106 protein-coding genes and 4 pseudogenes (1 of these 110 only partly in view) are annotated in these 110748 nt (G+C 71.9%); 48 read left to right on the plus strand and 62 right to left on the minus strand.

What is annotated here, in order from left to right; genetic code table 11:
* Nucleotides 1–255, plus strand: a 255-nt coding sequence (locus QMZ92_RS17130; RefSeq protein ID WP_283298255.1) for a hypothetical protein, incomplete at its 5' end; no start/stop codon positions are given.
* A gap of 451 nt (nucleotides 256–706) precedes the next feature.
* Nucleotides 707–1705 (plus strand): tryptophan--tRNA ligase, encoded by a 999-nt coding sequence (trpS, locus tag QMZ92_RS17135; RefSeq protein ID WP_283298256.1) that lies wholly within the window; start codon nucleotides 707–709, stop codon nucleotides 1703–1705.
* Here trpS and QMZ92_RS17140 read toward each other — a convergent pair.
* Complete coding sequence (locus tag QMZ92_RS17140) at nucleotides 1672–2673, minus strand: GlxA family transcriptional regulator (protein WP_283298257.1); 1002 nt, start codon at nucleotides 2671–2673, stop codon at nucleotides 1672–1674. The two genes, trpS and QMZ92_RS17140, sit on opposite strands and share 34 nt — an antisense overlap.
* 76 nt (nucleotides 2674–2749) lie before the next feature.
* Here QMZ92_RS17140 and QMZ92_RS17145 point away from each other — a divergent pair, with 76 nt between their 5' ends.
* A complete protein-coding gene (locus tag QMZ92_RS17145; protein WP_283298258.1) occupies nucleotides 2750–3337 on the plus strand; it encodes a cysteine hydrolase family protein in 588 nt (195 codons plus the stop codon).
* Between the two features lie 175 nt (nucleotides 3338–3512).
* Here QMZ92_RS17145 and proC read toward each other — a convergent pair whose 3' ends face one another.
* The 6 genes from proC to QMZ92_RS17175 all read right to left on the minus strand — a co-directional run bounded on the left by proC (nucleotide 3513) and on the right by QMZ92_RS17175 (nucleotide 8770).
* Nucleotides 3513–4322 carry a pyrroline-5-carboxylate reductase gene (proC, locus tag QMZ92_RS17150; protein ID WP_283298259.1) on the minus strand — a complete coding sequence of 270 codons (810 nt, stop codon included), beginning with the start codon at nucleotides 4320–4322 and terminating at the stop codon, nucleotides 3513–3515.
* Between the two features lie 137 nt (nucleotides 4323–4459).
* Nucleotides 4460–5251 (minus strand): ABC transporter permease, encoded by a 792-nt coding sequence (locus QMZ92_RS17155; RefSeq protein ID WP_283298260.1) that lies wholly within the window; start codon nucleotides 5249–5251, stop codon nucleotides 4460–4462.
* The gene (locus QMZ92_RS17160) at nucleotides 5248–6030 is read right to left on the minus strand and encodes an ABC transporter ATP-binding protein (protein WP_283298261.1); all 783 of its coding nucleotides are present in this window, start codon (nucleotides 6028–6030) and stop codon (nucleotides 5248–5250) included. Before QMZ92_RS17160 ends, QMZ92_RS17155 begins: the two co-directional genes overlap by 4 nt.
* Nucleotides 6031–6964: 934 nt before the next feature.
* Complete coding sequence (locus QMZ92_RS36035) at nucleotides 6965–7315, minus strand: class I SAM-dependent methyltransferase (protein WP_349307732.1); 351 nt, start codon at nucleotides 7313–7315, stop codon at nucleotides 6965–6967.
* 24 nt (nucleotides 7316–7339) lie between these two features.
* Nucleotides 7340–7906 (minus strand): hypothetical protein, encoded by a 567-nt coding sequence (locus tag QMZ92_RS17170; RefSeq protein ID WP_502962077.1) that lies wholly within the window; start codon nucleotides 7904–7906, stop codon nucleotides 7340–7342.
* A gap of 549 nt (nucleotides 7907–8455) precedes the next feature.
* Nucleotides 8456–8770, minus strand: a complete 315-nt coding sequence (locus tag QMZ92_RS17175) for a peptidase (protein ID WP_283298262.1) — start codon at nucleotides 8768–8770, stop codon at nucleotides 8456–8458.
* Nucleotides 8771–8896: 126 nt separating this feature from the next.
* Between QMZ92_RS17175 and QMZ92_RS17180 the strand changes: the two genes are divergently transcribed.
* Nucleotides 8897–11053 carry a protein kinase domain-containing protein gene (locus QMZ92_RS17180; RefSeq protein WP_283298263.1) on the plus strand — a complete coding sequence of 719 codons (2157 nt, stop codon included), beginning with the start codon at nucleotides 8897–8899 and terminating at the stop codon, nucleotides 11051–11053.
* A gap of 66 nt (nucleotides 11054–11119) precedes the next feature.
* Here QMZ92_RS17180 and ilvD read toward each other — a convergent pair whose 3' ends face one another.
* The 4 genes from ilvD to QMZ92_RS17200 form a co-directional block, all read right to left on the minus strand.
* Nucleotides 11120–12970 carry a dihydroxy-acid dehydratase gene (gene ilvD / locus QMZ92_RS17185; RefSeq protein ID WP_283298264.1) on the minus strand — a complete coding sequence of 617 codons (1851 nt, stop codon included), beginning with the start codon at nucleotides 12968–12970 and terminating at the stop codon, nucleotides 11120–11122.
* A 366-nt stretch (nucleotides 12971–13336) separates the two neighbouring features.
* Entirely contained in the window at nucleotides 13337–13948 is a 612-nt protein-coding gene (locus QMZ92_RS17190) for a TetR/AcrR family transcriptional regulator (RefSeq protein ID WP_283298265.1), read from the minus strand.
* The gene (locus QMZ92_RS17195; RefSeq protein ID WP_283298266.1) at nucleotides 13945–14802 is read right to left on the minus strand and encodes a sugar phosphate isomerase/epimerase family protein; all 858 of its coding nucleotides are present in this window, start codon (nucleotides 14800–14802) and stop codon (nucleotides 13945–13947) included. The genes QMZ92_RS17190 and QMZ92_RS17195 overlap by 4 nt, the downstream gene beginning before the upstream one ends.
* 23 nt (nucleotides 14803–14825) lie before the next feature.
* Nucleotides 14826–15758: a Ppx/GppA family phosphatase gene (locus QMZ92_RS17200; RefSeq protein WP_283298267.1), complete on the minus strand. Its 933-nt coding sequence runs from the start codon at nucleotides 15756–15758 to the stop codon at nucleotides 14826–14828.
* A gap of 40 nt (nucleotides 15759–15798) precedes the next feature.
* Between QMZ92_RS17200 and QMZ92_RS17205 the strand changes: the two genes are divergently transcribed.
* A complete protein-coding gene (locus QMZ92_RS17205; protein WP_283298268.1) occupies nucleotides 15799–16629 on the plus strand; it encodes a DUF3109 family protein in 831 nt (276 codons plus the stop codon).
* 219 nt (nucleotides 16630–16848) lie between these two features.
* Here QMZ92_RS17205 and QMZ92_RS17210 read toward each other — a convergent pair whose 3' ends face one another.
* Nucleotides 16849–18543: a BACON domain-containing protein gene (locus QMZ92_RS17210; protein ID WP_283298349.1), complete on the minus strand. Its 1695-nt coding sequence runs from the start codon at nucleotides 18541–18543 to the stop codon at nucleotides 16849–16851.
* 258 nt (nucleotides 18544–18801) lie between these two features.
* Between QMZ92_RS17210 and radA the strand changes: the two genes are divergently transcribed.
* Nucleotides 18802–20211 carry a DNA repair protein RadA gene (gene radA / locus QMZ92_RS17215; protein WP_283298269.1) on the plus strand — a complete coding sequence of 470 codons (1410 nt, stop codon included), beginning with the start codon at nucleotides 18802–18804 and terminating at the stop codon, nucleotides 20209–20211.
* Nucleotides 20212–20255: 44 nt separating this feature from the next.
* Entirely contained in the window at nucleotides 20256–21389 is a 1134-nt protein-coding gene (gene disA / locus QMZ92_RS17220; RefSeq protein WP_017949697.1) for a DNA integrity scanning diadenylate cyclase DisA, read from the plus strand.
* A gap of 251 nt (nucleotides 21390–21640) precedes the next feature.
* Here the strand turns inward: disA and QMZ92_RS17225 are convergent, their stop codons facing one another.
* Nucleotides 21641–22450: a hypothetical protein gene (locus QMZ92_RS17225; protein WP_283298270.1), complete on the minus strand. Its 810-nt coding sequence runs from the start codon at nucleotides 22448–22450 to the stop codon at nucleotides 21641–21643.
* A gap of 723 nt (nucleotides 22451–23173) precedes the next feature.
* On the opposite strand from QMZ92_RS17225, the gene QMZ92_RS17230 reads away from it, so the two are divergent.
* The 5 genes from QMZ92_RS17230 (at nucleotide 23174) to cseC (ending at nucleotide 27733) form a co-directional block, all read left to right on the plus strand.
* Nucleotides 23174–24124, plus strand: coding sequence for an iron-sulfur binding domain-containing protein (locus QMZ92_RS17230; RefSeq protein ID WP_283298271.1), 951 nt, complete (start codon nucleotides 23174–23176; stop codon nucleotides 24122–24124).
* A 171-nt stretch (nucleotides 24125–24295) separates the two neighbouring features.
* On the plus strand, nucleotides 24296–24874 hold the full coding sequence (locus QMZ92_RS17235) for a SigE family RNA polymerase sigma factor (RefSeq protein ID WP_283298272.1): 579 nt from the start codon (nucleotides 24296–24298) through the stop codon (nucleotides 24872–24874).
* Nucleotides 24875–24966: 92 nt separating this feature from the next.
* Nucleotides 24967–25575 (plus strand): hypothetical protein, encoded by a 609-nt coding sequence (locus QMZ92_RS17240; RefSeq protein ID WP_283298273.1) that lies wholly within the window; start codon nucleotides 24967–24969, stop codon nucleotides 25573–25575.
* A 137-nt stretch (nucleotides 25576–25712) separates the two neighbouring features.
* Complete coding sequence (cseB, locus tag QMZ92_RS17245) at nucleotides 25713–26417, plus strand: two-component system response regulator CseB (protein ID WP_283298274.1); 705 nt, start codon at nucleotides 25713–25715, stop codon at nucleotides 26415–26417.
* Nucleotides 26414–27733 carry a two-component system sensor histidine kinase CseC gene (cseC, locus tag QMZ92_RS17250; RefSeq protein ID WP_283298275.1) on the plus strand — a complete coding sequence of 440 codons (1320 nt, stop codon included), beginning with the start codon at nucleotides 26414–26416 and terminating at the stop codon, nucleotides 27731–27733. The genes cseB and cseC overlap by 4 nt, the downstream gene beginning before the upstream one ends.
* Before the next feature lie 243 nt (nucleotides 27734–27976).
* Here cseC and QMZ92_RS17255 read toward each other — a convergent pair whose 3' ends face one another.
* Nucleotides 27977–29608: an MDR family MFS transporter gene (locus QMZ92_RS17255; protein ID WP_502962078.1), complete on the minus strand. Its 1632-nt coding sequence runs from the start codon at nucleotides 29606–29608 to the stop codon at nucleotides 27977–27979.
* 112 nt (nucleotides 29609–29720) lie between these two features.
* Between QMZ92_RS17255 and QMZ92_RS17260 the strand changes: the two genes are divergently transcribed.
* The gene (locus tag QMZ92_RS17260) at nucleotides 29721–30284 is read left to right on the plus strand and encodes a TetR/AcrR family transcriptional regulator (RefSeq protein WP_283298276.1); all 564 of its coding nucleotides are present in this window, start codon (nucleotides 29721–29723) and stop codon (nucleotides 30282–30284) included.
* A gap of 25 nt (nucleotides 30285–30309) precedes the next feature.
* Here the strand turns inward: QMZ92_RS17260 and QMZ92_RS17265 are convergent, their stop codons facing one another.
* Nucleotides 30310–30912 (minus strand): M23 family metallopeptidase, encoded by a 603-nt coding sequence (locus QMZ92_RS17265; RefSeq protein ID WP_283298277.1) that lies wholly within the window; start codon nucleotides 30910–30912, stop codon nucleotides 30310–30312.
* Between the two features lie 502 nt (nucleotides 30913–31414).
* On the opposite strand from QMZ92_RS17265, the gene QMZ92_RS17270 reads away from it, so the two are divergent.
* The gene (locus QMZ92_RS17270) at nucleotides 31415–34366 is read left to right on the plus strand and encodes an NACHT domain-containing protein (RefSeq protein WP_283298278.1); all 2952 of its coding nucleotides are present in this window, start codon (nucleotides 31415–31417) and stop codon (nucleotides 34364–34366) included.
* A 75-nt stretch (nucleotides 34367–34441) separates the two neighbouring features.
* Nucleotides 34442–36070, plus strand: a complete 1629-nt coding sequence (gene dacB, locus QMZ92_RS17275; RefSeq protein WP_502962081.1) for a D-alanyl-D-alanine carboxypeptidase/D-alanyl-D-alanine endopeptidase — start codon at nucleotides 34442–34444, stop codon at nucleotides 36068–36070.
* 177 nt (nucleotides 36071–36247) lie between these two features.
* Here the strand turns inward: dacB (QMZ92_RS17275) and QMZ92_RS17280 are convergent, their stop codons facing one another.
* On the minus strand, nucleotides 36248–38773 hold the full coding sequence (locus tag QMZ92_RS17280) for an ATP-dependent Clp protease ATP-binding subunit (protein ID WP_018892500.1): 2526 nt from the start codon (nucleotides 38771–38773) through the stop codon (nucleotides 36248–36250).
* 429 nt (nucleotides 38774–39202) lie between these two features.
* Between QMZ92_RS17280 and QMZ92_RS17285 the strand changes: the two genes are divergently transcribed.
* A complete protein-coding gene (locus tag QMZ92_RS17285; protein WP_283298280.1) occupies nucleotides 39203–39805 on the plus strand; it encodes an SCO3374 family protein in 603 nt (200 codons plus the stop codon).
* Here the strand turns inward: QMZ92_RS17285 and QMZ92_RS17290 are convergent.
* The 10 genes from QMZ92_RS17290 to QMZ92_RS17335 form a co-directional block, all read right to left on the minus strand.
* Nucleotides 39784–40122, minus strand: a complete 339-nt coding sequence (locus tag QMZ92_RS17290; RefSeq protein ID WP_283298281.1) for a histone-like nucleoid-structuring protein Lsr2 — start codon at nucleotides 40120–40122, stop codon at nucleotides 39784–39786. The genes QMZ92_RS17285 and QMZ92_RS17290 overlap by 22 nt on opposite strands.
* A 172-nt stretch (nucleotides 40123–40294) precedes the next feature.
* Nucleotides 40295–40834 (minus strand): amino-acid N-acetyltransferase, encoded by a 540-nt coding sequence (locus tag QMZ92_RS17295; protein ID WP_283298282.1) that lies wholly within the window; start codon nucleotides 40832–40834, stop codon nucleotides 40295–40297.
* 9 nt (nucleotides 40835–40843) lie between these two features.
* Nucleotides 40844–41281, minus strand: a complete 438-nt coding sequence (locus tag QMZ92_RS17300; protein ID WP_502962079.1) for a BlaI/MecI/CopY family transcriptional regulator — start codon at nucleotides 41279–41281, stop codon at nucleotides 40844–40846.
* A 152-nt stretch (nucleotides 41282–41433) separates the two neighbouring features.
* Nucleotides 41434–41622, minus strand: coding sequence for a hypothetical protein (locus QMZ92_RS17305; RefSeq protein ID WP_269729049.1), 189 nt, complete (start codon nucleotides 41620–41622; stop codon nucleotides 41434–41436).
* 14 nt (nucleotides 41623–41636) lie between these two features.
* On the minus strand, nucleotides 41637–42284 hold the full coding sequence (locus tag QMZ92_RS17310; RefSeq protein WP_283298284.1) for a hypothetical protein: 648 nt from the start codon (nucleotides 42282–42284) through the stop codon (nucleotides 41637–41639).
* Between the two features lie 156 nt (nucleotides 42285–42440).
* Nucleotides 42441–43238: a type III pantothenate kinase gene (locus QMZ92_RS17315; protein ID WP_017949716.1), complete on the minus strand. Its 798-nt coding sequence runs from the start codon at nucleotides 43236–43238 to the stop codon at nucleotides 42441–42443.
* Nucleotides 43239–43242: 4 nt separating this feature from the next.
* Nucleotides 43243–44268: a carboxylating nicotinate-nucleotide diphosphorylase gene (gene nadC, locus QMZ92_RS17320; protein ID WP_283298285.1), complete on the minus strand. Its 1026-nt coding sequence runs from the start codon at nucleotides 44266–44268 to the stop codon at nucleotides 43243–43245.
* Nucleotides 44269–44270: 2 nt separating this feature from the next.
* A complete protein-coding gene (locus QMZ92_RS17325; RefSeq protein ID WP_283298286.1) occupies nucleotides 44271–46064 on the minus strand; it encodes an L-aspartate oxidase in 1794 nt (597 codons plus the stop codon).
* The gene (gene panC, locus QMZ92_RS17330; protein WP_283298287.1) at nucleotides 46061–47059 is read right to left on the minus strand and encodes a pantoate--beta-alanine ligase; all 999 of its coding nucleotides are present in this window, start codon (nucleotides 47057–47059) and stop codon (nucleotides 46061–46063) included. Before panC ends, QMZ92_RS17325 begins: the two co-directional genes overlap by 4 nt.
* A complete protein-coding gene (locus QMZ92_RS17335) occupies nucleotides 47056–47982 on the minus strand; it encodes a Rossmann-like and DUF2520 domain-containing protein (protein ID WP_283298351.1) in 927 nt (308 codons plus the stop codon). The genes panC and QMZ92_RS17335 overlap by 4 nt, the downstream gene beginning before the upstream one ends.
* A 249-nt stretch (nucleotides 47983–48231) precedes the next feature.
* Here QMZ92_RS17335 and QMZ92_RS17340 point away from each other — a divergent pair, with 249 nt between their 5' ends.
* Both QMZ92_RS17340 and QMZ92_RS17345 read left to right on the plus strand, forming a co-directional pair.
* Nucleotides 48232–49509 (plus strand): threonine aldolase family protein, encoded by a 1278-nt coding sequence (locus QMZ92_RS17340; protein WP_283298288.1) that lies wholly within the window; start codon nucleotides 48232–48234, stop codon nucleotides 49507–49509.
* Nucleotides 49510–49932: 423 nt separating this feature from the next.
* Nucleotides 49933–50131 (plus strand): annotated as a pseudogene (locus tag QMZ92_RS17345) (DUF5937 family protein); the annotation flags it as partial.
* A 125-nt stretch (nucleotides 50132–50256) separates the two neighbouring features.
* Here QMZ92_RS17345 and QMZ92_RS17350 read toward each other — a convergent pair.
* Together QMZ92_RS17350 and QMZ92_RS17355 are read right to left on the minus strand one after the other, a co-directional pair.
* Nucleotides 50257–50934 carry a response regulator transcription factor gene (locus tag QMZ92_RS17350; protein WP_283298289.1) on the minus strand — a complete coding sequence of 226 codons (678 nt, stop codon included), beginning with the start codon at nucleotides 50932–50934 and terminating at the stop codon, nucleotides 50257–50259.
* 90 nt (nucleotides 50935–51024) lie between these two features.
* On the minus strand, nucleotides 51025–52224 hold the full coding sequence (locus QMZ92_RS17355; protein ID WP_283298290.1) for a sensor histidine kinase: 1200 nt from the start codon (nucleotides 52222–52224) through the stop codon (nucleotides 51025–51027).
* 122 nt (nucleotides 52225–52346) lie between these two features.
* Here QMZ92_RS17355 and QMZ92_RS17360 point away from each other — a divergent pair, with 122 nt between their 5' ends.
* Entirely contained in the window at nucleotides 52347–53342 is a 996-nt protein-coding gene (locus QMZ92_RS17360) for an SAM-dependent methyltransferase (protein ID WP_283298291.1), read from the plus strand.
* A 574-nt stretch (nucleotides 53343–53916) separates the two neighbouring features.
* Nucleotides 53917–55059 (plus strand): NADH-quinone oxidoreductase subunit D, encoded by a 1143-nt coding sequence (locus tag QMZ92_RS17365; RefSeq protein WP_283298292.1) that lies wholly within the window; start codon nucleotides 53917–53919, stop codon nucleotides 55057–55059.
* 310 nt (nucleotides 55060–55369) lie between these two features.
* Here QMZ92_RS17365 and QMZ92_RS17370 read toward each other — a convergent pair whose 3' ends face one another.
* The 4 genes from QMZ92_RS17370 to QMZ92_RS17385 form a co-directional block, all read right to left on the minus strand.
* Nucleotides 55370–56446 carry a hypothetical protein gene (locus QMZ92_RS17370; protein ID WP_283298293.1) on the minus strand — a complete coding sequence of 359 codons (1077 nt, stop codon included), beginning with the start codon at nucleotides 56444–56446 and terminating at the stop codon, nucleotides 55370–55372.
* A 148-nt stretch (nucleotides 56447–56594) separates the two neighbouring features.
* Nucleotides 56595–57569 (minus strand): ABC transporter substrate-binding protein, encoded by a 975-nt coding sequence (locus tag QMZ92_RS17375; protein WP_283298294.1) that lies wholly within the window; start codon nucleotides 57567–57569, stop codon nucleotides 56595–56597.
* Between the two features lie 28 nt (nucleotides 57570–57597).
* Nucleotides 57598–58266, minus strand: a complete 669-nt coding sequence (locus tag QMZ92_RS17380; RefSeq protein WP_283298295.1) for an ABC transporter permease — start codon at nucleotides 58264–58266, stop codon at nucleotides 57598–57600.
* Nucleotides 58266–58958 carry an ABC transporter permease gene (locus tag QMZ92_RS17385; RefSeq protein ID WP_283298296.1) on the minus strand — a complete coding sequence of 231 codons (693 nt, stop codon included), beginning with the start codon at nucleotides 58956–58958 and terminating at the stop codon, nucleotides 58266–58268. The genes QMZ92_RS17380 and QMZ92_RS17385 overlap by 1 nt, the downstream gene beginning before the upstream one ends.
* Before the next feature lie 154 nt (nucleotides 58959–59112).
* Here QMZ92_RS17385 and QMZ92_RS17390 point away from each other — a divergent pair, with 154 nt between their 5' ends.
* Nucleotides 59113–60258 (plus strand): ABC transporter ATP-binding protein, encoded by a 1146-nt coding sequence (locus tag QMZ92_RS17390; RefSeq protein ID WP_283298297.1) that lies wholly within the window; start codon nucleotides 59113–59115, stop codon nucleotides 60256–60258.
* Between the two features lie 20 nt (nucleotides 60259–60278).
* Here QMZ92_RS17390 and QMZ92_RS17395 read toward each other — a convergent pair whose 3' ends face one another.
* Nucleotides 60279–61391: an alpha/beta hydrolase gene (locus QMZ92_RS17395; protein ID WP_283298298.1), complete on the minus strand. Its 1113-nt coding sequence runs from the start codon at nucleotides 61389–61391 to the stop codon at nucleotides 60279–60281.
* 147 nt (nucleotides 61392–61538) lie between these two features.
* Between QMZ92_RS17395 and QMZ92_RS17400 the strand changes: the two genes are divergently transcribed.
* The 6 genes from QMZ92_RS17400 to QMZ92_RS17425 all read left to right on the plus strand — a co-directional run bounded on the left by QMZ92_RS17400 (nucleotide 61539) and on the right by QMZ92_RS17425 (nucleotide 66625).
* The gene (locus tag QMZ92_RS17400; RefSeq protein WP_283298299.1) at nucleotides 61539–63377 is read left to right on the plus strand and encodes a phosphatidylglycerol lysyltransferase domain-containing protein; all 1839 of its coding nucleotides are present in this window, start codon (nucleotides 61539–61541) and stop codon (nucleotides 63375–63377) included.
* A gap of 255 nt (nucleotides 63378–63632) precedes the next feature.
* Complete coding sequence (folP, locus tag QMZ92_RS17405; protein WP_283298300.1) at nucleotides 63633–64493, plus strand: dihydropteroate synthase; 861 nt, start codon at nucleotides 63633–63635, stop codon at nucleotides 64491–64493.
* The gene (locus QMZ92_RS17410) at nucleotides 64490–64951 is read left to right on the plus strand and encodes a nuclear transport factor 2 family protein (RefSeq protein WP_283298301.1); all 462 of its coding nucleotides are present in this window, start codon (nucleotides 64490–64492) and stop codon (nucleotides 64949–64951) included. Before folP ends, QMZ92_RS17410 begins: the two co-directional genes overlap by 4 nt.
* Before the next feature lie 189 nt (nucleotides 64952–65140).
* A complete protein-coding gene (gene folB / locus QMZ92_RS17415; protein ID WP_283298302.1) occupies nucleotides 65141–65500 on the plus strand; it encodes a dihydroneopterin aldolase in 360 nt (119 codons plus the stop codon).
* A complete protein-coding gene (gene folK, locus QMZ92_RS17420) occupies nucleotides 65497–66084 on the plus strand; it encodes a 2-amino-4-hydroxy-6-hydroxymethyldihydropteridine diphosphokinase (protein WP_283298303.1) in 588 nt (195 codons plus the stop codon). The genes folB and folK overlap by 4 nt, the downstream gene beginning before the upstream one ends.
* 55 nt (nucleotides 66085–66139) lie before the next feature.
* Complete coding sequence (locus tag QMZ92_RS17425; RefSeq protein WP_283298304.1) at nucleotides 66140–66625, plus strand: DUF3180 domain-containing protein; 486 nt, start codon at nucleotides 66140–66142, stop codon at nucleotides 66623–66625.
* Between the two features lie 129 nt (nucleotides 66626–66754).
* Here QMZ92_RS17425 and folE read toward each other — a convergent pair whose 3' ends face one another.
* From folE to dacB (QMZ92_RS17455), 6 genes are all read right to left on the minus strand, one after another.
* Nucleotides 66755–67360: a GTP cyclohydrolase I FolE gene (folE, locus tag QMZ92_RS17430; protein WP_283298305.1), complete on the minus strand. Its 606-nt coding sequence runs from the start codon at nucleotides 67358–67360 to the stop codon at nucleotides 66755–66757.
* Between the two features lie 117 nt (nucleotides 67361–67477).
* Nucleotides 67478–69502: an ATP-dependent zinc metalloprotease FtsH gene (gene ftsH / locus QMZ92_RS17435; protein WP_283298306.1), complete on the minus strand. Its 2025-nt coding sequence runs from the start codon at nucleotides 69500–69502 to the stop codon at nucleotides 67478–67480.
* 181 nt (nucleotides 69503–69683) lie between these two features.
* Complete coding sequence (gene hpt / locus QMZ92_RS17440) at nucleotides 69684–70223, minus strand: hypoxanthine phosphoribosyltransferase (RefSeq protein ID WP_283298352.1); 540 nt, start codon at nucleotides 70221–70223, stop codon at nucleotides 69684–69686.
* A 63-nt stretch (nucleotides 70224–70286) separates the two neighbouring features.
* On the minus strand, nucleotides 70287–71339 hold the full coding sequence (gene tilS / locus QMZ92_RS17445; RefSeq protein ID WP_283298307.1) for a tRNA lysidine(34) synthetase TilS: 1053 nt from the start codon (nucleotides 71337–71339) through the stop codon (nucleotides 70287–70289).
* A gap of 191 nt (nucleotides 71340–71530) precedes the next feature.
* A complete protein-coding gene (locus QMZ92_RS17450; protein WP_283298308.1) occupies nucleotides 71531–72658 on the minus strand; it encodes an Rv3626c family coenzyme F420 biosynthesis-associated protein in 1128 nt (375 codons plus the stop codon).
* 122 nt (nucleotides 72659–72780) lie between these two features.
* The gene (gene dacB, locus QMZ92_RS17455; RefSeq protein WP_283298309.1) at nucleotides 72781–74190 is read right to left on the minus strand and encodes a D-alanyl-D-alanine carboxypeptidase/D-alanyl-D-alanine endopeptidase; all 1410 of its coding nucleotides are present in this window, start codon (nucleotides 74188–74190) and stop codon (nucleotides 72781–72783) included.
* A gap of 102 nt (nucleotides 74191–74292) precedes the next feature.
* Here dacB (QMZ92_RS17455) and QMZ92_RS17460 point away from each other — a divergent pair, with 102 nt between their 5' ends.
* Both QMZ92_RS17460 and QMZ92_RS17465 read left to right on the plus strand, forming a co-directional pair.
* Nucleotides 74293–74787, plus strand: coding sequence for an inorganic diphosphatase (locus tag QMZ92_RS17460; RefSeq protein WP_017949744.1), 495 nt, complete (start codon nucleotides 74293–74295; stop codon nucleotides 74785–74787).
* A 107-nt stretch (nucleotides 74788–74894) separates the two neighbouring features.
* Complete coding sequence (locus tag QMZ92_RS17465; RefSeq protein ID WP_283298310.1) at nucleotides 74895–76544, plus strand: threonine/serine exporter family protein; 1650 nt, start codon at nucleotides 74895–74897, stop codon at nucleotides 76542–76544.
* Nucleotides 76545–76650: 106 nt separating this feature from the next.
* On the opposite strand, the gene QMZ92_RS17470 is transcribed toward QMZ92_RS17465, so the two are convergent.
* Nucleotides 76651–77340: a DedA family protein gene (locus QMZ92_RS17470; protein ID WP_283298311.1), complete on the minus strand. Its 690-nt coding sequence runs from the start codon at nucleotides 77338–77340 to the stop codon at nucleotides 76651–76653.
* Between the two features lie 127 nt (nucleotides 77341–77467).
* Between QMZ92_RS17470 and QMZ92_RS17475 the strand changes: the two genes are divergently transcribed.
* The 3 genes from QMZ92_RS17475 to gad all read left to right on the plus strand — a co-directional run bounded on the left by QMZ92_RS17475 (nucleotide 77468) and on the right by gad (nucleotide 80611).
* Nucleotides 77468–77833: a YbjQ family protein gene (locus QMZ92_RS17475; protein ID WP_283298312.1), complete on the plus strand. Its 366-nt coding sequence runs from the start codon at nucleotides 77468–77470 to the stop codon at nucleotides 77831–77833.
* Between the two features lie 68 nt (nucleotides 77834–77901).
* Complete coding sequence (locus tag QMZ92_RS17480) at nucleotides 77902–79173, plus strand: ion channel protein (protein ID WP_283298313.1); 1272 nt, start codon at nucleotides 77902–77904, stop codon at nucleotides 79171–79173.
* A gap of 13 nt (nucleotides 79174–79186) precedes the next feature.
* Nucleotides 79187–80611, plus strand: coding sequence for a glutamate decarboxylase (gene gad / locus QMZ92_RS17485; RefSeq protein WP_283298314.1), 1425 nt, complete (start codon nucleotides 79187–79189; stop codon nucleotides 80609–80611).
* Nucleotides 80612–80653: 42 nt separating this feature from the next.
* On the opposite strand, the gene QMZ92_RS17490 is transcribed toward gad, so the two are convergent.
* The 5 genes from QMZ92_RS17490 to QMZ92_RS17510 form a co-directional block, all read right to left on the minus strand.
* Nucleotides 80654–81295, minus strand: a complete 642-nt coding sequence (locus QMZ92_RS17490) for a PadR family transcriptional regulator (RefSeq protein ID WP_283298315.1) — start codon at nucleotides 81293–81295, stop codon at nucleotides 80654–80656.
* A gap of 126 nt (nucleotides 81296–81421) precedes the next feature.
* The gene (locus QMZ92_RS17495; protein WP_171052973.1) at nucleotides 81422–81643 is read right to left on the minus strand and encodes a hypothetical protein; all 222 of its coding nucleotides are present in this window, start codon (nucleotides 81641–81643) and stop codon (nucleotides 81422–81424) included.
* A gap of 73 nt (nucleotides 81644–81716) precedes the next feature.
* On the minus strand, nucleotides 81717–82268 hold the full coding sequence (locus tag QMZ92_RS17500) for a DinB family protein (RefSeq protein WP_283298316.1): 552 nt from the start codon (nucleotides 82266–82268) through the stop codon (nucleotides 81717–81719).
* A 213-nt stretch (nucleotides 82269–82481) separates the two neighbouring features.
* Entirely contained in the window at nucleotides 82482–83942 is a 1461-nt protein-coding gene (locus QMZ92_RS17505) for an aldehyde dehydrogenase family protein (RefSeq protein ID WP_283298317.1), read from the minus strand.
* A gap of 78 nt (nucleotides 83943–84020) precedes the next feature.
* On the minus strand, nucleotides 84021–84854 hold the full coding sequence (locus QMZ92_RS17510; protein WP_171053299.1) for a Sco1979 family transcriptional regulator: 834 nt from the start codon (nucleotides 84852–84854) through the stop codon (nucleotides 84021–84023).
* Between the two features lie 373 nt (nucleotides 84855–85227).
* Here QMZ92_RS17510 and QMZ92_RS17515 point away from each other — a divergent pair, with 373 nt between their 5' ends.
* The gene (locus QMZ92_RS17515) at nucleotides 85228–85713 is read left to right on the plus strand and encodes an ATP-binding protein (RefSeq protein WP_283298318.1); all 486 of its coding nucleotides are present in this window, start codon (nucleotides 85228–85230) and stop codon (nucleotides 85711–85713) included.
* Nucleotides 85714–85897: 184 nt separating this feature from the next.
* Here QMZ92_RS17515 and QMZ92_RS17520 read toward each other — a convergent pair whose 3' ends face one another.
* The gene (locus tag QMZ92_RS17520) at nucleotides 85898–86137 is read right to left on the minus strand and encodes a DUF397 domain-containing protein (protein WP_138053866.1); all 240 of its coding nucleotides are present in this window, start codon (nucleotides 86135–86137) and stop codon (nucleotides 85898–85900) included.
* Nucleotides 86138–86497: 360 nt separating this feature from the next.
* Nucleotides 86498–87640, minus strand: coding sequence for a DUF2786 domain-containing protein (locus QMZ92_RS17525; protein WP_283298353.1), 1143 nt, complete (start codon nucleotides 87638–87640; stop codon nucleotides 86498–86500).
* Between the two features lie 227 nt (nucleotides 87641–87867).
* Here QMZ92_RS17525 and QMZ92_RS17530 point away from each other — a divergent pair, with 227 nt between their 5' ends.
* Nucleotides 87868–88425 carry a sugar O-acetyltransferase gene (locus tag QMZ92_RS17530; protein ID WP_283298319.1) on the plus strand — a complete coding sequence of 186 codons (558 nt, stop codon included), beginning with the start codon at nucleotides 87868–87870 and terminating at the stop codon, nucleotides 88423–88425.
* A gap of 233 nt (nucleotides 88426–88658) precedes the next feature.
* The gene (locus QMZ92_RS17535; protein ID WP_283298320.1) at nucleotides 88659–90341 is read left to right on the plus strand and encodes a bifunctional 3'-5' exonuclease/DNA polymerase; all 1683 of its coding nucleotides are present in this window, start codon (nucleotides 88659–88661) and stop codon (nucleotides 90339–90341) included.
* A gap of 174 nt (nucleotides 90342–90515) precedes the next feature.
* Here the strand turns inward: QMZ92_RS17535 and QMZ92_RS17540 are convergent, their stop codons facing one another.
* From QMZ92_RS17540 to QMZ92_RS17550, 3 genes are all read right to left on the minus strand, one after another.
* Entirely contained in the window at nucleotides 90516–93668 is a 3153-nt protein-coding gene (locus QMZ92_RS17540) for an AfsR/SARP family transcriptional regulator (RefSeq protein WP_283298321.1), read from the minus strand.
* Between the two features lie 186 nt (nucleotides 93669–93854).
* Nucleotides 93855–94160, minus strand: a complete 306-nt coding sequence (locus QMZ92_RS17545; RefSeq protein WP_283298322.1) for a sensor histidine kinase — start codon at nucleotides 94158–94160, stop codon at nucleotides 93855–93857.
* Complete coding sequence (locus QMZ92_RS17550; RefSeq protein ID WP_283298323.1) at nucleotides 94160–94360, minus strand: hypothetical protein; 201 nt, start codon at nucleotides 94358–94360, stop codon at nucleotides 94160–94162. The genes QMZ92_RS17545 and QMZ92_RS17550 overlap by 1 nt, the downstream gene beginning before the upstream one ends.
* A gap of 246 nt (nucleotides 94361–94606) precedes the next feature.
* Between QMZ92_RS17550 and QMZ92_RS17555 the strand changes: the two genes are divergently transcribed.
* The gene (locus QMZ92_RS17555; RefSeq protein ID WP_283298324.1) at nucleotides 94607–94912 is read left to right on the plus strand and encodes a Rossmann-fold NAD(P)-binding domain-containing protein; all 306 of its coding nucleotides are present in this window, start codon (nucleotides 94607–94609) and stop codon (nucleotides 94910–94912) included.
* 87 nt (nucleotides 94913–94999) lie between these two features.
* Here the strand turns inward: QMZ92_RS17555 and QMZ92_RS17560 are convergent, their stop codons facing one another.
* On the minus strand, nucleotides 95000–95995 hold the full coding sequence (locus QMZ92_RS17560) for a LuxR C-terminal-related transcriptional regulator (RefSeq protein WP_283298325.1): 996 nt from the start codon (nucleotides 95993–95995) through the stop codon (nucleotides 95000–95002).
* Between the two features lie 206 nt (nucleotides 95996–96201).
* Here QMZ92_RS17560 and QMZ92_RS17565 point away from each other — a divergent pair, with 206 nt between their 5' ends.
* The 9 genes and pseudogenes from QMZ92_RS17565 (at nucleotide 96202) to QMZ92_RS17605 (ending at nucleotide 99756) form a co-directional block, all read left to right on the plus strand.
* Complete coding sequence (locus tag QMZ92_RS17565; RefSeq protein ID WP_283298326.1) at nucleotides 96202–96519, plus strand: hypothetical protein; 318 nt, start codon at nucleotides 96202–96204, stop codon at nucleotides 96517–96519.
* Between the two features lie 294 nt (nucleotides 96520–96813).
* Nucleotides 96814–97023, plus strand: a complete 210-nt coding sequence (locus tag QMZ92_RS17570; protein WP_283298327.1) for a hypothetical protein — start codon at nucleotides 96814–96816, stop codon at nucleotides 97021–97023.
* Nucleotides 97024–97700: 677 nt separating this feature from the next.
* The gene (locus QMZ92_RS17575) at nucleotides 97701–97916 is read left to right on the plus strand and encodes a hypothetical protein (protein ID WP_283298328.1); all 216 of its coding nucleotides are present in this window, start codon (nucleotides 97701–97703) and stop codon (nucleotides 97914–97916) included.
* A gap of 90 nt (nucleotides 97917–98006) precedes the next feature.
* A complete protein-coding gene (locus QMZ92_RS17580) occupies nucleotides 98007–98237 on the plus strand; it encodes a hypothetical protein (RefSeq protein ID WP_283298329.1) in 231 nt (76 codons plus the stop codon).
* A gap of 42 nt (nucleotides 98238–98279) precedes the next feature.
* A pseudogene (locus QMZ92_RS17585) lies at nucleotides 98280–98663 on the plus strand (UDP-glucose 6-dehydrogenase); the annotation flags it as partial.
* An 83-nt stretch (nucleotides 98664–98746) separates the two neighbouring features.
* Nucleotides 98747–98797, plus strand: a pseudogene (locus tag QMZ92_RS36395) (hypothetical protein); the annotation flags it as partial.
* A 103-nt stretch (nucleotides 98798–98900) separates the two neighbouring features.
* Nucleotides 98901–99131, plus strand: coding sequence for a hypothetical protein (locus tag QMZ92_RS17595; RefSeq protein ID WP_283298330.1), 231 nt, complete (start codon nucleotides 98901–98903; stop codon nucleotides 99129–99131).
* Nucleotides 99128–99442 carry a hypothetical protein gene (locus QMZ92_RS17600; RefSeq protein WP_283298331.1) on the plus strand — a complete coding sequence of 105 codons (315 nt, stop codon included), beginning with the start codon at nucleotides 99128–99130 and terminating at the stop codon, nucleotides 99440–99442. Before QMZ92_RS17595 ends, QMZ92_RS17600 begins: the two co-directional genes overlap by 4 nt.
* Nucleotides 99367–99756 carry a UDP binding domain-containing protein gene (locus QMZ92_RS17605; protein ID WP_283298332.1) on the plus strand — a complete coding sequence of 130 codons (390 nt, stop codon included), beginning with the start codon at nucleotides 99367–99369 and terminating at the stop codon, nucleotides 99754–99756. Before QMZ92_RS17600 ends, QMZ92_RS17605 begins: the two co-directional genes overlap by 76 nt.
* Here the strand turns inward: QMZ92_RS17605 and QMZ92_RS17610 are convergent.
* The 3 genes from QMZ92_RS17610 to QMZ92_RS17620 form a co-directional block, all read right to left on the minus strand.
* Nucleotides 99658–99867, minus strand: coding sequence for a hypothetical protein (locus QMZ92_RS17610; RefSeq protein WP_283298333.1), 210 nt, complete (start codon nucleotides 99865–99867; stop codon nucleotides 99658–99660). The genes QMZ92_RS17605 and QMZ92_RS17610 overlap by 99 nt on opposite strands.
* 78 nt (nucleotides 99868–99945) lie before the next feature.
* On the minus strand, nucleotides 99946–100311 hold the full coding sequence (locus QMZ92_RS17615) for a DUF6233 domain-containing protein (RefSeq protein ID WP_283298334.1): 366 nt from the start codon (nucleotides 100309–100311) through the stop codon (nucleotides 99946–99948).
* 15 nt (nucleotides 100312–100326) lie between these two features.
* On the minus strand, nucleotides 100327–100794 hold the full coding sequence (locus QMZ92_RS17620; RefSeq protein WP_283298335.1) for a DUF8825 domain-containing protein: 468 nt from the start codon (nucleotides 100792–100794) through the stop codon (nucleotides 100327–100329).
* 384 nt (nucleotides 100795–101178) lie between these two features.
* On the opposite strand from QMZ92_RS17620, the gene QMZ92_RS17625 reads away from it, so the two are divergent.
* Nucleotides 101179–101532, plus strand: a complete 354-nt coding sequence (locus QMZ92_RS17625; protein ID WP_283298336.1) for a hypothetical protein — start codon at nucleotides 101179–101181, stop codon at nucleotides 101530–101532.
* Nucleotides 101533–101659: 127 nt separating this feature from the next.
* On the opposite strand, the gene QMZ92_RS17630 is transcribed toward QMZ92_RS17625, so the two are convergent.
* The 7 genes and pseudogenes from QMZ92_RS17630 to QMZ92_RS17660 form a co-directional block, all read right to left on the minus strand.
* Nucleotides 101660–103942: an ATP-binding cassette domain-containing protein gene (locus QMZ92_RS17630; RefSeq protein ID WP_283298337.1), complete on the minus strand. Its 2283-nt coding sequence runs from the start codon at nucleotides 103940–103942 to the stop codon at nucleotides 101660–101662.
* Between the two features lie 190 nt (nucleotides 103943–104132).
* A complete protein-coding gene (locus QMZ92_RS17635; protein ID WP_283298354.1) occupies nucleotides 104133–104270 on the minus strand; it encodes a hypothetical protein in 138 nt (45 codons plus the stop codon).
* A 23-nt stretch (nucleotides 104271–104293) separates the two neighbouring features.
* A pseudogene (locus tag QMZ92_RS36040) lies at nucleotides 104294–104611 on the minus strand (hypothetical protein); the annotation flags it as partial.
* Between the two features lie 19 nt (nucleotides 104612–104630).
* Complete coding sequence (locus QMZ92_RS17645; protein ID WP_283298338.1) at nucleotides 104631–105458, minus strand: ABC transporter permease; 828 nt, start codon at nucleotides 105456–105458, stop codon at nucleotides 104631–104633.
* A complete protein-coding gene (locus QMZ92_RS17650; RefSeq protein WP_502962080.1) occupies nucleotides 105455–106378 on the minus strand; it encodes an ATP-binding cassette domain-containing protein in 924 nt (307 codons plus the stop codon). Before QMZ92_RS17650 ends, QMZ92_RS17645 begins: the two co-directional genes overlap by 4 nt.
* 809 nt (nucleotides 106379–107187) lie before the next feature.
* A complete protein-coding gene (locus tag QMZ92_RS17655) occupies nucleotides 107188–107751 on the minus strand; it encodes a PadR family transcriptional regulator (protein ID WP_283298340.1) in 564 nt (187 codons plus the stop codon).
* A 328-nt stretch (nucleotides 107752–108079) separates the two neighbouring features.
* Complete coding sequence (locus QMZ92_RS17660; RefSeq protein WP_349307734.1) at nucleotides 108080–108289, minus strand: hypothetical protein; 210 nt, start codon at nucleotides 108287–108289, stop codon at nucleotides 108080–108082.
* A gap of 74 nt (nucleotides 108290–108363) precedes the next feature.
* Between QMZ92_RS17660 and QMZ92_RS17665 the strand changes: the two genes are divergently transcribed.
* Nucleotides 108364–108564, plus strand: coding sequence for a hypothetical protein (locus QMZ92_RS17665; protein ID WP_283298355.1), 201 nt, complete (start codon nucleotides 108364–108366; stop codon nucleotides 108562–108564).
* A 310-nt stretch (nucleotides 108565–108874) separates the two neighbouring features.
* Here the strand turns inward: QMZ92_RS17665 and QMZ92_RS17670 are convergent, their stop codons facing one another.
* Nucleotides 108875–109324, minus strand: coding sequence for a nitroreductase family deazaflavin-dependent oxidoreductase (locus tag QMZ92_RS17670; RefSeq protein WP_283298341.1), 450 nt, complete (start codon nucleotides 109322–109324; stop codon nucleotides 108875–108877).
* Between the two features lie 795 nt (nucleotides 109325–110119).
* Here QMZ92_RS17670 and QMZ92_RS17675 point away from each other — a divergent pair.
* On the plus strand, nucleotides 110120–110748 hold the 5' portion of the coding sequence (locus tag QMZ92_RS17675; protein WP_283298342.1) for an ISAs1 family transposase. 304 nt of this gene lie beyond the right edge of the window; 629 of the gene's 933 nt are visible here — the first part of the coding sequence; its start codon is at nucleotides 110120–110122; its stop codon lies off the right edge, out of view.

Below are 110748 nucleotides of genomic sequence, written 5' to 3' on the forward strand. Positions count from 1 at the left end.
ATGGACGGGGTATCAACATATCTGGCGTTGACTTTTGGCACGCTGTTGAGTTCTCAAGGAACGGACGCTTCCTTCGTACTCACCCGCAGAACATTCTCTGGGGCTTTCCTCCGGGCGCTTCCCTTCGGTGTTTCCAGCCTAGCAGATCCGATTTCCGTCTCCGCCACCCGCTGGAGCGGGTTGCCGGGCCGTTCTTCCGCTTTCGCGTTTTCCCTTTCCGGCGGTTCCGACTCTATCAGATCCTTTCGGACCTGATTCCCAGTCGGAGTGGGTTGTCTTTCCGGCCACCGGGCCGTTCCGACGAGTGAGACTTTAGCGGAACCACCTTCTCCGACGCTAATCGGGGCGCGTCCATTCGAACGCGGATTCCTCATTTCGCAAAAGCGCACGGAAAGCGAGGCGACAGCATGTCGCTCGCTTGGAGTGGTTCTTGCGGAGTGGCTGTCCGGGGCCGACCAAGGTCGGTGCTCACGTCGGACAACTCGAAGAACCATACGGATCGGCGATTTGCGTGTCAACCTCGCGCCTGCGACGTACTCTCTGGGCATGACTACGCACGCGTGCACCCTTCAGTGGTGGGCCGCCTGACGGCGGCCGACGGACACGCGCGCATCCACGGCCGCCGCCTCGGCGGCCGTTCTTGTTCCTCTCTCCGAGGAGCCGGCCACCGGTCGCGGCGGCTCCGACACGAGAGGGAGACGGACACATGACGCGGACCTTCAGCGGGGTCAAGCCGACGGGACACCTGACGCTGGGCAACTACCTCGGAGCCGTACGCCGGTGGGCAGAGACGGACCAGCACCGGTCAGACGCGCTGTTCGGCATCGTGGACCTGCATGCCCTCACCGTCGAGCACGATCCGGCGCGGGTTCGCAGACTCAGTCGGCAGGCGGCGACTCTGCTTCTGGCGGCGGGACTGGACCCGGAGCTCTGCACGGTGTTCGTGCAGAGTCATGTGGACGAGCACGCCCGGCTCTCCTACCTGCTCGAGTGCACCGCCACCGACGGCGAGATGCGGCGGATGATCCAGTACAAGGAGAAGGGCGCCCGCGCGCGGGCCGTGGGGGAGGGCGTACGGCTCTCCCTGCTCACGTATCCGGTGCTGATGGCGGCGGACATCCTGGCTTACGCGACGGACGAGGTGCCGGTCGGTGACGACCAGGCGCAGCACGTGGAGCTGACGCGCGATCTGGCGATGCGGTTCAACCAGCGGTACGGGCACGTCTTCACGGTTCCGAAGGCCACCCATCCGCAGGTGGCCGCTCGCGTGATGGACCTGCAGGACCCGACGTCGAAGATGGGGAAGTCCACGGACGGCGGAGCGGGCATCGTCTATCTGCTCGACGGTCCGGACGTGGTCCGCCGCAAGATCATGCGCGCCGTGACCGACAGCGGTCAGGACGTCGTCCACGACCGTGGGAGCCGGCCCGGGGCATCGAATCTGCTGGAGATCCTCGCGGCCTGTGAGGACGGGAACCCGGAGCGTCTGGCCACTGCGTACGAGTCGTACGGCGCGCTCAAGAAGGACACGGCCGAGGCGGTGGTGGAACTGCTGAGGCCGCTCCGGGAGCGGCACGCGGAGCTGGCGGCCGATCCGGCGTATGTGGACGAGGTGCTGAGGGCGGGGGCCGCGAGGGCCCGGGGGCTGGCCCGTCCTCTGGTGGATCGCGCCTATCGGGCGATCGGGCTGCTTCCGGCCTGCTGACGGAAGGCTGTCCGGTAGTCGCGCGGGCTGGTGGCGAGGTGGCCGGCGAAGTGCTGGCGCATGGTCACCTCGCTGCCGAATCCCGTGCGGCGGGCGACTTCGGGGATGGGGTGATCGGTGAGCTCGAGGAGCTTCTGAGCGGCTGCCACCCGCTGGGTGATCAGCCAGTGGAGAGGGGTGGTTCCGGTAGTGGCCTGGAAGTGACGGGCGAAGGAGCGGGGCGACATGCCTGCGCGGGCGGCGAGTGACGCGACGGTGTGCGGCTCGGCGAGGTGGGCGAGGGCGTAGTCGCGGACGGCGGCGAGAGCGTCGGCGTCTCGATCGGCCCGCGGTGTGGGGTGCTCGATGAACTGGGCCTGGGTTCCCGTGCGGAAGGGCGCGGTGACCATCGAGCGGGCGATGGCGGCGGCGGCTTCGGCGCCGTGGGTGATGCGGACGAGATGGAGGCACAGATCGATACCGGCCGCGGTGCCGGCGGAGGTCCAGATGTTGCCGTCGTGGAGGAAGAGCGCGTCGGGGACGACGGTGACCCGGGGATGGTGCTCGCGGAGGAGGTGCGTGAGGTTCCAGTGGGTGATCGCGCGACGGCCGTCGAGGAGGCCCGCCTGGGCGAGGGTGAAGGCGCCTCCGCAGAGTGCGGCGATCGGAGTGCCCCGGTCGTGGGCGTGGCGGAGGGCGTCGAGGACCGGCGAGGGGGCGGGGGTGAGGTGGTCGTCGAGGCCGGGCACGACGACGAGGTCGGCGCGGCGGAGCCAGGCGAGGGTGCGATCGGGGGTCAGGCTCAGACCGCCGCGCATGGGTACGGGTGCGTGGTCGGCTGCGGTGCGGCGGAGTTCGAAGGGGGGTACGCCGCGGTCGGTGCGGTCGACGCCCCAGACCTCGTTGATGACGGAGACGTCGAAGGCCCTTACCCCCGGGAAGGCGAGGAGGGCGATGCGCTGGGGGGTTGCTGTCGTCGAAGCCACCATGGGCTGGCAGTAAACCATCGATCGCCGACTTTTGTGCATCTGTGGCGCGGTACGGCGCCGGGGCAGCATGGCGGGCATGGAGATCGCGGAGAACGCAGCGCTGGTGGTCGTCGATGTGCAGAAGGGATTCGAGGAGGAGGACTTCTGGGGGCGGCGGAACAACCCGGGGGCGGACGAGAACATCGCCGCACTGATCGATGCGTGGCAGGCGAGCGGCCGTCCGGTCGTGTTCGTACGGCATGACTCGTCGAAGCCGGGGTCGCCGCTGCGGCGGGGCCACGCCGGCAACGAGTTCAAGGACTACGTGGAGCAGAGGAGGGGGAAGGGCGGGGGACCGGAGTTGCTGGTGACGAAGACCGTGAACTCGGCGTTCTACGGGACCCCCGACCTGGGGGCGTGGTTCGGTTCCGAGGGGGTGCGTCAGTTCGTGGTGGCCGGGATCCAGACCAACATGTGCGCGGAGACCACGGCGCGGATGGGCGGGAACCTGGGGTACGAGGTGCTGTTCGCGCTCGATGCGACGTACACCTTCGACCTCGTGGGCCCGTTCGGCTGGAGCATGGGGGCCGATGAGCTGGCGCGGGCCACCGCCGTGTCGCTGCACGGGGGCGGGTTCGCGACGGTGGTCGCGACGGAGGAGCTGGTGGCAGCCGCCGGCAAGTGAGCACCGGCTCGGGTTCGGGCGCATCATGCGCCCGCCGGTGGAGTCCGGGCCGCGGGGACGGCGATCCGGCCGTCGGCCCGGACCTCGCACGCCCGACGGCCGGAAGGCGGGTACCGCGACCGCCGTCGCGGTCCCGGAAGCCTGTCGGTCGGGAGGCAGGCGGGGCGCCCCGGTCTCAGCCGTTGCCGGAAGCGAGCTCGCGGCTGCGGTCGCGGGCCGCTTCCAGCGCGGCGATGAGGGCGGCGCGCACGCCGTGGTTCTCGAGCTCGCGGATGGCGTTGATGGTGGTGCCCGCGGGAGAGGTGACGGCCTCGCGGAGCTTGACCGGGTGCTCGCCGGAGTCGCGCAGCATCACCGCGGCGCCGATCGCGGCCTGGACGATCAGGTCGTGGGCCTGGGCCCGGGGCAGGCCGAGGAGGATGCCGGCGTCGGTCATGGCCTCGACGAGGAAGTAGAAGTAGGCGGGGCCGGAGCCGGAGAGGGCGGTGGCGGCGTCCTGCTGGGACTCGGGAACCCGAAGGGTCTTGCCGACTCCGCCGAAGATCTCCTCGGTGTGGGCCAGGTGCTCGGCGGTGGCGTGGCTGCCGCCCGAGATAACGGACATGCCCTGGTCGACGAGGACGGGAGTGTTGGGCATGACACGGACGACGGGGGTGTTGGGGGCGAGCCGGTTCTCGATGGTGGCGGTGGTGATGCCGGCGGCGGCGCTGATCACGAGGCGGTCGGCCGAGACATGGGGGGCGAGCTCGTCGAGAAGCCTGTTCATGTCCTGCGGCTTGACGGCCAGGATGAGGGTGTCGGCCCGTTCGGCGGCGTCCGCGTTGGTGACGGCTTCGACGCCGTAGCGGGTGCGGAGTTCCTCGGCGCGTTCGGCCCGGCGGGTGGTGACCAGCAGGGCCGAGGCGGGCCAGCCGGCCCGGATCATGCCGCTGAGCAGGGCCTCGCCGATCTTGCCGGTACCGAGGACTGCGACTGTCTGGGTCATGCGGGTCACCTCGCCGGGGTGGTGCGTGTTCACGTGGTGGTCGTCCGTGTCCGTGGCCGGTCGCTTCCGGCTTCTTCCACGGACATGGACATCCTTGCACCGGGCTCCCCGTGGTGTCGGCGGTGTCCGAGGGGCGGTCACGCGGTGCGGCGGCGGAGGGTGGCCGCGCCCAGGGAGAGGACGAGGAGGGCGCAGACGGAGACGACCAGGACGTCGCGGAGGAAGTCGGCGGTGACGTCGGTGTGGCGGAGCACCTCGTTCATGCCGTCGACGGCGTACGACATGGGCAGCACGTTCGAGATGCCCTCGAGGACGGGCTGCATGTTGCCGCGGGCGGTGAAGAGGCCGCAGAGGAGGAGCTGGGGGAAGATCACGGCCGGCATGAACTGGACCGCCTGGAACTCGGATGCGGCGAAGGCGGAGACGAACAGGCCGAGGGCCGTGCCGAGCAGGGCGTCCAGCAGCGCGACCAGGAGCAGCAGCCAGGTGGAGCCGACGACGTCCAGCCCGAGGAACCAGACCGAGAGCCCGGTCGCGAGGGCGGACTGGACGACGGCCAGGAGGCCGAACGCCAGGGCGTAGCCGGCGATGAGGTCGGCCTTCCCGAGGGGCATGGCGAGCAGGCGTTCGAGGGTGCCGGAGGTGCGCTCGCGCAGCGTCGCGATGGACGTGATCAGGAACATCGTGATCAGCGGGAATATGCCGAGCAGCGAGGCGCCGATGGCGTCGAAGGTCTGCGGGCTTCCGTCGAAGACGTAGCGCAGCAGGAAGAGCATCAGGCACGGCACCAGCAGCATCAGGACGATCGAGCGAGGATCGTGCCGCAGCTGCCGCAGGACCCGGGCGGCGGTTGCGAGGGTGCGGGACGGGGAGAGCACGGGGCGCGGCGCGGACTCGGCGGCGGTCGCGGGCGAGGGGTGGGCGTTCATCGAGCGGTCTCCTGGAGGGCGTCGGCCGTGTCGACGAGGTGGAGGAAGGCGTCTTCGACGGTGGCGGTGTCGTTTCGGCGGCGGAGGGCGGCGGGGGTGTCGTCGGCGAGGAGTTCGCCCTCGCGCAGCAGGAGGAGCCGGTGGCAGCGCTCGGCCTCGTCCATGACGTGCGAGGAGACGAGGATCGTGGTGCCGCGTTCGTCCGCGACGCGGTGGAAGAGGTCCCAGAGGTCGCGGCGCAGGACCGGATCGAGGCCGACGGTGGGTTCGTCGAGGACGAGCAGTTCGGGAGCGCCGAGGAGGGCGACGGCGAGGGAGACCCGGCTGCGCTGACCGCCGGAGAGCCTGCCCGCGAGTGAGCCGGCGTGCGCGGCGAGGTCGACGTCCGTGAGGGCCTGGGAGACATGGCGCCGGCGCCGTTCGGCCGCGGCGCGGCCGGGGTCGAGGACCGCGGCGAAGTAGTCCAGGTTCTGACGGATGGTCAGGTCGTCGTAGACGGAGGGGGCCTGGGTGACGTAGCCGATGCGGGAGCGCAGCGCGGCGTGGCCGGCGGGCCGGCCGAGGACGTCGAGGGTGCCGGTGACCCTGGCCTGGCTGCCGACGACGGCCCGCATGAGAGTGGACTTGCCGCAGCCGGAGGGACCGAGGAGTCCGGTGATCTGCCCTCGTGGCACCTCGAAGTCGAGGTCGCGCAGGACGGTTCGGGAGCCGCGGACGACGTTCAGGGCGCGCGCGCGGACGGCCGGTGCCGGAGTGCCCTCCGGGAAACTATTCATCATGCGGTGAATAATCCATCCGGAGCGGGTGGGCGTCAAGATGCGAGGCGGGGAGCCATGACAGGCCCGGCGCCGGCGGTATGACCCCGGGACGACGCGCCGCGGACCGCAGGAGAGCGACGGTGGCGCGGACGACCTGCTCCTCGACCCGGGCGGCCGGACGCCCCGTCAGAAAGCGGTCGCGCGGACTGCCGTCCGGCCGGACGAACTGGATGCCCCCTCCCGGCGGCCGAGGCTCACGCACTGGATCAGGAAGCGGAAGTCCGGCGGCCGAGGCTCCCGTCCGCGGAGCCGGGGGATGACGGCTGCGGCGGTGTGCGAGCCCGTCGGGAGCCCGGGCGCACCGGCTCTGCGCAGTGCACCCGCCCCCTTGCACGTGCCGCGCCGTGTGCGCTGCTGCGCGGTCGGGGCCGGCTGTGCCACGGTCCGTCGCCTCCCGTGGTGGCCGACGGTCGCTCCGGCGCCTTCCCCCGGCGTCCTCCGCCCGGCACACCCCCTGGGTGGAGTCGGTCAGAAGGAGGCGTCGTGACGGTCAGGTCCACGGCGAACGCCTCCTCCACCACACCGTCGGGGAAGAGCTCCAGCAGCAGGGCGCGCTCGTCGGCCAGGACGGGCGGGGCCGCCCCGGGCCCGAGTGCAGCGAAGGACGAGCCGCTGCCGAGATGCGCGAGGTGGGTGTCGAGCGGGATGCGGCGTGCCCGGTGCAGCCGGCGGAACACGGGCGCGAGTCCGGAACACGGTCCGCGGATGATGCCGGCGGCCTCGGTGCGTGGTGGCCGGGGAGGCGGCGGGCCGGCCGGGCCCCCTTCTCCCGGGTCCAAGGTCGCCTCCGGGTCCGGGACGTTCCACCAGAGCGCCCGGGCGCCGTGCGGGCGGGTGAGGACACGCAGGGCCTCGGACACCGCACGGGCGGGATCGGTCCAGTGCCGGGACCGGGCTATGTGACGAGGTCCGCGCTGCCACCGGCGAGCGGGAGGGCGTCCCCCACCGCCCGCACCAGCGGGACGCCGGGGAGCATGCGACCGCACACCGCGGCCATGGCGGGGCCGGGTTCGACGGCGACGACGCGGGCGCCGCGGTCGCGCAACTGACGGGTGGCGATGCCGGTACCCGCGCCGACGTCGACGATGCGGGGGTGCGGAAGAGGTCTGCCGGTCGGTTCCTCGATCACGTCGAGGAGGGCGGGCGGACAGCCGGGGCGAGCCGCCTCGTACCGGTCGGCGACGGACTCGAACGGAAAGCGGTGGCCGAGGGCGTCAGGACCCGGCCCGCCGGCCGCGTGCGTCATGCGCCTCATCGTGGCGCGGCCCGGTCACTTGCGCTTGGGCTTCTTCCGGGCCGCCGGGTTACCGGTGCGCGTGCCGCGGCGCTTCTCGTACTGCGCGAGGGCCGTCTCGTACTCACCGCGCCGCAGTTCCTCCCCCGGCGCTTCGGCGAGCGAGCGGAAGAAGTAGGCGAGCAGCGCTCCGATGAAGCCGATCATCCGCAGGCTGCGCAGGGACTCGTCGCGCGCGGGGTCGGCCGGACGGCGCGAGAAGCCCTCCCAGGTCTTGCGGAAGGCGATGGCGCTGCACACCGCGAACGTCACGATCACGAGCAGGTTGACGAAGCCGCCGACCCGGGCGGTCTCCAGGCCCTGGTAGGCGAACCGCAGGACGAGGCACCCGGCGACCGCCGCGGCGAGCGAGCCGGCCGCGACGGCGACGCGGCGCAGAACGTAGCCGCCGTCGTGGTGGACCCAGGTGGTGCCGAAGAACCTGATCTCCTCGGGCTGCGGCCCGGCACGGCCGCCGCTCCCGGCGCCGGACTCACCGCCGGGGCCGGCCGCGGAGCCGGGGGTACGGCTGCGGTGGGGACTGTCTCCACGGTTCTCGCTCACGCACCCGATTATCCCCGGCCGCCCACGGCCCCCGGCGCGCGGCCGGGACCCGGGCGCCGGCCGGGGGGAACGGGTCCCCGAGCGGCCCGACCACCGCCCGCGGCAGTTTCGGCGACGGCCGGCACCCCGCCCGGACGGAGCCGCCCCGCGTCCTCGCGCTGGGCGGAGGAGGCACGGCGGCCGCAGAGCCGGCCCGGACCGCCGCGGAGTCCTCGGCCGCGGGGACGAGGGTGCCGACTGCCATGGTGGGCGCGAACGACGTCACCTGGACGGCCGAGACCCCCGGCTCGCGCATCGGCAGTCCCACTGCCGGTGTCGAGCCGGACGTCCGGGCCTCGGGCGGCGGGCCGGGCAGCGCTCCGCGAGCGGGGCGAACGCGGTCTCCGGGCCGGCGGCGGACGCGGCCGGCCGAGCCGTGGCGGACCCGGTCACCGGCAGGGGCGCGGCCGCCGGGACCACCGGGTACCCGGACCCGGGCTCCGTCCGTGACGAGCCGAGTCGCCGGAGTGTCCACGCCGGGCCGGGTGTCCGGCCGGACGCAGCCGCCGGTCAGGCACAGCGCACGGCCACGTACCCGTCGCTGCCCGTGTTCACGTAGGCGTCGGAGACGAACTGGCCGTTGGCGATGTTGTCCCACAGGTTCGACGTGCCGTAAGGCCCGGTGACGGTCTCGCCCGGCTTCTGGCAGTTGATCGGCACGCGCGCGCCGTACTGCAGCACCCTGACGATCTGGTAGTGGGTTCCCGGTCCGCTGCGGACGTTCAGGCGGTAGCCGGGGGCCACCGCGTAGCGTCTCGTGGCGCGCGGCGCGGCGAGGGCCCGGGACTCCGCCTCTTCCACGCTTTCGCTTCCTTCGACGGCCATGAAGGCCTCCCCCGCGTTTCGAAAGACATGCTTGCGCCCCGCAGGCTAGCAAGCCGCCGCCGACTCGTACGTGCCATCGACTAGGCTCCGTGAGTCGCGCTTGCGGACAGAACACGGGGGTGGGCGATGCCGCCGCTGCGCAGCACCGGGCCCGTCCCGGAAGCGGAACATCCTGAGTACGCCGGGCAGTACCGCCTCGAACGGCGTCTGGGCTCGGGCGGCATGGGTGTGGTGCATCTGGCCACCTCGGCGTCCGGGCTGCGCCTCGCCATCAAGGTCGTCCATGCGGAACACGCCACGGATCCGGAGTTCAGGGCTCGTTTCCGCCAGGAAGTGGCCGCGGCCCGCCGGGTGAGCGGTGCGTTCACCGCACCCGTCGTGGACGCCGACCCGGAGGCCGGGCGCCCCTGGATGGCGACACTGTTCATCGAGGGGCAGACCCTCGCCGAACGCGTCAAGTGGAACGGGCCGTTGAGCCTCGACGAACTACGCAGGGTGGGCGCCGGGCTCGCGGAGGCGCTGCGCGACATCCATCGCGCGGGTGTCGTTCACCGCGATCTCAAACCCAGCAACGTGCTCCTCGCCTCCGACGGCCCGAAAGTCATCGACTTCGGGATCTCCCGCCCCTCGGACAGTGATCTGCGCACGGAGACGGGGAAACTGATCGGCACTCCCCCGTTCATGGCACCGGAGCAGTTCCAGCGGCCACGGGACGTCGGGCCCGCCGCCGACCTGTTCGCGCTGGGCGCCGTCCTCGTCCACGCGGCGACGGGACGGGGGCCGTTCGACTCCGGCAGCCCGTACATCGTCGCCTATCAGGTGGTGCACAACGAGCCGGACCTGACCGGGGTGCCGGACGAACTCGCACCGCTCCTGGCCCGCTGTCTGGCCAAGGACCCCGCCGAACGGCCCGCGCCCGACGAGGTGATGGCCGAACTCCGCACCCCGGTGGGGGAAGTGGCGACGGCCTTCATACCGCTGCAGCGGACGTCCGCGGACGGACGGCCCGTCGGCGGATCCCCCTCCGCCGCGGAGGAGGAAGGGGCTGGACCGGCCATTCGGCCGCGCCGACGCCTCGTCCGGTACGCCGCCGTCGGCGGCCTCGTCGCCGGACTGCTCGCGGGCGCGTACGCGGGAATCCGCCTGGCCGCTGACGACGGCGCCCGCCCGGCCGGCGCCCCGGTCGCCCACCGCGGCGAGCCTGCCTTCACCGCCTGGCGGACCTCCCTGTCGAAAGGCTCCGACGCCCTGCGGACCCCCGCGTGTTCCGCCCACGGCGGATACCTGTACTGCGCGGCGCCGGGCGTCATGGCGACCCGTCTCGCCACGGCCGACGGCAAGCCCCTGTGGACGCGGAAGGCCGTCGTCTCCGCGGCCGGAGCGGGGCCGCAAGGGGATTCGGGCTACCAGGCCGGGGCCCCCGTGCTCTCCGGCGGACTGCTGCATGTCACCACGGCCGGCGGAAGGCGTCTCGAAGCGCTCGACCCGGAGTCGGGCGCCACGCGCTGGACGAGGTCCATCGGTTCCGCCACGGTCGGCCACGCCGAGGGATGCGTCCTCCTCGCGGGAGCGGACGGGATCCTGCGGGCACTCGACGGCGCGACCGGCGAGGAGCTGTGGCGGAGCGGCCGGGGCGCGCCGGGCACCCAGTGGGCGCCGGGCCCGCCCGGTTCGGGAACCGTCTTCGCCGTCACCCCGGGGGCCGACGGCGCCGCCACCGTCGTCCGGGCCGTCGGCGCCCGTGACGGCGGTGTGCGCTGGGAGGAGCGCCTGAGCGGCTCGCTGTCGCCGGTGCCGTCGGTCTCGGAGGACGCGCTCTTCCTCCTGGCGGCCGATGCCGACGACTTCACCACGGCGGTCGTACGCCTCGACACCGCCACCCGCGAGGTCCGCCGCGTCCCACTGCCGGTCGACGTCGACCAGGCCCAGGCCGCGGTGGCCGGCGACACGGTCTACCTGGCGGGTACGGGAGGCTCGCTGCTCGCCGTGGACACCGCGGACGAAGGCCGCCAGCGATGGCGGCTGGAGACGTACGTGGCCCGGTCCTCGCGGCCGGTCGCCGACGGGCGCCGGGTCTATCTGAGCGGTGCCGACGGGCGGCTGCTGGCGGTCGACGCCGAACGCGGTGTGCAGCTCGGTCAGACGGATCCACGGATGGGCACGGGACGTTTCACCCACGTGTCCGCCCTGCCGGCTCCCGTCACCGCCCCCGGCAAGGTCTTCGCGACCGCTCCCGACGGGAGCGTGTTCGCCGTGGACGCCGAGGATCCGGCGCGCTGGTAGGCGGCCGGGTACGGCGGAGCCCCGCCGACCGGTGCGCCGACGGGGCCCGCGCTGTGGAGCGGTGCGTCAGCCGAGCCTGTCGACGTCCCGCACCGCGCCCTTGTCCGCGCTCGTCGCCATCGCCGCGTACGCCCGCAGCGCCGCGGAGACCTTGCGCTCGCGGTTCCTCGGCGCGTAGACGCCGCCGAGGGCCTCGCGGCGGGCGGCGAGCGTGGCGTCGTCGACGAGGAGCTCGACGGAGCGGTTCGGGATGTCGATGCGGATGCGGTCGCCGTCCTCGACGAGGGCGATCGCGCCGCCGGACGCGGCTTCCGGGGAGGCGTGGCCGATGGACAGCCCAGAGGTGCCACCGGAGAAGCGGCCGTCGGTGATCAGCGCGCAGGCCTTGCCCAGGCCGCGGCCCTTCAGGAAGGAGGTCGGGTAGAGCATCTCCTGCATGCCGGGGCCGCCGCGCGGGCCCTCGTAGCGGATGACGACGACGTCGCCCTCCTTGACCACCTTGGAGAGGATCTTGTCGACGGCCTCCTCCTGCGACTCGCAGACGACGGCCGGGCCCTCGAAGGTCCAGATCGACTCGTCGACGCCCGCCGTCTTCACGACGCAGCCGTCCTCGGCGATGTTGCCCTTGAGGACTGCGAGGCCGCCGTCCTTGGAGTAGGCGTTCTCGACGGAGCGGACGCAGCCACCCTCGGCGTCGACGTCCAGCGACTCCCAGCGCTCGGACTGCGAGAAGGCGGTGGCGGAGCGGACGCAGCCGGGGGCCGCGTGCCACAGTTCGACGGCCTCGGCGGACGGGGAGCCGCCGCGGACGTCCCAGGTCTTGAGCCATTCGGCCAGGGACGCCGAGTGGACGGTGTGGACGTCCTCGTTCAGCAGCCCGCCCCGGTACAGCTCGCCGAGGATGGCGGGGATGCCACCGGCCCGGTGGACGTCCTCCATGTAGTACGTGCCGCCCGGCGCGACGTTCGGTGCGACCTTGGCCAGGCACGGCACCCGGCGCGAGACCGCGTCGATGTCCGTGAGGTCGTAGTCGAGCTCGGCCTCCTGGGCGGCGGCGAGCAGGTGGAGGATCGTGTTGGTCGAGCCGCCCATGGCGATGTCGAGGGCCATGGCGTTCTCGAAGGCCTCACGGGTGGCGATGTTGCGCGGGAGGACCGATTCGTCGCCCTCCTCGTAGTAGCGCTTGGTGATCTCGACGACCGTGCGGCCCGCGTTCTCGTACAGCGCGCGGCGGGCGGTGTGGGTGGCGAGGACCGAGCCGTTGCCCGGCAGGGAGAGGCCGATGGCCTCGGTCAGGCAGTTCATCGAGTTGGCGGTGAACATGCCCGAACAGGAGCCGCAGGTAGGGCAGGCGTTCTCCTCGATGCGCAGCACGTCCTCGTCCGAGACGTTCTCGTTGACCGAGTCGACGATGGCGTTGATCAGGTCGAGCTTGCGGACCGTGCCGTCGACGAGGGTGGCCTGGCCGGCCTCCATCGGGCCGCCGGAGACGAAGACCGCCGGGATGTTGAGGCGCATGGCGGCCATCAGCATGCCCGGGGTGATCTTGTCGCAGTTGGAGATGCAGATCAGGGCGTCGGCGCAGTGGGCCTCGACCATGTACTCCACGGAATCCGCGATCAGGTCGCGCGACGGCAGCGAGTAGAGCATGCCGCCGTGGCCCATCGCGATGCCGTCGTCGACGGCGATGGTGTTGAACTCGCGCGGCACCGCGCCCGCCGCCAGGACGGCGTCCGAGACGATCCGGCCGACCGGGGCGAGGTGGGTGTGCCCGGGGACGAACTCCGTGAAGGAGTTGGCGACCGCGATGACCGGCTTGCCGATGTCCGCGCTCGCTACGCCCGAGGCCCGCATAAGGGCGCGGGCGCCTGCCATGTTGCGGCCGTGGGTGACTGTGCGGGACCTCAGCTCGGGCATCGTCGCTCGCTCCTTCAGGCAGTTCTGGCTTTCTTGAGCCTACGCCGATGCTCCAAGATCTGGACATCCCGTCCGGAATGCGGGACACGGGTCCGCCTTTCGGTCAGCGCGGTCAGCGTCCCGGGCGCCGGTACGAACGGTATGCGCCCCCGTGCACCGCGCGCCTCCGCCCGGTCCGGCGGCGCACCGGGCACGGGCGGGAGAGCTGCCCGGTCCGGCGGCGCGGCCCCCGGGCCACCGGGAGGGCTGCCCGGTCCGCCCTCCCGGAACCGGCCTCGGGCCGCGGGGCGCCGTCCCCGGAGCCGGCGCGCAATCCGAACCGGGCCGGACCGGACCCGGCACGGACCGTCGTCCCCGGCCCCGGACTCACGCCTCGGTGAGGTACCTCTGCAACGTCGGCGCGACCATCGCGATGATCTCCTCCGGGTCCACCGTGGCCAGCGGCTCCACCTGGACCACATAGCGAAGGATGGCGATGCCGATCATGTGCGAGGCGGCCAGCTCGGCCCGGAACTTCGGGTCCGGCACGTCCAGGTCGGCCGCGATCCGCTCCAGCAGCCGCCGAAGGACGAAGCCGCGCAGCACCTTCGCGGCGGCCTCGTGCGTCAGCGCGGAGCGGAGGATCGCGAGCAGCGGCGCCCGGCTCACCGGGTTCTCCCACACCCCGACGAAGTAGCGGGCCAGCCGCTCGCCGACGCCGTCCTTGCCCTCGCCGAGGATCGCCGGCACGACCAGCGCCGGCTCGAAGGACACCTCGATGGCGGCCGCGAAGACCTCGTCCTTGGTGCCGAAGTAGTGGTGGACGAGAGCGGGGTCCACCCCCGCTGCCTTCGCGATCCCCCGTACGGAGGTCTTGTCGTAACCGCGCTCGGCGAACTCCTCGCGGGCCGCTTCGAGGATCCGTTCCCGGGCGCCGGGGCCGGTCTCCGCCTCGGTGCGCGCGGGCCGGCCGCGCCGTCTGGGCACCCCGCCGGTCATGATCGGCCCGAGTCCGCCGTGCCGGGGCGGCCGCCCTGCTGCGCCGCGCTCGCCGAGGCCAGGTGCAGCCGGGTGAAGGCCAGCGCCTCCGCGAGGTCGGCCTCGCGTTCGGCGGCCGACATCGCCCGCCGGGTGTTCACCTCGATCACGACGTGGCCGTCGAAGCCGCTGCCGGCCAGGTGCTCCAGCAGTTCCGCGCACGGCTGGTCACCACGGCCCGGCACCAGGTGCTCGTCCTTCGCCGAGCCCTTCCCGTCCGCGAGGTGGACGTGGCCGAGCCGGTCTCCCATGCGGTCGACCATGGCGAGGGTGTCCGTGCGGGACGTCGCCGTGTGGGAAAGGTCGATCGTGAAGTGCCTGTAGTCCTCTTTGGTGACGTCCCAGTCGGGCGCGTACGCGAGCATCTCGCGGTCCCGGTAACGCCAGGGGTACATGTTCTCGACGGCGAAGCGCACGTCCGTCTCGTTCGCCATCCGCCAGATTCCGGAGACGAAGTCCCGGGCGTACTGCCGCTGCCAGCGGAACGGCGGGTGCACGACGACGGTCGACGCGCCCAGCTTCTCGGCGGCCGCCTGGGCGCGCTGGAGCTTCACCCAGGGATCGGTGGACCAGACGCGCTGGGTGATGAGCAGACACGGCGCGTGGACGGCCAGTATCGGCATCTCGTGGTAGTCGGAGAGCCGGCGCAGCGCCTCGATGTCCTGGCTCACGGGGTCGGTCCAGACCATGACCTCGACGCCGTCGTAGCCGAGGCGCGCGGCGATCTCGAAGGCCGTCGCCGTCGACTCCGGATAGACGGAGGCCGTCGACAGGGCGACCTTCGCATCCGGGATGCGCACCACTGGTTCTGCCACGAGGGACAGATTACGGGCCCGCATCAGAGGGTGGGGAGGTGATCCAGCCTCCGCAGGATCACCCCCTCGCGGAGCGCCCAGGGGCAGATCTCCAGTTCGTCGACGCCGAAGAGGTCCATCGCACCCTCCGCGACCAGCGCTCCTGCCAGCAGCTGGCCGGCCCGGCCCTCGGAGACGCCCGGCAGGGTGGCGCGCTGCGCGGCCGTCATCACGGCGAGCTTCGGAACCCACTCCTCCAGTGACTTTCGACTCAGTTCACGCTGGGTGTACAGGCCCTCGGTGGAGCGGGCGGCGCCCGCGATCCGGGCGAGCTGCTTGAAGGTCTTGGACGTGGCGACCACGTGGTCCGGTCGGCCGAAACGGCTGAACTCACCGACCGTACGGGCGATCTGCGCCCGCACATGGCGGCGCAGTCCGCGGACGTCCTCCGGGTCCGGCGGATCGCCGGGCAGCATCCCGGCGGTCAGCCGTCCGGCGCCGAGCGGCAGGCTGACGGCGATGTCGGGGTCCTCGTCGATGCCGCAGGCGATTTCCAGCGAGCCACCGCCGATGTCGAGGACCAGCAGCTTCCCGGACGACCAGCCGAACCAGCGCCGGGCGGCCAGGAACGTCAGCCGGGCCTCCTCGTCGCCGGTGAGGACCTGGAGGTCGATGCCGGTCACCGCCTTCACCCGGGACAGGACGTCGTCGGCGTTGGCGGCCTCCCGTACGGCGGACGTCGCGAACGGCAACACGTCCTCGCAGCCCTTGTCCTCGGCTGCCTGCAGGGCGTCGTTGAGCGTGCCGATCAGCCGGTCGACGCCTTCCGGGCCGATGGCTCCGTCTCCATCGAGCAGCTCCGCCAGGCGCAGTTCCGCCTTGTGGGAGTGGGCGGGCAGCGGCCGGGCGCCGGGGTGGGCGTCCACCACCAGAAGGTGCACTGTGTTCGAACCGACGTCGAGGACTCCGAGTCTCATGTACGGAACGCTACTGCGGCGACGCGCATACGCTGGACTCGTGCCAAAGACGAAAAAGGCGAAGCAGGACAAAGCCCAGCCGAAGAAGCCCACTGTCACCTCTCACGGCCCTTCGCAGGCCGAACCGGACGAGAAGGGCCTGGACTTTCCGCGGGCCTGGGTCGAGTTCCCGGACCCGGCGGACGACGAACAGCTCTTCCGCTGCGACCTGACGTGGCTGACCTCGCGCTGGAACTGCATTTTCGGCAGTGGCTGCCAAGGCATCCAGGCGGGCCGCGCGGACGACGGCTGCTGCACGCTCGGTGCGCACTTCTCCGACGAGGACGACGAGAAGCGGGTCGCCGAGCATGTGGCACGTCTCACCCCCGAGGTCTGGGAGTTCCACGACACCGGCCGCGCGTCGGGCTGGGCCGAGGTCAACGAGGACGGTGACCGGCAGACACGGCGCTGGAAGGGCTCCTGCATCTTCCAGAACCGGCCGGGCTTCGCTGGCGGCGTGGGCTGCTCGCTGCACATCCTGGCGATCAAGGAGGGCCGGGAGCCGCTGGAGACCAAGCCCGACGTGTGCTGGCAGCTGCCGATCCGCCGCACGTACGAATGGATCGACCGGCCGGACGACACGCGGGTCCTCCAGGTCTCGATCGGCGAGTACGACCGCAGGGGCTGGGGCCCCGGGGGCCACGACCTGCACTGGTGGTGCACGTCGGCGACCTCGGCGCACGGCGCGGGGGATCCGGTCTATGTGACCTACCGGCCCGAACTGACGGAGCTGATGGGCAAGGCGGCCTACGACGTGCTCGTGGAGCTGTGCGAGGCGCGGCTGGCCTCGCAGCTGCCGCTGATGGCTCCGCACCCGGCGGATCCCGCGTAGAGGGATCCCGGCAAGAGCACGCCCGACCGGCGGCCCGCCCGCTGACGCCGCGAGATCGCAGACCCGGCGGGCGTGCGGGCCGCAGCCTTCGACAGTGCCGGGCGGACGACGCGCGACCGCGCGGCTCCCTGCTGAGGCGGGACTGCCCGGCGCCGAGCAGTCCCGCCTGGCCCACGGCTTCTCGCACCAGGGCACTCGGGCACTGGGCAAAACGCTTCGTCAGCCTGGCGTGGCCGGGGCCTCGCTCAGCGGCGGCGGGGAGGGATCGGTCGCCGACGGAGGCTCGGACGACGACGGAGGTTCCGACGACGACGGAGGCTCGGACGACGACGGAGGTTCCGACGACGACGGAGGCTCGGACGACGACGGGGTCTGCGGCGCCCCCTCCCCTCGGATCTGCAGGACCGTTCCAGCGGGGTCGACACCGACACGGGCGCTCCACGGACCCGCCGGTTCGGCAGCGTGGTCGACATGGACGCGGACGACGACCGACCGCCCTGGAGCCAGTGTGCCGGAGGTGCGGTCGGCGTAGAGCCACGGCGCGTCCGTCCACAGGGACCAGGAAACCGGGGCACCGCCGGAGGCGGTGAGGGTGAGCATCGTGGACCCGCCGTGCGGTCGCGCCTCGACGGAGAGCCGGCCGGAGCCCCGTCCGGCCGACCCGGCGGAGCCGGGAGGGAGGCTGGGGCTGATCACCTCGACGGTGACTCCACCGGCCCCGGGGCTCGTCAGCCCGCCGCCGACCAGGGAGTCCGCGGCGTCCCGACGCGCGTTGCCGGCGTTCTCGTACCGGTCGTACGGGACGCCGCCGACAGGCTGCGCCGCGTCGGCCTCGCTCACGGAGACCGAGGAGTCCTCGCGTGCCTCGCCGGTCAGCGGGGCGCCCCGGTAGGCGGCCCAGAGGGCGAGCACGGGCGCGGCGACGACGGTCGCGACCACGGTGGTGGTGACGGCGCGGGCCCGCAGCCGGCTGCGTCGGGCGGCATGGTCCTTGGGGTCCAGGGGGAAGCCGTCGCGGCCGAAACGGGGCGCTGCGGCGCGGGCGCGCGGGAGGTGCGGCAACGCCGCGTGCGCCTCGGCACGGGGCGCGGCGACCAGGGGGAGTGCGGCAGGCGTGACCGTCGACCCCGGCCACGGTCCCGCGGCACCCGCCCGCTCGGCCACGCGGCGACAGCGCGGACAGTCGTCGACGTGACGGACGAGCTCACGCCGCAGCGCGGTGGAGAGCAGCACCCTGCGGTCCTCGGTGAGCCGGGCGACGGAGGGGCAGTTGCCGGTCTCGACGACGGCGAGCGCGGCACGGGTGCGCTCCACCTCGCAGGCGGCGGACGAGAGCAGTTCGCGTGCGCTGGCCGGCTCCATCCCGAGCACGGCGGCGACGTCACGGGAACCGAGCCGGTGCCGCACGGCGAGTTCCAGTGCCTCCCGTTGCTCGGGAGTGGTGCCCGCGGCCTCGGGCCAGGCCAGCCGGGCGAGCTCCGCCCGGTGCCGTTCCTCGGTCTCGGGGGGCACCAGGGGCTCGTCCTGGTCCTCCGGGGCGGCGGCCCCTCGGGCGGGCGCGCCGGTCCGCGCCGCGTGCGCGCCCTGTCGAGCGGCGTGCGCCCCCGGGCGCTGGTGCCTCCGGCGGCGCTGCTCGCCCAGTGCACGCAGGCAGGCCCAGCGGGCCAGCGCGTACAGCCAGGCCTTCCGCCGCTCCTCGTCGGCTGGGCCGCGCCCGTGGTGCCGTTCGGCGACGGCCAGGACCTCCCCGAGCACCGCCGTCGCGGCGCCGTGGTCGCAGAGCACGGACAGGCAGTAGGTGAACAGCCCGTCCAGATGGGGCTCGTAGCGCGCGGACGGGGTCTGCCCGAGCGTCGGCCGCGCACGGCGGCGTGCGCGGTGTGCGCCGGTGGTTTGCGCGGGGGGCTCCAGCATGCTGCTCGTCACCTGGCGACCGTAGGCAGCCATTGGCACACCCTTCGCGCGACTTGAGCACATTTAATCCATACGGGTGAAGCGATCCCTCGAAAGAGAACAGCGGCATTTGCCACGGTGCGGGTGATTGTGGTTATCAACCTGGCCTATGCGCACCGCATGTGCGACCGCCCCTCCCGCGCCGGCCGTCCCGGGCGGAGGCTCCCCGTCCGGGCACCCGTGGGCGCGCTGTCGGTGCGCGCCGCTACGGTTTCCCGCATGGCTGCCCGTACGAAGACCTCCAAGGACCGGCCGTCCTACCGCTGCACCGAATGCGGATGGACGACCGCCAAGTGGCTCGGCCGCTGCCCCGAATGCCAGGCGTGGGGCACGGTGGAGGAGCAAGGCGCTCCCGCGGTCCGCACGACCGCCGCCGGCCGGGTCACCAACGCCGCCCTGCCCATCGGCCAGGTGGACGGTCGCCAGGCGGCGGCCCGCAGGACCGGCGTCGACGAGTTGGACCGGGTGCTCGGCGGGGGGCTGGTGCCGGGCGCCGTCGTGCTCCTCGCGGGTGAGCCGGGCGTAGGGAAGTCCACGCTTCTGCTCGACGTCGCGGCGAAGGCGGCCGGCGGCGACCACCGCACTCTCTACGTCACGGGCGAGGAGTCCGCGAGCCAGGTCCGGCTGCGCGCCGACCGGATCGGCGCGCTGCACGACCACCTGTACCTCGCGGCCGAGACCGACCTGTCCGCCGTCCTCGGGCATCTCGACGCGGTCAAGCCCTCCCTGCTGGTCCTGGACTCCGTCCAGACGGTGGCCTCCCCCGAGATCGACGGCGCGCCAGGCGGGATGGCACAGGTCCGGGAGGTCGCGGGAGCGCTGATCCGCGCCTCCAAGGAGCGCGGCATGTCCACGCTGCTGGTGGGCCACGTCACCAAGGACGGCGCGATCGCCGGTCCCCGGCTGCTGGAGCATCTCGTCGACGTCGTGCTCCACTTCGAGGGCGACCGGCACGCGCGACTGCGCCTCGTACGGGGCATCAAGAACCGCTACGGAGCCACGGACGAGGTCGGCTGCTTCGAGCTGCACGACGAGGGCATCACCGGACTCGCCGACCCCAGCGGGCTGTTCCTCACCCGGCGCGACGAGCCCGTACCGGGCACGTGCCTCACGGTGACGCTGGAAGGCCGCCGCCCGCTGGTCGCCGAGGTGCAGGCGCTGACCGTCGACTCGCAGATCCCCTCGCCCCGGCGCACCACCTCCGGGCTGGAGACCTCCCGGGTGTCGATGATGCTGGCCGTGCTCGAGCAGCGGGGCAGGATCAGCGCCCTGGGCAAAAGGGATATCTACAGCGCGACGGTCGGCGGTGTGAAGCTCTCCGAGCCCGCGGCGGACCTCGCGGTCGCCCTGGCGCTGGCCTCCGCCGCGAGTGACACCCCGCTGCCGAAGAACCTGGTGGCGATCGGCGAGGTGGGGCTCGCGGGCGAGGTGAGACGCGTCACGGGCGTCCAGCGCCGACTGGCCGAGGCGCACCGTCTGGGCTTCACGCACGCGCTGGTCCCGTCCGATCCGGGCAGGGTCCCGCCTGGTATGAAGGTCACGGAAGTCGCCGACATGGGGGACGCGCTGAGAGTGCTCCCGCGCGGGCGTAGGGCAGAGGCCCCACGGACGGACGACGCACGCCGGTAGACTTTGCCCTGGTCTCGCCCGCCCGTACGAGCCGGAGGAGTGCAGTGGCAGCCAACGACCGGGGCTCAGCACCCGGAAAGTCCGGCGGAGGCCCCGGGGGATCCGGCACGGACGCGCTGATGCGCGCCTCGCTCAGCGCGGTCGCCCCGGGCACCGCCCTGCGTGACGGTCTCGAGCGCATTCTTCGGGGCAGCACGGGCGGCCTCATCGTCCTGGGTATGGACAAATCGGTCGAATCCATGTGCACGGGCGGGTTCGTGCTGGACGTGGAGTTCACGGCCACACGACTGCGCGAACTGTGCAAGCTCGACGGCGCGCTGATCCTCGACAAGGACATCACCAAGATCCACCGGGCCGGTGTGCAGCTCGTCCCCGACGCGTCGATCCCGACCGAGGAGACCGGCACCCGGCACCGGACGGCGGACCGCGTCTCCAAGCAGTGCGGCTTCCCCGTCGTCTCCGTGTCCCAGTCGATGCGCCTCATCGCGCTCTACGTGGACGGCGAGCGGCGGGTCCTGGAGGAGTCGGCGGCGATCCTGTCCCGGGCGAACCAGGCACTGGCCACGCTCGAGCGCTACAAGCTCCGGCTGGACGAGGTCGCCGGCACGCTCTCGGCCCTGGAGATCGAGGACCTGGTGACGGTGCGGGACGTCACGGCGGTCGCGCAGCGGTTGGAGATGGTGCGGCGTATCGCCACCGAGATCGAGCAGTACGTGGTGGAGCTCGGCACCGACGGCCGGCTCCTCGCGCTCCAGCTCGACGAGTTGATCGCCGGCGTGGAGCCGGAACGCGGGCTCGTCATCCGCGACTACGTCCCGGAGCCGACCGCCAAACGCTCCCGCACGGTCGACGAGGCGCTCGCCGAGCTCAACGACCTGACGCACGCCGAGCTGCTGGAACTGCCCATCGTGGCCCGCGCCCTGGGGTACAGCGGCTCGCCCGAGACGCTCGACTCCGCGGTCTCCCCGCGCGGTTACCGACTGCTGGCCAAGGTGCCGAGGCTGCCCGGCGCGATCATCGAGCGACTCGTCGAACACTTCGGCGGCCTGCAGAAGCTCCTGGCCGCAAGTGTCGACGACCTCCAGACGGTCGACGGCGTCGGAGAGGCCCGCGCCCGCAGCGTCCGCGAGGGGCTGTCGCGCCTCGCCGAGTCGTCCATCCTGGAGCGCTACGTCTGACGGCCGCGGGCAGGCGTGCGGCCACAACCCGGCAGGCGGCGCGCTACGGACAGCGGCCGCAAGCGGCGCCGTCCCGATCGCCTGACCGGCCCTCGCCCCGCCGGAGACGGCACCCGCCCTTGCCCGGCCGGGATCGCGCCGACCCCTCTCCGACCGGAGCCGGACCCAGCCCTGCCGGGGCGTGTTTCGAAAGTCCCGTCTGGGCGGGGCCTCCGCCCGGCGGGCGGACGACGCTACTGTCGAGACACTCCCTAGTCCTTCTCCAGCCGGAACGACGCCGGAGCCACCGACGCGCCCGGGAACGCGGCTTCCAGCAGGTACGAGCCGGGGGCCGCGGGAGTGGACGGCGGAGTCGCGCACTGCGGGGCGCTTCTGCGCCGGTCCCAGTCCACGGTGTGGGTCACGGTCCGGCCCGCAGGGACCTTCAGGAGGAGGGAACCGCCCGCAGTCGGGCAGTCCTTCGAGGACCACACCTTGTCGTTCTCGCCGTCGTTGATGGCGGACACGGTCAACACCGCCTTCTTGGGCCCGAGATCGGCCTTGCAGGTCACGGACGAGCCGTTGTGCACGGAGAGTTCGAACCGGGGGCGCTCTCCCGGTGCGTAGGCGGGCTTGACGCTGCGCACCGTCAATCCGACCGCGCCCGGGGCGCAGTCGGGGAGGGAGGAGCCCGCCGGGACCTGCTCGGCCAGGCCGGTTCCGCCGTCTTTCGCCGCGCCGCCGGCCGCCGGGTCGCCGTTCTTGCCGTCACCGCCGGTGTCCGTACCCGTGCCCGCGTCGCCGCCGGTGCCGCTGCCTTCGCCGGTGCCCCCCGACTCGTCGCGGCCGCCCGGCTGTTCGCTGATCGCGGGGCCCGAGCCGCTGGGGCCCGGCGTGATGGAGGGCGCGGGCTCGGCGCCGCCCGGCTTGCCGTCGCCGCCCGTTCGACCGCCGGGGTCACCGGAGCTGACGGCCCAGGCGATCAGCAGCGCGAACAGCGCGAACAGCAGCAGCGCGACCGCCCTCCGCCGCCAGTAGATGGAGGAGGGAAGGGGCCCGACCGGATTGCGCAGAGATCCCACGTACCGAACTGTACGAGAGATCGGCGGGCAACTCCGGCCCCACCCGCCGCTCATGGTTCCCGAATGTGCCGATCATCATCATGCGCCCCTGATTCCGGCCGCCTTGAAGTGCCCGGCAGGGCGCCGAGGGGAACCGCGGGCCCGAGCGCCGGCCCCTGCTCGCCACCGCGACGGGCCGTGTGTGCGGTGAGTCCCCCGACTCGCCGGTGGACGAGGAGCGTCCGTACCGCGCCGTCGCGAGGGCGGTGCGCGCCACCGGCCGTGCCGGCCGACGGACGTCTGGCCGTTCCGAGCGGCGCCCTCGACGACCGCCGTGCCGCGCTCGTGCCCGGTACGGCCGTGGACCGGCCGGCTCACCGTTCCCACCGCCTGTTCATGGCCTGCTCCCGCATCCTCGTCGGGGCTACCCGCACGACGTGACCGCAGCCGGCTGCCGGGCGCGGCTGCGCTGGTCGTGGACCCCCGTGCGACCGGACCGGGCGCCTCCCCCAGCACGGTGGACCGCCCCGGCCGGTCCCACGGCGGGCAGGCTCGCGGGCAGCGGCCCCACCGAGGCGACCGCCCGACGCCCCGCGCGCACAGGCACACAGGCACACAGGCACGGAGAGGCCCGGAAATACACCGATCCGGACGCGGCCGTGTACTCCGACCCGGACCCCGTCACGGTCCGCCCGGAGCGCATACGCCGCGTCCGGCGCTGAACATGCCAGGATCGGAGGTGCCATGACTGCGACCGAGATGCCCTCCTCCGTGACCGACGTCCCCTCCGACCAGGACGGTGTGCCCGGCGCCGCCGAGGCCGCCGCCGACCTCCACACCCCCGTCCTCGCGTGGTTCGACCAGCACGCCCGTGACCTGCCCTGGCGCCACCCCGAGGCCGGTGCGTGGGGGGTGATGGTCAGCGAGTTCATGCTGCAGCAGACCCCCGTCAACCGGGTCCTCCCGGTGTACGAGCAGTGGCTGGCCCGCTGGCCGCGCCCCGCGGACCTGGCCGCCGAGGCACCCGGCGAGGCCGTGCGCGCCTGGGGCCGCCTGGGCTACCCCCGCCGGGCGCTGCGGCTGCACGGAGCCGCGGTCGCGATAACGGAGCGGCACGGCGGTGACGTACCCAGCGAGCACGCCCAGCTGCTCGCACTGCCCGGGATCGGCGAGTACACGGCCGCCGCCGTCGCGTCGTTCGCATACGGGCAGCGCCACCCGGTCCTGGACACCAACGTCCGCCGGGTGTTCGCCCGCGCGGTCACCGGAGTCCAGTACCCGCCGAACGCGACGACCGCGGCCGAACGCCGGCTGGCCCGCGCACTGTTGCCGGACGACGAGCCGAGGGCGGCCCGCTGGGCCGCAGCCTCCATGGAACTGGGCGCACTCGTCTGCACCGCGCGCAACGAGGACTGCGGGCGGTGCCCCGTGGCCGGGGTGTGCGCCTGGCGCCTCGCCGGCAAGCCGGCCCACGACGGACCGCCCCGGCGCGGCCAGACCTACGCCGGTACGGACCGCCAGGTGCGCGGCAAGCTCCTCGCGGTGCTCCGAGAGGCCGTGCGACCGGTGCCGCGCGCCGTGCTCGACCGGGTCTGGGACGAGCCCGTCCAGCGGGCCCGCGCCCTGGACGGCCTGGTCTCGGACGGATTGGTCGAACCTCTGGAAAATGATCGGTTCCGGTTGCCGCTGACCTGAGAATCGGTGGCCCGACCCTCCTGTTACACAACCGATGGATGGCCGTGCGCCCTCCGACGGCTTCTCCGCACAGCCTCGTGACAACTGCTCCGTAGCTTCTTGTGGCGTAAGCGAGACCACGGAAACACACGGCGTGTCACGAGGCTGGAACGGGGAACGGAGGCGGTTGGAATGGCGCACGCAGAGGTGCTCGAGTTCGAGGAGTACGTCCGCACGCGGCAGGAGGCTCTGCTGCGCAGCGCACGACGGCTCGTCCCCGACCCGGTCGACGCCCAGGACCTGCTGCAGACCGCGCTGGTGCGGACCTACGGCCGGTGGGACGGCATAGCCGACAAGTCCCTCGCCGACGCCTATCTGCGCCGCGTCATGATCAACACGCGTACGGAATGGTGGCGGGCCCGCAAGCTGGAGGAGGTCCCCACCGAGCAGCTGCCGGACGCCAGCGTCGAGGACGTCACCGAGCAGCACGCGGACCGGGCCCTGCTCATGGACGTTCTGAAGGTGCTCGCACCCAAGCAGCGCAGCGTGGTCGTGCTGCGGCACTGGGAGCAGATGAGCACCGAGGAGACGGCCGCCGCGCTCGGCATGTCGACGGGTACCGTGAAGAGCACGCTGCACCGGGCGCTCGCCAGGCTCCGCCAGGAGCTGGAGAGCCGTGAGCTGAACGCCCGGACCACGGAGCGTTCGGATCACGGGAACCACTCGCACGCACGGCGTGAGGAACGGGGGCAGGAGCGTTGCGCGGCCTGATCAGAGGGGCCGGCCCCGGGGACGGGACCGGCCCGCGGGGCGGTCCCCCCTCCGGACGGCTCCCGGGCCCGTTGGCGGCGAGTGGCACGGCGATGGCCGGCCTCGCCGCCTTCGGCCTGCTCGCGGCGGGATGCTCCACCGGCGGCATGGGGACCCGCGACGAGGGTCCGGCCCGTACGGACCCGGTGGCCCAGTCGCCGTCGACGACGTCGCCGACCGCCACGACCTCTCCGATGAAGAAGGTCGACGCGGTCGCGCTGCTCAAGAGCGACCCCAAGGTCAGCAAGGGCGTCAAGGCCGATCTCCGGCCGTGCGCGGCCGACGCCTACGCGATCGACACCTCGTACGGGAGCCTCACGGACAACGCGACGACACCGGACGTGGTGGTGAATCTGATGACGTGCGGGGATGCCGTGGGGATCGGTACGTACGTGTACCGGGCGACGGACGGGACGTACGAGAATGTCTTCGCGAAGGAGGAGCCCGCCGTCTACGCGACGATCGACCGCGGGGACCTCGTCGTCACCCAGCAGGTCTACGCGAAGAACGACCCGGTCACGTATCCCTCCGGCGAGATCGTGACCACCTACCGCTGGTCGGGGAACAAGTTCACCGAGCACGACCGGGTGCAGAACGAGTACAGCCGGGTCGTCGGCGGCGAGGAAGAGCCGCCGCCGACGCTGGTGCCGAGCGAGAACTGACCCGCGCCCCGAGCCGGCCGTGCCGCCGGACGGCCCGCGCGGCGCCGCCGACGCCCGCCGGAACCGGCCGGGAAGTGCCGGGAAGTGCGGACAGCCGCAGACGACGATCGAGAGACGAGAGCCGAGAGAGCTGAGGGATGGCCGAGACACATGTGCTGTTCGTCGAGGACGACGACGTCATCCGTGAGGCCACCCAGCTGGCGCTGGAGCGCGACGGCTTCACGGTGACCGCCATGCCGGACGGGCTGGCCGGTCTTGAGGCGTTCCGCGCGAACAGGCCCGACATCGCGCTGCTCGACGTGATGCTGCCCGGTCTCGACGGGGTCAGCCTGTGCCGCAGGATCCGGGACGAGTCGACCGTGCCCGTGATCATGCTTTCGGCACGGGCGGACTCGATCGACGTGGTCCTCGGCCTGGAGGCCGGGGCCGACGACTACGTCACGAAGCCGTTCGACGGTGCCGTGCTGGTCGCCCGGATACGTGCCGTGCTGCGCCGCTTCGGCCACGCGGGCGGGATCGCGGGCGACTCCGGCGAGCCGGGCCGTCCGGGCGAGCGCGGAGTGCTGGTCTTCGGCGACCTGGAAGTCGACACGGAGGGCATGGAGGTACGCCGGGACGGCCGTCCGGTGGGTCTCACGCCCACGGAGATGCGGTTGCTGCTGGAGTTCTCCTCCGCGCCCGGCACGGTGCTCTCGCGCGACAAGCTGCTGGAGCGCGTCTGGGACTCCGGCTGGGGCGGGGACACCCGCGTCGTCGACGTCCATGTGCAGCGGCTCCGCACGAAGATCGGGCAGGACCGGATCGAAACGGTCCGCGGCTTCGGGTACAAGCTCAAGGCATGAGGAGACCGGCCCTGCGCACCGGCGTCCGCTGGAAGATCAGCATCGCGATCGCCGCGGTGGGTGCGCTGATCGCGATCGCGCTGAGCCTGGTCGTCCACAACGCCGCCCGGGTGTCGATGCTCGAGACCTCGCGTGACCTGCAGATGAGCCGGCTGCTCTTCGCCCAGCGCATCTACGAGACCACGAAACCGAGGACCGAACCGAAGCTCGGCTCCAAGCTCAACGACCCTGAACTGCCGCGGCCGCTGCGCAGCCTGCTCGCCGACGGACGGATGGCCACCTACGTGCAGGGGGAGGGCCCGGCGCCCGACATATGGGCGGCCGTGCCGCTGAGCAACGGCGATGTGCTCTCCCTGCACAGCCGGATACCCGACCGCAGCGCCGACATCATGAAGGACCTCGACCGCGCCCTCGTGATCGGTTCGGTGTCGGTCGTCTTCGGCGGCTGCGCGCTGGGCGTGCTCATCGGCGGACAGCTCTCACGCCGCCTGCGCAAGGCCGCCGCGGCGGCGGGCAAGGTGGCCCAGGGCAACACGGACGTACGGGTCCGGGAGGCCGTCGGCGGCGTCGTACGCGACGAGACCGACGAGTTGGCGCGGGCGGTCGACGCGCTGACCGACGCGCTCAACGAACGCATCGAGGCCGAACGCCGGGTCACCGCCGACATCGCACACGAGCTGCGCACTCCGGTGACCGGACTGCTGACGGCGGCGGAGCTGCTCCCGCCGGGCCGCCCCACCGAGCTGGTGCGGGACCGGGCGCGGGCCATGCGCACCCTGGTCGAGGACGTGCTGGAGGTGGCACGGCTGGACGGCGCGTCGGAGCGGGCCGAGCTCCAGGAGATCGTCCTGGGCGAGTTCGTCAGCCGCCGGGTCGCCGTGCTCGACCCCGAGGTCGGGATCAGCGTCGTGCACGAGTCGTGGGTCAGTACGGACCCGAGGCGGCTGGAGCGGATCCTGCTGAATCTGCTGACCAACGCGGCCAAGTACGGCAGGCCGCCGATCGAGGTCACGGTCGAGGGCCGGGTGGTCCGGGTCCGCGACCACGGTCCCGGCTTCCCCGAAGCGCTGCTGCGCGAGGGGCCGAGCCGCTTCCGCACCGGCGCGAGCGACCGTGCGGGAACGGGCCACGGGCTGGGCCTCACCATCGCCGCGGGCCAGGCCCGGGTCCTCGGCGCCCGGCTGACCTTCCGCAACGCGGCCCCGGAGGGTGTCGTGTCGCCGGGCACCGCCGGAGGTGCGATCGCCGTGCTCTGGCTGCCGGAGCACGCGCCGACGAACACGGGAAGCTTCCGCAGACCGACGTTCCCGGACTGATCGCTCCCCGGCGCGACGCCTCGCCCGGATCGCTCCCGGCGCAGCGACCGGCGGGCCGTCCGTCCTCGGTGGGCCGCGGCCGTGGCGGACGAGCGAGCGGGCATGCCGGGCCCGCGTTCACCTCGTTCCGTGCTTCCCGGTGCCCGTCCATGCGCCCGACGCCGTACGCGCCCTCGACGGCGGCCCGCACGGAAGCCGCCCCCGGTGCCGTGCACGGGGGGCGTCGCGCATCCGCGCCCGAGGTCAGACCGCCTCCGCGACCTTCGCGCCGCCCTCGGGAGCGCCGGCCGAGGCGCCCTCCGTCCGGGTTGGGCCGGCGCCCTTCAGCGGCACTTCCTTGACCAGGAACGCAGCCAGGAAGCCGATCACCGCGATCGCGGAACCGAGCAGGAACGCGGAGTGCGTACCGGAGGCCACCGCGAACTGGTAGGCCTCCCGCACCTGCTCCGGCAGTCTCGCCAGACTCGCGGCGTCGAGCTGTGCCGACTGTTGTGTCGCCACCGACCCACCTCGTGCGGTCATCTCGTCCTGGACCCGGGAGGTGAAGAGGGCACCCATGATCGCCACACCGAAGGAGGAGCCGAGGGTGCGGAAGAGGGTGGTCGCCGAGGAGGCGACGCCCATGTCCTTCATCTCGACGCTGTTCTGCGCGACCAGCATCGTGATCTGCATCAGGAAGCCCATGCCGGCGCCGAGGACGGCCATGTAGAGGCCCGAGGTGAGCCGCGAGGTGCCCGTGTCCATCTGCGCGAGCAGGAAGAGCCCGGCCACCATCAGGGCACCGCCGGCGATCGGGAAGATCTTGTACTTGCCGCTGCTGGTCGTGACCCGTCCGGCGATGAGCGAGACGACCATCATCGACAGCAGCATCGGCAGGAGCAGCAGCCCGGAATTGGTCGCGGAGGCGCCCTGCACGGACTGCTGGAACAGCGGCAGGAAGAGCACGGCACCGAACATCACGAAGCCGGTCAGGAAGCCGATCACCGACATCAGGGTGAAGTTGCGGCTCCGGAAGATGTGCAGTGGCATGATCGGTTCCGCGACCTTGGTCTCCGCGAAGACGAAGCCGACGAGGGCGGCGACGCCGATCGCGATGAGCTCCATGATCACCGCGGAGTCCCAGGCGTACTCCGTGCCTCCCCAGGTGGTGACGAGCACGATCGCGGTGATACCGACCGTGAGCAGCGCCGCCCCGAGGTAGTCGACCCGGACCTTGGCCGTGCGGTCGGGCTTCGGCAGGTGCAGCACGACGCCGAGCATCGCGAGGGCGACCGCGCCGAGCGGCAGATTGATGTAGAAGCTCCAGCGCCAGCCCCAGTGGTCGGTGATCGTACCGCCGACCAGCGGCCCGCCGATCATGGCGAGGGCCATCACACCGGCCATCATGCCCTGGTACCTGCCGCGCTCCCGGGGCGGTATGAGATCGCCGATGATCGCCATCACGCCGACCATGAGCCCCCCGGCACCCAGACCCTGGACGGCTCGGAAGCCGATCAGCTGGCCCATGTCCTGGGCCATCCCGCTGAGGGCCGAGCCGATCAGGAAGACGACGATCGAGGTGAGGAAGACGCCCTTGCGGCCGTACATGTCGCCGAGCTTGCCCCAGATGGGGGTGGAGGCGGCCGTGGCCAGGGTGTACGCGGTGACCACCCAGGAGAGGTGGGCGAGGCCGCCGAGTTCACCGACGATCGTCGGCATCGCGGTCCCGATGATCATGTTGTCGAGCATCGCGAGGAGCATCGCGATCATGAGCGCGAGCAGGACGACACGGACGCTGCGCGACTGCGGTGCGGTGGGCGGGCCGTCCTCGGCCCCGCCCGCCCCGGCGGGCTCGGGCCCCGACCCCGCTCCCCGATCTGCTGCCTGTGCTGCCACCCGTCCCACTCCCCCTGTGCACTTACTTGCCGACCGGCTAGTTCACTACACTGGGAAAGTAGTCCCGGAACTAGCCGGTCGTCAAGTAAGTATCCGCCCCAGGAGAGCCCCCATGGCCAGAGGCAACACCCGCCAGCGCATTCAGGACGTAGCCCTGGGGCTCTTCGCCGAGCAGGGCTACGAGAAGACGTCACTGCGCGAGATCGCCGAGCGGCTCGATGTGACGAAGGCGGCGCTCTACTACCACTTCAAGACCAAGGAAGACATCGTCATCAGCCTGTTCCAGGACCTGACGCGGCCCATCGACGAGCTCATCGCCTGGGCCGAGGAGCAACCGCACACCCTGGAGACCAAGCAGGAGATCCTGCGCCGCTACCAGGAGGCGCTCGTCGGCGCCTACCCGCTCTTCCGCTTCATGCAGGAGAACCAGGCGACCGTGCGCGAGCTGAGCATCGGCGAGACCTTCAAGGAGCGCATGATCACCATGACCCGGCTGATCCAGGAGCCGGGCCTGACCCTGACCGACCGCGTGCGCTGCGTCAGCGCGCTGTTCACGATGCACGCCGGGATGTTCTTCATGCAGCACGTCGAAGGCGACCCCGAGGAGAAGCGTGAAGCCGTCCTCGAGGTCGCCGTCGATCTGGTGTCGCAGGCCCATCACGGCCCGCGGGAGTGAGCCGTGGCGGGCGTCGCGGCGAGCGTCAGATGGTGACGCCCTGGGCGCGCAGGAAGTTCGCCGGGTTCAGGGCCGAGCCGTAGTTCGGGGTCGTACGGATCTCGAAGTGCAGGTGCGGGCCGGACGAGTTGCCGGTGTTGCCGGACAGGGCTATGAGCTTGCCGGTGTTCACGCTCTGACCGACGTGCACGTTGATCTTCGACAGGTGCGCGTACTGCGAGTACTTGCCGTTGGCGTGCTTGATCACGATGGCGTTGCCGTACGCCGGACCGTCACCGCCGCCGTTCGGGCCGGCCTTGACGACGACACCGCCGCTGGCGGCCTTGACCGGGGTGCCGACCGGAACGGCGAAGTCCTGGCCGGAGTGCTTGTTGGACCACATGGCGCCGCCCTGGTTGAAGCTGGCGGTCAGGGTGTAGCCCGAGACCGGCTTGACCCACGCGTTGGCCTTGGCCTTCTTCGCCGCGGGCTTCGCCTCGGCGGCGACCGGGCTCTTCACCGTGTCGGCGGACGCGACACCGGCACCGGCCCCGACGACCATCGCGGCGCCGAGTCCGGCGGCCACGACGGCACCACGGGTACGGAGCGCGGACGGACGGAAACGGGTGGGGGTGATGCGCTTCGACATGCGGGGAGAACCTCCGGGCTGTGGGGCGGGAAGCGTCCCGATGCCTGAGCACCGGGGCGACACCTTGGTAACCCGCACCCCCAAGCCGACTCAAACACCCCATCTACGACATCTCGTCGTAGGTTCGCGCCTGTGAGCGGGACCCTTGACGTCAGCGAACATCCCGCCCCTCGTTGTCCGAAATCTCAGGACGAAGCATGGTTTATTAGCACGTGAGGGCTGCACAGATGCGTTGTCCGGTCCGAACCGCCGCCACACCCGGCCCGGACGGCCGGTGCGCCTGCCCTCGACGGCCCGAAAAGCCCAATGCGCGGCCCCCCGCACCCACTAAGCCACCTAGTAGGCTCGGAAACGCCTGTGCGCCTTGTCACGGCCGGTGGGACCAAAGACCTTCCGTTTCGGGACCAAAGTCCCGTTAGCCGGACGTACTGACGAACTTTGAGCAATGCGCCCGAAATGCTCATTTTGAGGGGATAAACCCCGAGGCAGGGGAGAGAGTCCGATGGAGCCCGCACTGATCGGCACCCGCCTCGCATCGGCGGTGCTCTCCCCCCTCCTCAGGCGCCTCCTGGTGCAGGAGGGCGGCGGCGCCGCCCTGACCGACCGCCCCGTGCGACTCGCGGGCCTGCTCTCGTTCCGGGGCGAGAAGCGCACCCTCACCGAGCGGGACGTCCGCAGGCTCGCGGGCACCCTCGTCCGGGAGTCGCTGACCCGGCCCGGTGAGCCGCCGTTCCCCGGTGACGAGGCCGAAGCCGTCGCGGACGCCCTGTCCCGGAGCCTGCTCGCCCTGGGCGACCTGGAGATGGACGACGTCCAGGCCGTCCGCCACGGCCACCGCGAACTCGCCCGGCGACTGCGCACCAGCCCCGCGGCACGGAGCGCGGCCGAGGGCCTGTCCGCGGACGCCGCCCTCTACCTCGACTCGATCACCGAGTGGGCCTGCCTCCACATCCTGCAGTTCTTCACCCAGCGGTCGTCCTTCGTCGCCCGCACCCTCGTCGAGCAGAGCCGCACCCAGGCCGAGCTGATCGCGAAACTCGACGAGCTGATCCTGCGCGTTCCCCGTGCGGACGCCCGTGACGCGGCGTTCGAGCGCCGCTACCTCCCGTACATCGCGCGGAGACACGGGCAACTCACGATCTACGGCATCGATCTGCACGAGGCACCGGACGAGTGGCCGCTGGACATGGCCTACCTCTGTCTGGAGGCCTCCGCCCGGACCGGACCGTCCGGGGACCGGCCCACCGTGCCGCACGCCCGCCCGGAGCCGCCGGACGACGGCGTCCGGTGGTTGCGAAGGGCAAGCGTCACGGACGGGCCGGAGGCGGAACCCGTGCCTGCGGACCAGACCCTCGCCGCCCACGACCGGGTGCTGCTCCGCGGCGTCGCCGGCTCCGGGAAGACCACCCTCGTCCAGTGGCTTGCCGTGTCCGCGACCCGCACCGCGGGTGAGGATCCCGACGGGCGGATGGCCTACCTCCACGACCGCGTCCCCTTCGTCCTTCCCCTGCGCACCCTCACCCGCCACGGCGAGCGGCTGCCCGCCCCCGGCGGATTCCTGTCGGCTGTGGGCTGCCCCCTCACCCCGCCCGAGGGCTGGGCGGACCGGGTCCTCACCGCCGGCCGCGGGCTGATCCTCGTCGACGGACTCGACGAGGTTCCCGAGGCGGAGCGGAGCCGCACCCGACGCTGGCTGCGCGACCTGCTGGGCGCGTACGGCGACGGCAACCGCTGGCTCGTCACCTCCCGCCCCGCCGCCGTACGCGACGACTGGCTCGCCCCGGACGGCTTCACCGACCTCACCCTCTCGCCCATGAGCCGTCGCGCGGTCACCGCGTTCGTACAGCGCTGGCACCGTGCTGCGGGCGCCGACGCAGGGACGTACGAGCAGCCGCTCCAAGACGCCCTCCGAGGCAAACGGGACCTCGCCGCCCTCGCCACCAACCCCCTGATGTGCGGACTCATCTGCGCACTCCACCGCGACCGGCGCGGCTTCCTCCCGCACGGCCGCAGGGCCCTCTACGAGGCGGCGCTCACGATGCTGCTCACCCGCCGCGACCGGGAGCGGGACCTGGGCGCACCTTCCGGCGTCGACCTCGCGGAGGCTCCGCAGATCCAGCTCGTCCAGCGCCTGGCGTACTGGATGACGCTCAACGGGCGTACACAGATGGATCGTTCACGAGCGGAATCGCTGGTCACCGGAGCGATCCCGGCGGTTCCCGAGGCGGCCGCGGCCGGGGACCCCCAGGCCGTCTTCGGTCATCTGCTGCACCGCAGCGGACTGCTGCGCGAATCCTCCCCCGGTGCCGTGGACTTCGTGCACCGCACCTTCCAGGACTTCCTCGCGGCCAAGGCGATCGTGGACGACTGGCACATCGGCGTCCTCACCCGGCATGCGGCGGACGACCAGTGGGAGGACGTGATCCGGATGAGCGTGGCCCATGCGCGGCCGCGCGAACGCGCCGAGATCTTCACGGAGTTGCTCGCCTCGGCTGACGCGGCACCCGACCGCGCCACCCAGCTCCGGATCCTGGTGGTCGCGGCGGCGGCGATGGAACAGGCCACGGAGATCGCGCCCACCGTCCGCGAGACGCTGCTGAGCCGTACGGCCGAGGCCATTCCGCCGAGGACCGTCGAGGAGGCCCGCGCCCTGTCCGCCGCGGGTCCCCTCGTGCTCGACCTGCTGCCGGGGCCCGAACACACGGCCGACGACGACGTGGCGCGCATGACGGTCGTCACCGCCTCGCTCGTCGGCTCCGACGCTGCGGTCCCCTTCCTCGCCCGGTACGCCGAACACCCCTCGGTGCGGGTGCGCTCGCAGCTCGTGTGGGCCTGGGACCGGTACGGCCACGACGAGTACGCCAGGGACGTGATCGCCGCCGTCGACCCGTCGGGGCTCTACTTCACGGTGCGCAACGCCGAGCAGGCCCGCTCGATCGCCGCCCTCGCCGGCGGCCGCGCGGTGCACTTCCAGGGGAACCTGCCCGGGGAGCTCATCACCGCGACAGTCCGGGCCTGTGCCCCTCCGGCGGTCCGCATCTCCCAGAACCCGCAACTCACCGACCTCACCTGGCTGGCGGACGCGCCTGCATCGCCGGAGGACGTCGAGATCGACCGCTGTCCCGCGCTCACCGACCTCTCGGCCGTGGGCCCCCTCACCACGCTCCTCCTCGACGACAGCCAACTGGCCGTCGTGGAGAGGGCGCCGACCACGGAGGGGGTCCATGTGGAGCTGAGGCGGGCGGTACCGAACCTGCGACGCATCCCGGCTCTCTTCCCCGGCCTTCCCTCCCTCTCCGTCGTGCACCTGTGGCAGGACGAACCGGTCGACCTGTCTCCGCTCACGGCCGCGGACGGGCTGCACCGGGTCCTCCTCGTCGGCGACCCCGCCCTGTTCATGGGGGCGGACGACCTCGCCGCACGGGTCTCACTTACCGTCAGACCGCCTGAATGACACGGACGTTGCGTCACGCCTCCTTCCGGCCCCGGGTCCCGTCCGCCATCCTCCTGTGACATGAGCAGACCCGTGATGAGCCCGAAACCACGCGGGCACCGCCGCCGCGACCGCTTCCTCAGCAGTGTCCGCCGCGCCCGGACCTGGCCGCTCGCCCTCGGCCTCGTAACCGCGCTCACCTGGGGCAGCGGCAGCGCGCCCGCCGGGGCAGGGCCCTCGGACACCGGACTCATGAGCGCGATCGACGCGATCCTCGCCGACCCCCGGATGGACGGCGGTGCCGCGAGCGTCGTCGTCGCCGACGCCACCACCGGGGAACGGCTCTACGAACGTGACGCCGGCGACCGGCTGATGCCCGCGTCCAACACGAAACTCGCCACGTCGGCCGCCGCGATGGCCCTGCTCGGCCCCGGCTACCGGTTCCGCACCGAAGTACTGTCCACCGGCCGCCGATACGGCTCGGTCCTGCACGGGGACCTGTACCTCCGCGGCGGGGGCGACCCCACCACGCTCGCCTCCGACTACGTACGACTCGCCGCCCAGCTGCGGGAGACGGGCATCCGCAGGGTCACCGGCCGAGTCGTCGCCGACGACACCCGATTCGACACCAGCCGCCTGGGCCGGTCCTGGGCCGCCGACGACGAGTCCTCGTACTACTCCGCCCAGATCTCGGCGCTGACCGTCGCACCCGACACCGACTACGACTCCGGCACCGTCGTCGTGGAGGCGTCCCCCGGCGCCGCACCCGGCGACAGTCCGAAGGTGAAGCTCACCCCGCCGACGGACTACGTGCGGGTCGAAGTCCGGGGCAGCACCGTCCCCGCCGGACAGGCCGACACCCTCGCCGTCGAGCGCGAGCACGGCACCAACACCATCGTGGTCAGCGGGGACATCCCGGTCGGCGGGTCCACCACCAAGGAGTGGATCACCGTCTGGGAGCCCACCGGCTACGCCGCTGCCGTCTTCGCCGACGCCCTGGCCGAGCACGGCGTACGCGTCACCGGCGCCCCGCGCCTGGGCAGGCCCACTCCGCCCGGCGCGAAGGTCCTCGCCACCCACAGCTCCATGCCGCTGAAGGAGCTGATGCTCCCGTTCATGAAGCTGTCCAACAACATGCACGCCGAGACGCTGACCAAGGCGATCGGCTACGAGACGTCCGGGCGCGGTACCTGGAGCGCGGGACTCTCCGCCGTCGACGGCTATCTGGAGAAGGAGGGCGTCGAAGCCGCGAAGCTACGCCAGGTCGACGGCTCCGGGCTGTCCAGGATGAACGTCTTCCCCGCCGACCAGCTCGCCCGCCTGCTGCTCGCGGTCCGGGACGCGCCCTGGTACGCCGACTGGCAGGCGTCCCTGCCAGTCGCCTGCCACCCCGACCGCGCCGTCGGCGGCACGCTCCGCACCCGGATGTGCAACACCCCGGCGGCACTCGGCACCCGTGCCAAGACCGGGTCCCTGACCGGCGCCTCGGCCCTCTCCGGGTACGTCGAGGACGCCGCCGGCCGCGAACTGGTCTTCAGTATCGTGCTCAACAACTATCTCGCGTCTTCCGTGAAGAGCATCGAGGACGCGATCGTGGTGACGCTGGCCGGGTCCGACACGGCCGCCGGCACTATCGCCGCGGCCTCCGTACCGGGCCCTCGAAACGCCGACCGGAAGGCGCCCGCGGATCTCGAATGCACCTGGCGGAAGCCCGACGTCTGCTGATGCGCCAGGGCCCGGACCGCAGGGAGGCGCGGTCCGGGCCCTGGCGACCGGCGTCGTCGGCCACCCGGCGTGGGCCGCCGCTGCGGAAGTCCGCCGCCTGACCGTGCGGCACCGCAAAGGGGCTGCCCCCGGACCCTCGGGTCCGGGGGCAGCCCCTTTGACGTGTGCTCGGAATGCTCAGGCGTCCTTCGACAGGTTCGGCCCGCTGCCGCCGGCCGCCGACTCGATCGGCGGGACGTCCGGCAGAGCCGACTTCTCCTCACCGCGGAAGGTGAACTTCTTCTCCTCGCCCTCGCCCTCGGTGTCGACCACCACGATGTGACCGGGACGCAGCTCGCCGAAGAGGATCTTCTCGGAGAGCAGGTCCTCGATCTCCCGCTGGATCGTCCGGCGCAGCGGACGGGCGCCCAGGACCGGGTCGTAGCCCTTCTTCGCCAGCAGGAGCTTGGCCTCCTGGCTGAGCTCGATGCCCATGTCGCGGTCCTTCAGCCGCTCGTCCACCTTGGCGATCATCAGGTCGACGATCTGGATGATGTCGTCCTGGGACAGCTGGTGGAAGACGACCGTGTCGTCGACACGGTTGAGGAACTCCGGCCGGAAGTGCTGCTTCAGCTCGTCGTTGACCTTGGCCTTCATCCGCTCGTAGCCGGTCTTGACGTCGCCCTGGGCTGCGAAGCCCAGGTTGAAGCCCTTGGAGATGTCCCGGGTCCCGAGGTTGGTCGTCATGATGATGACCGTGTTCTTGAAGTCCACGACCCGGCCCTGGGAGTCGGTCAGGCGACCGTCCTCCAGGATCTGGAGAAGGGAGTTGAAGATGTCGGGGTGGGCCTTCTCCACCTCGTCGAAGAGGACGACGGAGAACGGCTTCCGGCGCACCTTCTCGGTGAGCTGGCCGCCCTCCTCGTAACCCACGTATCCGGGCGGGGAACCGAAGAGGCGGGAGACCGTGTGCTTCTCGCTGAACTCCGACATGTCGAGGGAGATCAGCGCGTCCTCGTCGCCGAAGAGGAACTCGGCGAGCGTCTTGGACAGTTCGGTCTTACCGACACCGGACGGGCCGGCGAAGATGAACGAACCACCGGGACGCTTCGGGTCCTTCAGGCCGGCGCGGGTACGCCGGATCGCCTGGGACAGCGCCTTGATGGCGTCCTTCTGGCCGATGACGCGCTTGTGGAGCTCGTCCTCCATGCGGAGCAGACGCGAGGACTCCTCCTCCGTCAGCTTGAAGACCGGGATGCCGGTTGCCGTGGCGAGGACCTCGGCGATCAGCTCGCCGTCGACCTCGGCGACGACGTCCATGTCGCCGGCCTTCCACTCCTTCTCCCGCTTGGCCTTCGCCGCCAGCAGCTGCTTCTCCTTGTCGCGGAGGGAGGCTGCCTTCTCGAAGTCCTGGGAGTCGATCGCGGACTCCTTGTCCCGGCGGACACCGGCGATCTTCTCGTCGAACTCGCGGAGGTCCGGCGGCGCGGTCATCCGGCGGATGCGCATCCGGGAACCGGCCTCGTCGATCAGGTCGATCGCCTTGTCCGGCAGGAAGCGGTCCGAGATGTACCGGTCGGCCAGGGTCGCGGCCTGGACCAGCGCCTCGTCCGTGATGGAGACGCGGTGGTGCGCCTCGTAACGGTCGCGCAGACCCTTGAGGATCTCGATGGTGTGCGGCAGGGACGGCTCCGCGACCTGGATGGGCTGGAAGCGGCGCTCCAGGGCCGCGTCCTTCTCCAGGTGCTTGCGGTACTCGTCGAGCGTCGTCGCACCGATGGTCTGCAGCTCGCCGCGGGCCAGCATCGGCTTGAGGATGGAGGCGGCGTCGATCGCGCCCTCGGCGGCGCCCGCACCCACCAGGGTGTGGAGCTCGTCGATGAACAGGATGATGTCGCCGCGGGTGCGGATCTCCTTGAGGACCTTCTTCAGGCGCTCCTCGAAGTCACCGCGGTAGCGGGAGCCGGCGACCAGCGCGCCGAGGTCGAGGGTGTAGAGGTGCTTGTCCTTGAGGGTCTCGGGCACCTCGCCCTTGACGATGGCCTGCGCCAGGCCCTCGACGACGGCGGTCTTGCCGACGCCGGGCTCGCCGATGAGGACCGGGTTGTTCTTGGTGCGGCGGGACAGCACCTGCATGACCCGCTCGATCTCCTTCTCGCGCCCGATGACCGGGTCGAGCTTGGACTCGCGGGCCGCCTGGGTGAGGTTCCGGCCGAACTGGTCGAGGACGAGGGAGGTCGAGGGCGTGCCCTCGGCCGGACCGCCGGCGGTGGCGGCCTCCTTGCCCTGGTAACCGGAGAGCAGCTGGATGACCTGCTGCCGCACCCGGTTGAGATCGGCGCCCAGCTTCACGAGGACCTGGGCGGCGACACCCTCGCCCTCGCGGATCAGGCCGAGCAGGATGTGCTCCGTGCCGATGTAGTTGTGGCCCAGCTGAAGAGCCTCCCGGAGCGACAGCTCCAGGACCTTCTTGGCACGAGGGGTGAAGGGGATGTGCCCGGACGGGGCCTGCTGGCCCTGGCCGATGATCTCCTCCACCTGCTGGCGGACCGCCTCGAGCGAAATCCCGAGGCTCTCCAGGGCCTTAGCGGCGACACCCTCACCCTCGTGGATAAGGCCCAGGAGGATGTGCTCGGTGCCGATGTAGTTGTGGTTGAGCATCCGGGCTTCTTCCTGAGCCAGGACGACAACCCGCCGCGCGCGGTCGGTGAACCTCTCGAACATCGTTAATCGCTCCTCAGAGCGGTCAGTCAGTTAGGGGTCGATCCCCTCCCTGTCCTTCCGCAGCTTAGTCCCGCAAGCGGGGACCGCTCATTCCAACTGCCGACACCCGTCTGTGGCCTCCTGCCCCGAACGCCGACAAATGCTCCAACCCGATGGTGCGAGACGATGTTCCCGCAGGCCAGGCAGTTACCCGTGCCATCAGTACGCCGATGGCGAACGTGAGACTCCAGAGCCCGCGTGTCACCCGTCCCCACTAGGGATGTCTTACCCGTATGGACGGACACTCCATGCGGCGCGCACCGGTTCCCTCAGCTACGGGCGAACATCCTTGCGCCCTCGAACACACCCTCACCACCTCCTCGCCGACACCTTGAGTGACGAATGCCCGACGATGCGTAACCACTGGGTCCTTCCGGGAGTTCCCGGGTCATGGCCTTCACTCTCCCGGCACCTCGCGTGCCGCTCGATGACGGCAGCACAAGGTGGTACAAGAACGAGCTTGGCTGGGCTACGGCCGAAGGGCCACCGGTACGGCTGATCACCGGGCTGCGGTTCGACGCGCTGCAGCTGCCGGCGGACGCCGGGAAGGCTCTGTTGCGGCGCTGCCGGCGCACCGGACCGGTCGCCAGGGCGGGAGACAGAATTCTGCTCCTGGTCGCCGCGGGCAGCGCCGAGGAGCTGCCCGGGCTGCTCGACTGGCTGGAGTGGGGCGGGATCGGCCTGGAGCTGACCGCTCTCGGGCCGGGCGGATCCGTGCCCGCACCGGTGCCCCCGGGGCTCGCGGACCCGGCCGGGGCGCCTCAGGGGGCCGCCGTGTGGCTGCGGCCCCCGAAGCCGGGGCGCGAGGTGGAGCCGTCACTGCCGACGTTCGGCGCCGTGGGGCGCCCGGGCGCCGGATCCGGGGGCGGTGGGGGCGCCCCCGACCTCGTACGGCTCGTGGACGCGGCGGCGAACGCCTGCCACCGGGCCCGTCTGCTGCGTTCGTATGCGGGCCGGCCGCACAAGAACGCTCAGCCGTTGGCCTTCTCGTAGGCCTCACGGATCTCGGCGGGGACGCGGCCGCGGTCGTTGACGCTGTAGCCGTTCTCCTTCGCCCACTTCCGGATCTCCGCGGTGTCCTTGCTGCCCGTCGAGGCCGCGGCACGGCCCTTTCCGCGGCCGGCCGCGGCACGGCCGCCGGTGCGCCGGCCGCCCTTGGTGTAGGGCTCGAGCAGACCGCGGAGCTTGTCCGCGTTGGCGGTGGTGAGGTCGATCTCGTAGGTCTTGCCGTCCAGAGCGAACGTCACGGTCTCGTCCGCCTCGCCGCCGTCGAGGTCGTCGACAAGAAGGACCTGAACCTTCTGTGCCACCGGATTTCCTTTCATCGAAAATGCAGTACGCGGAAAGGAAACCGCTTTTCCCTGGAAAACACAAACCCTCGGCAGAGGTTCAGAACCCGGGGAACGCGGGAAACGTACGCGATTCGGACATAGGGGTTCGGCGCCGGGCCGAGTCCCGCTTCCGCTTGCCGCCCAAGCGGCATCACAGGTGCAGAAGCATCCGGCTGTTACCCAAGGTGTTCGGCTTCACCCGTTCGAGACCGAGGAACTCGGCGACACCCTCGTCATAGGAACGCAGCAGCTCGCTGTAGACATCTCCGTCAACCGGGGTCTCCCCGATCTCCACGAACCCGTGCTTCGTGAAGAAGTCGACTTCGAAGGTCAGGCAGAATACCCGCCGCACACCCAGCCAGCGGGCGGTGTGCAGCAGCTTGCCGAGCACGTGGTGGCCGACGCCGGCACCCCTGAACTGTGGGTCCACCGCGAGGGTACGGACTTCGGCGAGGTCCTCCCACATCACGTGGAGGGCACCGCAGCCGACCACCCGGGCGTCCGAGTCGCGTTCCGCGACCCAGAACTCCTGGATGTCCTCGTAAAGCGTCACGGTCGCTTTGTCGAGCAGGATGCCTTCGCTCACGTACGGGTCCACGAGGCGGCGCACGGCCGGCACATCGCCGGTCCTGGCCCGGCGGACCGTGACGGCATTTGCTGCGGCATTGGGAGGCGACTGCTCTGACGACATGACCGGACGCTATCGCCCCGCCCCGCCCCCGCCGTCGGCGCCCTCGGCGTCCCGTTCGGGAGAACCTTCCGCCGCACCTTGCGGAGGCCCTTCCCGCCCCGGCTCCGGAGCCTCTTCCTCGGGGTCGCGCTGAACGACGCGGATCGCGTCGCGGAGCGCCTGGCGCTGCTCCGGCGACATCATGCCGAAGAAGGCGACAAGAGCCGCCGCGGGGTTGTCGCTCTTCGACCAGGCTTCGTTCATCAGTGCGGCGGAGTACGCGGCCCGGGTGGAGACCGCGGTATATCGATAGGCGCGGCCTTCGACTTCCCTGCGAACCCAGCCCTTCTGATGGAGATTGTCCATTACGGTCATGACCGTGGTGTAGGCGATGGACCGTTCCTGCTGGAGATCTTCCAGCACTTCGCGCACCGTCACCGGGCGGTTCCATTGCCAGATGCGCGTCATGACGGCGTCTTCGAGCTCTCCCAATTGGCGGGGCACATCGCCACCATAGTCGGAGATGTCGTAATGGCCGGCTATTGACGTACTTCGGGTACGAAAAAGGACGTACGGCCGTGATGGGCCGTACGTCCTGCGGGAGCCAGTGCGAGCCTGGGTCAGGCCTCGGTCGGACGGTCCGACGGCGCGGTCCGGCCGGCGGCCTCCGCGCGGGCGATCGCCGCGTCCACGGCAGCGTCCTCCTTGGCCTTGTTCGGGCCGCCCTGGCTCTTCACGATCGTGACGACGAGGGCGGTGAAGAACGCGGCCATCACGACCGGGGGCAGGAGCGCGGATACGTAGTCCATGCCCTCCAGAGTAGCTATCCGGCGGCCCGTTTCTCCGGCGGGGGCGCCGGACGGCGGCGTGGCGGGAAGACCTCGCCCGGCGTGGGGATGGGGCGGTCCGGGCGGGGAGCCGGGCGGGAGGGCTTCGGTGAGGCCGGGCGGGGCTCCTGCTTGTCCCCGGCACCGGCACGACCGCCGGGCAGGGCCTGCAGCCGCGCCCGCGACGGAGGCACCGAGGACGCACGGGCGGCGACACGGTCCGCCGACCGGGCCCGTACGGGCTTTTCCGCGAGGCCCTGACAACGTTCCAGGAGCACCTCGGAGAGCGGCGTGGGGCGCAGGGAGCGCAGAGCCGCGAGATCCTCGGGCGCGGGTTCGTGGCCGGCGGCAAGAGCCTCCTGGAGAAGCTCCAGATAGCCGCCCGCGGAGCCGGGGAGGGCGTCGCGGTACCGCTCCAGGTCGGCGAGCAGGAACGCCCGCAGCCGACTCGCTTCGCGGACGGCCTCGTCCACGGACTGTGCGAGCCGCAGGCACTCCTGGGCGGTGTTCGCGACGGGGCCGTCACCCCGGTCGGCGCGACGGGACTGGTCGGGGTTGAGGGCGATGGCGAGAGCGCGGCGGAGCACACGCAGTTCGTCCGCGCTGAACGCCATGCCGCCGCGGGATCCGTATGGCGTGGGCATGGGCCGACGATACGCGCTAATCGGACAAATTTCGTTTAACGTCACATTTGCGGCGCGGCGTGCGGTGCGGCGCCAGTGTGTGCGGACCCTGCGTACGGGCGCCCGGGGCGCGCCGCGACTCCGTCACGCGCCGTGCGGGCGCGCCCGCACGGCGTTTCACATACGGGAGACGTTCCGCTCGTAGACCAGGCGCAGGCCGATCAAGGTCAGCCACGGCTCATGCTCGTCGATCGCGGAGGACTCGCCGAGGACCATGGGGGCCAGGCCGCCGGTGGCGATCACGGTCACGTCCTCCGGGTCGTCCGCCAGCTCCCGCTTCATGCGCTGGACGACGCCGTCGACCTGGCCGGCGAAGCCGTAGACGATGCCCGCCTGCATGGCCTCGACCGTGTTCTTGCCGATCACGCTGCGCGGGCGGGCCAGTTCGATCTTGCGGAGCTGGGCGCCCTTGACGCCGAGGGCCTCGACGGAGATCTCGATGCCGGGGGCGATGACGCCACCCGCGTACTCACCGCGGGCACTGACCGCGTCGAAGGTCGTCGCCGTGCCGAAGTCGACGACGATCGCAGGGCCGCCGTAGAGCTCGACGGCGGCGACCGCGTTGATGATGCGGTCCGCGCCGACCTCCTTCGGGTTGTCCATCAGGATCGGTACTCCGGTCTTGATACCGGGCTCGACGAGCACCGCGGGCACGTCGCCGTAGTAGCGCCGGGTCACCTCGCGGAGCTCGTGGAGCACCGAGGGGACGGTGGCGCAGATCGCGATGCCCTCGATGCCGTCGCCCAGCTCCTCGCCGAGCAGCGGGTGCATGCCCATCAGGCCGTTGAGGAGCACGGCCAGTTCGTCGGCCGTGCGGCGCGGGTCGGTGGAGACGCGCCAGTGCTCGACGATGTCCTCGCCGTCGAAGAGGCCGAGGACGGTGTGGGTGTTGCCGACGTCGATGGTGAGCAGCATCGGATCAGACCCCGACCTCTCGCAGGTCGAGACCGATGTCGAGGATCGCGGAGGAGTGGGTGAGCGCCCCGACCGCGAGATAGTCCACACCCGTCTCGGCATAGGCCCGGGCGTTCGCCAGGGTGAGCCGGCCGGAGGACTCCAGGACCGCGCGCCTGGCGACGATCGCGACGGCCTCGGCCGTCTCCACCGGCGTGAAGTTGTCCAGGAGGATCAGGTCCGCGCCCGCGTCCAGGACCTCGCGGACCTGGTGGAGGGTGTCCACCTCGACCTCGACGGGCAGGTCCGGGGTGCCCAGCTCGGCCAGCGTCTCCCGGACGGCCTTGAACGCCTGGGCCACGCCGCCCGCGGCGATCACGTGGTTGTCCTTGACGAGGGCCGCGTCGGACAGCGACATGCGGTGGTTGACGCCGCCGCCGCAGCGCACCGCGTACTTCTCCAGGGCGCGCAGGCCCGGAGTCGTCTTGCGGGTGTCGCGCACGCGCGCGCCGGTGCCCTCGAGCGCGTCGGCCCAGGCGCGGGTGGCGCTGGCGATGCCCGAGAGGCGGCACAGGAGGTTCAGGGCACTGCGCTCTCCGGTGAGCAGGTCCCGGGTGCGGGCGGTCACGGAGAGGAGCTTCTGGCCCGGCTCGACACGGTCGCCGTCCTCGACGTGGCGCTCGACCTCGAACTCGTCGGTGCAGACGATCGAGAGCACCGCCTCGGCGATGCGCAGACCCGCGACGACGCCCGCCTCACGGGCGGTGAAGTCGCCGGTGGCGACCGCGTCCTCGGGGACGGTGGCGACGGTCGTCACGTCCACTCCGCCGTCGAGGTCCTCCTCGATGGCGAGGTGCGCGATGTCCTCGACCTGTACGGGGTCGAGGCCGGACTCGGCCAGCAGCTCGGCGAGGTCTGGGTCCAGGCCGCACTCGTACACCTCGTCGCCGCAGCCGCAGTCGTCGCCGCAGCCCTGCTCTTCGGCGGCGCGGGCGCCGATCTGGATCAGCGGGACGTCCACGGGCTCCGGACGTTCTTCGGACGTGCTCACTGTTACGGCTCCCTGTCGGCGGTGGGGGTGGGGACGAAGGCGGGACGGGCGGGCGGGAAGGCCTCGGTCGCCGTGCGGCGCACCACGAGGCGGCGGTCGGGGGTGAGGCGCACGACGACATGACGGCGCCACCCGGCGTCATCCCGCCCGGGGTGGTCCTCGCGCCAGTGACAGCCGCGTGTCTCCGTCCGCTCGTGGGCGGCGGCGACCAGCACCCGGGCGACGAGCAGCAGATTGGTGGCCTCCCAGGACTCGACGCCCGGTTCGGCGGCCTTGTCGAACTCCTCGGCGTCGTGCAGCGCGGACAGGTGCAGTGCCTCCAGGGCGTCCGCCGCCGCATCCAGGCTCGCCGCGGAGCGCAGCACTCCGGCGCCGTTCGTCATGATCCGCTGGATCTCGCGCCGGGCCTCGGGCACGAGGAGCGGTACGGGGCCCCGGGAACCCCTCTCCGCCGGAGCGCCGGCCGCGGTAGCCGGCCGGCCGTCCGCCACGGCCGCGGCAGACGGGGATCCGTCCGTACCGGCCGGCGGGACGGGTCCGTGCGCATGGGTATCCGCGATCGTCCTCGCGATGCGTTCCGCGAAGACGAGGCCCTCCAGGAGGGAGTTGGAGGCCAGCCGGTTGGCGCCGTGGACACCGGTGCAGGCGACCTCGCCGCAGGCGTACAGGCCGGGGACGGTCGTACGGCCGTGGAGGTCGGTGCGGACGCCGCCGGAGGCGTAGTGGGCGGCCGGGGCGACCGGGATCGGCTCGGTGACCGGGTCGATGCCGTGGGCGCGGCAGGCGGCGAGGATGGTGGGGAACCGGTTCTCCCACATCTCGGCACCGAAGTGGCGCGCGTCCAGGAACATGTGGTCCGCGCCCTGTTCCTGCATGCGGCGCATGATGCCCTTGGCCACGATGTCCCGGGGGGCGAGCTCGGCGAGTTCGTGCTGCCCCACCATGAAGCGGCTGCCGGACGCGTCGACGAGATGGGCACCCTCACCCCGCACCGCCTCGGAGACCAGCGGTTGCTGGCCCTCGGAGTCCGGGCCGAGCCAGAGCACCGTCGGGTGGAACTGGACGAACTCGAGGTCGCTCACCTCGGCGCCGGCGCGCAGCGCGAGCGCGACGCCGTCGCCGGTCGACACCGGCGGGTTGGTGGTGGCGGAGAAGACCTGGCCCATGCCGCCGGTCGCCAGGACCACGGCGGGGGCGTGCACCGCGCCGACGCCGTCGTGCTGGCCCTCGCCCATGACGTGCAGGGTGATGCCGGCCGTACGGCCCTCCGCGTCGGTCAGCAGGTCGAGCACCAGCGCGTGCTCGATGACGCGGACCGCGCCGTCACGTATCGCCGTGACCAGCGCGCGGGAGATCTCCGCGCCCGTGGCGTCGCCTCCCGCGTGGGCGATGCGGCGGCGGTGGTGGCCGCCCTCGCGGGTCAGCGCGATACCGCCGGCGTCGTCGGTGTCGAACCGCGCGCCGGTCGCGATCAGCCGCCGCACGGCGTCCGGGCCCTCGGTGACGAGCGTGCGCACCGCCTCCCCGTCGCACAGCCCGGCGCCCGCGACGAGGGTGTCGTCGAGATGCTGCTCGGGGGTGTCGCCCTCGCCGAGCGCCGCGGCGATGCCGCCCTGGGCCCAGCGGGTGGATCCGTCGTCCAGGAGCGCCTTCGTGACCACGACGGTGCGCAGGCCCTCGGCCCTGCAGCGGAGTGCCGCCGTGAGTCCCGCGACGCCCGATCCGACCACGACGACGTCCGCGTCGATGGCCCAGCCGGGGGCCGGGGCGTTCAGCCGTATACCGGTGCTCGTCACGAGGCGGCTCCGAAGGTCAGGGGGATGTTGTCGATCAGCCGGGTCGTGCCGACCCGTGCGGCGACGGCCATGATCGCCTCGCCGGTGTGGCCGTCGGCGACCTCGGAGAAGTCGGTCGGGTCGACCAGGGCGAGATAGTCGAGGACGAGGGGCGACGAGGACTTGGCGGCCTCGTCGAGAACGGCTCGCGCCGCGGCCCGCACGGCGTCGGCTCCGCCGCCGGGCTGGGCGGCGGCGACCGCGTGGGCGTCTGCGGCCGCCCTGGCCTCGCCGAGCGCGGACAACGCAGCGGCCCTGGCGTCGGACGCGGGTGCCGACTCGGCCCGGGCCCGCAGGGCGACCTGCGCGGCGAGCCGGTCGCGGGCGGCGAAGAGGGCCCGGGACAGCGCCAGGGCGGTGTGGCGCTCCTCCGTCGAGAGGTAGCGGTTGCGGCTGGAGAGGGCGAGGCCGTCCGGCTCCCGCACGGTCGGCACCCCGACGATCTCCACCGGGAAGTTCAGGTCCCGGACCATACGGCGGATCAGGGCGAGCTGCTGTGCGTCCTTCTGCCCGTACAGCGCGGTGTCGGGGCGGGTGAGGTGCAGCAGTTTGGCGACGACGGTCAGCATCCCGTCGAAGTGGCCGGGCCGGGAGACGCCCTCGAGGAGCTCTCCCATGGGGCCGGCGGTGATCCGGACCTGGGGCTCACCGCCCGGGTACACCTCGTCGGCCGAGGGGGCGAAGACGGCGTCGGCGCCCGCCTCCGCCGCGGTCTTGAGGTCCGCTTCGAGGGTGCGCGGATAACGGTCGAGATCCTCGCCGGCGCCGAACTGCAGCGGGTTCACGAAGACCGTGACGACGACCTGTCCTGCCGGCCCGACCAGTGACCGGGCGGTACGGACCAGGGTGGCGTGGCCGTCGTGGAGGGCTCCCATGGTCATGACGACGGCGCGGCGGGCGGGCGCCGCCGGGGCGAGGGCGTGCAGCTCCGCCGCGGTGCGCAGGGGGGTGATCATCGGTCGCTCTCTCCGTCCGCGGCGTCCGGGCCACCCGGGCCGTCCGTGCGGCCCCGGCCGTCCGCGGCGTCGTGGCCGTCCGCGAGGACCACCAGCAGGTCCTCGGCGAGTTCGGGCTTGAGCAGGCCGTGCGCGAGGGCGCGGTCCGCGGTCGCCCGTGCCATGGCCAGATAGCCGGCGACCATGCCCGGGGCGTGCTCGCGCAGCTCGGACACATGGGCCGCCACGGTCCCGGCGTCACCGCGGGACACCGGCCCGGTCAGCGCGGCGTCGCCCGAGCGCAGGGCGTTGTCGAGCGCGGCGCCGAGCAGCGGGCCGAGCATCCGGTCCGGGGCCGAGACCCCGGCGGTGCGCAGCAGTTCCATGGACTGGGCGACCAGGGTGACCAGGTGGTTCGCGCCGAGGGCGAGGCCCGCGTGGTACAGCGGGCGGGCGGCCTCCTCGATCCACTCGGGCTCCCCGCCCATCTCGATGACGAGGGCCTCCGCGGCGAGCCTCAGCTCCTCGGGCGCGGTGACGCCGAAGGAGCAGCCGGCCAGCCGCTGGACGTCCACGGAGGTGCCCGTGAAGGTCATGGCGGGGTGCAGGGCGAGCGGGAGCGCCCCGGCCCGCCGGGCGGGGTCGAGGACCGCCGCGCCGTACCGCCCGGAGGTGTGCACCAGCAGCTGGCCGGGGCGCACGGCGCCGGTCTCCGCCAGCCCTTCGACCAGTCCGGGCAGCACGTCGTCGGGAACGGTCAGCAGCACCAGCTCGGCGCGCGCGAGCACCTCCGCCGGGGGGACGAGCGGCACGTCGGGCAGCATCGCGGCGGCCCGGCGCACGGACGCGTCGGAGACCCCGGAGACGGCCACGGGGCGGTGGCCGGCGAGCTGGAGGGATGCGGCCAGCGCCGGGCCGACGCGGCCCGCGCCGACGACACCCACGGCGAGGCGGGCCGGACGGTCCTTGGGGTCGACCGGCTCCTGTGCCGGTGGTGTTGCTGGCGATGGTGCGTTCACGCGCGGCCTTCCGTTCCAGTCCGCAGGGGGTACCGGACGATTCCTCGCCATGCTACGCCAGCGTTTCGACGGGGCTTCCGCTTGTCCACAGGCTGTGGAGGCGGTACCGGCACCAGACGGACGGGACCTGTGGACAACGGCACGGGACGGCCCGGTATGGGCGATCATCGCAGCATGACCCAGAACGCGGAGGGGACGCCGCCCATCGACTCCGGCGGACCGGGGGCCGGCACGGAGGGGGCGACCGGCGCGGACCCGGCGACTGCCCCGGAGCGACACGGAGGGGACGGCGGCGAGGAGGCCGAGCGCCGCCGCAGACTGACGGCCTGGCGGGCTTCCGAGCGACTGCTGTGGCACGGCCCCGCGGACGGCCGGCTCGGCGAGCGGCTGGCGGCCTTGGCGGCCGACGCGGGCGCCGTCCACGACCTCGACGAGCACGTGGACCTCTACGGCGACGGGGTCGTCGCCCGGCTGGAGGGGTGCGTGGCGGCGCTGCTCGGCCTCCCGGCAGCGGCGTTCTTCCCCACCGGCACGATGGCGCAGCAGGTGGCGCTGCGCTGCTGGGCGGGGCGCACGGGGAACCGGACGGTCGCGCTGCATCCGCTCGCCCATCCCGAGCTCCACGAACGGGGCGCGCTGGGTGCGGTCGGCGGACTGCGCACGGTCCACCCGACCCGGGAACCGCGGTTTCCCACGGCGGACGAGATACGCGGCCTGGACGAGCCGTTCGGCACGCTGATGCTGGAACTGCCGCTGCGGGATGCCGGCTTCGTGCTGCCCGAGTGGGACGAACTGGTGGAGGTCGTCGAGGCAGCGCGCGAAATGGATGCGGTGGTGCACTTCGACGGCGCGCGACTCTGGGAGTGCGCTCCCCGTTTCGGCCGGGAACTGGACGAGATCGCCGGACTCGCGGACAGCGTGTACGTGTCGTTCTACAAGTCCCTCGCGGGCCTGTCCGGCGCCGTGCTTGCCGGGCCCGAGTCCCTGGTGGAGGAGGCACGAGCCTGGCGCCACCGCTACGGCGGCCTGGTCTTCCAGCAGTACCCGGCGGCGCTGTCGGCGCTGCTGGGCCTGGAACGGGAGCTCCCGAGGCTGCCGTCGTACGTGGCTCATGCGAGGACCGTCGCGGCGGCGTTGACGGCCGGGCTGGCGGAGGAACCCGGTGTGCCCTGGTTCCGGGTGCATCCCGATCCGCCGCACACCCACCAGTTCCAGGTGTGGCTCCCCTTCGGTGCCGAGCTGCTCGACGAAGCGGGCGTACGGCAGGCGGAGGAGACCGGCGTGACCCTGTTTCGCAGCTGGTTCCCGGCCCGGTGCGGCCCTCCCGGTGTCTGCGCCACGGAGGTGACGGTCTCCTCTCCGGGACTTTCGTGGACCGCCGACGACGTCAGGGCGGCCCTCGCGGACTTCATGGCGCGGGTCCGGGCCGGGGGCGGGCGGGCGCGCGGCTGACGGGCGGGCGCCCGCCCTCCCGGCCACCGTCACCGTCACCGCGGCGGACGTCCCCGGCGCGCGAGGCGGAACAGCCTCGTCCGCGGACCGGCGAACGCGGGGCGGACTGGGCGCCGCTCCTGGTGGCCCGTCCCCGGCTGGCGCTCCGCCCTCGCGGCACCGCACCTCCCGTCCCGGCCTCCGTACCGCGGCGGCGGCCGCACAGCGACGCCAGTCAGCAGCGGAGCACGGCGAGGCCGTACGGGCCGGGGAGGGGCGGCGGCGCCTCGCCGTGCCTCGCTGCGCGGGAGCTTTCGAACATGTGCTGCCGGACGGTGTCCATGCCGTTCAGGCTGGGCCCCTCCGGCATCCCGCGGCGCATGGATTGACGAGGACCGTCAACCGGAGCGACGCGCACCGCCCACCCCGCGCACCAGGGGAGCCGTGACCGTCACCATCGACACCGCGGGCCTGCCGCCCGAGCGCATCGCCTTCGAGCCCTCGCCGCTCGCCGAGCTGGGCGCGGCCCCTGCACGTACTGGCCGAGCCGGGACACCACCCGGGGCTGCACGGCTGGGCGACGGCGACCGCCGCGGGCCTCGAGCAGGACCTCGCCGACCGGCCGCACGAGGCCGACTTCCTCCGGACGCCTCGTGGTGGGCCTGCTCGGCCGATCCGGCAGCGCCGCGGGTCGCCGTCCGGGCGTCGCGACGGGGCGAACGTCGCCTGCCGCGGCACGGGGGCCGCGGATCCACGCGAGCACGCCGGTCAGGACGCGGCGCCGCCGCCCGCGCGGACCAGACCGCTCTCGTACGCGAGCACCACGACCTGCACCCGGTCGCGCAGCCCGAGCTTGGTGAGGATGCGGCCCACATGGGTCTTCACCGTGGCCTCGGAGAGCACCAGCCGGGCGGCGATCTCGCCGTTCGACAGTCCCTGGGCGACGAGCAACATCACCTCGCGCTCGCGCTCGGTGAGCCGCTCCAGCTCCTTCTGCTCCGGCTCCTTCCCGTGGGAGGGCAGCATCGGCGAGAAGCGGTCGAGCAGCCGGCGCGTCGTGGACGGGGCGACCACCGCGTCACCGCTGTGCACGGAACGGATGGCACCGAGCAATTCGGCCGGCGGCACGTCCTTCAGCATGAAGCCGCTGGCGCCCGCCTTGAGTCCCGAGAACGCGTACTCGTCCAGGTCGAAGGTCGTCAGGATCAGCACCTTCGGCGGGTCGGACTGGGCGCAGATCCTGCTGGTCGCCTCCACCCCGTCCAGCCGGGGCATACGGACGTCCATCAGCACCACGTCGACCGCCGTGGAGCGGAGGATCTCGATGGCCTCGGCCCCGTCGCCGGCCTCCGCGACGACCTCCATGTCGGGCTGGGCGGCAAGCACCATCCGGAAGCCGGTGCGCAGCAGCACCTGGTCGTCGACGAGCATCACGCGGATGGGCATGGGCGGGGTCCTTGTCTCGTGGGGCTGGGCGGGACGGATGCGGAGGGGGATTCGGCGGGACGGGCGGGCCGACGGGCCGGTGAGGGCAGGCTAGTGGGCGGATTTGAGGGGCAGCAGCACGCTGATCCGGAATCCGCCGCCCGGCCGCGGACCGGCGTCGAGCGTCCCGCCGACCATGCCGACGCGCTCCCGCATGCCGATGAGGCCGTGGCCCTTGCCGTCCGCGCCGCCGTCCTCGTACAGCTCGTGTGCCGCGCCCCGGCCGTCGTCCTCGACGAGGAGCCCGAGGCCGTCGTCGAAGTAGACCAGCCGGACGCTCGCCCCGGCATCCGGGCCGCCGTGCTTGCGCGTGTTGGTGAGGGCCTCCTGGACGATCCGGTACGCGGTGAGCTCCACCCCGCTCGGCAGCGGTCGCGGAGTGCCCTCGATCCGGAAGTCGACTGTCAGGCCCGAGCCGCGGACCTGCTCCACCAGTTCCTTGATCTGCTCGACGTCCGGCTGCGGCACGTACTCCCCGCTCTCCGGCGCGTCACCGGTGCGCAGGACGCCCAGCAGCCGGCGCATCTCGGCGAGCGCCTGACGGCCCGTGGAGGCGATCGTCTCCAGGGCCTGCCGGGCCTGGTCGGGCGCGGCGTCCAGCACGTATGCGGCGCCGTCGGCCTGGACGACCATGACCGAGACGTTGTGTGCGACGACGTCGTGGAGCTCTCGCGCGATCCGGGCGCGCTCGGCGGCGACGGCCACCTTCGACTGGGCCTCGCGCTCCTTCTCCAGCCGGGAGGCACGCTCCTCGAGCTGGGCGAAGTAGGCGCGGCGGGTGCGCAGGGAGTCGCCGAGCACCCAGGCGAGGGCGAACGGAACGGTCATGACGACCGTGAAGAAGATCTTCGCGCCCGCGCTCATACTCGGCTCGGGCCAACGGATCTGGGCGAGCGTGGCGGCGCACAGGCCGCCGGCGAGCGCGAGGTGGGAGGCCCAGCGCGGTCCGTCGTGCGCGGCGACGGTGTAGATGAGCACGAGCATCGCGAAGTCCGCCGGGTTCGGACCGACGTCCAGCGCCAGCTGCGCGACGCCGATCCCCGCGACCAGCAGCAGCATCTTCTCCGGCATTCGGCGGCGCAGCGCGACGGAGAGGCAGAGGAGGAGTACGACGAGGGCGGGTGCGATGCGCGGCTCGACCCCGACGTGCTCCTGGAAGACCCACAGCATCGAGAACCCGAAGAGCATCACAGCCCAGAAGCTGTCGACGCCCGTCGGGTGCCTGCGGAGAAAATCATAGAGGCGCTGCACGTAACCCAGCGTAGGCACGTACGAAAGGTGCCCGGGTCAACCGGAGGGCCGATCCGGTCCGTGGACGCCTACTCCCCAAGGTGGAGACCGGGGCGCGCTCCCCGAGGTGGAGACTGGGGCGCGTGACGTACCAGGCGACGAACGAGGCGGCGGACGCCGACGGCGCGGAGTGGGTTCCCTGGCGGGAGGCCACGGAACGCGCGCTGTACGGTCCACGGGGCTTCTACCGGAGGCCGGAGGGACCCGCAGGGCACTTCCGCACCTCCGTGCACGCGTCCCCGCTGTACGCCGCCGCGGTGGCGCGGCTGCTGACGGAGACGGCGGAGGGCCTGCCGGCCCGGGTCTCGGAGGTCGCGCTCGTCGACGTCGGCGCGGGACGCGGGGAACTGCTGACCGGAGTGCTGGCGGCGCTGCCTGACGGCTTCCCGGTGCGCGCCTACGCCGTCGAGCGGGCCGCCCGGCCGGCGGGGCTCGACCCTCGGATCGAGTGGGGCGAGCGGCCGCCGTCCGGGGTCTCCGGACTGCTGTTCGCGAACGAGTGGCTGGACAACGTCCCGGTGGACGTCGCCGAGACCGACGACGCGGGTGTCCGCCGCTACGTGCTGGTCAGGGCCGACGGCGAGGAACGCCTCGGCGGTCCGGTCGCCGGGGCCGACGCGGCCTGGCTGGACCGCTGGTGGCCGACCGCCGGCCCGGGTGCGCGGGCCGAGATCGGGCGGCCCCGCGACGAAGCCTGGGCTGCGGCGGTCGCGGGCCTGGAGTCGGGACTCGCGGTCGCCGTGGACTACGCCCACCGCGCGGGCGACCGTCCGCCCTTCGGGACGCTGACCGGGTTCAGCGGCGGGCGCGAGGTGCGTCCCGTTCCCGACGGCGGCTGTGACATCACGGCGCACGTGGCCCTCGACGCCTGCGCCGGTCCCGGGGCGGAGCTGGTGAGCCAGCGCGACGCCCTGCGCCGTCTCGGCATCTCCGGTGCCCGGCCACCGCTCGCCCTGGCCTCGTCCGATCCCGCGGCCTACGTCCGCGCCCTGGCCTCCGCGGGAGAGGCCGCCGAACTCACCGCCCGGGGCGGCCTCGGCGACTTCACCTGGCTGTTCCAGCCGGTCCCGGCCGGCTGAGACACCGTCGGCACGGGTCCGCGCGCACGGCGACGGCTGCTCCGGCGATCGGGGCCGTGGCGCGAGTACGCGAGTACGCGAGTACGCGACGGCCCGTGCGCGGCCGCGGATCCGCCGCGAACGGCACCGGTACCGTGCCGACCTGCCCGGCTCACACCGAACCGCCTCCCGCTCCCGCCCCGGCTCCCGCCGCCGAGGGCATCACCGCACGCACAGGCGGACACCGGACAGACGGCAGGCGTAGTCGCGGCGGGCGCGCGCAGGCGTCGGGCAGCGGGCCGGCGCCGCCACGGGAGCCCGACGACGGACTCACACGCTCCCGACACGGATCCGTCGAGGTCCGGCCCCGGACGGGCGACCGTGGCCAGCTCCCTGCCCAGGACGGTTCGAACGCCCGCCCAGGACGGGTACGTGCGGCGCCTCGCGACGGACGCGTCGGAGGGCAGGCGAGTACCGCTCGGACCGGGGCCCTGCCGGCGGCCTGACCGGGCCCCCGCCGGTGGCCCGGTCACATGCCCGTCCGGTCCGCGGGCGGGCTCCGTATCAGTCGCCCACGCGAGGGATACTGTCGCCCATGACGGAGACGACGATCGGCATCGGCGGCGCGGCGGAGAGCACCGACATGGTGCTGAACATCGGGCCGCAGCATCCCTCGACGCACGGCGTGCTGCGCCTCCGTCTCGTCCTGGACGGCGAGCGCGTCGAGCGGGCGGAGCCGGTGATCGGCTACATGCACCGGGGCGCGGAGAAGCTCTTCGAGGCGCGTGACTACCGGCAGATCGTCATGCTGGCCAACCGCCACGACTGGCTGTCCGCGTTCTCGAACGAGCTGGGCGTCGTGATGGCCGTCGAGCGCATGCTCGGCATGGAGGTCCCGGAGCGCGCCGTATGGCTGCGCACGCTCCTCGCGGAGCTGAACCGGGTGCTCAACCACCTGATGTTCCTGGGGTCGTACCCTCTCGAACTCGGTGGAATCACCGCGATCTTCCACGCCTTCCGCGAGCGGGAGGACCTCCAGCACGTGATGGAGGAGATCTCCGGCGGCCGGATGCACTACATGTTCAACCGCGTCGGTGGCCTCAAGGAGGACCTGCCCGCGGGCTGGACCGGCCGGGCGAGGAGCGCGATCGCCGAGGTACGGTCGCGGATGGACGTCTACGACCGGCTCGTCCTCGGTAACGAGATCTTCCGGGGCCGCACCCGGGGGGTCGGTGTGATGACCGGTCGGACGGCGCACGCGTACGGCGTCTCCGGCCCCATCGCCCGTGCCTCCGGCGTCGATTTCGATCTTCGCCGCGACGAGCCGTACCTGGCCTACGGCGAACTCCAGGAGACGCTGAAGGTCGTCACCCGCACCGAGGGGGACTGCCTGGCCCGTTTCGAGTGCCTGCTGTGGCAGGCGCACAACTCGCTGGATTTGGCGGATGCCTGCCTGGACCGGCTCGCCGAGCTGCCGCCGGGGCCGGTCAACCAGCGGCTGCCGAAGGTGCTCAAGGCGCCCGAGGGCCACACGTACGCCTGGACGGAGAACCCGCTCGGCATCAACGGCTACTACCTGGTGTCCAAGGGGGAGAAGACCCCGTACCGCCTCAAGCTCCGCTCGGCGTCGTACAACAACATCCAGGCGCTCACCGAGCTGCTGCCCGGCACCCTGGTCGCGGACATGGTCGCGATCCTGGGATCGATGTTCTTCGTGGTCGGGGACATCGACAAGTAGGGCGGGGCCGGGCGAGCCGACGACGTCCGCGCGTACGGCGGTCCGGCGGCACGGCGCGAAGCACACCGCCGAGACCGGCGCACGGAGCGGTTCGGTCGGGATCCGCACGGCGGGGGCCGGCGCTTCCGGGACCAGACCGACGCGAACGGCCGCCGCGCGAGCGGGCGCGGCCGGACACACGGCGGCACCGGGAGGCACCCGGTTCCTGACGGCGAGCGGCCCGTCGGGCCCCAGACACCACGAACGCCGGGCGGCACGGCCGCCCGGCGTTTCCGATCCCAGGGCAGCGCGGCGGCGCGACCGCGCCGGATCAGGAGATCGCGCTGCGCAGCTGCGCGACGTCGAGCTGCTCCGTCTCGTCGTGCGCGGTCAGATCGATGACCTCACCCACGGCGCGTCCGTCGGTGCGCCTGCTCTGGGCCAGGGCCTCCTCGCCCACCACGTCGGCGAGGTCCTCGTCCTGGACGGACGCGAGCTGAGCGGGTTCCAGGGCCGCGACCGGCTTCCTCTTCCGGCTGACGTCCCCGGCGGTCACGTCCGGCCCGGTGGAGCCGGCGGCTTCCGCGGTCTGTGCGCCGGCGTCCGGTGCCTTCGCCCCCTGGGTGCCGAAGAAGTCGAATCCGCCCTGCGGACGGGCGGCCCGGCGCTGCCCGGAGTAGGGGACTATCGCCGCGGCGACCGGCACACGAGTGGCGGGGACGGCGGACGACGGGCGGGCGTGCTGTGCTCCCCCGGCGGCCGCCGCGTGCTTCCCCTGCGGCTCGTCCGCCTCTCGGGCACGCTCGGCGATGTCGCGCTTGCGGGCCTCCTCGACGGTGTGCTTGGCCTGTTGCTCGGCGGCCCGGCGGGGCAGGTCCTCCAGCGCCTTGGCCGCACGCAGATACGCGGACGGCGTCGGCGTGGAGCCCGCCGCGGGAAGCTCCTTGGGCGAGCCCGCCTCGATCGCGAGCTGCCTGCGGCCCTCGAGCGCGCTGGCGCGCTCGGTCTCCGCGTTCGCGTACCGGCGGAGCAGGGCGGCGTGCTCGTTGCGCAGCCCGGCCAGCTCGACCCGCTTGGCGCGGAGCTTGGCGTCCAGCCTGGTCCGCAGTTCGCGGGACTCGTCGAGATCGGCTTCCAGCTCGGCGATGCGCTCCTCCGTCTTCCACGCGTCGCTGGCGCGGAGACGGGTGAGCTCGGCGACGCGGCGGCCCGCGTACCGGTCCCAACTGCGCATGAGGACCGCGCCGGTGACCGCCGCGGCAGCGGCCGCCGCGACCAGGGTGCGGAGCAGGACCGGATCGGAGAGCAGCCAGGCGCCCAAAGCACAAAGGACCGAAGCTCCGGCGACCGCCGAAGGCGGAAGGAGCCTGTGCAGAGGTGGGGAATGGCGGTGGCGTCCACGTGGCATGGCCTGAAATTTACCGTGCGTAGGTGACGATTGGGGGGTCAGCCCGGCAATCTCTTCGCATCAGGAACACATCGCTTTCGACCTGCCGTGCCGTCCCTCTTCGTCAGTGCCCCGTTCCGGCTCGCTCCGTGCCTTCGGGCGCCCGCCCTCAGAGCAGGCCCTTGGACGTCAGATACTCCTTCGCCACGTCCTGCGGCTTGGCCCGCTCGGCGTCCACCTTCCGGTTGAGCTCGACCAGGTCCTCGGTCGTCAGCGCGCGGGTGAGCTTGCCGAGCGCGTCGGCTATCTCCTGTGATCCGGCGTCCTTCGCGTTGACGACGGGCAGCACGTTGTCGGCGTTCTGGAGCTTCTTGTCGTCCTCCAGCAGCACCAGCCCGAAGCCCTCCAGCGTGGCGTCGGTCGTGGTGGTGAGGACCAGCTGGTCCTCACCGTCCTTGACCGCCTGTTTGGCCTGCGGGGTGCCGACGCCCTTCGGGTCCACGCCCGCCACGTCGATGCCGTACGTCTTCTTCAGACCCGGCGCGCAGAACGGGCGCACCTCGCACTCGTCACCGGCCGCGATCTTGACCTTGATCTTCGACCTGCCGAGATCGGAAAGAGACTTGAGCTTGTTCTTCTCGGCGAATTCCTTGCTCACCGCGAACGCGTTCTGGTCGACCGCGTCCCCGGCGGGCAGCACCTTCAGCCCGCGAGGGGTCGCGAGCTTCTCCAACGCGGCCACGGTGGCGGCGACGTCGCTCGACGCGACGGGCTTCTCCTCGGGGGCCTTCGGGCCGTTCGCCTTGGCGTTGAGGAATTCGGCGATCGTGGCCGCGTATTCCGGTACGACGTCGATTTCGCCCTTCTCCAGGGACGGTTCGTACAGCTCGCGGTTCTTCACCGCGGTGACGGAGACGTCGTATCCGGCGTCGCGCAGTACCTGCGCGTAGAGCTCGGCGAGCACCTTGGACTCGGTGAAGGCCGCCGCCCCCACCACGAGAGCGCCCTTGCCGCCGACGGCGCCGTCCGAGGCTCCGGCGCCGCCCTTCTCCTGCTCCAGGCTGTCACCGCCGCAGGCGGCGAGCGAGCCCAGCAGGGTCACGGTGCCCAGTACCGCTCCCGCGATGCGCGAGGTCTTGCTCATGAGGTTCACCATCCAGGGGAATGAGTCGTCACACGGTCTTGCGGAGCGGACTGAACAGCCGGTCCACCGCCACTAGCAGGGCCTCCACGAGGAGGGCCAGCACGGCCACGAGCAGGGCGCCCGCGACCACTTGCGGAGTGTCGTACGTGTTGAAACCGGCCGTGATGATGCGGCCGAGGCCGCCCTGCCCGACCATGGCCGCGATCGTCGCGGTGGCGACGACCTGGACCGCTGCGGACCGCAGCCCGGTCATGACCATCGGGTACGCGAGGGGCAGCTCGACCCGGACGAAGAGCTGCCTGCCCGACATGCCCATGCCTCGCGCGGCCTCGACGACCGCCCGGTCCACCTCCCGCATGCCCACATAGACGTTGGTGAGCAGGGGCGGAACGGCGAACAGCACCAGGGCGATGATCGTCGGGACGTATCCGGCACTGCGCAGCGGTGTGACCATGAACAGCGCGAGCACCGCGAAGACGGGCACGGCCCGGCCGGCGTTCGCCAGGTTCACGGCCAGCGCGCCGCCGCGTCCGACATGTCCCAGATACAGCGCGACGGGCAGGGCGACGGCACAGGCCAGTGCCATGGCTACGCCGCTGACGTACAGATGCTCGCCCAACCGGTGCCAGGCTCCGCCCTCCCCTGCCCAGTTGGCACCGGTACCGAGCCATGCCCAGGTCCTGGCCAGAACGTCCATCAGTGGGCCCCCCGGGTCCCGGCGGCGCGTATTCGGGTCCAGGGCGTGAGCAGCCTCTGCACACCGAGCAGCACCAGGTCCGCGGTGACCGCGAGGAGCACGCAGAGCACGGAGGCGGTCAGCACCTGCGCCTTGAAGAAGCTGGGCAGCGCGTCCTCGATGAGATTGCCGAGGCCGCCGCGGCCGACGATCGAGCCGACGGTGGTGAGAGCGACCGTCGAGACCGTCGCGATCCGCAGGCCCGCCATCAGCGCGGGCAGGGCGAGCGGGAGCTCGACCTCCCAGAGCAGCCGGGCCGGGCCGTAGCCCATGCCTCGGGCGGCCTCTCGGGCCTCCGCGGGAACCGCCTCCAGCCCCGCGACCGTGTTCCGCACCAGGATCGTCAGCGAGTACAGCACCAGGCCCGTGACCACCAGGGCGGCCGAGAGGCCGAAGAAGGGCAGCAGCAGCGAGAACATGGCCAGCGACGGGATCGTGTAGAGCACGGTCGTCAGCCCGAGGACAGGGCCGGCGAACCGGGGCCGGCTGCGCGCGAGAAGCGCCAGCGGAAAGGAGACGACGAGTCCGATCGCGACCGAGGCGCCCGTGATCCCTACGTGCTGCACCGTGGCGTCGATCAACTCCTGGCTGCGGGAGCGCAGGTACTCACCGCAGATCCAGTCGTTCGTGACCAGGCAGTCCCGGCCCGCCATGGCCCCACCCCCCGTCCTCGCGCCCGGCCCGTTCGACCGGTTGCCGAACGGAAACCGACCCTAACCCCCGCCACCGACAATCGCCGAGGAGCTTCGCGTTCCGGCGACACCGCCTTCACACAAGGCCCGCCGTCACCCGTCACAATGGGGAACCATGATCCGATTCGAGCACGTGACCAAGCGCTACCCGGACGGCACAACCGCGGTGGACGACCTCTCCTTCGAGGTCGCCGCGGGTGAGCTGGTCACGCTCGTGGGACCGTCCGGCTGCGGCAAGACGACCACCATGAAGATGGTCAACCGCCTCATCGAGCCGACCGAGGGTCGCATACTCCTGGACGGAGAGGACATATCCGCAGTCGATCCCGTCCAACTGCGGCGCCGGATCGGCTATGTCATTCAGCAGGTGGGCCTCTTCCCGCACAGGACGGTCCTGGAGAACACCGCGACCGTGCCCCACCTCCTCGGCTGGAAACGCACGAGGGGCCGTGAGCGCGCCGCCGAACTCCTCGATCTCGTCGGCCTCGACCCCCGCGTGTACGGCGACCGCTACCCCGAACAGCTCTCGGGCGGCCAGCGCCAGCGCGTGGGCGTGGCCCGGGCCCTGGCGGCCGATCCGCCGGTGCTGCTGATGGACGAGCCGTTCGGCGCCGTCGACCCGGTCGTGCGGGAGCGTCTGCAGAGCGAGTTCCTCAAGCTGCAGGCCGCGGTCCGCAAGACGGTGCTCTTCGTCACCCACGACATCGAGGAGGCCGTCCGGCTCGGCGACCGCATCGCCGTCTACGGCCAGGGCCGGATCGAGCAGTTCGACGCCCCGGCCGCCGTACTGGGGGCACCGGCGACCCCGTACGTGGCGGATTTCGTCGGTGCCGACCGGGGACTCAAGCGGCTGTCCGTCACCCCCGTCGAGGAGGGCGATCTCGAGCAGCCGCCCGTGGTCCGTCTCGACGAGCCGATGCCCCGCACACTGGACGCGCCCTGGGCCGTCGTCCTGGACCGCGGCGGCGATCTGCACGGCTGGATCTCCGCCGAACACGCCGGCGGTGCGGGCACGGTGCGCGAGCACGCGCGCCGCATGGACGCCTGGCTGCCCGTCGGCGCCTCGCTGAAGCAGGCGTTCTCCACGATGCTGCAGCACGACGCGGGGTGGATCGCGGTCGTCGACAAGGAGGAGAAGGGACGTTTCCTCGGGGTGTTGACCCCGGGGCGCCTGCACGAGGCCCTGCGCCGCTCCATCGACGCGGACGCCCAGGACGTACCGCGCACCGCGGTGGACATCGACAAGGTGCCGTCCGGCTGAACCCGCCGGGGAACCGGGCCTCACGCCGCGCTGAGCCGGCCGCTCATCCACACCAGCGCCGGCGGGATCTCACGGCGCCAGGTGTTGAAGTTGTGACCGCCGCTGTCCAGCGTGATCGACGAGACGCGGGCGGGCGCCTTCACCTTCCCGATGAAGTCCCGCGTCCCCTGGAGGTTTCCCTCGCCCTGCTCGGACGTGGTCACCAGGAACGAGGAGGCGCCCTGCGGCCGGTGGTCCAGGCTCCACAACAGGTTCGCGCGCTTGCGCTCGTGCCGGTTCCCGTGGAAGAGGTCGCCGGTCGTCGGGTCCTCCGCGGCCTTGTAGTACGCGGAGAGTCCCGCTCCGGCCGTGAACCGCTCGGGATGGTGGAGCGCTATCTTCAGCGCACAGTACCCGCCCGTGGAATTGCCCATGATGCCCCAGTTGCGGGGGTTGCTGCCGACCCGGTAGGTCTCCGCCACGGCGGCCGGCAGGTCCTTCGCGAAGAACGTCTCCGTCTGCGGCCCGTTCGGGACGTCGACGCACTCGGTGTCCCTCGGCGGCGCCACCGTCGGCCGGAGCATCACCAGGATCATCGGCTGCATGCGCCCCTCGCGGGCCTGCATGAACGCCGTTCGCGGGTACTTGAGGCCCTTGAGCAGGTTCTCCGCGGTGCCCGGGTAGCCGGTCAGCACGACGCTCACGGGAAAGGTCCTCTTCGCGTGGGCGGGCTGGAAGTACTCGGGCGGCAGGTACACGTACGCCGGGCTGTCGATCCCCGACCGCTCGCCCACGATCACGACCTTCTGGATCTGACCGCCCGTCTCCGGCCGCGAGCTCCCCGGGACGTCCAGCTTCTGCTTGCCGACCACCTTGACCGTCCTGCTGCTCGCCGAGTGGTCCACGACCACGCCCATCTCCTGTTCCTGGCCGAGGAGATCGGCCCAGGAGCCGTAGAAGAGGAAGGACTTGTTCGCGGCCAGGCCCACCGCGGCGAAGAGCGCGAGCTGCGTCGCCAGCAGCAGCCCCACCCGGCCGAGGACCGCGCGCCAGCCCCGGCGGGAGAGCCGTGGCCACAGCCAGATCGTCGCGGCGAAGAGAGCCACGGCGGCCAGAACGGCCAGCGCCAGAACCTTGTTACTGGTGAGACCCATGAGGCGATCGAGCTTCTTCCGTGAGAATTTCCTGAGATTCGAATGAACCCGCCGGCCGGAAGCGCCGTCCTAGAGAGCGCAAATCGTCCGGGCCGAACGTTCTGCGGCCGCGGACTCCACGATCTCTCTCGAGAGCCTCAGGAAGCGATGTCTGTCACCATAGATGGGGATAAGTCGGGCTTGGTTCCGGAACGCGTACGCCGGATCCTCCGCGGCCCGCGCGCCGAATCCGTTCCTGCGCTGGTCGGCACGGCCTGCACCTTCATCGGCCTGATCGACATCGCCGCGGGGGTGTTCCCGCGCTTCCGGCACAGCCGGATGCACGCCCTCGCCGAGGTTCTCCCCGGCGCCCTCGGCCCGTTCGCCGCCGCGCTGTCACTCAGCGCCGGCGTGCTGCTGCTGCTCCTCGCCCACGGACTCAAGCGGCACAAGCGGCGCGCCTGGCGAGCCGCGGTGATCCTGCTGCCCGCCGGCGCCGTCGCGCAGTTCGTCTATCGCCACTCGGTGATCGGCGCCCTGCTGTCACTGGCGCTGCTGGCCCTGCTGCTGCGCCACCGGGGCCAGTTCGCCGCCCTGCCCGACCCGCGAAGCCGGTGGAAGGCGCTCGCCAACTTCGTCCTGATGGGCGCCGGTTCGATCGGCCTCGGTCTGGTCGTCGTCAGCGCCCATCCGGGCAGGGTCATCGGCAGCCCCAGCCTCACCGACCGTCTCGAACACGTCCTGCTCGGGCTGTTCGGCTTCGAGGGGCCGGTCCGGTACGAGAGCGGGATCGACTGGACCGTCGGCTACTCGCTCGGCGCGCTCGGCCTGATCACCGCCGTGACCACGATCTACCTGGCCTTCCGCCCCGAGCACCCGGCCGCCACCCTCACGACGGACGACGAGACCAGGCTCCGTGAACTGCTCGGGAAACACGGCGGCCGCGACTCCCTCGGCCACTTCGCGCTCCGCCGCGACAAGGGCGTCGTCTTCTCCCCCAGCGGCAAGGCGGCCGTCACGTACCGCGTCGTCTCCGGTGTCATGCTCGCCAGCGGCGACCCGATCGGCGACGTCGAGGCATGGCCGGGCGCCATCGAGCGTTTCATGGACGAGGCCAAGGCCCACTCCTGGACCCCGGCCGTCATGGGGTGCTCCGAGACCGGCGGCCAGGTGTGGACCCGCGAGACCGGCCTCGACGCCCTGGAGCTGGGCGACGAGGCGGTGGTGGACGTCCCGGATTTCTCACTCACCGGGCGCGCCATGCGGAACGTGCGCCAGATGGTGAAGCGCATCGAGCGCAACGGTTACGAGACCCGCGTCCGCCGCGTGCGTGACCTCTCCGACGGCGAGCTGGAGCGGATACGCCGCGCCGCGGACGACTGGCGCGGCACCGACACCGAGCGCGGCTTCTCCATGGCCCTCGGCCGGATCGGCGACCCCTCGGACGGCGACAGCGTGATCGCCACCGCGCACAAGGCCGACGGCGGCGAGCCGGGGCCGTACGGCGACCTGAAGGCCGTACTCCACTTCGTTCCGTGGGGTACGGACGGCATGTCCCTGGACCTGATGCGCCGCGACCGGTCGGCCGATCCCGGCATGAACGAGCTGCTGATCGTCGCCGCCCTGCAGGCCTCTCCGAGGCTCGGCATCGCCCGGGTCTCGCTGAACTTCGCGATGTTCCGCTCGGCGCTCGCCCGTGGTGAGCAGCTGGGCGCGGGACCGGTCCTGCGCGTCTGGCGGGGGCTGCTGGTCTTCCTCTCCCGCTGGTTCCAGATCGAGTCGCTGTACAAGTTCAACGCCAAGTTCCGGCCGCGCTGGGAGCCCCGCTTCGTGGTCTTCCGCAAGACCCGCGACCTGCCCCGGATCGGATTCGCCGCCATGCAGGCGGAGGGCTTCGTGACCCTGGCCGTGCCTCGCCCGTTCCGCCGCCGGACGGCTCGCTCGCCCCGTCCCTGCGCCCACATCCGCCCCGCCGCCACCGGCGAGCACGAGATGCGCGCGGCGTAGCGGGACCGTGCCGGAGGTGCGGCGGCATGGTCGGGCGTTTCCGGGTCCGGTGCCGCATCAGGCGACGTTCGCCCCGTCGCGACGCCCGGCACGGCGGCCCACGGCGTTTGCCGGATCGGCCGAGCGGGCCCACCACGAGGTCGATCCGGCGCCCTGCGGCCCTTCCCCCTCGGCCCGGAGGACCGGGGAGACCCGTGCACCGGACGCCGCTCCTCGACGGGCAGACCCCGCCCGACGCGGCACTAGGCTGGTCGTATGAGTACGTTGCGCGGACGGGGCACGGCCACGGGCCTGCCGGAGTGGGACCGCTGTGCGGTCATGGGAGTCGTCAACGTGACGCCCGACTCCTTCTCCGACGGGGGCCGCTGGTTCGACACCACGGCCGCCGTCAAGCACGGCCTCGACCTCGTCGCCGAGGGCGCCGACCTGGTGGACGTCGGTGGTGAGTCCACCCGCCCCGGCGCCTCCCGCGTCGACGAGGAGGAGGAGCTGCGGCGGGTGCTCCCCGTCGTCCGTGGCCTGGCCGGCGAGGGGGTCACCGTCTCCGTCGACACCATGCGCGCCTCGGTGGCCGCCCAGGCGGTCGCGGCGGGCGCCGTCCTCGTGAACGACGTCTCCGGCGGTCTCGCCGATCCGCAGATGATTCCGGCCGTCGCCGCAGCGGAGGTGCCCTTCGTGGTCATGCACTGGCGCGGCTTCAGCGAGGACATGAACAGCCGGGCCGTGTACGGGGACGTCGTCGCCGAGGTCACCGCGGAACTGCGCGAGCGGATCGATGCCGTGGTCTCGCGCGGGGTCGCCGCCGAACGGATCATCGTCGACCCGGGCCTCGGCTTCGCCAAGCAGGCCGCGCACGACCTCGCGCTCGTCGCACACCTCCCCGAGCTGCACGCACTGGGCCGGCCGCTGCTCGTCGCCGCCTCCCGCAAGCGGTTCCTCGGTCACGTCCTGGCCGACGGCGCCGCGACCCCGCCGCCCGCGCGCGAGCGGGACGCCGCCACCGCCGCGGTCTCCGCGATCGCCGCCCACGAGGGCGCCTGGGCCGTCCGGGTCCACGAGGTGGGGGCCACGGCGGACGCCGTGCGGGTCGCGCGGGCGGTCGAGGGAGCCCGGTGAGCCCGCGCACCGACGTCGAGAATGTGGAAGCGGCGAACACCGCCTTCTACGAGGCCATGGAACGGGGCGACTTCGAGGAGATCTCCGGCCTCTGGCTGGACGGCGGGGAGGCCGACGCCATCTCCTGCGTGCACCCGGGCTGGCCGATCCTCTCGGGCCGGGGCGAGGTACTGCGCTCGTACGCCCTGATCATGGCGAACACCGAGTACATCCAGTTCTTCCTCACCGACGTGCGGGTGAGCGTGTCCGGCGACACCGCCGTCGTCACGTGCACCGAGAACATCCTCAGCGGCGGCCCGGCGGAGGAGGCCGGCGAGCTCGGCCCCCTCGTCGGGCAGCTGGTCGTGGCCACCAATGTGTTCCGCCGCACACCCGACGGGTGGAGAATCTGGTCACATCACGGTTCGCCCGTTCTGGCGGAATCGGACGACGAGGAGGACGGCGAATCCACGCCGTGAGTGGGTAACCCGCTCGTGGGAGGTTCGTTTTCGCGGCTGCGGGGTAGGCGCCGCCAGCCGGTGACGGTTCCGTCCGCGGCCCCCGCGGGCAGGTCGTGTCCGAGCCCGCAGGTAGATTCGAATCCGTGCACTGCTGCCGTCCGCACGCGGCCGCGTGCGCGCCGGACTACGACAGCAGGAGTGATTCGCGTGGATCGTGTCGCGCTGCGCGGCCTGAGGGCCCGCGGGCACCACGGCGTCTTCCCCCGGGAGCGCGAGGAGGGTCAGACCTTCATCGTGGACCTGGTGCTCGGTCTCGACACCCGTCCCGCGGCGGCCGACGACGACCTGGCGAAGACCGTCCACTACGGAGTGGTGGCGGAGGAGGTCGTCGACGTCGTCCAGGGGGAGCCCGTGGACCTGATCGAGACGCTGGCGGAGCGCATCGCCCAGCGGTGCCTCAAGCACGCGGGCGTCCAGGAGGTCGAGGTGGTCGTGCACAAGCCGGACGCCCCGATCACCGTCCCGTTCGACGATGTCACCATCACGATCACCCGGAGCCGTGCATGAGCGACCCCACCGTGCAGCCCGTGCCCACCGCCGTCGTCGAGCAGGTCGACGCGGCCGACATCACCCTGTCCAACCCGAAACGGGCGGTGATCGCGCTCGGCTCCAACGTCGGCAACCGGCTGGAGACGATCCAGGGTGCCGTCGATCTGCTGGAGGACACCCCCGGTATCCGGGTCAAGGCGGTCTCCCCCGTGTACGAGACGGAGCCGTGGGGCGTCGAGCCGGGCACCCAGCCGTCGTACTTCAACGCGGTGGTGCTCGTGAAGACGACGCTGCCGCCCGGTTCCCTGCTGGAGCGCGGCCAGGCTATCGAGGAGGCGTTCGACCGGGTACGCGAGGAGCGCTGGGGCCCGCGCACGATCGACGTCGACATCGTGGCGTACGCGGACGTGGTCTCGGACGATCCGTTCCTCACCCTTCCGCACCCGCGTGCGCACGAGAGGGCCTTCGTCCTCGCCCCGTGGCACGACGTGGACCCCGAGGCCCAGCTGCCGGGCCTGGGCGGGATCGCGGAACTGCTGGCCGGTGTGGGCCGGACGGGTGTCGTTCCTCGTGTGGACCTGGAACTCCGTCTGCCCGAGTAGTCGTTACCCTCTTCTAGGGTCTCCGGCACCAAGACGAAGGACACAGGGGCGCGCGGTGAAGCAACTACGGCTTGGGGTACTGGCCGGGCTGTTCGTGGCGGCCGGAGTGCTGTCGTGGGGCGGCGCCCGGCTGTGGGACTCGGTGGGCACGCTGCCGAGCGTGCCACTGGCCGCGCCGATCGTCCTGGCGGCGATCGCCGCGATCCTCCTGGCGACCGCGCTGTCGCTGCGCGCCCGGCTACGGGCCCAGCGGGAACGCCGGCCCGGAGCGAAGGGCGTCGAGCCTCTGATGGCCGCCCGCGCGGTCGTCTTCGGTCAGGCGAGCGCCCTGGTGGCGGCCCTCGTCAGCGGTGTGTACGGCGGCGTGGGCGTCTTCCTGCTCGGCTCTCTCGACGTTCCGGCCCGGCGCGACCAGGCGATCTACGCGGGCTTCGCGGTCCTGGCGGGCATCCTGGTGATCGCCGCGGGGCTCTTCCTGGAGCGGGTCTGCAAACTCCCGGAGGACGAGGACGACGGCACGGGCCAGGTCCCGGCTCGCTGACTCCGGCCTGCTGACGACGGAGCACCCCCGGCGGGGCCGGGGGTGCTCCGGTCGTTCGGTGCGCACGGTGCGTGCACGCCGGCCGGGGCGGAGGGCGAGCCGCCCGCGGCCCTGCGGCGGGCGAACGGCTCAGCGTGCCATGATCAGGCTCATCGCCTCGTTGCGGGTGGCGACGTCGCGAAGCTGGCCGCGAACCGCCGAGGTGATCGTCTTGGCCCCCGGCTTGCGGATGCCGCGCATCGACATGCACATGTGCTCGCACTCGATGACCACGATCACCCCGCGCGGCTCCAGGATCTCCATCAGGGAGTCGGCGATCTGCGTGGTCAACCGCTCCTGCACCTGGGGGCGCCGGGCGAAGACGTCGACGAGGCGGGCGAGCTTGGAGAGTCCGGTGATCTTGCCCGTGGTCGACGGGATGTAGCCGACATGGGCCACACCCCGGAACGGCACCAGGTGATGCTCACAGCAGCTCACCAGTTCGATGTCCTTGACCAGGACCATTTCGTCGTGACCGAGGTCGAACGTCGTGGTGAGCACGTCCTCCGGCTGCTGCCAGAGTCCCGCGAATATCTCCTTGTACGCCCGTGCCACCCGCGCCGGGGTCTCCTTGAGTCCCTCGCGGTCCGGGTCCTCTCCGACTGCGATGAGGAGCTCGCGTACGGCGTTCTCGGCGCGCTTCTCGTCGAACTCGCCGATCTTGCCCTCGCCGTCCAGCGTCACCGGGTCGGTCATCTGTGCCTCGTTCCTGTGCTCTGCCGTGGCGCGAAAACGCCGCACTTCCCAGGCTAGAACCTGGGAAGTGCGGCGTTCATTCCGGTCCGGCGGTCATCGCCGATGCATCATGCCTGGTCAGGCGTCCGGACGCTCGTCCTGGACCGCCTCCTTGGGGGCCTTGGTGACATCGGTCACCGTCGGGGCCGAGGCCCCGTTGGCGCCGTTGGTGAGCGCGAGCTCCTTCGGCGACAGCACCGGCGGACGGGTGGACGGCGTACGACGGGAGGAACCGGTCCACGCCGGACGGGCCGGGCGCTTCACGATCGGGGCGAAGATCTCGGCGATCTCCTCCTTGCCGAGGGTCTCCTTCTCCAGCAGCGCGAGGACGAGGTTGTCGAGGACGTCGCGGTTCTCGACCAGGATCTCCCAGGCCTCGTTGTGCGCGGACTCGATGAGCTTCTTGACCTCTTCGTCGACCAGCGCGGCGACCTCTTCCGAGTAGTCGCGCTGGTGCGCCATCTCACGGCCCAGGAACGGCTCCGTGTTGTCGCCGCCGAACTTGATCGCGCCGAGTCGCTCGGTCATGCCGTACTGGGTGACCATGGCGCGGGCCGTGGCCGTGGCCTTCTCGATGTCGTTCGCCGCGCCCGTGGTCGGGTCGTGGAAGACGAGCTCCTCGGCCGCGCGGCCGCCCAGCATGTAGGCCAGCTGGTCGAGCATCTCGTTGCGCGTGGTCGAGTACTTGTCCTCGTCCGGGAGCACCATCGTGTAGCCGAGGGCCCGGCCGCGGGACAGGATCGTGATCTTGTGGACCGGGTCCGAGTTCGGGGAGGCCGCCGCGACCAGGGCGTGTCCGCCCTCGTGGTACGCGGTGATCTTCTTCTCCTTGTCGGACATGATCCGGGTCCGCTTCTGCGGGCCCGCGACGACGCGGTCGATGGCCTCGTCCAGGAAGTGGTTGTCGATCAGCTTCTTGTCGCTGCGGGCCGTCAGCAGGGCGGCCTCGTTCAGCACGTTCGACAGATCGGCACCGGTGAAGCCGGGGGTGCGGCGGGCGACGGCCGAGAGGTCGACGTCCGGGGCGACCGGCTTGCCCTTCTGGTGGACCTTGAGGATCTCCAGACGGCCCTGCATGTCCGGGCGGTCGACGGCGATCTGCCGGTCGAAGCGACCCGGGCGGAGCAGCGCCGGGTCGAGGATGTCCGGCCGGTTCGTGGCGGCGATCAGGATGACGCCGCCCTTCACGTCGAAGCCGTCCATCTCGACGAGGAGCTGGTTGAGGGTCTGCTCGCGCTCGTCGTGACCGCCGCCGAGGCCGGCGCCGCGGTGGCGGCCGACCGCGTCGATCTCGTCGACGAAGACGATGGCCGGGGCGTTCGCCTTGGCCTGCTCGAAGAGGTCGCGGACCCGGGAGGCACCGACGCCGACGAACATCTCGACGAAGTCGGAGCCGGAGATCGAGTAGAACGGCACGCCCGCCTCGCCCGCGACGGCGCGCGCGAGCAGCGTCTTGCCCGTACCGGGCGGGCCGTACAGCAGCACGCCCTTCGGGATCTTGGCACCGACGGCCTGGAACTTCGCCGGCTCCTGCAGGAACTCCTTGATCTCGTGGAGCTCCTCGACGGCCTCGTCCGATCCGGCCACGTCGGAGAAGGTGGTCTTCGGCGTGTCCTTGGTGATGAGCTTGGCCTTGGACTTCCCGAAGTTCATGACCCGGGAGCCGCCGCCCTGCATCTGGTTCATCAGGAACAGGAAGACGACCACGATGAGCACGAAGGGCAGCAGCGAGAGGAGCACCGAGAGGAACGGGCTCTGCCGCTCGGGCGAGACCGTGTAGCCCTTCTCGATCTCACCCGCGTCGTACTTCTGTTGCAGGGTCGTGGCCAGCTCGACGCCCTGGTCGCCGATGTAGCTCGCCTGGACCTTGTCGCTGCCGTCGACCTTCTGGCCGTCCTTCAGCTCGATCTTGATGATCTGCTCGTCGCCGGTGGTCAGCTTGGCCTGCTCGACCTGGTTCTTGGTGATCGCCTGGACAACCTTCGCGGTGTCCACCGTCTTGTAGCCGCCCGACGAGCCGACGACCTGCATCAGCACGACCACGGCGAGGACGGCCAGCACGATCCACATGACCGGCCCACGGAAGTATCGCTTCACGTCCATCCATACGGAGCGGTGCCGCCCCGTCCCTCCTGCCCGTAGGTAACTGCTGCTCTGAGACTGCTGCTGTGAGACTGAGTAAAAGACTGTTCTTCGGACGGTACCCCAGCATTGTCACCCGGGACCGCCTTCCCATGCTCCAACGGTGGGAAGGCGGCCGGGGTTCCCGGGGCGCGTCCGCGCCTCAGCCCCCGTACACGTGGGGCGCGAGGGTACCCACGAACGGGAGGTTGCGGTACTTCTCGGCGTAGTCGAGGCCGTACCCGACGACGAACTCGTTCGGGATGTCGAACCCGATCCACTTCACGTCGATCGCGACCTTGGCGGCGTCCGGCTTGCGGAGCAGCGTGCAGACCTCGAGCGAGGCCGGCTCGCGGGAGCCGAGGTTCGACAGCAGCCAGGACAGGGTCAGCCCGGAGTCGATGATGTCCTCGACGATCAGGACGTGCCTGCCCTTGATGTCGGTGTCCAGGTCCTTGAGGATGCGGACCACTCCGGAGGACTGGGTGCCCGCGCCGTACGAGGACACCGCCATCCAGTCCATGGTGACGGGGGTGGACAGCGCACGCGCCAGGTCCGCCATCACCATCACGGCGCCCTTGAGGACTCCGACGATGAGCAGGTCCTTGCCCGCGTACTCCGCATCGATCTTCGCGGCCAGCTCGGCCAGCTTCGCGTCGATCTCTTCCTTGGTGATGAGTACCGATTTGAGATCGGCGCCCATGTCCTTCTCGTTCACCCGCGTCGCTTTCTGTCTCGGCGTCCCGGCGCCCGGCCCGCTGCCGGCTCAGCTCTGCCGAATGACCAGTCTGCCACCCTGGCGGCGCGCTTCGACCCGGCCGGGCAGGTTCAGGGGCTTCTGGCCCCGCCATCCCACGATGAGCCGCTCGACCTCCTCGATGTGCCGGGCGAAGAGCGAACCCGCAGGTGAACCGGCTGCCACCAGGGCACGCCGGAGCACCCGGCGGCGGACGGCCGGGGGCAGCGCGTAGAGCTTCGCGCATTCGAGCATTCCGGCGTCGTCGCGGACGGTCTCGTCGGCCTGGGCCGCCCAGGCGTCCAGGGCGTCGGCGTCGTCGCGGGAGAGCCGGGCGGTTCGCGCCAGCGCCTCCACGACGCCCTTGCCGAGCGCCTTCTCCAGCGCGGGCAGGCCCTCGTGGCGCAGCCGGGAGCGGGTGTAGGCGGGATCGGTGTTCATCGGGTCGTCCCAGACGGGCAGGTGCTGGACGAGGCACGCCTTGCGCGCGGTCTGGCGGTCGAGCTGGAGGAAGGGGCGCCGGTAGCGGCGGCGGGCACCCGAGACGGCCGCCATGCCGGAGAGCGAGCGGATGCCGGAGCCCCGGGCGAGGCCGAGGAGGACGGTCTCCGCCTGGTCGTCGCGGGTGTGCCCGAGCAGCACGGCGGCGGCGCCGTGGCGCTCCGCTGCCTCGTCGAGGGCGGCGTAGCGGGCGTCACGGGCGGCGGCCTCGGGGCCGCCGGCGCGTCCGACGGTCACGGCGACGGACTCGACGGGGTCGAGGCCCATGGCGGTGAGTCGGCCGGCGACTTCGGCGGCGCGGAGATCGGAGCCGGCCTGCAGACCGTGGTCGATGGTGACGGCGCCGGCGCGGACGGCCAGTTTGGGGGCCTCGAAGGCGAGGGCGGAGGCGAGCGCCATGGAGTCGGCACCGCCTGAGCAGGCGACCAGCACGACGGGGCGGTCATCGAGGACCGAGACGGCCGTGGAGCGCCCGCAGGAGGAGGGTGCGGCGCTCGGGATGTCGTTCAGTTCGTTGAGTACGTCGTGGAGTACGCGGCGGACCGCCAGGCGTATCGCCGCGACCGCAGGATGCGGACCCATGTCCGGTGCCCTTCGTGGAGTCGGGGGGTGCCTCCGTGAGGAGGGTGGGGGCCGGGAGATTCGGTCACTCAGAGTGTCTCGATGGTGACAGAACCGTGCCGTTCCCCGAGCATTGCACGCCTATCCATTGCCTACGCTCCCTCGGACGGGTGATTACGAGGGCATGGGTCTGCCGTCGGCCGCACGGGGGTTCAGGGTTCGGCCCTCCGGTGCACCCTGGCGATCCAGTCCGCCGGTGCGGCGATCTCCGCCTTGGTGGGCAGGGTGTTCGGCGAGGTCCAGACGCGGTTGAAGCCCTCCATTCCGACCTCCTCGACGACGGCCCGTACGAACCGCTCGCCGTCCCGGTACTGGCGCAGCTTGGCGTCCAGGCCGAGGAGCTTGCGCAGTGCCAGGTCGAGGCGGGAGGCACCCCGGGCGCGTCGCTGCTGGAACTTCTCCCGGATCTCGCCCACGGACGGCACGACCTGGGGCCCCACGCCGTCCATGACGAAGTCCGCATGGCCCTCGAGCAGGGACATCACGGCGGTGAGCCGGCCGAGGATCTCGCGCTGCACCGGACTCTGGACGATCTCGACCAGCGAGCGGCCCTCGTCCTCCTCGCCCTCGGGACGGCCGCCCGCGAGCGTCTGGGCGGCCTCGCGCAGCCGCTCCAGCACGGTCATGGGGTCCACGTCGGTCTCGGCGAGAAATGACTGGATCTCGCCCTCGATGTGGTCGCGCAGCCAGGGCACGGCGGTGAACTGGGTGCGGTGGGTCTCCTCGTGGAGACTCACCCACAGCCGGAAGTCGTGCGGGGCGACGTCGAGTTCGCGTTCGACGTGGACGATGTTGGGGGCGACCAGGAGCAGCCTTCCGCCGCTGCCCGGCGCCCCGGGCAGCTCGCGCGTGGGCGGGGCGAAGGTCTCGTACTGGCCGAGGACACGGGAGGCCAGGAACGACAGCAGCATGCCCAGCTCGACGCCCGTCACCTTGCCGCCGACGGCGCCGAGAACGGCTCCGCCCGCGGTGCCGGCGCGGCGCTCCTGCATCTTGTCGAGCAGGGGCTTCAGCAGCTCGCGGAAGCCCGCGACATTGGCCCTGACCCAGCCCGGCCGGTCGACGACGAGGACCGGGGTGTCCTCGGGCTCGTGCCCGTCGGGGATCATGCGGGTGAAGGCGCGGACGTGCTCCTCGGAGGCCTTGGCGTGCCGGCGCAGTTCGGCGACGACGGCACGGGCCTCTTCCCGGGTGATGTCCGGCCCCGGCCGGACGAGGCGGATCGCGGTCGAGACCGCGAGGTTCCAGTCGACCATCTCGGCACCACCGATGCTCGTCATGCGTCAACCGTACGTTGTCACCCCGGCGCACGGTGGGGTGTCGGCGCCTCCGCGCCCGGCGGCGGTCCCCGCAGGCCGGGACAGGAGCGGCGCGGCCCGCCCGGCCGGAGGCGGCGGGCCCGTCAGGGCAGGAGCGCAGCCGCGAGGCGGTCGAGGGCGGGGCGGGCGGCGCTCGCGGACGGCGTGTCACCGGCGAGGAAGGCGAAGGCGAGCAGTCTGCCGTCGGCGGAGAGCACCGTTCCGGCGAGGGTGTCCACGCCCCTGAGCGTGCCGGTCTTGGCGCGTACCAGACCTCCGGCACCGGCGGCCGCACGACCGCTCAGCGTACCGGTGAAGCCCGCGATCGGAAGGCCCGTGAGCACGGGGCGGAGCTCGGGGTGGGCGGGGTCGGCGGCCCGGACCAGCAGCGTGGTGAGGAGTGCGGCCGAGACCTTGTCGGCTCGGTTCAACCCGCTGCCGTCGGCGAAGCGCGCGCCGGCCATGGGCAGCTTCAACCGCTTGAGCCGGTCGGTCACCGCGGCCTCCGCCCCGGCGAAGCTCGCGGGGCGGCGCGTGGCGAGCGCGGTCTGCCGGGCCAGTGCCTCCGCGATGTCGTTGTCGCTGTTGGTCAGCATCCGCTCGACGAGTGCCGGGACCGGCGCGGAGTACGTGGTGGCGAGGGCGGGTCCCTTGGCGGGGGCCCGGCCCGGGGCGGGGCCCGCAGAGGTGTTCACACCGCGTTCGCTGAGCAGTCCGACGAAGGCGCGGGCGGCGTCGCCGGCCGGGTCGGCGCTGCGTCGCGCGCTGCCCTCCGTCGAGTCGTCGAGGCGCCCCTCGTTGAGCATCAGGGCGGTGACCGGGGCGATGTTGTCGTTCCCGGCGCCGATGGGGTGGATCACCGGCCCCTCGTAGAGCGAGGTGTCGTAGGAGAGGCGGACCGTGGTGACGCCCCGGTCGCGCAGGGCCTTCGCGGTCCGGTCGGCGAGGGCCCGCAGCCGGGCCGTGTCGAGCGTGGGGTCCCCGCCGCCGACCAGGGTGACCGCACGGAAGTCGGGGGCGGCGACGACCCTGGTCGGGATGCGGTGCGCGGGGCCGGTGGCGGACAGCACGGCAGCGGCGGTGGCGATCTTGATGGTGGAGGCCGGGGTCATGGCCGTGCCCGCGCCCCGTCCGTACAGCTGCCTGCCGGTGGTGGCGTCCACGACGGAGGCGGTGCGCAGCGGACCGAGCCCCGGGGCGTCGAGCAGGGGGCCGAGAACCCCTGCCAGTGCGGTGGGCGCGGTGGACGGCATCTTGGGGGCGCTCGCAGCGGAAAGCACGCCTGGGGCGCTCGGCGCCGGCGCGGGGCCGGGGGCCTCCGCCGCGTCCCGCCCCCGCCCTGCGGCCTGGTGATCTGCACCACCTGTGCGGCCCAGAGCGGCGGCGTGCTCGCGCTCGGCCTTACGCTGACCGTTGTCCCAGGGGCCGGCCGCGGTCACCGCAGCGACCGCAACGGCCAGGCCGGCCACGGCCGCACCCGCCGTGAGCTGCCACGTTCCTCGGTCGGGCACCATTGACCAGCCCCTTTCGCGATCACCTACCTGCGTAGGGGACACTTAATCACTGCGGACAGCCGCGTCACCTACATATGTGTTGATCATGGAGGAGTGCCACCCGTGGAGTTCGACGTCACCATCGAGATCCCGAAGGGGTCGCGGAACAAGTACGAGGTGGACCACGAGACCGGCCGGATCCGTCTGGACCGTCGCCTCTTCACCTCGACCAGCTACCCGGCCGACTACGGCTTCGTCGAGAACACCCTGGGCGAGGACGGCGACCCGCTCGACGCCCTGGTCATCCTGGACGAGCCGACCTTCCCCGGCTGCCTGATCAAGTGCCGCGCCATCGGCATGTTCAGGATGACGGACGAGGCCGGCGGCGACGACAAGCTGCTGTGCGTTCCGGCGTCCGACCCGCGCGTGGAGCACCTGCGGGACATCCACCACGTGTCGGAGTTCGACCGCCTGGAGATCCAGCACTTCTTCGAGGTCTACAAGGACCTGGAGCCCGGCAAGTCCGTCGAGGGCGCCAACTGGGTCGGCCGCGCCGAGGCCGAGGCCGAGATCGAGGCATCCTTCAAGCGCCTCGAGGCGCAGGGCGGCGCGCACTGACGCGATCCCCGTACACCGGGCCGGGCGGTGCACCCCACGGGGGGTGCACCGCCCGTCGCATACTGGGCGCGCACAAGCCGTACGCGAGCGGGAAGAGCAGGTAGAGCGTGGTGGCGGAGCCGGAAGGTCCCCTCGAGGACCGGAAGCCGCAGTCCGACGAGGCACGCAGCGCATTCACGCCGCCGGAGGGTGTCGATCAGCCGGGACCGCCGGAGGAGGACCATCCCTCCTCCGAGTTCGCCGTCCCCGAGGGGCTGACGACGGAGGCCCCGGCCGACCCGGAGGGCTCGGCGTTCGCACCCCCGGCGACGTACCGCGCGAAGGCGTCCCCGCCCGCCTACACCCCCGCCCACGGCTTCCCGGTGCTCCAGCTGTCCAAGGACGTGCCGTGGCAGGACCGGATGCGCACGATGCTGCGGATCCCGGTGAGCGAGCGGCCGATGCCGGAGCAGGTGCAGCGGCACGACGAGTCGGGGCCGGCGGTGCCGCGCGTGCTCGATCTGACGCTGCGCATCGGCGAGCTGCTGCTAGCGGGCGGCGAGGGCGCGGAGGACGTCGAGGCGGCGATGCTCGCCATCACGAACGCGTACGGCCTCGACAACGTCGAGCCGACGGTGACGTTCACCCTGCTGTCGATCACCTACCAGCCGTCGCTCGTCGACGACCCGGTGACGGCGAACCGGACCGTGCGCCGCCGGGGCACGGACTACACCCGGCTGACCGCCGTGTACCAGCTGGTCGCGGACATCAGCGGCGACGACCACGAGGTCAGGCTCGACGAGGCTTACCGGCGCCTCGCCGAGATCCGGCGGAACCGGCACCCCTACCCCGGCTGGGTCCTGACCCTCGCCGCGGGCGTCCTGGCCGGCTCGGCCTCCGTACTCGTGGGCGGTGGCGCGCTGGTGTTCGTGGCGGCGGCGGTCGGCGCGATGCTGGGCGACCGGCTGGCGTGGCTGTGCGCGGGTCGCGGACTGCCGGAGTTCTACCAGTTCGTGGTGGCGGCGATGCCGCCCGCGGCGATCGGTGTGGCGCTGAGCGCCCTGCACGCCGATCTGAGGCCCTCCGCGGTCATCACCGGTGGCCTGTTCGCGCTGATCCCGGGGCGGGCGCTGGTGGCGGCGGTGCAGGACGGCCTGACGGGCTTCTACATCACGGCGTCGGCCCGGCTGCTGGAAGTCGCCTACTTCTTCGTGGCGATCGTCGTCGGCGTGCTCACGGTCCTGTACGTGGGCGTGCAGTTCGAGGCGAACCTCAGTCCGGAGGGGGCGCTGGTCAGCGTCGAGCGGCCGGTGACGCAGATCCTGGCCTCGATGGTGCTGAGCCTGGTCTTCGCCGTGCTGCTCCAGCAGGACCGTTCCACCGTGCTCGTCGCGGCGCTCAACGGCGGCGTGGCGTGGGTGGTCTACGCGGCGATCGCGGTGACGGCCGACGGCTCGGCCGTGCTGGCGACGGCGGTGGGCGCCGGTCTGGTGGGTCTGTTCGGGCAGTTGCTGGCCCGCTTCCAGCACACGTCGTCGCTGCCGTACGTGACCGCCGCCATCGGCCCGCTGCTGCCGGGTAGCGCCATGTACTTCGGTGTGCTGCACATCGCGCAGAACAACATCGACGCGGGCTTCGCCTCGCTGGCGAGGGCCGCGGCGCTGGCCCTGGCCATCGCGATCGGGGTGAACCTGGGTGGCGAGATCGCCCGGTTGTTCCTGCGCAGCCCGGCGGCCGCGGGCCGGCGTCGCGCGGCCAAGCGGACGCGCGGCTTCTGAGAGGCGCGGCTTCCCGGGGGTCGCCCTCCGGGGTGCCGGGGCCCGTGTCCCCGCACGACGACGCCCCGGCCCTTTCACCGGGCCGGGGCGTCGCGTCGAACGGGTCTCAGCGCTTGGCGTGGCGGCCGCGCGCGGCGCTCCCGTCCACCGCCGGGCCCTCGGCCGCGGCCTCCTTCTTGCTCCTGGAACGTGCGCGCATGAACTCGATCACGATCGGCAGGACCGAGACGAGCACGATGGCGATGAGGATCGCCTCGATGTGCTTGTGCACGAAGTCGACCTTGCCGAGCGCGGCACCGAGCAGCGTCACCCCGGCGCCCCAGAGCACACCGCCGATGACGTTGAACGTGATGAACGAGCGGTAGTTCATCCGGCTCACACCGGCGACGATCGGCGTGAAGGTCCGGACGATCGGCACGAAGCGGGCCAGGACCAGGGACTTCGGGCCGTACTTCTCGAAGAACTCGTGTGCCTTCTCCACGTTCTCCTGCTTGAAGAACCTGGAGTCCGGGCGGTTGAAGAGCGCGGGGCCGACCTTGCGGCCGAAGAGATAGCCCACCTGGTCGCCGATGATCGCGGCGAGCACGATGAGCGTGCACACCACCCACAGCGGCTGCTTGATGACGTCGGTCGTCACCAGCAGGCCCGTGGTGAACAGCAGGGAGTCCCCGGGCAGGAAGAACCCGATCAGCAGACCGGACTCGGCGAACACGATGACGAGTACGCCGATCAGCCCGAACGTGGTGATCAGATAGTCCGGGTCCAGCCAGCTCGGTCCGAGCGCAAGGGTGTTCACGAGGTCCGGGCTCCTGTGGTGAGAGTCGAGGGGGCGTGGCGCCCAAAACTATCAACGCATTCTTTCGGGGACCGGTTCCAGTGCCCCTCCGGATGCGAGGGGGACGGACGGCCGTGAAGCTGTGCCCATGGGAATCGAGGATTTCGGCGGAGGCCAGGGCCCGCACGCCGATGTGCTGGTCGTCACGACGAACGACGTCCCGGGCTTCCGGGTGGAGCAGGTGATCGGCGAGGTCTTCGGCCTCACCGTGCGGTCGCGGCACCTCGGCAGCCAGATCGGCGCCGGACTGAAGTCGATGATCGGCGGGGAGCTGAAGGGGCTGACCAAGACCCTGGTGCAGACCCGCAACCAGGCCATGGAGCGGCTGGTCGAGCAGGCGCGGTCACGGGGCGCGAACGCGGTGCTTATGTTCCGGTTCGACGTCTCGGAGGCGGCGGACATCGGCACGGAGGTCTGCGCGTACGGCACGGCCGCAGTGATCACGCGCGTCTGACGGCGCATCCGCGGCGCGGCTTCGAATGACGCACCGTATGGGCGTTTTCTGACGTTATCGTGAGGCCCGTGACGACGACCGCACACGCCCCGGTGGCGACCCCGGCCCGGGCGCTGTTGCCACTGATCGTCCCCGCGACCGTCGTCGGCGTCGCCTCGAGTCTGCTGCTCCTCGGCCTCACCGAGCTCTCCCAGCTGCTCAAGGGCGTCCTCTGGGAATCCCTGCCCGGCGCGATCGGCGTCGGCCCCTACTCGGTGCAGTGGACGGTCGCCGTACTCACCGCGACGGGCCTCGCGGTCGGGCTCGTCGTGTGGAAGGTGCCCGGGCACGCCGGCCCCGACCCCGCCACGACCGGGCTCGTCGACCCCCCGATGCCCCCCTCGGTGGTGCCGAGCCTGCTGCTGACGGCGGTGCTCGGACTCGCCGGCGGGGTCAGCCTGGGTCCGGAGAACCCGATCACGGCGGCCAACATCGCACTCGCCGCCTGGCTGGGCTGCAAGGCCATGCGGGGGTCCGGCGCGGAACTCTGGGCCGCTCTGGCCGCGGCCGGCACGGTCGGGGCGCTGTTCGGAACCCCCGTGGCGGCGGCGCTGATCCTCACCGAGTCCCTGGCCTCCCGCCCCGCGCCCGGCGCACTGTGGGACAAGCTGTTCGCCCCGCTGATCGCGGGCGGCGCCGGATCGCTGACCACCATCCTGATCGCCCACCCCACCTTCGATCTCGACCTCCCCGCGATGAGCGGATCCCGCTGGGGCGACGTGCCGGCCGCGCTCGCGGTCTCCTCGCTCGGCGCGCTGGTGGGCATGGCGGCCGTCCACGTGTTCCCGTACACGCACGCCGCCTTCCGGAAGCTCGGGCACCCGGTGGCGGCGATCACCGCGGGCGGGCTGGTGCTGGGGCTCCTCGGGGCCCTGGGCGGGCAGCTGACCCTCTTCAAGGGGCTGGAGGAGGTGAGGGTGCTGGCGGCGGACCCGTCGGGCTGGTCCTCGGGACAGTTCGCGCTGATGACCGTCGTCAAGCTCGCCGCCCTCACCATCGCGGCCACCTGTGGCTTCCGCGGCGGCCGGATCTTCCCCAGCATCTTCGTGGGCGTCGCCCTGGGGCTCGGCGTGAGTGCACTCGTCCCCGAGGTGCATCCCACGGTCGCGGTGGCGTGCGCGGTCCTCGGGGTACTGCTGGCGATCACCCGGCAGGGCTGGCTCAGTCTGTTCACCGCGGCTGTCCTTGCCTCCGACGCCCATGTGCTCCCGCTGCTGTGCGTCGCCCTGCTGCCGGCCTGGCTGCTGGTGACCGGGCGGCCCCAGATGCAACTCCACGACGACGGCACCCCACTGCGCTGAAAGGCGGACGGACATGGCACTGCACAAGGTCGGTACGCATCCGGAGGAGAGCGAGGAGCGGCGCAGGCTGTCGCTCAATCCGTTCTACGGGGCGGCCGATCCGCTGGGGTCGATGACCCTGGCCCCGCCGCAGCACCAGCTGCCCGAAGGCCCGATGGCCCCCTCGACGGCCTATCAGCTCGTGCACGACGAGCTGATGCTCGACGGCAACTCCCGGCTCAACCTGGCGACGTTCGTGACGACGTGGATGGAGCCGGAGGCCGGGAGGCTGATGGCGGAGTGCCGCGACAAGAACATGATCGACAAGGACGAGTACCCGCGGACGGCCGAACTGGAACGGCGGTGCGTGGCGATGCTCGCCGACCTGTGGCACGCGCCCGACCCGGCGGCCACGGTCGGCTGCTCCACGACCGGTTCGAGCGAGGCGTGCATGCTCTCGGGGATGGCCCTGAAGCGGCGCTGGGCGCACCGCAACAAGGACCGGTACCCCGGCCCCGGCGCCCGGCCCAACCTGGTCATGGGCGTCAACGTGCAGGTCTGCTGGGACAAGTTCTGCAACTTCTGGGAGGTGGAACCCCGGCTGGTCCCGATGGAGGGCGACCGATTCCACCTCGACCCGCAGGCGGCGGCCGACCTGTGCGACGAGAACACGATCGGCGTGGTGGCCGTCCTCGGCTCCACCTTCGACGGGTCGTACGAACCCGTCCAGGAGGTCTGCGCGGCGCTCGACGCCCTCCAGGACCGCACGGGCCTGGACGTCCCCGTCCACGTGGACGGGGCCTCCGGAGCGATGATCGCGCCGTTCCTGGACGAGGACCTGGTCTGGGACTTCAGGCTGCCGCGGGTGTCCTCGATCAACACCTCGGGGCACAAGTACGGGCTCGTGTACCCGGGCGTGGGCTGGGCGCTGTGGCGTTCGCCCGAGAACCTGCCCAAGGAGCTGGTCTTCCGGGTGAACTACCTCGGCGGCGACATGCCGACGTTCGCGCTCAACTTCTCCCGGCCCGGGGCCCAGGTGGTGGCGCAGTACTACACCTTCATCAGGCTCGGCCGCGACGGCTACCGGGACGTGCAGCAGACGACCCGGGACGTGGCCCGGACCCTGGCCCAGCGGATCGACTGCCTGGGCGACTTCCGGCTGCTCACCCGGGGTGAGGAACTGCCGGTGTTCGCCGTGACGACGAACCCGGAGGTGAGGAACTACGACGTCTTCGACGTCTCGCGACGGCTGCGGGAGTGCGGCTGGCTGGTCCCGGCGTACACCTTCCCGCCCAACCGCGAGGACCTTTCGGTGCTGCGCTTCGTCTGCCGCAACGGCTTCTCGGCCGACCTCGCGGAGCTGCTGCTGGAGGATCTCAGACGAGCCCTGCCGGAGCTGCGGGCCCAGAGCGCACCGCAGATCAAGGACAAGGCGGCGGCCACGAGCTTCCACCACTGAGGCACAGCCGGGGCGCGGCGGTCGTCCACGCCCCGGCGCCCCTCACGAGAGGTCTCCCTCGTGGGGCACGCCCGTCGCATACGGGTTCTCCTGCCCCTCCGCGAGGACGGCCACGAAGGGCTCGCCCTCGCCGGCGAACGTGTACGCCCCGCCCTCGATCCGCTCGATCAGCCCGCGCGTCCACTCCGCGCCGGCATCCACCGAGTGCACCCAGAAGTTCATGATCTCGCCGATGTGGCCCAGGGATTCGGGCCCCTCCTCGGGCGTGTAGTACTCGGTGACCGAGGAGCGCCACCCCTCCAGGGAACGCACCCGCTCCCGCAACAGCTCCACGGCCTCCTGCCGGTCCAGGTCGACGATGAAGCCGAAACCGGCCGAGACGACGTCCATCTTCTGGTCGTACGAGGTCAGCGCCTCGCGCAACAGCGAGAAGTACTCCTCGGTGCCGCTCTCGGTGAGCTCGTACTCGGTGCGCGGCGGACCGCCTGCCGTGGAGGGCGCGATCTCGTGGGCGCGCAGCAGTCCCTGCTTCGCCATCTGCTTGAGCGCGTGATAGATCGACCCCGGCTTGGCGTTCGACCACTCGTGGGCGCCCCAGAACTCCAGGTCGTTGCGGACCTGGTAGCCGTGTGCACGCCCGTGCTGGCGCACCGCCCCGAGGACCAGAAGCCGGATCGCCGACATCCGCGCACCTTCCTATTCAACTTTGACTAGCGCCACGCCGGGCAAGGCCGCTCGTCGCGACGGGTCGAAGGCCGCCCGGTGCGGCACCAGGGTACGCGCCCGGAGGGCGCCCGCGGTCGGGCGCCCTCAGAGCCTCCACCGGTACTTGTCGCCGCCGACCCAGCGCACCAGCGCCGGGTCGTCCAGATCCACGTGGTGCCGGCCGGACTCGTGCGCCATGCTGATCACGTCGACCATGTCGTGCGCGATCCCGACCGTCCGGCCCTCGATCTCCACCACCCGGAACGGCGGATCACCCGGCTGGATGGGCAGGACGACGATCGGGGCCACTCCTGGTGCGTCACTCATGGTTCAAGGGTGTGGCACGGGCCCGCCTCCCGCACGGGGGGGAGGGAGGCGTCGCCCCGCCTTCCGCGCCCGGCTACGCGCCCGGGATCCGCTCGCTCTCGAGCGCGACGAGGTCGAACGCGCCCTTGCCGTCCAATGACTCGCGGACGATGTCCGCATGGCCCGCGTGCCGGCCGATCTCCTCGACCAGATGCAGCACCATCCAGCGCATCGACACCCTGCCGTCCTTGGGGAACCATGGCGCGTCCGGGAGCGGGAAGGTGTCGTCCAGGCTGGGCACCGAGCGGATGAACTCCTCGGTCTCCTTCGCCACGCCGTCCCAGAACGCCAGCGTCCCGGCGACGGTCTCGCCGTCGAGGAGGCGGAAGCCGTCGTCCCACGACTTCTCGTCGTGCTGCCGCTCGTTCGGCCTCCGCTGCGCCATGCGCAGCCAGGAGAGCTCGCACTCGGCGACGTGCTTGAGCAGTCCGGAGAGCGTCAGCTCGCTCGCGCTGGGGCGGCTCGCCGCCTGCTCCTCGGTGAGCCCGAGCACGGACCTGCGGATCGCGCCACGCTGGGCCTCGACGAAGTTCAGCAGGGCTCCGCGCTCATCGCCGTGGGCTTCCGCGGGAACGTGAGTGACCATGGTGTCCGCCTTCGGGTCGGGACGGGTGGGCCGCCGTTCGCGCCCCCTGACACCCTCACGCTAGGGAGCATTTAGGTCAGCTTCTGTCCTTGAGGCCGGGGCGAGCGGAAAAATCCACCGTCGCGCCCCGACCTCCACATCCGGAAGGGGTACCCGGTCGGGAGACCCGGAAAGGGGCTCTCGGCACTCGGGCAAGAGCCCGGCGAAGGGTCCTCAGAAGGGGAAGACCGAACGGCCCCGCTGCACCGAGATCCACTTCTGGGTGGTGAAGACCTCGACCATCGCCTCGCCGTTCAGCCGCCCGAGCCCGGACGACTTCTCACCGCCGAACGGCACGATCGGCTCGTCGTGCACGGTCGAGTCGTTGATGTGGATCATCCCGGTGTGGATCCGCTGGGCCAGCGCCACCCCACGCTCGATGTCACCGGTGTGCACGGCACCGCTCAGACCGTACGGGGTGTCGTTGGCGATCCGGACCGCCTCCTCGTCGCCCTCGAACGGGATGAGGAGCACCACCGGGCCGAAGATCTCCTGGGACAGCACGGGCGAGTCGGCCGGAAGGCCGGTCAGCACGGACGGCGAGACCACGTTGCCCTCCGTCCGGCCGCGCAGCAGGGCGGTCGCGCCGGCCTCGACGGACTGCTCGACCAGGCTCGAAACGGCCTCGGCCTGCAGGGAGTTGATCAAGGGGCCGATGTGGGTCTCGGGGTCGGCCGGGTCGCCCACCTTCAGGGTCTGCACCTTGGCGACGAGCTTCTCGGTGAACTCCTTCTCCACTCTGCTGTCCACCAGGATGCGGTTGGCCGCCATGCACACCTGGCCCTGGTGGACGTACCGGCTGAAGACCGCGGCGTCGACGGCGTAGTCGATGTCGGCGTCGTCGAGCACGATGAAGGCGCTGTTGCCGCCCAGTTCGAGGACTGCGTGCTTGAAGTTGGCCGCGCAGACGGTGGCCACGTGCCGACCCACCCGGTCGGAGCCGGTGAAGGAGATGACCTTCGGCACGGGGTGCTCTATCAGCGCGTCGCCGATCTCCGCGATGTCGGTGATCACCACGTTCAGCAGCCCGGCGGGCAGGCCCGCGTCCTCGAAGACCTTGGCGACCAGGGAGCCGCCGCAGATCGGGGTGTTCTGGTGCGGCTTGAGGACGACGGCGTTCCCGAGCGCCAGCGCCGGCGCGACCGACTTGACCGACAGCAGGAACGGGAAGTTGAAGGGGCTGATCACACCCACGACACCGACCGGCAGCCGGTAGACCCGGTTCTCCTTGCCGTCCACCGGGGAGGGCAGGATGCGGCCCTCCGGGCGCAGCGACAGCTGGATCGCCTCGCGCAGGAACTCCTTGGCGAGATGCAGTTCGAAGGCCGCCTTCAGCCGTGTGCCGCCCAGCTCGGCGACGATGGCCTCGGCCATCTCCTCCTCTCGGTCCTCGATGATCCTCAGGGCCCGCTCGAAGACCGACCGGCGCGCGTACGGATTGGTGGCCGCCCACTCCTTCTGCGCGCGCTCCGCGGCGCGGTACGCCTGGTCCACCTCGCCGGCCGTGGCGACGGTGATCGAGGCGAGCTTCTCCTCGTTGTACGGGTTGAAGTCGATGATGTCCCAGGAACCACTGCCCGGGCGCCATTCGCCATCTATGTACTGGAGTGCCAGGTCACTGAAGAAGGAGGACATGGGATCCCTTACCGGCCGCGGGAGCAGGGGCGTGTGCAGTTACCAGTCGGACTGATGTCGCGTCATCCTACTTGCCAGTCAGGTGAGTTGGAGGAGACCTCGGAGAAGGTCCCGGCTCTCGTCCGCACCGGGGCTGTCCTCCTGCAGGCGCTCCATCGCCCGCTCGTACTGGGCGACCTCCTCTCGCTTGTCGAGGTACAGAGCGCTCGTCAGCTGCTCCAGGTAGACGATGTCCGAGAGGTCCGACTCCGGGAAGCGCAGCATCGTGAAGGACCCGGACTCGCCCGCGTGGCCGCCGAAGCTGAAGGGCATGACCTGGAGCGTGATGTTCGGCTGTTCCGAGACCTCGATGAGATGCCGCAACTGGCCCTGCATCACGGAGCGGTCCCCGTAGGGGCGACGCAGTGCCGCCTCGTCCAGGACGGCGTGGAAGCGGGGTGCACGCTCTGAGACGAGCGCCTTCTGGCGCTCCAGGCGCAGCGCGACCCGGCGGTCGATCTCGGCGGCCGGCGCACCGGGCATGCCGCGCTCGACGACGGCATGGGCGTACGCCTCGGTCTGCAGCAGCCCGTGGACGAACTGGACCTCGTAGATCCGGATGAGCGAGGCGGCGCCCTCCAGGCCGATGTACGTCTGGAACCAACCGGGCAGCACATCGCCGAAGCTGTGCCACCACCCGGCCACGTTGGCCTCCTTGGCGAGCCCGAGCAGTGACGCGCGCTCCGCCTCGTCCGTGACGCCGTAGAGCGTGAGGAGGTCCTCGACGTCCCTGGCCTTGAAGCTCACCCGACCCAACTCCATGCGGCTGATCTTGGACTCGGACGCCCGGATCGAGTAGCCCGCCGCCTCACGGGTGATGCCGCGCGATTCCCGAAGGCGCCTCAGCTGCGAGCCCAGCAGGATACGGCGCACCACTGACCCTCCGCCGGGGCCCTCGGCCCGGGGGTAGCCCCACGACTCCACTGCGGTCACGTCTCCAACCCTCCCCATCGCCATCCGTTCCCGGAGTGCCCCCGAACCCCGAGCCCCGGATTCTGCCACCAAAACGCTTCACCCCGTACTCGTTCGATTACGGAAAGAAGAAACCGTCCGGTAAGGGCGCACGGAAGCGTACGGAAGATATGAGAGTGAACCGGCACGGGTGGGGACAGGTCCGGCGCGTGCACGTGCATCTGCCCTTGCATCTGTTGTGGGCATTCGGAACCATGGACCCCGCGCACCTGCGCACTCGTACGTGCTCGTTCGTGTTGTAGCGCCACAGCTGCGATTCCCGGGAGTGCCTCGCATGGGAACGAATGGATCGACCATGCTCGAGCCGTTACGGCAGGGCCTTCCGCCGATCGACCCCGCGGCCGTGTCCAGCTCCGCCTCGTGCGCACTGCCCGCCCGCTACGAAGCGGTGCGCGGCGCCCGGAAGTTCACCAGCAGGACGCTGACCCGGTGGGAACTGGACGAGCGCTTCGACGACGTCGCGCTCGTCGTGTCCGAACTCGTCACCAACGCCCTGCGGCACGCCCTGCCCGCGGACACCACACGCAGTCAGGAGCCCCCCGTACGGCTGCATCTGATGCGCTGGACGGGTCGGCTGGTGTGCGCCGTGCGCGACCCCAGCGAGGAGAGTCCGGTCGCCGGCGAGGTCGAGGACTCCGCCGAAGGCGGCCGGGGGCTGTTCCTCGTCGACTCCTTCAGCGACAGCTGGGGCTGGCACCCGCTGGCGGGACCGCTCACCGGAAAGGTCGTCTGGGCGCTGTTCCGCCTGCCGCAGGAGTGAGGCGCCCGAACCACGGTCCCGCCGCCCTGCCTCCTCGGCGCGACGAGGCGCCGGGCCGCCACCGCATGACCGTCCGCCGGCAGGCCCGCAGCCTGCCGGCGGACGGCGCATCCGGGCCCTCTCCAGGCGCATGAACGTTCCTGCGGTGCGGGGAGCCGGTCCCGCCGGGGCGCCGACGAGCTCGTCAGCCACCGGCGAGATGGTCGAACTCGCCGTCCTTCACCCCCAGCAGCATGGCCTCTATCTCGGCCGGCGTATAGACGAGTGCCGGCCCCTCCGGGAAGCGCGAGTTGCGCACCGCGACGTTCCCGCCGGGCAGTTTCGCGAACTCCACGCACGATCCCTGGGAGTTGCTGTGCCTGCTCTTCTGCCAGACGACCCCGTGAAGCTCTGTGGCCGCCATGCCGTTGTACACGTCGTGCACAGGACGCTCCCCGAGTTACAAGGTGCAGGTGTCAACTGCCTCGGATCATAGCCGGGTTCGTATGCAGATGCATGAGCAGATGCACGTGCACACGGGGTGGTTCCGCGGTTACAGCCCGAGCCGCACCTTGCCCGGAACCTCCCCCGATGCCTCCGGCACGCGCCCGCGCGGCCGCCGCTCGTGATCCTTCCCGTCCCCGTCCGTGCCGCGTCGCGTCGCGTCGCCAGGAGCGAATCCCTCGTACACGAGGAAGAGACGTTCACCGTGCCCTCCTGGCTCTACGGTCCCGGCGACCATTCGGTTCACGGCGTTCCGTCCGTGCCGGGCGTCGCGGCGGGGCGAACCTCGGCAGACGCGGCGCTACCGCGGGAGTTCGCCCCGGTGGTCGCGGGGGCGCATACGGGCGTCGTCGGCCGCCGCGGTGCCGTCGTGCCAGCCCGCCGCGTCCGTGGCGCCGCGGACACGGGTGCGGACCGTGTCCGGGAAGAGGCGTTCCGTGTGGTCCGTGACGGCGACGTCTCGGGCGGCGAGAGCCGGGAGGAGGTCGCCCCCGGCCACGCCCTCCGCCGCGTGGGACGTCGCCCGCGCCAGCCGGTCGCCGATGCGGTGCGCGTAGGCCAGCAGGAACGACTGCCGGAACGTCTTCGTCCGCCTGCGCCCGCCCGCCCGCTGCGACGCCTCCGCTCGGGTCATCGCCGTCGTTCCCTGCACCAGCAGCGAGGTGTACAGCAGTTCCACCGCCTCCAGGTCGGCGTCGAAGCCGACGACCGTCGAGAAGCCGAGGCCGCTGTTCCAGACGGCGCGGCAGCGGTTCGCCGATGCCACTGCGTCCAGCAGGATCGCCTTGGCCGTCTCGTACGGCGCGTCGACTCCGATGCGGCAGGCGACCGGCACGTCCGCGCGATGGGTGCGGGAGGCGAGCACCGCCTCGTCGATGCTGTGGCGCGCCATCAGCTCCTGCGCCTTCGCGGTCAGCGCCTCCGCCTCCTCCGGGTAACCAGTGGCCTCCGCCTTCGCGAGGAGGGCGCGGATCCGGGTGAGCGTCCGCGGCTCGCCGTGCGGGGCCGCGGACCGCCGGTGGACGGGCTCCCCCGGCACCGGACCCACCGGCTCGACCGACGGCAGCCGCACGAGGAGCCGGTAGAGCCGGAGCACGGCGGTCGCGTGCGAGAAGCGGTCCGCGGGGCGCCGCCCGCGACCGCCGCCGGACAGTTCGTCGAGCTGGGCGCGCCAGCGCGGTGGCAGGTCGTCCCCGTACCGCCGGGTCTCCCCCGCGATCAGGCCGGCGGCCAGCTCCACATGGCGCTCGTCGAGATCACGACGGACGAACCGCACGACGTCCGCCGGCTGCCAGCCGCGCTCCCAGGCGCGGCGCACGAACTCCTCGCCGCGCCGGACCAGCTCCGCGTCGGCCTCGGGCGGCGCGGCGGCCAGCAGCGAGGCGCCGGTGTCGAGCGCGTCGTCGTCGTCGGCGTACAGCGCCCCGCCGAGCGCACGCTCCACCACATCCACGCCGATCGAGCCTACGCGAGCCCTCCCCCGCGCCCCGCACGGGACGGCCCTCGCCGCCGGCGCGGGGTCTGCCCCGCCCCCGCTCAGCTGATCCCGTGCCCCGCCGCCGGCGCCGGTGGGACCGGGCGGGCCTTGGACGCCGCTCGGCATGCGCCGGCCACCGTGACGGCGGGAATCGCGCCGGTGCCCCCCGGCCGCCGGGCCCTACGGTGAGGCTCATGGGTGAGAACAAGCAGCGCATGCTGGCAGGGGACTGGTACCTCCCCGACGACCCCGAGCTCGCCGCAGACAGCGAACGGCGCTTCGCACTCTGCACGGCCTACAACGCCGACGGCGGTGCGGCGCTCCCCGAACGGGAAACGATCCTCGCCGAACTCCTCGGCTCCGTCGGCCCCGGGGTCCGCATCCGGCCGCCGTTCCAGTGCGACTTCGGCTACCACATCGGAATCGGCGAGGGCACGTTCGTCAACTTCGGGGCCGTGTTCCTCGACGTCGCGCCCATCACGATCGGCGCCCACTGCCAGTTCGGCCCGAACGTCCAGCTGCTCACGCCCTCCCACGAGCTGGACGCGGAACGCCGCCGCGAGGGCTGGGAGAAGGGGGCCCCGATCACGATCGGCGACAACGTCTGGCTCGGCGGGGGCGTCATCGTCTGCCCCGGTGTGACGATCGGCGACGACACCGTGGTCGGGGCCGGTGCCGTCGTCACCAGGGACCTGCCCGCCGGGGTGCTGGCGGTGGGCAACCCGGCGAAGGTGATCCGCACCCCGGCGTGACGGCGGGCGCGGGTCACGGGCGTCGGCGGACGGGGCCGGTGCCGGCCGCGGGGCCCGGCACACGGAACCGGCGTACGCGGCCGCCGTACGCGCCCCTCCGTCGCGCACTCGCTCCGTCCCGATGCCCGGGAGGAACCGGGCACGACGCCCTCGCCACGGACCTCGACGCCCACGAGGCCCCGCCGGCCCCGCGTGGACGGGCGTTGTCAGTCCTGAGTGCCAGACTCGCCACCATGAGCGAACGGTGGGCCCTGGCCCCGGCCGAGGACGGCGGAGCGGTGCTCGTGCCGCTCGGCCCGGACGGGCTGCCCGCCGGAGAGGTGCGCGGGGCGGCCGATCTCGTCGAGGCGGTGCGGAGCCGGCCGGAGGTCGGACGGTGGGTGTGGCGGTCGACCGCCGAGGTCTATCCGCGGCTGCTCGCGGCCGGCGTGGGCGTCGAGCGGTGCTACGACGTCGAGGACGCCGAACTGCTCCTGCTCGGGCACGAGGGACGGCACGGCGAACCGCGTTCAGCGGCTGCGGCGTGGGCACGCCTGCGCCACGCCCCCGTCCCGGACGATCCGCCGCCGCGCGCCGCCGTGCCGGGCTCGCAGTCGTCGCTGTTCGAACCGGAGCCCGTTGCCGTGCCGTTCGAGGGCCTGCTGGAGGTCTACGCCGAGCAGCAGCGAAGACACGAGGCCGCCGAGCACCCCGGCCGAATGCGGCTGCTGACGGCGGCCGAGTCGGCGGGAATGCTGGTGGCCGCGGAGATGAACAGGTCGGGTCTGCCCTGGCGGGCGGACGTCCACCGGGACGTGCTGCACGAACTGCTCGGCGAGCGGTATGCGGGCGGGGGCGAGCCGCGCCGCCTCGCGGAGCTGGCCGACGAGGTCTCCGCGGCGTTCGGGCACCGGGTGCGTCCCGATCTGCCCGCGGACGTCGTCAGGGCGTTCGTCCGGGCCGGGATCAAGGTGCGGTCGACCCGGCGCTGGGAGCTGGAGGAGATCGACCACCCGGCCGTACGGCCGCTGATCGCGTACAAGAAGCTGTACCGGATCTGGACGGCCCACGGCTGGAGCTGGCTGCAGGACTGGGTACGGGACGGACGGTTCCGGCCGGAGTACCTGCCCGGCGGCACCGTGTCCGGCCGCTGGACCACCAACGGCGGCGGTGCGCTGCAGATCCCCAAGGTGATCAGGCGCGCCGTGGTCGCGGACGAGGGCTGGCGGCTCGTCGTCGCCGACGCCGACCAGATGGAGCCCCGGGTCCTCGCCGCGATCTCCCGCGACCCGGGGCTGATGGAGGTCGCGGGACACGACGACGACCTCTACACGCGGCTGTCGGACCGGGCGTTCTCCGGGGACCGCGAGCACGCCAAGCTCGCCCTGCTCGGCGCCGTCTACGGCCAGACCAGCGGCGACGGGCTGAAGAACCTCGCGGCGCTGCGCCGCCGCTTCCCCCGCGCGGTGGCCTATGTGGACGACGCGGCCCGCGCGGGCGAGGAGGGCCGTCTCGTCCGCACCTGGCTGGGACGCACCAGCCCGCCGGCGGCCGGCGGGCAGGAGGACGACGAGGCCGGCATCCCCCAGGACGGCGGCGAGGCGCCCGCCCAGCACGAGTTCGCCCCGGGCTACGCCTCGACGGACGCCCGGGCCCGCGGCCGGTTCACCCGTAACTTCGTCGTCCAGGGCAGTGCCGCGGACTGGGCGCTGCTGCTCCTCGCCGCACTGCGCAGGGCGACCGCGGACATGCGCGCGGAACTGGTCTTCTTCCAGCACGACGAGGTGATCGTGCACTGCCCTGCCGAGGAGGCCGAGGAGGTGGTGCGGGCGATCCGCGCCGCCGGTGAGCTGGCCGGACGGATCGCCTTCGGCGAGACGCCGGTGCGGTTCCCCTTCACGACGGCGGTGGTGGAGCGCTATTCGGACGCGAAGTGACCTTTCCCGTCCGGCTGTGCGTCCTGTGTGCCGCGCCCTGACCGCCCGTGGTCGCGACCCGCTCCGACTGCCGTCCCCCGGTCGGCCCGCTCCGGCGGCCCTCAGGTTCACGGCCGACCCACCGGCCAGGCGCCTGCCGCGCTCCGCGCGTCGGCGTGGCTCCACGACCGGGTCTCAGGTACCGGGCGACCCGCCCAGGAGCGCGCGCAGTTCGGGGAGCACCTTGGCGTCCGTGCCGTCGAGGCAGGCGTATGCGCGCCGCCACTCGTCGAGCGCCTCGTCGGTGCGGCCCTCCGCGCGCAGCAGCAGTCCGTGCTCGTGGCGGGCCAGTCCCTCGGTGAAGCCGTCGGCGCGGGAGACCGCCCGCTCCAGGACGAGGGCGCACTCACGGGCGGCGGCCGTGCCGTGGCCGAGCGCGTGCAGGGCCCGCACGAGTCCGATGCGCGACTGGGACTGGCTCTGCCAGTCCCCCTCGTCGCCCTCGCCGATGATGGCCAGGCACTCCTCGAAGTGGCGCAGGGCGACGCCCGGTTGGCCGAGGGTCAGACGGGCGTAGCCGATGTTGCAGTGGGCCGTGTGGCGCAGCAGTGGGCTGCCGAGCCGCACGCCGACGGCGAGGCTGCGCTCGTGGCAGGCGATGGCGTGCGCGGCGTCGGTGTGCTCGTGGAGGTTGCCGAGATGGCTGAGGATGATCCCCTCGCCGTAGTCGTCGCCGAGGCGCCGGGCGCAGGCGAGTGACTCCTCGAGGGCCTCGGCGGCCTCCTCGTACCGTTCGAGGCGTTCCAGCAGCATGCCGCGGTTGGCGAGGCCGCGCTGCACCCAGCTGTCCTCTCCGAGCCCCCGCCACAGGCCGACGGCCTCGTCGTTGAGCGCCAGCGAGCGCTCGCTCCGCCCGAGCATGAAGTGGACTGCGGCGAGATCGGTGAGCGCGTGCGCCTCCGCCTCCCCGTCGCCGGCGGCCCGGGCGGCGTCCAGCGCGGCCTCGTTGAGCAGGCCGAGCTCCTGGAGGCGCCCGCGTCGCTGGAGATAGGGGAAGGCGGCCCGGATGACGCGCAGGGCGGTGCTCGACCTCGGCGCGTACGCCTGGGCGAGGGCCACCAGACCGGGCAGTTCGCGGTCTCCCCAGGCCAGGGCCTCCGCCTCGCCCGGGAAGGGAGGGACCTCGCCGATCGGGGGCGGGACGCGGTTGCCCGCCAGATGGGCCGGGACGAGTGCCAGGCCCGCCTGGCGCGCCGACTCCCCGAACCACCGCAGGGCGCGCTCGACGGCCGCCGCGCGTCCCTCCTCGCCGTCCAGACGCACGGCGAGCTCGTGCGCGTAGTCCCGGACCAGGTCGTGGGGCACGAAACGCCCGTAGGCGACCTCGTCCAGCAACGCCACGTCGACGAGCCGTTCCAGGGCGGCGACCGCGCGCCGCTCGTCCAAGGGGGGTCCGGCGCCGTCGGCCGCCATCAGCTGCGCGACGAGGGCCGCGTCGTACTCGGGTATGTCGACGGCGCCCAGCCGGCGCAGGGCGAGCGCCGCATCCGGGTCGAGGGCCTCGTACGCCACGGACAGGGAGCGGCGGACGCTGAGGTCGTCGTACTCCAGGTGGTCCAGCCGGCCGGCCTGCGCGGTGAGGAGCCCGGCGAGGGCCGCGGGGGTGAGGGCACGGCGGGCGGCGAGCCGCGCCGCCGCGATGCGCAGGGCGAGCGGCAGACGGCCGCACAACTCGGCGAGCCGGTCCATGTCGTCGGTGCCGCCCGCTCGTGCGTCGTCGGTGCCGTCCGCCCCGGCGCCTTCTCGGCCGGAGACGGCACGCAGCAGTGCGGCGCTCTCCGCCCCGCTCAGCGGGGTGAGCGCGAAGCGCGCAGCCCCGTCGAGGGCCGTCAGCGGGGAGCGGCTGGTGACGACGACGGCGCAGCCCGCGCCGGCCGGCAGCAGCGGACGCACCTGTGCGGCCGAGGCCGCGTCGTCGAGGACCAGCAGGGTGCGGGTCGGGGCCAGGGTGGAGCGCAGCAGGGCGGCGGCCGCTTCGTGGCGTTCCGGGACGGCGCGCGGCGGGACGCCGAGGTCGCGCAGGAGCGCGGTGAGCGACTGGCACGGCGCCAGGGGCGTCATGCCGGGGGTCGCGCCGTGCAGGTGGAGATGGAGCTGCCCGTCGGGGAACTCCTCCCGGAGGCTGTGCGCGACGTGGAGGGCGAGGGCGCTCTTTCCCACCCCGGCCATGCCGCTGAGGACAGCCACGGCCGGGCGGTCGCGGCCGGTGCGGGTGAGCACGGCGCGCAGGTCGGCGACGAGCGCCCGGCGGCCGGTGAAGTGCGCCGGGGCGGGCGGGAGCTGGGCCGGTCTCGGCGAGGACCCGGGATACGCCACAGGCGCGCCGTCCGGGCAGGCCCCCGCGGGCGGGGGCTCACCGGCCCCGATCGGGTCGGCGGACGGTACCGGCCCATCGGGCGGGGCGGGCCTGGCGCCGCCCGGGGCCCAGGGGTCCTGGAGGATCTCCCGGTGCGCCTGCTGGACCGAGGGGCCGGGTTCTATCCCGAGTTCGCCGACGAGCCTCCGGCGCAGCGACTGGTACGCGGCCAGCGCCTCCGCCTGCCGTCCGGTCCGGTGCAGCACCAGCATCAGCTGTCGGTGGAAGGCCTCGCGCAGGGGGTACTGCGCGGTCAGCGCCGCGAGTTCGGGGCCGAGGCCGTCGGGCCGGCCCAGCTGGAGGAAGGCGTCGTACCGCCACTCCAGGAGCAGCAGCCACGACTCGCGCAACCGCCGCACCGTCGCGGGGGTGCCGTCCCCGGGGTCGTACAGCCCGGTCAGCGGGTCCCCGCGCCAGAGGTCGAGTGCCGCGCGGGAGCTGTCGACGACGGTCTGCCAGTCCTCACGGCCGCCGTCCGCGCCACCCGGTGCGCCGGTTCCGACGGGGCCCGGGCCGCCCTGGGGAGGCCCGCCGGAGTCCTCGTGCGGGACGGCCGGGCCGGAGGCGACGGAGGTGGTACGGGTGACGGCGCGGACGTAGGCGGCACGCGCCGTCCCGATGTGACGCTCGAAGGTGTCGACGTCGAGTTCACCGGGTTCCACGCGCAGCACGTAGCCGGGCGCCACCGCCCGCAGTCTGTCCTCCTCGGCGAGCAGCCTGCGCAGCCTGGCCACGTGGTTGTGCAGCGAGGCCCGGGCCGAGGCGGGAGGATCGTCGCCCCACAGGGCATCAAGCAGCGCGTCCGTGGGTACGACCCGGTTGGCGCGCAGCAGCAGGGCGCCGAGCAGCGCGCGGAGTTTCGCGCTGCCCGTCGTGCGGATCTCACCCGCGGCGTCGTGCACGGTCAGCGGACCGAGCAGGCCGAACCGCATTGCCTTCCTCCTGCGCTGACCGTTGGCCTCATGTTAGCGATGTGTTGGTGGAGGCTGGTTGTATCTCCTCGTCGGATCCGGTGAGACGGTGCTCGGCGTGGACGGCCACACTCGGGGGAGTGTCACCGCCACTCCGGATCCGAGGACAGAGAGAGCCTCGGTCACCTGCGATGACCGGGGCTTTCGTCATGCCGCCCGCGAACCGTCCGGAGAGGGGGCGGCGAGCGGGAAGCGGGCCTCCAGCGTGTAGTGCCCGGAAGGATACGGGCCGTGGGTCAGCCTGCCGCCGGCGGCCGCGATCCGTTCGGCGAGGCTGCGCAGGCCCAGGCCCAGGCCCAGGCCCGGGCCCGGGGCGGTAGGGACCGGTCGGGCCGGGGCGCCGACCCCGTCGTTCGCCACGGTCAGCAGCACCTCACCCGGCGGTGTGGCCACCGCCACCCGGCAGTTGAGGGCGGCCAGCCGGCTCCGGGCCGAGTCCGGTGCACGGTCCATCAGACGCAGCGCCAGCTCGCACGGGAACGAGATCGCCGGCAGCCGGGGCCGAGCAGGTCGTGCAGATCGCGGGCGAAGCTCAGCCGCTCCCGTACGACGACACGGCGCCGGTCGGCGTCGGCCATGGCGGCGGACACGGCCCCTGCGGCGCCGGCGCAGGCCGTCCCCTGCGCGGACGGTGCGGGCAGTGTCCGCGCCACGTCGCCCCCATTCCGCGTCTGGTACCCGCAGAGCGTCACCGGCGCCGCTGTCACTCGGCTATACGAGCCCCGCTGGTGGCGCCCGCCCCGGTGGTGCACAGGGCGACCGGAGTCGGAAAAGAGCCCCTCGTCCGGAGAACCGTCACGGCGGGCCAGCAGGGGCGGGCCCAGACGGACAACGGGGGGACCCATGCAGAGGATCGTGCCGGCCGAGGACATGCACGTGATCCGGGTGGCGCTGGAGCCGTGCCCAGCGACCACTTGGCCCGCCCCGCAGGCAACCAGGAGGAAATCTCGGTGCTCCGGCTCGCCGAGTGGATCCGGGAGCTCACCGGCTCCACCTCCGGCATCGTGCACGTGCCGCGCCCCACGGACGACCCGTCGGTCCGTCGGCTGCACACCGCCAAGGCTCACGAAGAGCTCGGCTGGACGGCCCGGTTCACGACGGAACGCGGACTGACCGCGACGATCGACTGGTTCCGCACCCGGTCGGCCGCCCCCTGGAGGACCTGCAGCTCGCCGGTGCAGAGGAAATGTAGAACCCCAATGTAGAACCCTCTGGCACCGTTCGGCCCAGGAGCGACCGGATCGGGAGCGGGCATGGTGCATCGGGTGTCGACGGCCGTGGGGAGCCGGCGGTCACACGCTCACCCAGCCCTTGCTGGTGGCGAGCACGCCCGCCTCGAAGCGGCTGCGCGCCCCGAGCCGCTGCATCAGATCGGCCGTGACGCGCCGTACCGTCCGCACGGACACGCCCGGTTGCCGGGCGACGGCCTCGTCCGTCAGCCCCTCCGTCAGCAGATCGAGCACGGCCCGCTCCGGCGCGGTCAGGGGGTTTCCGGTGACGGCCGAGGCATCGGCCGCGCTCTCGCCGAGCGGCTTCGCCTGCTGCCAGGTCTGCTCGAACAGCGCGAGCAGCGCGGTCAGCGCCCCGGTGCCCTCCAGCACCAGCGCCCCCATGTCCGCCGCAGCCGGGTCCATCGGCACGATCGCCCTGCTGCGGTCGTAGATGAGCATGCGAAGCGGCAGCCGGGGCAGCGTGCGCACCAGGCCCCCGCGCTCCCCCAGCCAGGCCACGTACTCCCTGGTCGCAGGGGAGTTGCGACAGCTGTTGAGGAAGATGTACCGAAGGCGAACCCCCCGGTCGCTGGTCGAGGTGTCCAGCGGCCGGGCGGCCTCCAGATGCTCCTCGCTCTGGCCCCCGCCCGGGACGAACGCCGCTATCTCGCGGCTACAGGTCCCGGCCAGATGCTCGATCTTGGACTGGATCTGTTCCATGGACCGCAGCTTCTGCACCTCCGTGACGTCCTGCCCGCCGCTGGCGCGGATGTCGGCGAGCATCCCGGCCCCCGCGATCCGACTCGCCCTGATCTGGCGCTCCCGCTCCAGGAGTTCGGTCTCCTGACTGGCGAGCAGCGACGTCAGACCCAGCTCCGGGTCGACGGGACGGCCCGTGCCGCCGTCCGGCGAAGGCCGTACGAGCGACAGGGCGGCCAGCCGGTCCAAGGCCGATCGCGCACGTTCCTCGGGCCATCCCAGGGCCTCCGCAAGGCCGGAAACAGTCCCCGGCCCGCCCTTGAGCATGACGCGGTAGACCGCTTCCTCATCCGGGCCGATCCCCAATCGGCCGAGCATGGTTCCCCTCCCCCAGGGCGGCGGTGGGTCATACCGCACATCACTTCCGCGCCCGTGGATGCGGCCGCATACTCTACGCGATGGCCGAAACAGGACGGCGGCGTTTGCGGCCTCGGGGACACGGTTGTTACTCCCGGTGCGGACCCCGGAAACACGGGCACCGCGGTGTCCGGGGAGAAGGCCCGGGCCGGTGCGGCGGGGCGGTCGTGCACCTCGTGGACGGCCGGCTGGAGTCCGCCACCCACCTCTCCCCGGCCGACGTGCGGACCCTGCTGTCGAAGGCGGGCTGTCCGGGCGAAGTGGGGCACATCTACGTACAGCCGCCGCCGCCCGTCGCGGCACTGCCCTGGGGCACGGCTCCGTCCCTTGATGTCGTGCTCTTCCTCTCCCACGTCACGCTGACCGAGTCGGAACGGGCCGCCGACACGGTGCTGAAGCGCTGCAGGGCCGGCGGCCTGCGGTTCAGAGGGCTCTCGGCGATGCCGCTGCCCCTGCTGGTGGAACTGCTCGGTGTGGAGGGCTGACCACGGCCGACCGGCCGTGGTGCGGGAGCGGGAGCCGCGGTCCCCGGGCCGGTGCCCCTTCCGGTCGGGTGCCGCTGTCGGCCGGGAGCCACCCTGGCCCGGAGACGTGTCCGAGCCCGCGGACGTGTCCTCGTCCTGCCATTGCAGGTCCCTGACACGAGAAACCTCTGGGCAAGGCTCCCGGCTCCGAGCAGGGTGGTCTCACCCCGACAGAGCGCCGATCGACGGGAACGGCGCCCGGAACCGGCCGGCGTACCCGGATCACTCTGCTCAGCCGATGCGGCCAGGGGAACCATGCAGACCTTCCTCAGCACCACGTACATGACGGCGTTCGCGGCGACCGGGCTCGCCGCCGTCCTCCTGGGGGCCGGAACGGTGACCGGGACGGTCGTCGCCGCGGGCGACGGGACCCACGAGGCGCCCTCGGGGCAGGGGGCCACGGCCGTGGCCGGCGGCTCCCACGGCAAGCCCGGCGACGCGGCGAAGGACGGCAACACATGGTGACCGTGACCGCCGTGGCACCGTCGGAGACCCTGCATCTGAACCTACCCGGACGGGCAGGTCCATCTCGATCTGCGCGGCTCGGGCCCCGCGCCGCTGGACACGGCGGACGCGCTCGGCGAACTGCTGCGGCTGCCGGGCGTTCCGGAGTCCGGATCCCCGGCACATTCGACGAGTCCGTCCGCGCCTGGCGCACCCGTACCGCGGACGGACGTCTGCTGCTGGTGCTCGACGACGCGGCCGACGAACGCCGGCTGCGACCGCTGCTTCCCGTGACCGACCGGTGCGCGGTGCTCATCACCAGCCGCTCGGGGCTGTACGCGCTCGAAGGAGTGAGCCGTACGGTACTGGCGCCGCTCTCGGCGTCCGAGTCGTGCTTCCTCTTCGAGAAGCCGGCGGGCCGATCCCGCACGGGTGCCGACCCGCCGCCGCGGCCGCCGTCGTCGACGCCTGCGCCGGGCTGCCGCTCGCCCTGCGCGTCGCCGGCTCCAAGGTCGCGGCCCGGCCGCACTGGCCGTTGTCCCGGCACGCCGAACGGCTCACCGCCCCGGACCGGACGCTGGCCGAACCGGCTTTCGCCGACCTGTCGTTGCCCGACCGCCTCAGGGAGGCGTACCACCGGCTCGAGCCCTCCCGCCCGCCTCGCCCTGCGGTTCCACTCGGCGCTGGGCCCGCAGCCGGTGACGGCCGGCACGGCCGCCCGCGCCCTGGGGACCGGTACCGAGGAGGCCGAGGAACTGCTCGCCGACCTGGCCGCCGCCCACTGGGCGGACGTGGTCCGCGGGCCCGGCGGACACGCGTACCGGCTGCACCCGCTGGTCAGGCTCTTCGCCGGCGGCATGCTGGCGGAGGAGGAAGGCGCCGTCCCTCGAGTGTTGCCGGTGCGCACCTCCTGAGCACTGACCAGAACGGGCGACACGGCCTGACGGCCGGCCCGGAAAGCCCCGGAACCACCCCGAGACCCGAGAGACGAGGCAGGTCCACTCATGCCGAGCCCTTCCGGCTTCAGCTACGAAGCCCGCGCCGACGGCACCATCGTCATCACCCACCGCCGGCGGAAGGCCGCGACACTGCGCGGCGACCGCGCCGCGAGGTTCGCCGAGGAGGTGGAGTCCGGCGACGCCCAGGAGGTGATGGCGCGCTGGACGGGCTCGTACAAGTTCGGCAACGAGCGCACCGCCCGCAACCACCCGAGGAACCAGGGGCGCCGCGCCTGAACCCGGCCCGGGGTCGGACGGCGCCCCACGAGAGACAACAGAATGGAATCCGTTGATGACTGGCGCGCGTCCCGCGGAATCGCTGTCTTCGGCGCCGGCTACATCGGCCTGGTCACCGGAGCGTGCCTCGCGGAACTGGGTCACCGTGTAGTCGTACGCGACATCCGGCCCGAGCGGATCGGACTGCTGGACTCCGGCGAAATGCCCTTCTTCGAACCGGGTCTCGGCGACCTGATCATCCGGAACAAGGACCGGCTGGCCTTCACGCTGGACGTGCACGAGGCCGTGAGCGACGCCGAAGCGGTCTTCGTCTGCGTGGACACCCCGCCGACCGCCTCGGGAGACGCCGACCTCTCCCGCGTGTGGGCGGTCGTCGACGCCCTGCGTGACACCTCGCATCTCCTCGCCGTCGTTGTCGTCGTCGTCGTCGTCGTCGAGGGCACGGTGCCGGTCGGTACCGGTGCGCGGGTACGGGCCGCCCTCGACGAGCGGGGGCTGGGGCATGTGGGATACGCGTCGACCGGAACCCCGAGTTCACCGCGGAGGGCAGGGCGGTCGAGGACTTCCTGCGCCCCGACCACGTGGTGATCGGCGCCTCGGACGACACCGTGGCCACGTGGGGGGGCGGGTCTCTACGAAGTACTGGACTCGCCGGTCGAGCTGATGGGCGTCGCCTCGGCCGAGATGGTCAAACTCGCCTCCAACGCCTTGCTCGCCACGAGGACCACCTTCATCAACGAGATCGCGACCGTCTGCGAGGCGACCGGCGCGGACATCGGGCACGTGTCACGCGCGGTGGGCCTGGACCACCGCCTGGGGCCCCACTTCCTGAACGCGGGCCTCGGCTACGGCGGCTCGTGCTCCCGAAGGACTCCCGCGCGCTGCGTGCCATGACCAGCAACTCCGGCTACCCCTTCCAACCCCTCAACGCGGTCATCCACGTGAACGAGCTCCAGCCGAGGCGGGCCATCCAGCGGCTCAAGGCCGAGTTCGACGGCCTGAAGGGCCGCCGGATCGCGCTGCTGGGCATGGCCTTCAAGCCCGGTACGGACGACATGCGCGAGGCCCCGAGCGCGATCATCGCCTCCGCCTCCTCGCCGAGGGCGCCACCGTCACCTGCTGGGACCCGATGGCGCCGCACACCGACGACCGGTGGGAACCGTGGTCGTCGACCACCCGCCGACCGGACCCCCTCGGCGCGATGACCGACGCGGACGCGGCGATCCTGGTCACCGAGTGGCCCGAACTGACGGACGTCGACCGGCCGACCGCCGCCCGTCTGATGCGGAACCCTCTGCTCCTGGACGGCCGCAACCTGCTCGACCCCGCCGCCCTTCTCTCGGCGGGCTCCACGCACATGGCTGTGGGGCGCGCCACGCGGCGCCCCCCCGGTGAGGAACACGGCAGGCGGGGGCTCGTGTCACGCCACATGCCACTGGTGCGCCCGACCACCCCGCCACTCGACCCAGTTCGGGTCGTCGAGGAGGTCCCAGGCGTCCGGGAGGCCCGCCCGGCGTAGGAACTCGATCACGTCCCTGTCGTCGTGCGCGAGCCCGAGTATCTTCCCGCGCACGGTCACCCGCCGCCCGCCGGACGGGGACGGCCGGTGCACGACGATCGGCGGGGCCACGCCTCCAGGGTGCGCCGCTCCGGCCGTGATCGCAGCCGGTCGCGGCCGGCGGGCGGCCCCCACCGGACCGCGGGGTGTCTACTCCCCCGGTCGCCCGGGCGGCCGGGGGACGCCGAGGCTGCCCCACGGCGCGCACACCTCGCACATCAGCAGCTCCGGGAACTCCTCCAGGGCGATCACGACGTGCTCCTTGTCCAGGTAGCCGAGCTGCGTCCGGTACAGACCGCAGTTGCCCCGGTGCAGCATGGGCTGGGCACCCTCCACCCGAGCGGGCTGCAGTTTCCACGACATCTCGATCCGGGCGACGTCACGGCGCCTCCGGTCTTCCTCCTCCTCGCGCTTCAGCTCGTCGAGGGTGCGCTCGGTCTGCCGCAACTGGTAGGCGAGCCAGTCGCGCAGGCCCTCGTTGAGTCTGATCCGCTCGGAGCGCGACAGGTCGGACATGGGTTCCTGCCCCGCTCACGCCGCGGCGGAGCTCACCGGCGGCGCGGCGCCGGAGTCGTCCCCGGCCGGGTCGCGCGCCGTGCCGCCCTCTCCGGACCCGGCTCCGCCGGACTTGTGCGCGGTGCCGTTCCCGTCCTCGTGCACGGTGCCGTTCCCGTCCTCGGCGTGCTTGAGCGCCATACGGGCCTTCACCACGTCCGGTGCTTCGAGGGCCGCCCAGTACGGGTGGGTCGACACCTCGATCGACAGCGTCAGCACGAGCTCACGCAGCCGGGCCTCCTCGGCCCTCTGCTCCTCGCTCCACCCGGGGCTCTCCGGGAACTCGCGGCGGTAGCTGGAGTAGTGCCCCTCTTCCCCCGTCCATCCTTCGGCGGGCTCCACGGACCACGGCAGCTCCCGGCACAGCGCCCGGTACGCGGAACGGGCCCGGTGAAGGCGCAGCTGAGCGTCGCGCAACTCGTCGGGGAAGTCATAATCGGCCACGGCTAGAATGATACGCCTGTTCGAATATCTGACGGGAGGGTACAGCGGGCGATGCCGGACGCGGCGACCCCCTCGCCACCCGCGGACGGCGACGGTCCGCATCCACGGGGAACCGGCGGAAACGTCCGGAACCGATCGGGAGCCCCGCTCCGCGACCGGGTTGACGCAGCGGCGACGTGACACCTGCCGGCGGAAACGTCCGGGAGCGAGCACCCCGCCCTCTCGTGACTTCCCTGCCCGCCTTCGCGTCAAGGCCCCCCGGGCACGCACACCCTCTACAAGCTCGACACCAACGCCAACGGCACCTGGTCCTCCGCCAAGGCCGACAAACAACTGGCCGTCAAGAAGGTCACGTTCTCCCGGGCCACCCAGGCCCCGGCGGACATGCGGCGACGCATCCAGGGGCGCGGCATCTACTACCGGATCAGCGCAGGCGCGTACACCGGCTGGTGGGTCGGCGAGTACTACCCCAAGGCGTTCCTCCGCGGCGAGTACCTGACCACCGTCTACCACCCGCAGCGCACCCTCACCTTCCCCGCCGACAAGAACGTCACCTGCTTCAGGTTCGGCACCGACGGCGCCGTCGGCAGCACCAGGACCGTCAGGTTCGCCAAACCGTCCAACGCCCCCTTCGACCGCCGCGCCATCGTCAACGGCCGACCCATGTGCAAGATCACAGCGGGAGCGCTCACCGGCTACTGGGTCTGGGCCGGCGACGTCCTCACCGACGGACGCTGAACGACACCGATCGACGAGATCCACAAGAGCGGCGCCGCCCCCGGCAGGCTCGTCCTCGGCGTCCGAACGCCGATGTACGCGTGCCGCTCCAGGACGACGACACCGTCGGCGTCCTGGAGCGGAAGCACTACCGGCCCAGGAAGAGCCGCAGGTGCTCGCCGGTGTGCGAATGCGGTGCGCGCGCGAGGTCGGCCGGGGTGCCGGTGAAGATGACCTCGCCGCCGGTGTTGCCGCCCTCGGGGCCGAGGTCGATGACCCAGTCGGCCTGGGAGATCACGGCCAGGTCGTGCTCGATGACGATCACGGTGTTGCCCCGGTCGACGATCCGGTTCAACAGGCCGACCAGATTGTCGATGTCGGACAGGTGCAGTCCGGTGGTCGGCTCGTCGAGGATGTGGACGGTGCCCGAGCCGGAGAGCCGGTCGGCGAGTTTCAGCCGCTGTCGCTCGCCGCCCGAGAGCGTGGCGAGCGACTGTCCGAGGCCGAGGTAGCCGATACCGGTCTCGATCAGGGCGGCCGCCTTGGTACGCAGCGGTCCGTAGGGGAAGAACTCCGCCGCGTCCTCGGCGGACATCTCCAGGACGTCCGCGATGTTCTTGCCGCCCACCCGGTGCCGCAGCACGGCCTCCTTGAAGCGGCGACCCTCACAGACCTCGCAGTGCGTGGTGACCGGGTCCATGTAGGCGACCTCGGTGACGAGCAGGCCGCGGCCCTCGCACTCCTCGCACGCGCCTTTGGAATTGAAGCTGAAGAGACTGGGATCCTCGCCGCTGGCCTTGGCGAAAAGCTTGCGGATGGCATCCATCAGCTTCAGGTAGCTCGCCGGTGTGGAGCGCGAGGAGCGCGGGATGGGCGACTGGTCGACGAAGACGGCACCGGTGTGCTGGGCCCGGAAGGCACGGGCGATCAGGGAGCTCTTGCCCGCGCCGGCCACTCCGGTGACCGCGGTGAGGACGCCGACGGGGATCTCGGTGGAGACGTTCTTGAGGTTGTTCACGCCGGCGTCGCGGACCGGCAGCGTCCGGTCGTACCGGCGGGGGTCGTCCTTGAGACCGCCGGCGCGCCGCAGACCCTGCCCGGTCAGCGTGGCGGCCGCGCGCAGATCCTGGTAGCCGCCCTCGAAGACGATCGTGCCGCCGTGGACGCCGGCCCGGGGGCCGATCTCGACGACGTGGTCGGCGACCGCCATGACGTCGGGGTCGTGCTCCACGACGAGGACCGTGTTGCCCTTGTCGCGCAGGGCGCGCAGCAGGTCGTTCAGCCGGTTGACGTCGCGGGGATGCAGTCCGACGCTGGGCTCGTCGAAGATGTAGGTCAGTCCGGTCAGTTCACTGCCGAGGTGGTTGACGAGCTTGAGCCGCTGGCCCTCGCCGCCGGAGAGCGTGGAGGTCGCGCGGTCGAGGGTGAGGTAGCCCAGGCCGATGGACTGGATCTGCCCCAGCGTCTCCAGGACGGTGATCACGAGCGGGGTCTCGAGTCGTTTTCGCAGTGCGGCGACCACGCCTATGAGGTCGCCGACCTGCATCCGGCTCCAGTCGGCGATGTTGCGGCCGTCGATCCGGGTGGCGAGCGCCTTCTGGTTGAGCCGGGCGCCGTCGCAGGTGGGGCAGACACCCTCGGTGAAGAACTCGGCCGCCTTGTCCCGGGCGGCCTTGCTCATGCCGTTGGAGTCCCGTTTGAGATGGCGGCGGACGAAACTGTCGACCAGACCCTCGTACTTGAGCGCCGGCACGTTGCCGTTGGGGTAGGTCACCTCGACCGTCCCGCCGCTGCCGTACAGCAGGGTGTGCATCTCCGCGTCGGTGTAGTCGGCGAGCTTCTTGTCGGCGTCCAGGCGCTCGTACTTGGCGTAGAACTGCCGGTTGGCACTGTCCGCGGTGTAGCCGGGCAGGAGGATGGCGCCGTCGGCGACCGACCTGCCGAGGTCGATCATCAGCTCGGGGCTGGGGCGCCTGGCACGGCCGAGGCCCTCGCACTCGGGACACATGCCCTTGGGGTCGTTGAAGGAGTAGAGCCAGGTCTGACCGAGGCCGCCGTTGCCGTGGTTGGCGAACAGGACGCGCATCACCGTGTAGACGTCGGTGACCGTGCCAACGGTGGAGCGGGCGTTGCCTCCGAGGGGGCGCTGGTCGACCACGACCGGGGTGGTCAGCCGGGTGACGGCGTCCACGTGGGGTCGTTCGAACTTGGGCAGGTCGTGTCGGATGTTCCACGGGAAGGTGGCGTTGAGCTGCCGCTGGGCCTCCACCGCGACGGTGTCGAAGACCAGGGAGGACTTTCCGGAGCCGGAAACGCCGACGAAGACGCTGATGCGGTTCTTGGGAATGACGAGGGAGACATCCTTGAGGTTCTCGCGGGCACCGACGACCTGAATGCCCTCGTCGGTTTCGGTTACCGGCGTCTGGTTCACCGATCATCCTCTCTGCGGGGTGTGACTCGTCGAACTCACTGCAGGTGCGCGTGGACGGCCCGCAGCAGGGCGGGTCCAGGGGTCGACCGTGGGACCGAGTCGGTCCACGGGCTCACCGGCGGACGAGACGAGGAACTTCTCGAAGTTCCAGCGCATGTCCCCGGCACGGCCCTCCGCGCGGCGAAGGGGGTCAGGGCGGTGTGGAGCGGGTGGCGGTCGGGCCGTTGACGGCGATCTTCTCGGCGAGGGGGAACGAGATGTCCTGGCGGGCGCAGAAACCGGCGATCTCCTCGAGGTGCCCGGCTCCTGCTCGCCGAACTGGTTGCACGGCACTCCGATGACGACGAGCCCGTCCTCGCGATGGTGGCGGGCGAGCGTCTGGAGACCGGAGTAGTGGCCTGCGAGGGCGCAGTGAGAGGCGACGTTGACGATGAGCAGGCAATGGCAGCCGGTGCCGGGCCGACAGATCGGTGCGGCCGACCAGTTCGATGAAGGCGATGTCGAACAGGGCCATGCCGTGCACGGGTTCACCCGGTCCGGACGCACTCGATGTCGCGTCGCGGTGCGCTCGTGCGCCGCTGACGGATCGTCGGCCGGGGGTGGGGGCGGGGTGCGCCCCGAGGGGACGGGGTGTGAGCCGACGTGGGGGCGGGGGAGGCCGGCCCACACCCCGGACGGGGGCGTCCGCCTACCGGCTCAGGGCCCGGTACTTGCGGACGGCGAGGGGGAAGAACAGCAGGAGGATCGCGAGCGGCCAGACGAAGGACATGAGCATCGCATGCTCGGCGATCCACGACGTGCCACCGACCCCGGGGTTGCCGAACAGCTCACGGATGGCGTGGGCGGTGGACGACAGCGGGTTCCACGCGGCGATCGGCGCGAGCCAGGCGGGCATCATCTCCGGTGACGCGAAGGTGTTGGCGACGATACCGAGCGGGAACAGCAGGGTGTAGACGGCGGAGGCCGCCTCGGGGGTGCTGATGATCAGGCCGAGGTAGATGCCGACCCACAGGAGGGCGAAGCGCAGCAGCAGCAGCGCGAATCCGCCCAGCGCCTGTGCGAATCCGTCGTGCCGGCTCCAGCCGGCGATGGCACCGCAGCCCACGAGGATCGCCAGGACCACGGTGCTGTAGAGCATGTTGACGATGGACTGCCCGATGACGACGGAGGCGGCGGACACGGGCATGGAGCGGAACCGGTCGGTGACTCCCTTGGATGCGTCGGCGGTGACCCCGGCCATGGTCTCGCCGATGCCGAACGCCATCGACATGACGAACATGCCGGGCATCAGGAACTCCATGTAGTCCCCGCCGCCCTCGATCTGCATCCCACTGCCGAAGATGCCGCCGAACAGCAGCACCATGAGGATCGGGAAGGCGAGGCCGGCCAGGATCTGCGTGGGGTTGCGGACCCAGTGGGCCAGTCCGCGGAGCGTGAGGGTCCAGGAGTCCGCCAGAACCCAGCCCAGCTTGACCACGGGGTTCGTGGGCACTTCGGGGGTGGTGATCGCGGTCATGACCGGGCGACCCCCTTGAGGCTCGGCTCGGCGGACGTGGCCGTCCCGTTCCCGGTCAGGCTCAGGAACACCTCGTCGAGGGTGGGCCTGCGCAGGGCGATGTCCTCCGCCTCGATGCCCGCGTCGTGGAGCGATCGGGTGACGCTGGTCAGGGCGGCGACCCGGTCCTCGACGACGACGCTGAGGCGCCGGTTGTCGGCGTCGGCCTCGGGTTCGGACCGCAGCAGCGGGCCGATCAGGCGGACGGCGGGTTCGAGGTCGTGTGCCCGGCGGAGTACGACGTCGATCCGGTCGCCGCCGATCCTGCTCTTGAGTTGGTCCGGGGTGCCGGTCTCGACCACCCCTCCGTTGTCGATCAGGGCGATCCGGTCGGCCAGTTGGTCGGCCTCGTCGAGGTGCTGGGTCGTCAACAGGACGGTCCGGCCCTCGGCGACCAGGCCGCGGACGGACTCCCAGACGTCGCTGCGGCCCCGCGGGTCCAGCCCGGTGGTGGGCTCGTCGAGGAACAGCACGGACGGCGCCAGGATGAGACTGGCGGCGAGGTCCAGGCGCCGGCGCATACCGCCGGAGTACTGCTTGGCCGGCTTCCCGGCCGCCTCCGCCAGGCCGAAGCGCTCCAGCAGCTCATCCGCCCGGCGCCGCGCCTTGTGCTTGCCGATGTGGCATAAGCGCCCGAACATCACGAGGTTCTGGCGACCACTCAGATCCTCGTCCACCGCGGCGTGCTGCCCGAGGAGCCCGATGTTGTAGCGGGGAGCCCGGAGCTGATATTCAAGTTTTAGTACGCCGCCCCGCGGGCTCTTCACGCACCTCCCAGTGGTCGCGATGGGCGGCGTACCAGTCGACCGTCTCGCGCAGCCCGTCCCGAAGGAACCAGCCGGTTCGTAGCCCAGTTCCCGGCGGATCTTCGTGTCGTCCACCGCGCACCGGAAGTCGTGTCCCCTGCGGTCCGCGACCCGTTGCACGACATCCCAGTCGCGCCCGCAGAGGGGAGCAGGCGGCCGGCCGTCTCCAGGTCGGACAGGTGGGTGCCGCCGTCGATGTTGCAGATCGGTGCCGACGATGCCGACGCCCCTGGCGGTGCCTCGCGTCGTCGGACACGCAGGCCCGCCGACCGGTGCGCGGGGCGGCCGCGGCAGCGAACTGCCGGGCCCGGTTCGGGCCCTGACCGACGGCGTGGACCTCGGACAGCGACGGCAGCGCACGGTGCAGAACGAGCAGGCAGGACCAGGCCGGATCGCCGACGCCGAACAGACCGGGGGAGCGGGGGCAGGCGGGGCCAGGTAGCGGGCTGCGAGTCCGGAGGGGATGGCGCGGCGCCAGTTGTCGAGGGCCCCCGCGCCGGCGATGCCGAGGAGGAATCCGTCGTCGGCGAGGAGCAGTTCCACCGTCGCGTCGGGCAGGGAGACGGAAGGGGCGAGGTGCGGGGCGAAGCATCGGCCGAAGGGGCCGGGGGCCTGGAGTCAGCCGGCAGCGTGTGACGGGAAGCGTGAAGAGGCTCTCGGGACCGAAGACCGGTCCGTGACCGAGGAGCAGTCGCTGGACGTCGAAGAACCGCTCCTCCATGAAGGCCACGTCGTCGAAGACGCCGTCCGCGTCTTGCGAGGTCAGCATGATCGGCGCGGCGGTCGTCCTCTTGGGACGGGCATCATGGATACACAAACTTGAGTTTCACGGGGTTCACGGCCTGATCCACCGAATCCCGATCAACGGCCGGAAGCCGTCCCCGTCAGGAGACCTGCTGCTCACCGGCCATGACGTAGGCACCCGCCTCGAGACGCTCGATCAGCTCCCTCGTCCAGGCGGCCTGACTTGCGGCGCTGTGCTCCCAGAGCCCGAGCAGCTCACGGATATGGGCTCGCTGCGGCAGCTCGCCCGCCGTCTCGTCGACCTTGGCGATCAGCTCCCCCTGCTCGGCCGAGAGCGACGCGATGCGTTCGTGCAGCAGCGCGATCGCCTCCGCGCGGCGCAGCGCGGGCAGCAGGACCAGCGCCGCCCCGAGCATGTCCGGACGGTTGTTCCCCTGCCGCAGGGCGTCACGCAGCAGCCGGAAGAACTCCTCCTCGCCCGGGGGCGCGATCTCATAGTCGACCCGGCCGGGCCAGTCGGGGATGTCGGTCGACTTCAGCAGCCCGTCCTTGGCCAATTGCCGCAGGGCGTGGTAGATCGAGCCGAACTTGATGTGCGCCCATTCGTCAGCACCCCAGGACAACAGCTCCGAGCGGACCAGATAGCCGTGCGCCCGGCCGTGCATCCGCACGACCCCCAGGACGAGCAATCTCGTGGCTGACATGGTCTCCCTGCTGCATCTCCTCACGACGCGGACCCGCACACGGCGACCCGTCGACCGGTCCTCGCCGGTTGATCCCCACGGTAGTACACGACCTGCTGTTCTCCACGGGGCGCGGGTGGGAACGGACAAGGGGCACCGCCACCGGTCCAGCGCCGCTGCAACGACTCTCAGCGAAGATCTCCGCGCGTGCCGTGGTCCGGTCGGGCCAACGGCGGTTGCCGATCTCTGCCTTGAATGGCCGTGGCCGGCGAGCTCACCGTCTGATCCACGCGCCACGGGCTGGAGGGCTGGGGATCAATGCCCCGGCCCTCTTCGCCTGCCCGGCCGGTCACGCCTCGTCGAGCAGGGTCAGATGCTCGGCGGTGAGCGAGATGTCCGCCGACGCCATGTTCGCCCGGAGGTGGGAAACGGAGGAGGTGCCCGGAATCGGCAGCAGGACCGGCGAGCGGTGCAGTTGGACGAATTCGACGCACTCCAGCCGCAGCCGGCGCAGACTCAGATCCGCCTGCTGACGCAGATGGTCGGGCCTGCCGAGCACCCGCCACTGATGAGGGCTCGGCCGAAGTAGACCGCGCGCATCGGTGAGGTGTCGATGAGCACACGGACGTCGCGATGATCGACGAAGTTCTCGAAGCAGTGGCCGCCGCTGCGGACCGCGATCCGCTTCCCGTCCGCCACGGCGTCCGTGACGACCCGGGCGATCTGCCGCGGCGTGTGGACCACGTGCACGACGTCGAGGTCGCGGCGAAGCGGGCGTTGAAGCCCCTGGCGACCGACTTCCGTACCGGGGGCCGGAGGCACCGACGGCGATGACGGGTGGCTCGGGCACGCATACGGTCCCCTGCCTCCCGGCGGCCCCTGCCGGTGCCGCGACGGCACCCGTGGCGGCGACCGCGGCACCCACGCCGGTCGCTGTCAGAAACCCGCGGCGACTGACTCGGCCCACGACACAACACCCGGTCCTTCGATGATGAGACAGCGAGTGGGTGGAAAGGCGCGATGACACGTCCCCCTCGCGGCACGGCTCCCTTGCCGTGCGCACGGGTCCCGGCGAACCGAGCCCCGACCGACGCGCACTCCCCCGAGCTCGCCGCCGCCTCTCCATCGGAGGCGTCGGACATCGTCACGCTCGTGCCGGCCCCTGGGGCTCCAGCACGATGACGGGGATCTTCCGATCGGTCTTCTTCCGATAGCTCTTGTACTGCGGAAATATCGCGGTCATCGCCTCCCACAGGCGCGCCCGCTCCTCCCCCTCCGCCTCCCTGGCGACCGCCTCGAACACCTCGGCGGCCACTTGCACCCGTACCCGGGGCTCCGCCAGTAGGTTCAGATACCAGTGGGGGTGGTGATCGGATCCGCCGTTGGATCCGACGATGACGCAGTTCCCCTGGTCCTCCCCGTAGATCAGCCCGGTACGCCGCAGAGACCCGGACTTACGTCCCCGGGTGGTCAGCAGCAACGTGGGCTTGCCGTACCAGATGTGCCCGCTCTCGCCGTCGCTCGCCAAGTACCGACGTACATGCGTTGCGACCCAGCCGGTGGGGCTGTCGAGTACCCCGTCCTGTTCCTCCATGCACTCTCTCCGTCCGCCGGGAGGCACACCGTACCACCCGGTACTCCAATTTGAGTATCACTCCCTTCACCATCAACATCGTTGATGGCGAAGGGAGTTGTAGGCTCAGTGAGCAAGGTGTGGCCGCCCTGACGGACGCGCCAAGAGCATGCGGCGAGAAGTCCGCGCCACGCAACGCGTTCCGGGTGCCGGCCCCCGGCTCTCGAGCGCTTCTCGAGGCGGGCTCGACCGTCCGCAACGCGAGAAGCCGGTGGGGTGCGGGCGACAACCCGCGCCCCACCGGCGCTGATCCGGCCGATGGCCATCCGCAGGCTCCCCCCTCGGTAAGCGCTCCGCCGAGGCGCCCACGAAACCGGTCCGCCTCCAGCGGAAGGTGCGAGGAGCCCGTACCCGGCTTGAGTGCCAAGGGCGCCGAAAGACCCCGTTGAAAGTGCATCCCCAGTACTTGCTGGAGATAACCGCCTCCTTTCACATTCACCACCTCTTCGGGCAGCTCGGACTACCCGTTTCGGCTTCCGTCCCCGTGAGCCGTCATCTCATAGGCAACAGGAAAACGGAAGGAACACGAAGCCGGCCCGGCAGTTATTGATCCGAACTGGTTTGGGTCCTGGGTCGTTGGTCAGGGGCCGTTGCGTGATCACGTTCCGTCCGGATTGCCGCGCTGGCCCTGACTTGGAGGGGACGTGCCGGTTCGGGCAGGGGTGGACGCAGTGCAGGCACGGCCTCGGTGATCATGTGAGTGTCGAAGTCCCATGATCACTTGGCGAGTCCGTGCCTGCTTTTTCATCTTCTCCTATGCCCACCGCGCTGGCCCAACTGGGCCGCACTTCCGCGCCGGTCCCGCTGGCGGACGCGATTGCTCTGTCCGACTTCCTGAACCTGGTGCCCGACCCGCGCGGCGTTCGCGGCCGCCGCTACCGACTGACTGCTCTGGTCACGGCGGCCGCGGCAAGTGTCATGGCCGGCGCCCGCTCACTCACCGCGATCACGGAATGGATCAGCGACGCCCCTGCGTGGGCCTGCCGGGCTCTCGGGTTCCCTGTCGATCCGCTGACCGGCACCGTGTCCGTCCCGCACCCCCACACCTTGCGCCGCCTCCTCGTCCAGCTCGACGGTGACGCCCTGGACCGGGCCATCGGGGCCTTCCTCTCCGCCCGCGCCGCCCCAGCCGGCCCCGAACTGCGGGCGATCGCCGTCGACGGCAAGGCCCTGCGCGGCTCACGCACCGCCACCACCACGCACGTCACCCTGCTCGCCGCGATGAACCACAGCGGCCACGTCCTGGCCCAGCGTCAAGTCGCCGACAAGAGCAACGAGATCCCCGCCTTCCAGCCCCTGCTGTCCACCATCGATCTGACCGGCACGGTCATCACCACCGATGCCCTGCACACCCAGCACGCCCATGGCGCGTACCTGCGTGAGCG

The sequence above is a fragment of the Streptomyces sp. HNM0645 genome (assembly GCF_030056615.1).
Lineage (GTDB): Bacteria > Actinomycetota > Actinomycetes > Streptomycetales > Streptomycetaceae > Streptomyces > Streptomyces marianii.

What these genes read in the sequence shown, in the direction of transcription:
- QMZ92_RS17670 (WP_283298341.1), bottom strand. Translation starts at nt 109,324, where the DNA reads ATGGAGGAACAGGACGGGGTACTCGACAGCCCCACCGGCTGGGTCGCA.
- QMZ92_RS17500 (WP_283298316.1), bottom strand. Translation starts at nt 82,268, where the DNA reads ATGGTCACTCACGTTCCCGCGGAAGCCCACGGCGATGAGCGCGGAGCC.
- QMZ92_RS17340 (WP_283298288.1), top strand. Translation starts at nt 48,232, where the DNA reads ATGACCCAGAACGCGGAGGGGACGCCGCCCATCGACTCCGGCGGACCG.
- QMZ92_RS17595 (WP_283298330.1), top strand. Translation starts at nt 98,901, where the DNA reads ATGGGCGTCGCCTCGGCCGAGATGGTCAAACTCGCCTCCAACGCCTTG.
- QMZ92_RS17180 (WP_283298263.1), top strand. Translation starts at nt 8,897, where the DNA reads ATGCCGCCGCTGCGCAGCACCGGGCCCGTCCCGGAAGCGGAACATCCT.
- QMZ92_RS17365 (WP_283298292.1), top strand. Translation starts at nt 53,917, where the DNA reads ATGACGGAGACGACGATCGGCATCGGCGGCGCGGCGGAGAGCACCGAC.
- radA (WP_283298269.1), top strand. Translation starts at nt 18,802, where the DNA reads ATGGCTGCCCGTACGAAGACCTCCAAGGACCGGCCGTCCTACCGCTGC.
- QMZ92_RS17605 (WP_283298332.1), top strand. Translation starts at nt 99,367, where the DNA reads ATGGCGCCGCACACCGACGACCGGTGGGAACCGTGGTCGTCGACCACC.
- QMZ92_RS17270 (WP_283298278.1), top strand. Translation starts at nt 31,415, where the DNA reads ATGGAGCCCGCACTGATCGGCACCCGCCTCGCATCGGCGGTGCTCTCC.
- QMZ92_RS17580 (WP_283298329.1), top strand. Translation starts at nt 98,007, where the DNA reads ATGCCGAGCCCTTCCGGCTTCAGCTACGAAGCCCGCGCCGACGGCACC.
- QMZ92_RS17190 (WP_283298265.1), bottom strand. Translation starts at nt 13,948, where the DNA reads ATGACCGGCGGGGTGCCCAGACGGCGCGGCCGGCCCGCGCGCACCGAG.
- QMZ92_RS17395 (WP_283298298.1), bottom strand. Translation starts at nt 61,391, where the DNA reads ATGGGTCTCACCAGTAACAAGGTTCTGGCGCTGGCCGTTCTGGCCGCC.
- QMZ92_RS17615 (WP_283298334.1), bottom strand. Translation starts at nt 100,311, where the DNA reads ATGTCCGACCTGTCGCGCTCCGAGCGGATCAGACTCAACGAGGGCCTG.
- QMZ92_RS17490 (WP_283298315.1), bottom strand. Translation starts at nt 81,295, where the DNA reads ATGTCGGCGATCCGGCTTCTGGTCCTCGGGGCGGTGCGCCAGCACGGG.
- cseB (WP_283298274.1), top strand. Translation starts at nt 25,713, where the DNA reads ATGGCCGAGACACATGTGCTGTTCGTCGAGGACGACGACGTCATCCGT.
- folK (WP_283298303.1), top strand. Translation starts at nt 65,497, where the DNA reads ATGAGCGACCCCACCGTGCAGCCCGTGCCCACCGCCGTCGTCGAGCAG.
- QMZ92_RS17350 (WP_283298289.1), bottom strand. Translation starts at nt 50,934, where the DNA reads ATGCCCATCCGCGTGATGCTCGTCGACGACCAGGTGCTGCTGCGCACC.
- QMZ92_RS17295 (WP_283298282.1), bottom strand. Translation starts at nt 40,834, where the DNA reads ATGTCGTCAGAGCAGTCGCCTCCCAATGCCGCAGCAAATGCCGTCACG.
- proC (WP_283298259.1), bottom strand. Translation starts at nt 4,322, where the DNA reads ATGACCCAGACAGTCGCAGTCCTCGGTACCGGCAAGATCGGCGAGGCC.
- QMZ92_RS17305 (WP_269729049.1), bottom strand. Translation starts at nt 41,622, where the DNA reads ATGGACTACGTATCCGCGCTCCTGCCCCCGGTCGTGATGGCCGCGTTC.
- QMZ92_RS17495 (WP_171052973.1), bottom strand. Translation starts at nt 81,643, where the DNA reads ATGAGTGACGCACCAGGAGTGGCCCCGATCGTCGTCCTGCCCATCCAG.
- QMZ92_RS17210 (WP_283298349.1), bottom strand. Translation starts at nt 18,543, where the DNA reads ATGCTGGAGCCCCCCGCGCAAACCACCGGCGCACACCGCGCACGCCGC.
- folP (WP_283298300.1), top strand. Translation starts at nt 63,633, where the DNA reads ATGAGTACGTTGCGCGGACGGGGCACGGCCACGGGCCTGCCGGAGTGG.
- QMZ92_RS17645 (WP_283298338.1), bottom strand. Translation starts at nt 105,458, where the DNA reads ATGACCGCGATCACCACCCCCGAAGTGCCCACGAACCCCGTGGTCAAG.
- QMZ92_RS17300 (WP_502962079.1), bottom strand. Translation starts at nt 41,281, where the DNA reads ATGACGCGCATCTGGCAATGGAACCGCCCGGTGACGGTGCGCGAAGTG.
- QMZ92_RS17505 (WP_283298317.1), bottom strand. Translation starts at nt 83,942, where the DNA reads ATGTCCTCCTTCTTCAGTGACCTGGCACTCCAGTACATAGATGGCGAA.
- tilS (WP_283298307.1), bottom strand. Translation starts at nt 71,339, where the DNA reads ATGGGTCCGCATCCTGCGGTCGCGGCGATACGCCTGGCGGTCCGCCGC.
- QMZ92_RS17530 (WP_283298319.1), top strand. Translation starts at nt 87,868, where the DNA reads ATGGGTGAGAACAAGCAGCGCATGCTGGCAGGGGACTGGTACCTCCCC.
- cseC (WP_283298275.1), top strand. Translation starts at nt 26,414, where the DNA reads ATGAGGAGACCGGCCCTGCGCACCGGCGTCCGCTGGAAGATCAGCATC.
- QMZ92_RS17570 (WP_283298327.1), top strand. Translation starts at nt 96,814, where the DNA reads ATGCAGACCTTCCTCAGCACCACGTACATGACGGCGTTCGCGGCGACC.
- QMZ92_RS17665 (WP_283298355.1), top strand. Translation starts at nt 108,364, where the DNA reads ATGATCGACGAAGTTCTCGAAGCAGTGGCCGCCGCTGCGGACCGCGAT.
- ilvD (WP_283298264.1), bottom strand. Translation starts at nt 12,970, where the DNA reads ATGCCCGAGCTGAGGTCCCGCACAGTCACCCACGGCCGCAACATGGCA.
- QMZ92_RS17280 (WP_018892500.1), bottom strand. Translation starts at nt 38,773, where the DNA reads ATGTTCGAGAGGTTCACCGACCGCGCGCGGCGGGTTGTCGTCCTGGCT.
- QMZ92_RS17140 (WP_283298257.1), bottom strand. Translation starts at nt 2,673, where the DNA reads ATGGTGGCTTCGACGACAGCAACCCCCCAGCGCATCGCCCTCCTCGCC.
- QMZ92_RS17625 (WP_283298336.1), top strand. Translation starts at nt 101,179, where the DNA reads ATGCGGCGACGCATCCAGGGGCGCGGCATCTACTACCGGATCAGCGCA.
- QMZ92_RS17265 (WP_283298277.1), bottom strand. Translation starts at nt 30,912, where the DNA reads ATGTCGAAGCGCATCACCCCCACCCGTTTCCGTCCGTCCGCGCTCCGT.
- QMZ92_RS17375 (WP_283298294.1), bottom strand. Translation starts at nt 57,569, where the DNA reads ATGAGCAAGACCTCGCGCATCGCGGGAGCGGTACTGGGCACCGTGACC.
- QMZ92_RS17145 (WP_283298258.1), top strand. Translation starts at nt 2,750, where the DNA reads ATGGAGATCGCGGAGAACGCAGCGCTGGTGGTCGTCGATGTGCAGAAG.
- QMZ92_RS17545 (WP_283298322.1), bottom strand. Translation starts at nt 94,160, where the DNA reads ATGGACCGTGCACCGGACTCGGCCCGGAGCCGGCTGGCCGCCCTCAAC.
- QMZ92_RS17535 (WP_283298320.1), top strand. Translation starts at nt 88,659, where the DNA reads ATGAGCGAACGGTGGGCCCTGGCCCCGGCCGAGGACGGCGGAGCGGTG.
- QMZ92_RS17600 (WP_283298331.1), top strand. Translation starts at nt 99,128, where the DNA reads ATGACCAGCAACTCCGGCTACCCCTTCCAACCCCTCAACGCGGTCATC.
- QMZ92_RS36035 (WP_349307732.1), bottom strand. Translation starts at nt 7,315, where the DNA reads ATGACGCACGCGGCCGGCGGGCCGGGTCCTGACGCCCTCGGCCACCGC.
- QMZ92_RS17155 (WP_283298260.1), bottom strand. Translation starts at nt 5,251, where the DNA reads ATGAACGCCCACCCCTCGCCCGCGACCGCCGCCGAGTCCGCGCCGCGC.
- QMZ92_RS17230 (WP_283298271.1), top strand. Translation starts at nt 23,174, where the DNA reads ATGACTGCGACCGAGATGCCCTCCTCCGTGACCGACGTCCCCTCCGAC.
- dacB (WP_502962081.1), top strand. Translation starts at nt 34,442, where the DNA reads ATGAGCCCGAAACCACGCGGGCACCGCCGCCGCGACCGCTTCCTCAGC.
- QMZ92_RS17475 (WP_283298312.1), top strand. Translation starts at nt 77,468, where the DNA reads ATGGGAATCGAGGATTTCGGCGGAGGCCAGGGCCCGCACGCCGATGTG.
- QMZ92_RS17240 (WP_283298273.1), top strand. Translation starts at nt 24,967, where the DNA reads ATGGCCGGCCTCGCCGCCTTCGGCCTGCTCGCGGCGGGATGCTCCACC.
- QMZ92_RS17390 (WP_283298297.1), top strand. Translation starts at nt 59,113, where the DNA reads ATGATCCGATTCGAGCACGTGACCAAGCGCTACCCGGACGGCACAACC.
- QMZ92_RS17235 (WP_283298272.1), top strand. Translation starts at nt 24,296, where the DNA reads ATGGCGCACGCAGAGGTGCTCGAGTTCGAGGAGTACGTCCGCACGCGG.
- QMZ92_RS17315 (WP_017949716.1), bottom strand. Translation starts at nt 43,238, where the DNA reads ATGCTGCTCACCATCGACGTCGGCAACACCCACACCGTCCTCGGCCTC.
- QMZ92_RS17400 (WP_283298299.1), top strand. Translation starts at nt 61,539, where the DNA reads ATGTCTGTCACCATAGATGGGGATAAGTCGGGCTTGGTTCCGGAACGC.
- QMZ92_RS17385 (WP_283298296.1), bottom strand. Translation starts at nt 58,958, where the DNA reads ATGGCGGGCCGGGACTGCCTGGTCACGAACGACTGGATCTGCGGTGAG.
- folE (WP_283298305.1), bottom strand. Translation starts at nt 67,360, where the DNA reads ATGACCGACCCGGTGACGCTGGACGGCGAGGGCAAGATCGGCGAGTTC.
- QMZ92_RS17160 (WP_283298261.1), bottom strand. Translation starts at nt 6,030, where the DNA reads ATGATGAATAGTTTCCCGGAGGGCACTCCGGCACCGGCCGTCCGCGCG.
- QMZ92_RS17515 (WP_283298318.1), top strand. Translation starts at nt 85,228, where the DNA reads ATGGGAACGAATGGATCGACCATGCTCGAGCCGTTACGGCAGGGCCTT.
- QMZ92_RS17560 (WP_283298325.1), bottom strand. Translation starts at nt 95,995, where the DNA reads ATGCTCGGCCGATTGGGGATCGGCCCGGATGAGGAAGCGGTCTACCGC.
- QMZ92_RS17260 (WP_283298276.1), top strand. Translation starts at nt 29,721, where the DNA reads ATGGCCAGAGGCAACACCCGCCAGCGCATTCAGGACGTAGCCCTGGGG.
- QMZ92_RS17175 (WP_283298262.1), bottom strand. Translation starts at nt 8,770, where the DNA reads ATGGCCGTCGAAGGAAGCGAAAGCGTGGAAGAGGCGGAGTCCCGGGCC.
- panC (WP_283298287.1), bottom strand. Translation starts at nt 47,059, where the DNA reads ATGATCACCCCCCTGCGCACCGCGGCGGAGCTGCACGCCCTCGCCCCG.
- QMZ92_RS17540 (WP_283298321.1), bottom strand. Translation starts at nt 93,668, where the DNA reads ATGCGGTTCGGCCTGCTCGGTCCGCTGACCGTGCACGACGCCGCGGGT.
- QMZ92_RS17655 (WP_283298340.1), bottom strand. Translation starts at nt 107,751, where the DNA reads ATGTCAGCCACGAGATTGCTCGTCCTGGGGGTCGTGCGGATGCACGGC.
- dacB (WP_283298309.1), bottom strand. Translation starts at nt 74,190, where the DNA reads ATGGTGCCCGACCGAGGAACGTGGCAGCTCACGGCGGGTGCGGCCGTG.
- hpt (WP_283298352.1), bottom strand. Translation starts at nt 70,223, where the DNA reads ATGGGCGCCGATCTCAAATCGGTACTCATCACCAAGGAAGAGATCGAC.
- QMZ92_RS17380 (WP_283298295.1), bottom strand. Translation starts at nt 58,266, where the DNA reads ATGGACGTTCTGGCCAGGACCTGGGCATGGCTCGGTACCGGTGCCAAC.
- ftsH (WP_283298306.1), bottom strand. Translation starts at nt 69,502, where the DNA reads ATGGACGTGAAGCGATACTTCCGTGGGCCGGTCATGTGGATCGTGCTG.
- QMZ92_RS17310 (WP_283298284.1), bottom strand. Translation starts at nt 42,284, where the DNA reads ATGCCCACGCCATACGGATCCCGCGGCGGCATGGCGTTCAGCGCGGAC.
- QMZ92_RS17370 (WP_283298293.1), bottom strand. Translation starts at nt 56,446, where the DNA reads ATGCCACGTGGACGCCACCGCCATTCCCCACCTCTGCACAGGCTCCTT.
- QMZ92_RS17200 (WP_283298267.1), bottom strand. Translation starts at nt 15,758, where the DNA reads ATGAGACTCGGAGTCCTCGACGTCGGTTCGAACACAGTGCACCTTCTG.
- QMZ92_RS17450 (WP_283298308.1), bottom strand. Translation starts at nt 72,658, where the DNA reads ATGACGAGCATCGGTGGTGCCGAGATGGTCGACTGGAACCTCGCGGTC.
- QMZ92_RS17285 (WP_283298280.1), top strand. Translation starts at nt 39,203, where the DNA reads ATGGCCTTCACTCTCCCGGCACCTCGCGTGCCGCTCGATGACGGCAGC.
- gad (WP_283298314.1), top strand. Translation starts at nt 79,187, where the DNA reads ATGGCACTGCACAAGGTCGGTACGCATCCGGAGGAGAGCGAGGAGCGG.
- trpS (WP_283298256.1), top strand. Translation starts at nt 707, where the DNA reads ATGACGCGGACCTTCAGCGGGGTCAAGCCGACGGGACACCTGACGCTG.